Genomic DNA, 112645 nt, shown 5'->3' with positions numbered 1-112645 from the left:
TTCTCTAAACTCTCCCTTCTCAACGAGCTCTCTCAAGTCCCTGTTCGTCGCTGCAACGATTTTAACGTCAACCTCCCTTTCTAAGGTAGCTCCGACCCTCCTAACTTTCCCCTCTTGAAGAACCCTTAAAAGCTTTGGCTGGAGCTCTAAGGGGAGCTCTCCAATCTCATCCAAAAAGAGCGTTCCGCCGTCGGCCTCTTCAAAGAGTCCTTTTTTAGCTTTGAGAGCTCCAGTAAAAGCTCCTTTTTCATACCCAAAGAGTTCGCTTTCAAAAAGGTCCCTCGGAATGGCGGCACAGTTAACGGCAACAAACTTCCCTTTTCTGCCGCTTTCCCTGTGGATGAACCTTGCAATGAGCTCCTTGCCAACACCACTTTCCCCTAAGATTAAAACGGGAGCTTCCGCCCTTGCAAAAAGAGAGGCCTTTTTAAGGATATCCTCCATCTCTTTAGAAGCGTACACTATTTCTCCGTCCCTTTTCGGAACCTTCTTTAACCTTGCAAGCTGACAGGCCTTGTCTATCAGGTTTATGAGAACCTGAGGGTCAAAGGGTTTCGTAACGTAGTGAAAAGCTCCCTCCTTTATTGCGTTAACAGCGTCCTCAACGTTGCTAAAGGCGGTTATGACTATTACCTCAACGTCCGGATAATCCCGTTTTACCTTTCTAAGGAAAGAAAGTCCGTCCATTCCGGGAAGTCTAACGTCCGTCACAACAACATCAACGGAGTCCTTTAAGAGGGACTGAAGCCCCTTTTCAGCAGTAGGAGCAACAGACACCCTAAAGCCTGAATCCTGTAGGATTTCCTTTAAGAGCTCCCTCTGGACATCGTCGTCCTCTATCACCAAAACCCTACACTTCTCCACTTGCTTCTCCAAAATGGTAGACTTTCCTGCTCCCATTAATATAACGGGAGGAAAGCTGAAAATGAAGGTTGTAAAGCTTTCAAACGGAGTAACTGTCTCTGTAAGGGAAAGGGAAGACCTAAACTCCGTAACGGTAAGCGTCTGGATAAGGGCTGGAGCTTCTTACGAAACAGATAGAACAAGAGGAATCGCTCACTTTTTAGAACACATGATGTTTAACGGAAGCAAAAACTTACCTGCCGGAGCAATTGACAGGGAGGTTGAGAGCCTCGGAGGAGAGATAAACGCAGCAACTTCTTACGACTACACTTACTACTACATCAACCTTCCCTACGAGCACGGAAAGCGTGCCCTTGAACTTATCGCCGAACTCGTCCTTAACCCTCTCCTTTCGGAAGAGATGTTACAAAAAGAAAAACCCATAGTCCTTGAAGAGATAGCCCGAAGCAAGGATAACCCTCAGGAAATCTTTGCAGAGAAGTTCATGGAAAAGCTATACAGGAAAGCCCCTTACAGGTTCCCCATCTTAGGATTTGAGGAAACGGTTAAAGAGTTTACGGCAGAAGATTTAAGAAATTTTTACGAAAGCCTTTACACCCCAGAACGGATAACAGTTTCCATCGCAGGGAAAGTAGAAAGTGAGGAGATGTTTTCCGTAACGGAAGAGCTCTTTGGCAGTTTAAAAAGAAACTCTGAAGTTAAAGAGCCTGAGGAAGAAAAGGCTGTTACCGTAGCAGACGAGTTTACCGTAACCCACCCTGCCGTGGCCGTTCCTAACGTCCTCCTTGGCTGGAGACTGCCAAGGGCAAGCAGAGAAGACATCTATTACGAAATTCTTGACTCTCTACTTTCTTCCGGAAGGAGCTCCCTCCTTTACAGAAGGCTGAAAGAGAAGGGATTGGCCTACGGAGTTTACTCAAGCTACCAGAACCTCCTCTTAGGCTCAAACTTCTACATAGTGGTCATAACCGACAGGATTGACGAAAGTAGAAAAGCCTTAAAGGATACCCTGCAGGAGGTCTTATCCATATCAAAAGAAGAGTTTGAGTTTGCTAAAGAAAAGCTCTACAAGGGAGAAATGTTCGCAAGGGAAAGCGGAGAGGCAGAGGCTGACGCCATAGGCTACGCTCTAACAGTAATGAGGGACAAGGACTACTACGAAAAGTTCTTCTCAGACTTAAAAGAGGCAAACTACAAGGAGTTCTTAAAGAGGGTGCAGTTCCTACAGGAAGAGCCTTTAACTGGCTTACTCTTACCAGCCCGTTAAGAAATGCAGACTAAATTTTCCTTGTAGTACTTAACGCCAAACTTCTCTTTAAGCTTTTCTATCTCCTGCTTGTAGAGCCTTTCTGCCTTCTCTAAGGTTAGCTTCTCCTTTATGAGCTGATAGGCATCGCCGTAAAGGAGCTCCCTTGCCGGCAGCCTCCTCTTTACAACCACAAGGAGAGCTCTCCCGTCAGGAAGAGGAATTATCCCCCTATCCTTTTTCTCCTTAAAGACAAGGGTAGAAACTGGATTACAATCTGCGTCGGCAGCAGTTACCTTCCACACTCTCCCGCCTTTTAAAGAGCCTTTAGAGAGAGCTCTCTCCGCATCTTCTTTACTTCTAAACTCGTAGATTACAACCTCAGCCTCCGGAGGTCTCTTGAAAAGACCTTTATGCTTCTCGTAGTAGTTCTTTATCTCCTCATCCGTAACTTTTACTGAAGAAAGAACCCTTTTCTTAAACTCCTTAACGGCTAAACTTGCAAGGAATCTATTATAGGAGGAAAGGAAATCTCCGTTCTTATCAAGGCCTTCTTTAAGAGCTCTCTTATAAAGAACGTACTCCAAAACTGCCTTTTTCAATTTCTCAGGAGAAGGTTTTTTGCCCAAGAGGGATTTCACGTCACTAAAACGAATCTTTTCTCCTTTATAGACTGCAATAACGTCCTCCGGAGAAGTCGGCCTGTCATCCACAAAACGAACCTCAGAGCTGATTCTGTTTAAGATCTCTTGGCGTTTCTGTACGAACTTTTTAGCTTCAAGATTTACCTTAACTTTCCTCTTAAGCTCTGGAGTTACCTCTTTTCCGGCGTAACGTTTCTTTATGAACTCCTCCACTTCTCTGTCAGAAACGGAATAGTCCCCAACCTTAGAGTTAAGAAACCTATAGGCAAGTCTCTTTATCCTGTAACGCTCTACTTTCTCTTTTATTTCTGGATTTTCAAAAATTCCCTTCTCAAGGGAATCTAAGAGAATGAGGTGTCTCTCAACTATCTCATCAAGGAGTTTTTTTCCGGAGTGAAACCTCTTAACAGAACCGGCCGGAAGGGCATTTTCAACCTTTTCGTAGTAGCTAACCGTTATAACTCTATCACCTACTTTTGCTAAAGGAGTATCAGGAGTACAGGTTTTAGAGCTCTCTTCAGAGCATCCGAAAAGGAGAGAAAGAGCTAAAGTGGCTGTTAAGAACTTTTTCATGGGGGAGCTCCCTCACAAAAACTTTCTTTGAATTCTATCACACAGACATAAAATTATCAGCTTCTCATATTTGATAAACAAAATTTAATAAAGTAAATTTACGCTCATTAAAAAACAGCACTAAAGTTATGGTAGAATTAGAGTAGGATCTTTGAAAGTTGAATAGGGCACGGGGCATAGTTCAGCATACTGAAACTTTTTGCTCGGAAAAGCTAATTTTCAATGAGTTACAGAATTTGATGGAAATCTTAAGTTCTGGAGATATTGATTTCCAATACTTTCAGATTTTTGCTGTTGAAATGCCCGAAAAAGTGGACGGGTTCTGTTTCTCTGGGGAGGAGTTTAAAGGAAGGGGAAAAAAGACAGGTTTCATATTTTCAAAGGGGGGAGTCTGAGGGGGGATTATCATCCCCCCTCACAATTGCCTGCCCGAAAAAGTGGACGGGATTGCGACAATTCTCTACTCGCTATTACCTCTGGGTTTGGATTTTTTGAGTGTTGAAATGCCCGAAAAAGTGAGCGGGATTGCAACGGTTTTTGCTTGACTACCTGTTTGATAACACGGGAAAACTTTGTTGAAACGCCCGAAAAAGTGAACGGGATTGCAACGCACGACTTACATTCAGCCATCATATCCTCACCGCTGGTTGAAATGCCCGAAAAAGTGGACAGGTTCTGTTTCTATGGGGAGGAGTTTAAAGGAAGGGGTAGAAGAGAAGCTTTCATCTTCAAAGGGGGGAGTCTGAGGGGGGATTTCATCCCCCTCACTTAAACTTTCATCTTATCAATCAGTTTCTTAACAACAAGGTCAAAGTAGTTCGCACTCTCCAAACACTCAATCCAGTCGGAAGGAATCGCAGAAGCTCCTAAATATCCCCCAACAAGCCCACCGGTTATAAAGGCAATGGCGTCTGTATCCCCTCCAAAGTCCCCGTAGGAGTTAACGGCCTTTAAAACGGCATTTCTAAAGCTTGAAACGTTAGTAACTGCCAAGTAAAGAGAAATCGCAAAGGCTTCAGGGGCAAAGCTTCCGTTTCCAAGCATCAGTATAACGTCGTCTAAGGAATCAACGTTCTTTATTAGAACCTGAGAAACCATGTCAAGGTAAGCCCTTACCATTTCAGTCCTTGCAAACTCCCTGAGTATCTCAACAAAGCCGAGTCTATCGTCGGTTGTTGAAAGTAAAACTCTTCCTCCTATGACCTCAGAAACGGCAACTGCAAGAACGCCGGCAGTATCTATGAGTGCCTCGTCGTTATGGGTAACGGAAGCGATGAGAGCTCCCTCCTCGTAAGCATCGTAACTGCTGTCCCAGCGAAAGATTCCGGCAGCAAGCGCTGGAACTGCCCCGTCAATGTCGGCACTTTTCACCCTTGCCTCTGACGGGTCAACGCCGGCAGCGTAAGAAAGGGCTGCGTTTATGTGAGAACCTGCAGGATACCTGTGGGACTTTTCGTCCTTTACCCACTCAATCAGCCTCTCTACGTAGAGCTCCTCGTCAAACCTACCCTTCTCTGCGTAAATCTCAAGAACGAGTAAGAACATCTGTGTTTCGTGTGAGTACTGTCCCTTCTTAAGGTGAGGACAGACAGACAGAGGTGAAGGTTCTGTAAAACCAACTATTGCCCCACCGTAGGCCTTCTTCACAGTTTCCCTGTCCATCTCCTCAACGAGAGTCCCGAGGGCATCCCCTATCGCAGCGCCAAGAACAGCTCCCCTGATTTTCTCCTCAAGCATCCTTCCTCCAAACCGTAGTCTTTGCATGTTAGAATATAAGAGCTTTTATGAAGCTAAGAGGATAAAGATTATGAACTTAGCTATAAAGTACCTGCCAAAATATACACTCAAAGACTACGAAAAGTGGGAAGGAAACTGGGAACTTATAGAAGGAATAGCCTACGCTTTGGCTTCCCCTTCTATACAACACCAGAGGACTGTAGGAAAGCTCTTTAGGTTCTTGGACGAAGCCATAGAAAAAGAGTGTAAAGGTTGCATTGTAGGCATAGACACCGACTACGTAATAGACGAGCACACAGTTGTAAGACCAAACGTTTACGTAATTTGCGATAAAGTCAAAGATAGGATATTAAAAGCTCCTCAGATAATCTTTGAAGTTGTTTCTGAAAGCACGAGCGAAAAGGATGAAGGATTAAAGAGAGAGCTCTACGAGAGGGAAAAAGTGGAATACTACGTCCTCGTCTATCCAGACCTAAAAAAGGCAAGAATTTTCAAGCTTGAGGGTGACAAGTATAAAAAGGTTCTTGACGTAACAGAAGATACGTTTACCTTTAACCTCAAAAAGTGCAAGCTTTCCTTAGACTTTTCAAGAATCTGGCCTTAGAAGAAAAGAGTAATGGTGCAGCCGGACAAGTTCTTCAGTAAATTAGGAAAGGAAGAGCTCCAGAAGAGGAAAAAAGCTTTCTTTCTCTCACTTATCCTCCCGGGGCTTGGACAAGTCTATCAGGGAAGAACTTTAACGGGAATAGCGTTCCTCGTCATATTCCTCTTTCCCTTCTACTACCTCTACCTTTTAGGATTTTCACTAAACTACGGCTCAGTCGCCCTTGTCCTTTCTCAACTCCTTCTCTATGTCCTTCAGGCGGTTGATGCCAAGAAAGGGAGTAAAAGGGAAACGTCTCCCTGCGAGGACTTCTGCCCGGCAGGGATAAACGTTCCGACATTCATGAGCTACGCAGAGGAAGGAGATTTTGAGAGAGCCCTCGGGTCAATTTTTTTGAGAGCTCCACTCCCGTTCACCCTCGGCAGAATATGCCCTGCACCCTGTGAAGAAAAGTGTGGAGTTTTACCGGAAAGACCCTTAAAGATAAGGGAAGTACACGCAGAACTTGGAAGAATCTTCCTTGAAAAAACGCCAATCAAAAGAAGAAAACCCTTCTTTCCTCCGGTTGAAAAAAAAGTTGCCGTTGTAGGTGGAGGAGTTGCCGGACTTACAGCCGCTTACTATTTAGCCTCCGCCGGTGTGAAGGTTGACATTTTTGAAAAGGAAAGGGAACTCGGCGGAATTCTAAACGTTATCCCTGACTTTAAGCTAAATAAAGAGCTAATGAGGAAGGAAATCGCTTTCATCACCTCATTTGAGAACGTAAGAATCTTCACAGGAACAGAAATTAAATCACCCCCTAAGGATTACGACGCTATCGTTATAGCGACTGGAAGTCAGGTTGAGAAGAAACTCAACATTCCAACAAGTGGAAATCCTGCAATTATTTATCCTCTATCTTTCCTTAAAAACCCACCAGAGCTTAAAAACAAAAGGGTAGTCATTATCGGTGCAGGGGATACTGCCTTTGACGTAGCAAGGCTCACTGCAAGAAACGGAGGGGAAGCTCTCGTATTCTACAGAGGGGAATCTCAAGAGATGAAAGCCCAGCAGAAGGAAATATCAGCGGCGGTGAGGGAAGGCGTCAGAATTTATACCAACTGCACTCCCGTAGCAGTTGAAGGGAATAGAATAGAGTTCTCCTGCGGCAAGCTCCAGTTTGACTACCTCGTTCCGGCCATAGGGTTTGAAAAGGACAGGGAGTTCCTTAAAGCCTTTGGAATCTCCGGAGAGAAACCTTACGAGAACGGAATTTACCTTGCTGGAGACGTCCTAAACGGAATGTCCTCAGCCGTTACCGCTGTGAGAGACGGTAGGAATGTAGCCGAACGAATACTGAAGGAACTCGGACTTTCAGAAAGAATATGGTTCTCTTTAGACTTTTACCATCCAAAGCCTGAGAAACCCTGTGGTGAAAATCTGTTTATCGTTTCGGAGAGCTCCCTGTGCCAGCACTGTGGCATAAAAGTTAAGAGCTAAGTTATAATTTTAAATACACTTAAGTTAGTTCAGGAGTACAAAACAATGGAAAAGCTTGCTCCAAGACTTGAAGACTACTTAGAAACTATCTACCTGCTTGAAAAGAAAAACGGCGTTGCGAGAGTAAAGGAAATAGCTCTTGAAAGAAACGTCCGTATGTCTGCCGTTACTGAAGTTTTAAAAAAGCTTTCAGAAAGAGGATTTATCCACTACGAACCCTACGGCTACGTAAAAACAACTGAAAAAGGAAAAACTTACGCGGAAAATCTCTACAGAAAACACAAGGCCATCATTGATTTTATGAGAACCGTCCTTCAGCTGCCGGAAGAAGTTGCAGAGAAAGAAGGTTGTCTAATGGAGCACCACCTATCACCGGAAACAGTAGAGAGAATAAAGAAACTGACGAAATTCTTCCGCGAAAAAAAACTACAAGAAGAGTTTAAGAGGAAGCTCTAAGGCTTTAAAAACATCCTTTCAGGCTCGTAAGTTCCCCAAACTGTCGGGTAAAAGTTTTTAACTTCATTTTTTGCAGCTTCAAGGACTAAAGGAGCTGCTATGTAGATAAGGGGTTGCTCGTAGGCTATTATCCTGTAGGCCTTTTTGTAAATCTCAACCCTCCTTTTAAAGTCAATCTCCTTAGCTCCTTCCTCAAAGAGCCTGTCAACCTCTGCCTCCCACTCGGTTGCCGGTGTTTTCTGCTCCGGATTCCACATGTGAAGCTGTCCCCTACTCATCCAGACGTTTCTACCACCGTTAGGGTCAATACTCCCAGTTAACCCAATTATCACAGCATCAAAGTCGTGGGTGTGGAGGAGCTTTTCAACGAGGTTGTTAAAGTCAAGGGGCTGAAAGTGAACGTCTATGCCGAGCCTCTTTAAGTCATGCTTGATAATAGCACCTATCTGAACCCTTGCCGGATTGTTTGAGTTTGTAAGTAGGTTAAACTCTACTTTGTGGCCGTCTGGGGTCTCAAGCCAGCCGTCACCGTTCCTGTCCTTAAGACCTATCTCTTCAAGGAGTCTTTTGGCCTTTTCTAAATCGTAAAGGAACTTAGGGTAGCTCTCATCCCAGTAGAGTTTATTTGCAGGCGTAACGGGAGAGTAAACAGGGTAGCCAAGACCGTTGTAAACGGTGAGGATAATCCCCTTTCTATCAATTGCGTGGGAGATTGCCCAGCGGAATTTCCTGTTCGTAAAGAGTTTCCACTTCCAGTCGGGAATTGCACCCTTTTTCTGGTTAAAGCACAGAAAGTCTGCCGTTAAAGAGGGACCAAGGTTGTATATCGTGTAGTTTCCTTTCTTCTCTCCCTCCTTAAGCTCTGGGAAGTCGTCCCCACTGAGGCCGTAGAAGTGGAGCTCCCCAGCCTTAAACTTTAAAAGCTGAGTGTTCCTATCAGGCAGTATGAACTTAACCTTCCTCTCTATGTAGGGAAGTCTGTTTCCTCTTTCGTCCTTCTTCCAGTAGTTTTCATTCCTCTCGTAAACAAGATACTGTCCCGGAACGTACTTAACGAGTCTGTAAGGCCCCGTTCCTATAAGATTTTCAGGGGGAGTAGAAACAGTCCAAGTTTCCATAAACTTTCCATTCTCTACAGCCTCTTCAAGAACGTGTTTTGGAAATATCGGTGCAGAGAGAGAGTAGAGTAAAGGAGCAAAAGGCTCTGGAAGTAGGAACTCAACCGTATATCTGTCTATCTTCCTGACCTTTGGAAGTTTTCCATCAATTAAAAACATGTCCTTCGTTGAGTTGGGTATTTTCGGATTAAAGTAAATCTCGTTATAGGTAAAAACAACATCGTCTGCCGTAAATTCTTTTCCGTCAAACCACTTTACGCCTTTTCTAAGGTGGAAAATCCAGCGAAGGCCTCCGTCCTTAATTTCCCAGCTTTCGGCTAAAGCTCCCCTCGGTTTTAAGGTTTTAATATCAACTTCTGTTAGACCTTCAAAGAGCTCCCCAACGGCGTCTGTTGAAGAAGTTTCATGAGCCATAACAAGATTAAAAGTTTTCGGGTCTGAGGAAACCGCTAAGTAAAGAGTTCCCCCGTACTTTCCCGGCAGAAAACGCACCTTTTCAAGGTCAACTGGCTTACCGACAGAAAAACTTTCCTCTTTCTCTGAAGGTTCAGGAACAAAACAGAGCGCCAGAGTAAAAGCAGATATAATCAAGACAATAAATAGGATTAATTTCCAAACAACTTTCATTTTCCTTCTCTCACCTCTCCAACTTAAAGGCAAATTCTACAAATATCAGAATACAGCTGTTAACCCTAAAGTTACGTTAACCATTGATTTTCATAAGCTCTTGATATAATCTAAACTCCAAAATTCCCAGAGGAAGGAGTGTCAATGGCAAAAGAGGAAAGGTACGACGCATCGGCTATAAAGGTTCTTGAAGGACTTGAGGCCGTCCGTAAAAGGCCGGGAATGTACATTGGAGACACCGGTAGCTACGGACTTCACCATCTCGTCTTTGAAATCGTTGATAACAGCGTTGATGAGGCTTTAGCCGGATACTGTACCGAGATAAACGTTGTAATCCACGAGGATAATTCAATTACCGTTGAGGACAACGGAAGAGGAATACCAGTTGACATACATCCAGAGTACGGAAAACCTGCTGCCGAGATAGTTCTGACGGTTCTCCACGCCGGTGGAAAGTTTGAGAAGAAGGCCTACAAGTACTCAGGTGGTCTTCACGGCGTTGGAGTCTCTGTAGTTAACGCCCTCTCAGAGTGGTTAAAGGTAGAAATCCACAGGGACGGAAAAGTCTACAGACAGGTTTACGAGAGAGGAAAACCTGTAACTGAGTTCATGTGCATAGGAGAAACAACTAAAAGGGGAACGATAGTAACCTTTAAGCCAGACCCAGAAATCTTTGAAGTTACAGAATTCAGCTGGGATATCCTTGCCAACAGACTAAGGGAACTTGCCTTCCTCAACAAAGGCCTCAAGATAACCTTAAGGGACGAAAGGGTAGAGCCTCCCCGTGAAGAGGTCTTCTACTACGAGGGAGGAATCGTTGAGTTTGTAAAGAAGATAAACGAGAAGAAAGACCCTCTCTTCCCAGAACCCATATACATAAAGGGAGAGAAGGACGACGTAATTGTTGAAGTAGCGCTCCAGTACAACTCAACCTATACCGAACAAGTTTTCAGCTTTGTCAACAACATCAACACCCGTGAGGGAGGAACTCACGTAACAGGCTTTAGGACAGCACTTACAAAAGCAATTGTCAGGTTTATAGAGGAGAACAACCTACTGCCCAAGAACTCAAAGCTTTCAATAACTGGCGATGATGTAAGGGAAGGACTCGTTGCCGTTATATCTGTAAAAGTTCCAAATCCCCAGTTTGAAGGACAGACAAAGTCCAAGCTTGGTAACTCTGAGGTTAGGCCGATAGTTGCCTCAATTGTTTACGATAAGCTCTACTCCTTCCTCTCCGAAAGGCCAGATATTGGCAGGAAGATAGCCGAGAAGGTGATAACCGCTGCAAGGGCAAGGGAAGCTGCAAAGAGGGCGAGGGAGCTGACGAGGAGGAAGGGAGCTCTTGAGGAGTTTTCCCTACCCGGAAAGCTTGCAGACTGTTCAGAGAGAGACCCTCAAAAGTGTGAGCTCTTTTTAGTTGAGGGAGACTCTGCCGGTGGAAGCGCTAAGCAGGGAAGGGACAGAAGGTTTCAGGCCATTCTTCCACTAAAAGGAAAGATTATCAACGTAGAGAAAGCAAGGATAGAAAAGGTCCTCTCAAACGACGAGATTAAGACGATAATTACAGCCCTTGGAACGGGCGTCGGAAAAAGCTTTGACATAAACAAGCTACGCTACCACAAGATAATCATAATGACAGACGCAGACGTTGACGGAGCTCACATTAGAACGCTCCTTCTAACCTTCTTCTTTAGACAGTTCCCAGAAATTGTTGAAAGGGGACACCTCTACATAGCCCAGCCTCCCCTCTACAGGGTTAAGAAGGGCAAGAGGGAGATGTACATAAAGAGCGACGAGGAGCTTGAAGGCGTAATCCTTGACTTTGCCTTAGACTCTGTAACTCTCCTTGACGGTAAGGGTAACGAGATAGAGAGGGAGAGAGCTCTCAAAATCGTTGAGGAGCTTAGGAAGTTAGAGAAAGTGGTCTCCATCCTTTCTAAGAGAAGGAACAGGGACATAGTGAACATCCTGCTGAGAGTTAAGGCAGACTACAGGAGCTTGTACGAAAGGGAGAAGACAGAGAAGCTCGTAGAGGAGATAAGGAAGAACCTTCCAGAATCTCTAAGGGAAACAGAGTTTGAAATCGTAGAGGACAAGGAGCACTGTACATTCAGGATTATGTGCAGGATTCCTTTTGACAAATACCTTAAAAAGAGCGTCGTGATAGATGAGGACCTTTTAATGTCAGACCTCTTCAAGCAGGGAAGAGGCTTAAAGGGAAGGATAAGGGAAGAGCTCGGACAGCCTCCATATAGGGTTAAGACTAAGAAAGGAGAGGTAAAGGAGTTCTCTACACTGGAGGAGCTCTACAGTTACCTCCTTAACACCGGAAGGGAAGGAATTTACGTTCAGCGCTATAAAGGTCTTGGAGAGATGAACCCAGAACAGCTCTGGGAAACCACTATGAACCCAGAAAACAGAACGCTCCTCAAAGTATCCGTTGAGGACGCCGTAAAGGCAGATGAGATATTCACTATCCTGATGGGTGACAAGGTAGAGCCCCGTAAAGAGTTCATCCAGAAGTTCGCCAAGGAGGTAAGGTTCTTAGACGTGTAACGGAGAGAGCCTTGAGTCCTACTCTTCATAGAGAGAAAGGATTTCGCTTTTTCTTCTATTCCAACGAAGGAATAGAACCTCCACACGTTCACGTAGTTAAGGGTGGATGCGAAGCTAAGATATGGCTTAAGCCAAACGTTTCCGTTGCAGAGAACTTTGGCTTTTCTCGTAAAGAACCGAGCACTATACTTGAAATAGTAGAAACGAACCTTGAAAAGTTTTTGGAGGCATACAGGGAATGGCACGGAAGATAGGAGATATAGGAGTTAAAAATATTCGTTTCACAGATGACAAAATCTACTTTGAGCTAAGGGATGGAAGAGAAATAGGTGTCCCCCTTGACTGGTTTCCGAGGCTTAAAGAGGCTTCTCCAGAAGAAAGGAACAACTACTATCTGACTGCTAATGGAACTGGTATCCACTGGGAAAGTATAGACGAGGACATTTCTATCAAGTATCTTTTAAGGGAAGAGTTTTTGCTACACGACTCCCTTGTAGAGAAGGCCTAAGGAATTCTAAAAGGGAAAGTAAAAGATGTACTACGAGCTCCTTTTTGTTTACGGAACGCTAATGTCGGGGCTCTCGGCCCACGCTTTCCTTCTTGACTCTGAGTTCGTCGCCCACGGGATTCTATACGGGGCAAAGCTCCTCCACTTAGACGAAGGATACCCGGGAGTTGTAGAGGGAGAGGGAAGGGTTTTTGGTGAAGTCTACAGGGTAGATTCCTTAACCCTCTCTGCCATAGACTTCTTTGAAGAGTTCTATGAGAACTTTCCGGAAAAGAGCTTTTACATAAGGGTTAAGAAGCCCGTTAGGTTAATTCCCTTTGGGGACTTTGTTGACGCTTGGGTTTACCTTTTAAACCCTACCGTAGCCGGAAAACTCTCCTTTACAGAAGTTCCCTTTGGAAACTGGAAGGAGTTTGTAAAGAAGCTCATAAAGCTATAGCTTTTTAGCCCTTTCTATTACTTCTTCTGCTACCTTTCTGGGTATCCCTATTTTTACGAGCTCCTCCGGAGTTACGTGGGAGAGCTCCTTCGGGTCTGGATAGAACTTTTCAAGGAGCTTTTTCCTCTTCGTTCCAAGCCCCTTTATTCCATCAAAGATACTACTGACCATTAGCTTATTCCTCACCTTCCTGTTAAAGGCAAGGGCAAACCTGTGGGCCTCATCCCTTAAAGTTGTAAAGAACCTGTAAAGGTGGGGATACCTTTTCGTCTCAACAACTTCTCCATCGTCGGTATAAACTATCTCTTCCTTCTTGGCAATTGAGAAGACCCTAAGGTCAAGACCAAAAGAGTCCCTCACTTTAATTGCAACGTTTAACTGCCCTACACCACCATCAACAAGGACTAAGTCGGGCTTTTTAACCTCTCCGTTCTTTATACGCCTAAAACGCCTCGTTAACACCTCTTCCATTGAGGCGTAGTCGTTTACACCCTTAACGGTCTTTACTCTATACCTACGGTAATCGTCCTTAACAAACTGTCCCCTCTCCCAGACAACGCAGGAGGCAACCGTTCCCGTTCCCTGAAGAGTGGAAATGTCAAAAACTTCTACCCTCTGAGGGAAAGAGTCAAGGAATACGCTCTCATACTCCTTCTGGAGCTCCGCCAAGTTAATGTTTACACTGCTAAATGTCCTGTTCTTCTTAACAAGCTGGAGAATTCCTTCTGGAATGGGTTTTGTCTCAAAGCGGGGGTCAAGGCTCTTAAAGCTTGCAAGTATCTCATCAGGCTTTTCTTCCCCTTCGTAAGTGTTTTTCAGCCAGATAGTCCCTACAACGTCTTCCGTAACTTGCGAAACGCCAAACTCAAAGAGCTCCCTCAAAATTCCCTCATCCCACGGGTCAATCGGGTCAAAAGTAAAGTTCTCTTTCCCGTAGACAATACCGTTCCTGACGGTCAGTTTTACACCGTAAAAGAGACCGTTTCTCTTTTCAAGGTAAAAAACGTCACAACTGCGATGCTCCTCAAAAAAGGCCAAGGACTTTTCATAAATACCCTTTATGGCTATCAGCTGGTCTCTCAGGATAGCAGCTCTCTCAAACTCCAGCCTCTCAGCAGCTTCTTCAATCTGGTTGTAAAGCTGAGAGATGTAGCTCCTTACGTTTCCTTTCAAAAAGGAGAGAGCTCCCTTCACCTGTTCCCTGTAATCTTTCTTACTCACGTAGCCACAGCAGGGAGCTGTGCAGCGGTCAATGTAGTACTGAAGGCAGGGTTTATCTCTCTTTTGGAGCTCTTTACACTTTCTCAGCTTAAAGACCTTGTGGAGGAGCTCCTTTAGAGCTCTGGCGTTCTTTGCAGGAATAAAAGGACCAAACCTCTCACCTTCTACAGAATCCTTCTTCCTGACAACCTTAACAGTTGGAAACTCTTCCTCCGTAATCACAATGTAAGGGTAACTCTTATCGTCCTTTAAAAGGACGTTGAAACGGGGAAGGTACTTCTTTATGAGCTCTGCCTCTAAGGCTAAGGCCTCCCTCTCGTTCTTAACGACGATAAAGTCAAAGTCCTTGGCGCTTCTTACTATACGGTAGCTCTTTTCGTTTGGGTCTGTGCAGTTTAGGTGAGTAGAAAGCCTGTTCTTAAGGGACTTGGCCTTTCCAACGTAAATAACGTTACCTTCCCCGTCCTTAAAGAGGTAAACGCCCGGAGCGTCCGGAACAAGGTTAAGCTTTTCCCTCATACCTCTCCAAAGGTTGCACAGGAAGAGGGAGTCTCAAATATAGAAACCTTAGAGCACTTAACGCCCAAAGGTTTAATGTTTTCATTCACAAAGTAATAGAAGAATCTTGCCAAGTTTTCTGAAGTGGGAGAGCCTCTAAAAAAGGCAATGCCGTCAATAAGCCTGCTGTAGAAGTCACCCTCAGGAGTAGAAGTTTCTCCAAGGTAGCGGAAAGAGACAAAAGTATAGGAGCTAAACTTGGAGAGCTCCATCTCCTTAAAGTTAAACTTCTCTAAACGGTAGTCCTCCTTAACAGCAACAGCCTCTACTTGCGCCCCTTCAACAGGAAGGGAAAAGGTCTCATTCTTCAAAAGTCCCAGTTTTTCCAGTAGAACATAAAAAGCAGGGTCTTCAAAGCTCAAAATGAGCTTGTGGTCAAAACACTCGCCAATAAAGTCCTTAAGCCACCTGAGGTGTCCAAAGTCCGTAACCATCTGGGAGGAGTCAAGTTTTTCTGACTGCAAGTAAACAACAAGCCTATAGTTGTGTCCGTGCCCCGGGAGTCTCCTACACTTTGGGTAGGCGTTCTTAGCCCACCTTTTACTTAAGCGCTGTGAAAAGACAGAGTGGGCTGCCGAGAACTCAAAAGTCTTAGAAATCTCAAACATGGCATCACTCTCCGTCTGGGTGGAAGTTAACAAAGGTTACAAGGGTTGTGCCGTACCCCCTCCTCTCAACAATCCAGTCCTCATCGTCCGGCAAGAAGGGGTCGTTTTTTGGCTCTTCCAGCATAAGGAGGCCGTCCTCATCAAGGAGTCCCAAGTTTTTAACCATGTGAACTATTCTCGTGTAGAAACCCTTTTCATAGGGAGGGTCGGCGTAGATGAAGTCAAACTTCTCTCCTCTCCTTGCCAGCCTCTTTAGGGCGTTAACGTAGTCATCGCAGATAATCTCATACCTGTTCTTCTCAACTCCAAGTCTTTCAAGGTTTTCCCTTATAAGCTTACAGAACCTTTTATCGTTCTCAACAAAGATGACTTTAGCAGCACCCCTGCTCAGTGCCTCTATGCCAACGTTTCCAGTTCCGGCAAAAAGGTCAAGGAACTTTACCCCTTCAAGGTAGTTGTTAAGAATGGAAAAAACAGACTCCTTTACCCTATCGGTAGTTGGCCTCAAAAGCTTTGTATCCTCTCTCTTTGGTAGAGACTTTAGCCGCTTTCCCTTATACTTACCGCCGATTATTCTCATAACTCCACCCTTAAAAGTTTTAAAACTTATCAAAACTTAAAATTTGCTAAAATAGCTTTAAGAGTCAAGAACGGAGGACGAAAATGAAGGTATACCTTGTATTCTTCTCTCCAAACTGTGCCGAAGGAGCTTACATGTTCGCAGAGGAGCTTGAATTTTTAAACGATGCTCACATTAGAGTAAGCGGCTACTTTACTGACACCGGCGACGTTGCGGAGTATAAAAGAATAAAGGAAGAGGGTGGAAAGAGAAGGACTCTAATAATTCCTCAGAGCTCCTACAGTTTCATTGAAGAATTAGAGGTGTAGGCTTTCAAGTGAAACTACAGACCGAAAGCCTCATAGTAAGCGTCCTCATAATCTTAGCCGGAATTGGAGCTTTAGAAATTGGCTTTTCATCATCCATCCTTGAAATAGTAGCCGGAGTATTTGCTTCAAATGCCCTTAATTTAGGAAATCTTAGCTGGCTGGACTTTCTTTCTAACCTTGGCCTCTTAGGACTTATGTTCTTTGCAGGCCTTGAAACAGATCCAGAACTTATGAGAAAACACCTATATAAAAGCTTATTCATAGGTTTCTGCTCCTACTTTTTCCCACTAATCAGCATTTTTTACGTTACCCACTACATATTAGACTACTCCTTTGAGGCTTCAGTCCTCATAGGTATTGCCCTCTCAACAACTTCCTTAGCCCTCGTCTATCCCCTCCTTAAAGAGAAGAGAATCCTCCGCCTTCCGGCCGGTCAGATTTTGCTTGCAGGAGCGATGGTCGTTGACATTTCAAGTATGCTAACGATGAGTTTCCTGTTTGAAGGAATCAACATCTATAACTTACTTTTTTCAGTAGCCCTCCTTCTGCTACTCGTGAGACTCCCTAAGTGGGGAGAAAAACTCTTTGACAGGTACGCAAAAAACAACATTGAGTTTAAGACCCGCTTCATAATAGTTATGCTGATTGGACTGGGATTTTTATCGGAAACAGTTCACATAAACGAGGCCGTTTTGGCCTTCACGACCGGAATATTCTTTGCAGAGTTCATGAAAAAGGACTTCGTTACAGAGAGGAAAATAAAAGCTTTGATTTTCGGTTTCTTAGCACCCTTCTTCTTCTTTAAAGCCGGCTACTCCGTAAAGCTCTCAGTGATTTCCCCTAAGGTTATTTTCCTTTCCCTTTTCTTAGGAACGATTGCCTTTGTTACAAAGTACATAGGAACTGTTTATGCAACGGCAAACCTTTTTAGAGGGGCTGTTTACAAGCTGGCTGGCCTGTTCTTTAACCTAAGGCTGACTTTCGGAATTGTTGCCTCTCTCTTCGGATTAAAAGCTGGAATAATAGACGAAGAAACTTACGTTTCGCTACTATTAATAATCGTCGCAACCTCTCTGATTTCCTCCATAATCTCCAACAGGCTACCCCGGGAAGTTGAAGAAGACATCTTAAGTGAAATTTTTAAAATCTAACTCAAGTAATCACTCTTACCTCCAGTTCAAGGTCTACACCAAATTTTTCTTTTACCTTCTTTCTTCCCATCTCAACGAGCTCTAAGAACTCGCTAAAACTCCCTCCCTCGTTTACTATGAAGTTGGCGTGGAACTCTGAAAACTTCACCCCTCCTACACTGAAACCTTTAAGGCCGGCAAGGTCAAGGAGTCTACCTGCAGAGTCGCCGGGAGGGTTCTTAAATGTAGAACCGGCAGTTCTTAGGTAAAAGGGAGGTTGTTTTTCCAAGCGTAAGCTCACAAACTTCTTCATTTCTTCTTTTACTTTTTGAGAGTGAAATATTTTAAAGGTGGCCTCAACAACAGCACCAAGCTCGGGAAAAGGTGATTTCCTGTAACCAAACTCAGAAAAATCCCTTAGGACCTCAACCTCTAAGGTTTCTCGGCTTAAAAACTTTACCTCTACCAATCTATCCTTTATCTCGTGGCCGAAAGCGCCAGCATTCTGGGCTACAAGTCCCCCAACTGTAGCTTTTGGAATCCCAGCAAGGAATTCAAAGAGGGAGAATTTCTTTTGAATTTGAAGAGCCAAGAGTTCACTCAGTTTAACCCCTGCTCCAACGGTGATTCTGTCTTCTTCAAGAAGAATGTTCCTAAACTTCCTAAGGCTTACGAACTTCCTATTTAATTTCTCAGAGAGGACTGTGTTAGACCCACCGCCGATGATGAATATGTCCTCGTTCCTTAAAAGGCTCTTAAGCTCCTCTAAGTTCTCAGGAAAATAAACGGGATAGGAAGAACCTATCCCGATGGTTGTTAGCTCTTTTGCCGAGAGCTCCCTAACCTCCAAACTTCTCCTCTAACTCCATAGCAGCCTTGACAAAGTCAACAAAGAGAGGATGGGGATTCCTTGGCCTTGACTTAAACTCTGGATGGTACTGAACGGCAACAAACCAAGGGTGGTCCTTAATCTCTATCACCTCAACGAGGTTTCCATCTGGGGAAGTTCCGGCTATCACAAGGCCTGCCTTCTCTAAAACGTCCCTAAACTTGTTGTTAAACTCGTAGCGGTGTCTATGCCTCTCAGAAATCTCCTTTTGTCCGTAAGCCCTGTAGCTGAAAGTTCCCTCCTTTAGGACGCAAGGGTAAGCACCAAGGCGCATCGTTCCGCCTTTCTCTTTGACTCCTTTCTGCTCCTCCATAAGGTCAATGACGGGATAAGGGGTTGTGGAGCTAAACTCAGCGCTGTGAGCATCTTTTAAGCCTGCAACGTTCCTTGCAAACTCAATAACTGCACACTGCATTCCAAGGCATATACCGAAGAAGGGAATTTTGTTCTCCCTTGCAAACCTAACGGCTTTTATTTTCCCTTCAACGCCCCTCTCACCGAATCCACCGGGGACGAGGATACCAGAGACATCAGAGAGGAACTCCTCCGGCTCTTTCTCGTCAAGCTCCTCTGCACTTACCCACTTGATTTCAACCCTTACGTCGTTTGCAGCCCCTGCGTGGACAAAGGCCTCAATGATACTCTTGTAGGCGTCGGGGAGCTCTATGTATTTCCCGACAACTGCCACCTTTACGCTACCCTTTGAGGGCTTCTTCACCCTTGCGACAAAATCCTTCCACTCAGAAAGGTCTGCCTCCTTAGTTACAGGAAGCTGAAGCTTCTCAATTATTAGCTCGTCAATTCTCTCTTTCTGAAGAACGAGGGGAACCTCATAGATAGTCGGAAGGTCCTTTGCGGTAATAATCTCGTGCTCTTTAAGGTTTGCAAAGAGGGCTATTTTACGTTTTACAGACTGAGGGATAGAGCGCTCTGCACGGCATACGATTATGTCTGGCTGGATACCGATAGCGCGGAGCTCCTTAATTGAGTGCTGGGTAGGCTTTGTCTTTAGCTCTCCGGCAGACTTTACGTAGGGAACGTAGGTTACGTGGATGTATATCGCGTTTGTCCTTCCAACCTCCATTCCGAGCTGTCTTATCGCCTCTAAGAAGGGCAGTCCCTCAATGTCTCCAACCGTTCCACCAACTTCCACTATAACAACGTCAACGTCTGAGGACATAAGTTGACGGATTTTCTCCTTAATCAGGTTCGTAACGTGGGGAATAACCTGAACCGTTCCTCCTAAGAACTCTCCCTTTCTCTCCTTCTGGATAATCTCCTGATATATCTGCCCGGAGGTAATGTTGTTTATCCTCTTCATAGTGGCGTTTGTAAAGCGCTCGTAGTGGCCAAGGTCAAGGTCGGTCTCTGCTCCGTCGTCGGTTACGTAGACTTCACCGTGCTGGTAGGGGTTCATAGTTCCGGCGTCAACGTTTAGGTAGGGGTCAAGCTTCTGAATGGTTACTTTAAAGCCTCTACTCTCTAAGAGCGTTCCTATGGAAGACGCCGTGATACCTTTACCGATGGAAGAGAGGACTCCACCTGTTACGAATATCAGCTTTGAAGCCATTACCGTTCCTCTTTTAGTATTTTTTCGGCCTTCTTTAAATCCTCGTAGGTGTCTATTCCAACGAGAGAGCTCTCAACTACTGAGACGTGAATTTTATACCCGTTCTCCAAAATACGGAGCTGTTCCAACTTTTCGGTTCTCTCCAAAAAACCCTCCGGCCAGTTTACAAAGCGCCTGAGGGCTCCTTTTGTGTAGCCGTAAATACCTATATGTTTTAGGTAGTCGCTGGGAGGGAGCTCCCCATCCCTTACAAAAGGAATAACGCTTCTTGAAAAGTAGATGGCGTGGCCGTTTTTATCGCGGATAACTTTAACGTTGTTGGGATTCTGAACTTCCTCTAAGCTCTTAAAAGGGGTGGCAACCGTTGCGTACTCCTCACCACTCTTTAAAGCTTCAACTATAGGTAGGACGTGCTCCTGTTTTACAAAAGGCTCGTCTCCCTGAACGTTGACTATGTAGTTAACGTCAAGTTTTTTAACGGCTTCCCAGATTCTATCAGTTCCACTTGGGAGCTCCGAAGGGGTCAAAACTGCCTCTACGCCACACCCTCTAACGACGCTGGCTACCTTTTTGCTGTCCGTTGCAACGAGGACGTTATCAGTTATTCTCCTGCAAGCCTCAACGACCCAGACAATTAAGGGTTTACCGCAGAGCTCCTGCAAGGGCTTTTCAGGAAGGCGGGAAGAGCGGAGTCTTGCAGGAATAGCTATCAGAAAGTCCTCCACGCCACCTCCAAGAAAATCAGGCAAGGACAGACTTAACTATAGATTCAAACATACGGTAGCCGTCTGTTGAGCCCAAGATAGCCTCAGCAGCCCTCTCAGGGTGAGGCATCAGTCCAAAAACGTTCCCTCTTTTATTGCAGATACCGGCAATGTTATTTAAAGAACCGTTAGGATTGAACTCTTCTGAAACTTCCCCTTCTGGAGAGCAGTACCTTACGACAACCTGACCGTTCTCTTCAAGCTCCTTTAAGACTTCTGGACTGCAGGTGTAGTTACCCTCAGCGTGAGCAATTGGGATTCTGATAACTTCTCCCTTCTCGTAAAGGCTCGTAAAGGGCGTCTGGTTGTTCTCTACCCTGAGGTGGACAAACTCGCAGATAAAGGAGAGGGTCTTGTTTGGAAGCATTGCTCCCGGAAGTAACCCTGCCTCAAGGAGTATCTGAAAGCCGTTGCAGATGCCCATTACAAGGCCACCTTTTTCGGCAAACTCACAGATGGCCTCTGTAACGGGGGAGAGTTTTGCCATTGCGCCAGCTCTTAGGTAATCGCCGTAGGAGAAGCCACCGGGAATAATAACGCAGTCTATCCCCGATAGGTCTATCTCCCTATGCCACAGGTACCTAACCTCGTGGCCGAGAACTTTCTCTACAACCCAGCCAACGTCTCTATCGCAGTTGCTTCCGGGATAGACGGGTATTCCAAACCTCATTCCTTCACCTCTTCTACTTCAAATGTGTACTCCTCAATTACAGGGTTGACCAAGAACTTGGCCGCCATCTCCTCTACTTCCCTCTTTACCTCCTCCATGGAGTCTGCCTCAATCTCCATCGTTACGTACTTTCCTACCCTTACGTTCTTAACCTTCTCAAATCCTAAGCTGTGGGCGGCCTTTTCTACGGCAACTCCCTGAGGGTCAAGGACACCTTTCCTGTAGCTGATGTAAACTTTAACAGCGTAGTTTGCCATTTTCCTCTCCTTAAGCCATAATGTAGCTTTGAGAATTTTAACAAACGGGGTGAAGCTTTGCGATTTAAAAGGTGTAAGAGCTGCACCTTTATCAAGTTTTACTTTTTAGTCATCCTCGTTGCAGCAGTGACGTTACGTTTCTTCCCCAACTATGCCGGGGTAGTTAACACTGCCGTAATGGTCGGAATTCCTGTCCTGCTCCTTAGAAAATCACCAGAAGAGCTCGGGTTTAAAAATTTCCTTTCCGGTTTAAAGTGGGGAATTGGTGCTTCAGCCGTTATTCTGCCTGTTTACACCCTTTTATGTGGTTTAGCTACAGGCTATAGACAGGTTGAAGTGGAAGAGCTCCTCAACTTAGCCCTTTTCTATCTATCGGTAGCTATTTCAGAGGAAGTCTTCTTTAGGGGTTACCTATACTCAGAGATGGAGAACGAGCCTTTCCTGCCCTTTATCTCAAAGGCCAATTTCGTTTCAAGTTTCCTCTTTGCTACGGCCCACTCCCTCATATACTACGACCCTTCTATGTTTAAGGTTTTCTTTCCCTCCCTCGTCATGGGATGGCTCTTTGAGAGGAGTAGGTCAATAGGAGCTCCAATTATCTTCCACTGGCTCTCTGATATCGTCCACCGGTTTGCTTCGTGCTAAAATTTCCACCACACCTCAGCAGAAAGCGGAGAAAAGGGTTGAAGAAACTCTTTTTAGCAGCCGCACTTTTTTCTTTTGTCCTTGACAGGGTTACAAAATTCCTTGCCGTAAAGTTTCTCTACGGTAAGTCTGTCACAGTTATCCCCCACTTTTTCAGCCTGAGGTACGCAGAAAATCCCGGAGCTGCTTTCAGCATTCTGTCTTCTGGGAACGAAATTCTTAGAAAGCTCTTCCTGATAGTTATTCCCATCTTAATAGTAGTAGTTATTCTCTACTACGGCCTTTTTAAGGAAACCAAGGACAAACTAAACATAACCGGTCTCGGACTAATACTTGGGGGAGCCGTAGGAAACCTCTACGACAGGATACTTCACGGGAAGGTTATAGATTTCTTTGATTTCTATATCGGGAACTATCACTACCCTACCTTCAACGTAGCCGATACCTGCGTCTTTCTTGGTTGTCTTCTCCTTGTGCTCCACCACTATTTAGGCAAGAAAATGGAAAGTTGACTTTAACACCCTCACGAATAATTTTTAGATAGGCACTTTAGACCTTGAATGAGGTGATATAATTGGGGAGAAAAATCCCCCACTCTTTTATTCAGGAGCTTCTCTCTCGGGTAGACATCGTTGATATAGTATCCCACTACCTATCCCTCAAACAGGTTGGAAGGAACTTTACAGCCCTCTGTCCCTTCCACCCTGAGAAGACCCCCTCCTTCGTCGTAAGCCCAGAAAAACAGATATTCAAGTGTTTCGGCTGCGGAATAGGCGGGAACGCCATAACATTCGTTGAAAAGTACGAAAACCTATCGTTCGTAGAGGCAGTAAAAAGGGTAGCAGAGCTTGCAGGTATAGAAATTCCAACAAGCTTCACAGAAGACGATAAGGTAGCTGTAATTGAAGAAGCCGGTTTCAAGGCAGCGAAGTACTTTCACTCACAGCTCTCCCAAGTCTCTCAATACATAGAGCAAAGAGGTATCTCTCCAAAAGAGGCAGAGAGGTTCTTGATAGGCTTTGCCCCGCGGGGTTATTCAAGGAAGCTAAATATTAAAGCAGAAATTGCTAAGGAGCTCGGACTTATAAATGAAAGGGGGAAAGAGTTCTTCGCCGAACGCCTCATAATTCCGATATTCAGCCACTCGGGGAAAGTAATAGCCTTTGCTGGAAGAACGCTTAAAAGTGATAGCTCCCTTCCTAAGTACGTAAACAGCCCTGAGAGCTCCATCTTCAAGAAAAATTCCACCCTCTACGGCTTCTACCAGTCAAGGGAGACGATACTGAAAGAGAAAAAAGCCATCATCGTTGAGGGTTACTTTGACGTAATAAGCCTTCACCAGATTGGAGTAAAGAACGCTGTAGCCCCAATGGGGACTTCTCTAACTGAAAACCACGCCAAAATAATCAAACGCTACACAGAAAGCCCAATCCTAATGTTTGACGGCGACAGCGCCGGCAGGAAGGCAACGATAAGGAGCGCCGGGCTATTCCTCCAGAGAGGAGTTGAACCCTTAGTCGTCCAGCTCCCAGAAAGCGAAGACCCCGACTCTATGGCTAAGGAAAACCCCTCAGAGCTAAGGAAACTCATTCTTTCCCCCCTTACCTTTATAGACTGGAGCATCCAGACCGTTAAACTTCTGAGCGACCAAGAGAAGCCCGCTGTCCTCAGGGAAATAGCACAGGCCATAGCTCCACTGAAAGCCCTCAATCCTTTCATCTACAAGCGCTACGTATCAAAGCTCTCTGCCGAATTTGGCATTGACGAACACTGGATAAGGCTTAACACAGGAGCTTTAAGCCGACTAAGGGAAGAGACAGCCGAAAACCCCGTTCCTCCTCACGAAAAGGCCTTCCTCAGGGCACTCCTTGAGAAGAGATTCCAGCTCCCCTTAGAGGTTTCCCCCAACATCTTTGTCTCCGACGAGGTTTCAAGGGTTTACTCAATCATCAGGAATACAGAGTTTCAGGACCCGACAGTCCTGCAGACGGAGTTTCCGGAGCTCTCAGGCTTTATCTCGGAAGTCCTCTTCAGCGACTTCTCTGAAGAAGAGATGAAAATGGCAGTCTGCAGGGTTCTATGCAAGGAACTTGAAAGGAGGTTAAAGAAACTACACGACCTGAAGGAAAAAAAGGAGCTTAAGAACCTAATTTTCTCCCTAAGGAGAGGAAACCTTAACGCTTTAGCTTGCGCCCTATCCAGAACAACCAATTAAAGGAGGTAGCCTTGGAAAGGCTAAACTTTGAAGAGATTATAGCACTGGGAAGGGACAAGGGCTACATCACCTTTGAAGAGCTAATGGAGCATTTAGACGAAGAGGCTCTAACGCCAGAGCTCATAGAGGAGCTCATAACACAGCTGGACGAGTTTGACATCCACATTATACCAAAGGAAGGAGAGGAGCACGTAGACCTCTCAAAGCTCCAGATTACAATCGCTCCAGACACCCTTCCGCGCTCCGACGACCCCATAAGGCTCTACCTCAGAGAAATGAGCAACATCTCCCTCTTAAAACGCCACGAGGAAATATCCTTAGCCAAAAGGGTAGAGCTAGGAAGGAAAGCTCTCCTCAGGTATCTCCTAAAGACAAGGGCAGTTCTTGATTACATCCTTGAAGTTGAGGAGAAAATCAAGAGCGGCGAAGTTAAAGTTAGGGATATAATGCGCTCACCCGACGAGTTTGCAGAAGGAGGAGAAGCTCAGAGGAAGAAGAAGTTCTTTGCGATTGTAGACGAGATAAAGAAGCTGCTTCCGGAGCTTGAACGACTCCGGAAACAGTACAACAGAAACAGAAAGAATGAGGAGCTAAAAAAAGAATACCTAAAAGTTTGGGCAAAAATCAACAACTATTTACGCAAGCTTCCCCTTTCCTACTCCATCTACGACTCTATGGCTGACGAAATATACAGGAAGTACAAGATACTCAAAAAGAGCGAAAAGAGCCTCCAGAAGCTAAGCGGAAAGCTCTCCTTCTTAGGTATCCCAATTGAGGAAATTTGCCACAGGATAGATGAGGACGAGATAAGGGAGAAGATAGATGCCTCCAAGTATACAACGAGAGAAATAAAGAACATGGTTAAGAAATACTTGGATACAAAGGAAACCTACAGGCAGATAATTGATTCCCTTGAAATGCCCCGTAACGTCTTCTACAAGCTTGCAGAGAAAATCCACTTCTACAAAAAAGACTCCCAAGAGGCTAAGCAGATTCTCGTTCGCTCAAACCTGAGACTCGTCGTCAGCATCGCCAAAAAGTACATAAACAGAGGGCTCCACTTCCTTGACCTCATACAGGAAGGTAACATTGGCCTGATGAAAGCCGTTGATAAGTTTGAGTACAGGAGGGGTTACAAGTTCAGTACTTACGCAACTTGGTGGATAAGACAGGCCATAACAAGGGCAATCGCAGACCAAGCAAGAACTATCAGGATACCCGTTCACATGATAGAAACGATAAACAAGGTAATAAAGACCTCCCGCCAGATGTTCCTTGAAATGGGTAGAGAGCCTAAGCCTGAGGAAATTGCAGAAAGGCTTAAAATGCCAGCCTCTAAGGTGCGTTCAATTCTACAGCTTGCCCAAGAGCCAGTTTCCCTTGAAACGCCCATAGGAGACGATGAGGACAGCACACTCGGAAGTTTAATTGAAGACTCCAAGAGTCCCATACCGGAAAACGAGGTCATAAAGAGGGACCTTCAGGAAAAAGTTGCAAAGCTCCTATCACAGCTCAGTGAAAGAGAAGCTTTAGTCCTTAAGCTCCGCTTTGGCCTTGACGGCTACCCAGAACACACCTTAGAGCAGGTCGGGAAGGAACTCAAGGTTACAAGGGAAAGAATTAGACAGATAGAGTCTAAAGCCCTCAGGAAGCTCAGGAACTCCGGTCTTGATATTGACCTGAGTATATTCCTTGAGAAATAGTCCTTCGGGTGGGCTTTTAGCCCACCCTCTCTTCACTTCTCATACTCAAAAAGAATTTGTAACTTCCACGACACTTCTTAAAACCTCGTAAGGTTTCCCTTCCTCAAGGGCTTCCCTTGCTACCCTTATCCCCTCATCTACGCTATCTACCCTGCCACCTGCAAGGAGGGCAAAGGCAGAGTTAAGGAGGACAACGTCCCTCTTTGCCCCTTTTTCTTCTCCCCTCAGTATCTTTAAGACAATTTCTTTATTTTCCTCTAAGGTCTCTCCTCCAAGGAGCTCCGAAGGTGATGCTCTCCTTAAGCCAAAATCCTCCGGAGAAATCTCGTAGCTTTTGACTTCTCCCTTTGAAATCTCAGTTACCTTAGTAGAATCACACAAGGTTATCTCGTCCATCCCGTCCTTTCCGTGAACGATAAAAGCTCTCTCCGTTCCGAGCTTTAAAAGAACCCTTGCAAGTTTCTCGGTTAAATCCTCTGAGAATACACCCATGAGTTGCCTCTTTGCCCCTGCTGGATTCGTCATTGGACCAAGGAGGTTAAAGATTGTACGAATACCGAGTTCTTTTCTTGGTTTTACAACGTTAGCCATCGCAGGGTGAAAACGAGGAGCAAACATAAAGCCAAAGTTTGTTTCTTTTATACACTCTGCAACCTGTTCAGGCGCTAAGTCTATCTTTACGCCTAAGGCCTCTAAAATATCTGCACTTCCACACTTACTTGAAACCGAACGGTTACCGTGCTTTGCAACCGGAACTCCACAAGAAGCTACAACAAAGGCCACAGTAGTTGATATGTTAAAAGTTCCTTTAAGGTCCCCACCTGTCCCACAGGTGTCAACTATTCTGTCTTTTATTTCCTCAGGAAGGGGAACTTTTAAGCTTTTTTCCCTCATTACAAATGCAGCGCCGGCTATTTCATCTACGGTCTCCCCTTTAGCTCTAAGTGCAACTAAAACTCCGGCTATCTGAACTTCCGTAAGTTTTCCCTCCATTATGGCATTAAAGAGCTCCTTACTTTCCTCAAAAGAAAGGTTTTCCTTTTCAATCAACCTGTTAAGAACAGCTTTTGCTTCCATTTTCCACCCCCTCATCAAAAACTTTGAGAATTTTAACATTGAAGGAGCTCCTTACCATTCTCTTAAGCAGAGAAATATCCTCCACCTTAAAAAGGTGGGATGGACAGCTACAGTCGGTAGAACCAAAGCCGTTTACAGGCTCGGCAACCTTTCCAACGAGGGAGGCCAACTCACACTCCACTTTTTGACCCTCAAAAAGCCAGACTTCAAGGGGTTTAAAAGAGCTATGAGTTGTAACAAAGTCAAAGTGCCAGTGCTTACTCTTTTTTCTTTTAAGGTGGCGTAGGATTCTTTTTCTTAAACCTCCAGCCCCAAAGGCCGAACCAACGTAAACGTAAGTTCCTTCTTTAAGAGAAAATTTTCTTTTTCCCCTCGTTATAAAAGAGAGAGAGTCCACCTCAAAGACTATACAGTAGCTTCCCCCATTTTCGGGAAGGTTCAAGAGACCTCCTTAAAATCTACCAGATGTTAAAGATGTTAAATTACTGTAAACTCAAGAATACAACAAGGGGACTGAAGAAAGAAATTTTGGAGGAGTCAAAGATGGGAGGGAAGAAGAACTTCCTCAGCGGAACTGCTGTTCTCCTTCTTCTCTTGAGTTCATGCGGAGGAGGTGGTTCTAACGTCAGCCAAGTGTCAGAGCAAACCGACCAGCAAATAGTTGTTAACCCGGTTATTGAATCTTCCAGTGGAATTGCCCTTCTAAAGTTTAAGAACGCAGTCCTAATAGAAGAACCAACAAGAGCCTCCTATAACAGAGTAGTTGTAGCTCCTCATACAGGGGCTACCAATGTCCAACTTGAAATCAGGGACGTAGACAACCCCTACGTTTACGTCTATGCAAAAGTTAACGGCGTAGACCTACCCAACGACCCAAAGTTCGGAATTGTTGACGGCTCCGGAACAGTAGAAACATTAACAGCTCATGACCTTGTTAACAACGAAGATATAACAGACACTAAATTTATTAAAGTTTCTATAGACCCCGAAACTAAAACAAGCATATTAACATTCAACTACGCCGATTCTACAGGAAATTCTGAAGGAATGACTTTCAACGTCAACCCATTCAGACTCTACAACCTCGTAACTCAGGACAATTCTAATATCCTTGATTTGGGAGACTACTTTGAAAGTTTCGTTATAGAGTTTAACCACTTGCCAATCGTAGAATTTACAGTCAGCGATAACTGCCCTGCAAATAAAGTAGAAATAGACGGACAACTCGTAAGGCTTGAAATCCCTCCTTCAAAGAACTGTGTCGCTTTGAGTTTCACCAACGTAGACAGTAAAGGGTTCTCTCCTCAGTTCTCTGTAGACAACGGAACTACTTGGAGCGATATAGACTACTCCTCACCAAACGATGCGAACGTAACGATAGAACCCGGGAACAAGTTCTCTTCCTTTAGTCTCCAAGTTAAAGAAGCTCTTGACGATAGTGGAACTATCTTTGACTCTGTTCAAAGAACGATAAACGTGGAGGTGTATAGAGACGTTAACAAAGTAGGAGCAAGTGGATTGAACATTGAAGTAAACGACCTAAACAGTGGAAACACTTGGAACGTGAGCGATGGAGACAGCGTAGTCTTTGTTGACCCGAGGGACAATACAAACGCAGGAACTATAAGAATAAGCGGGAGCTCCGCTTCCTATGGAAGGTGTAATGTCTATATCAAGAAAGACGGTACAACTGTAGCTACAGTTACAGACCTTCCCTGCTCATCCATTGACGCCACTTTCACAGCACCGGCCACAGACAGAGGAACTGGAGAACATACCCTTACCTTTGAAGTCAAGAAGGTTTACTCTACAGGAACAGGAACTTTTGAAGACACAGTTGACGGCGTAACGGTTATCTACAAAGTTAACCAAGCTCCTCAAATTGTTACAGGGGGTAAAGGATGAGGAGAGCTCTCTCCCTTCTCCCCCTCCTTTTAATACTGTCCTCGTGTGGTAACGGTATTTCAAACTCCTCAAGCGACGTAGGCGAAAATCTAACCAGTGAAGAAGTGCCCAAAGTAGAGATAACCTCTGCAAACGGGAAGGCAAAAATCACCGTTTTCAACGCCGCACTTACGGAGAGCGACTCAAGAACCGAGTACCAGCAAACGGTTCTCATTCCTCACGTTGGAACAACAATGAAGATAGATGTAGAGGACGTTGACAACGACAAGGTATATATCTACGGTTTCTACACCGAAGATGCCTTGATATGCAGTAACTCCGCATCTTCCGATTCTTGCTCTTATATGGAAGTCTCCGGTGGAGTTTCTATCGGCAACATACTAAACAACGAAAAGTTTGTTCTTTCTACAGACAACGGAGCTTACACAGAAAAGGTAACCGCCACCGCTACAGACGGTTCTGCTTTTTCTGAAGAAGATATGATTGTAGTTCCTTTAACAAATGGACAAGGCAGTCTCATTTTTGATTTTCTCTCTCCCGTTTGCGGTGCTTGTGGAAGAATTTGGGAAGGCAGAAGCACAGGCATCACGTTAAAACTTTACAACTTAATTACTCAAGGAGAAAACAAAGTTCTTGATTTAGGAGACTACTTTAATCCCTTCACGATAAAAATTAACGCTCTTCCAAGAATTTCCTTCGGAGGAGAAACTTGCTCAGCATCATCAACTAAAACCTACTTGGCTGAAGTTGGAGACGTATACACGGTTACCATACCACCAGACTCTCAATGTTTAACCTTTAAGTTCCAGAACCAAGATGGAGAAGGTTTTAACCCCGCATACTCCTATGATGGTTTGGCTTACGAAGACATAGACTACAGTCTTCAAATCACCAAAAACTTTACCCTTTCACAGGGAGAAAACACCACAGTAACAGTTGGCGTAAAGGAGTCCCTTGACGAAGGCGGAAATATATGGGATTCAGGCACTTACATATTAAAGATTTACAGAGACTCATTTAACCCCGACTCTCCAAAAGTAACCGTTAAGTGCAGAGACCTTTCAACCGGTGCTATCTGGAACGCCGTAAACTGGGGAAGCTGTCCTTTCGGAGACCCGCAGGATGCAACAACCGACGCCGGTAGCATTACCATAACCGGCTCTACATCGGTTGAAGGAACTTGCACAGTAAGGCTGTACAAGGGAGATACTTTAGTCTCTGAAAACACCTCTCAAACGTGTAGCAACATTAATGTTACCTACACCGTAAAAGGCGATGAGGCAGGTAGCGGAGTAGTTCCTCTAACTGTAAAGGTCTTTAAAAACTACAGCAACGGCACGGAAACTGTTGAAAAACAGATAGACCAGTTTACCGTCGGCTACGCAGTCAACCAATCGCCGGACTTTTTGAATTCGGAGCTATTTGTAAAGGTGTGGGAGTATCAAACGGGGAGTTGGGTTGACTCTTCCCCGGCGATAGCGGACTTAAACGGAGATGGAAAACTTGATGTGGTCATAGGGTCTTTGGACAACAAAGTTTACGCTCTAAACGGAGAAAACGGTCAGCTTCTCTGGAGTTTTCAGACTGGAGACGATGTTTATTCTTCCCCGGCGATAGCGGACTTAAACGGAGATGGAAAGCCTGATGTGGTCATAGGGTCTCTGGATAACAAAGTCTATGCTTTAAACGGTGAAAACGGCCAGCTTCTCTGGAGCTTCCAGACTGGAGGCGATGTTGATTCTTCTCCGGCAATAGCGGACATAAACGGAGATGGGAAACCTGATGTGGTCATAGGGTCTGATGACTACAAAGTTTATGCTCTAAACGGCGAAAATGGTCAACTTCTATGGAGTTTCTACACAGGAGACATTGTTCATTCTTCCCCAGCGATAGCAGACATAAATGGAGATGGAAAACTTGATGTGGTCATAGGGTCTAAGTCCGGAAAAATTTACGCTATAAACGGTGAAAACGGTCAATTGCTTTGGGAATTCTTAGCTGGATGTTATGTTCATTCTTCCCCGGCGATAGCGGACATAAACGGAGATGGAAAACTTGATGTGGTCGTCGGGAGATCCGTATGTGGCTGGGATAGCTCAATTGTTGCTCTAAACGGAGAAAACGGTCAGCTTCTCTGGAACTTTCCGATTAACAACAATTGGACTTTTTCTTCCCCAGCGATAGCGGACATAAATGGAGATGGAAAACTTGATGTGGTCATAGGGTCTAAGTCCGGAAAAATTTACGCTATAAACGGTGAAAACGGTCAGCTTCTCTGGAGCTTCCAAACAGAAAATTGGGTTGATTCTTCCCCAGCGATAGCGGACATAAATGGAGATGGAAAGCTTGATGTGGTCATAGGGTCTAAGTCCGGAAAAATTTACGCTATAAACGGTGAAAACGGTCAGCTTCTCTGGAGCTTCCAAACAGAAAATTGGGTTGATTCTTCCCCAGCGATAGCGGACATAAATGGAGATGGAAAGCTTGATGTGGTCATAGGGTCTTTTGACAACAAAGTTTATGCTCTAAACGGAGAAAACGGTCAGCTTCTATGGAGCTTCCAGACTGGAAGCTCCATTTATTCTTCTCCTGTAATAGGAGACGTAGACCGCAATGGTCTTTTGGACATTATTGTTGGTTCTGGGGACGGCAAAATCTACCGCTTTGAAGCCACAAGGCCTCACGGAAAGGTTGTCTGGTCTAAGTTCAGGGGAGACTTAAGGAACACCGGCTACTATCCGTCTGCTCTAAACTACTCTAAGGAGCAAATTTTTGACTGGTAACTACATCCGGAGCGGGGAAATTTCCCGCTCCCCCTTTTAAACTCTCTTCCAGAGGGCTGAGATGTCTACTTTAAAGGGACAGTCAATTTCAAATGTAAAAGAGCCTGAATCGCTGTCAAAGACCTTTTCAAATTTTCCCTTTTTCAGCTCAAAAACCCTCATTTTCTTAATGTCCGGATAAACAAGGGCGTAGTATTTAACTTTCTCCCTCTCGTATAAGTAAAACTTCACCTTCTCGTCCTTAAAAGCTGTTGACCTTGAAACAACTTCAAACACCACCTCTGGAGTAGACCTAAGATACTCTTCAACTCTTTTACAGACAACCACCACATCAGGCCGTACTACCGTGTGCTCGTCCACTATCCAGTCTAACTCTTGATAGACCAAGCACCTTTTTGGACAGTCCTCAAGCTGTTCTTCTATCTGTTTAGCGATAAGAAAAGAAGTTCTCTGATGCTTTGCGAAAGGAGAGGGAGCCATCGCGTAAGGAACACCGTCTATTAGCTCCCAGTCTCCTTGCCAGTGCTTGTAGTCTTCTAAGGTGTAGTGAGGAATGAAATTTTTTGCCGTTTCCACTGTCTTTACTCCAGAAAAGAAGGTTTACACTTTTAATTATAGGCTTAAACGATTAAACAGACTTTCTAAATAAGGGAGCTCTCCCTTAGCCACTCAGAATTTCCTTGGCCGTTTCCTCAGCAGATTTCGTGCAGTCGTTTACTCCAACGCCGGTGTAGGCGTTGTTGCAGAAGTAAAGCCCCCTGTGCCTCTTTGTAAGCTGGAAGATTCTTTCCACCCTATCTGCGTGCCCAACAGTATAATGGGGAATGCCTTTTTCGTGCTTAAAGATTTTAATTTTTTCGGGGTAGTGGCGGATTTTCATTATCCTTTTAAGCTCTTTTAGTGCTATCTTTACAAGCTCTTCCTCAGGTAAAAGGGCAAGCTCTGGCTGACGAGCTCCACCTATCATTACCCTCACCAAAACCTTTCCTTCTGGAGCTCTATTCGGAAATACCGAACTATCCCATAAAACGCCAAGAATTTTTCTCTTTTCCTTCCTTGGAACTAAAAAGCCAAAGCCGTCAAGGTCGTGACCAAGTCCTTTTTTCTCAAATCCAAAGGCAACAACGGAAATCGGTGAGTACTCAATCTGTGAAAGGAGAGAGGAGATTTCAGGGTCAACACTTTTTAAGAGCTCTGCCGAAACGTATGAAGGAGTAGAAAGGACAATCGCGTCAAAGGCCTCCTCGTAGTTTTTCTCCCCATCACTATAAAAGACTTTCCAGCCAGAAGTTGTTTCTTCAAGGGATAAAACTTTTACACCAGTTTTTAGGGAGTTTTGGAGCTCCCTCTCTAAGGCTCCTATAAGGTCACTCACACCGCCGACAAAAGAGGTTAGAACCCCTCCCGGACCTGCAGGACCCGAGGTTCTCTTTCCACTCTTTTTAGCCTCTTTCATCTTAGCTATGAGTCCCCTTATGAGGCCTCCATATTCCTTTTCAAGGCGGTATATGGCCGGAAAGGCCGCCTTTAGGCTCATTCTATCGGGGTCTCCTGCAAATATCCCGGCAACCATCGGATCAAGGAGTTTTTCCAAAGCCTCTTCTCCAATTCTCCTCTTGGCAAATTCTGAAAGGCTCTCGTCAGAGTTATCCTTTCTCGGAGGAACTAAAAACTCCCCAATAAGGCGAAGTTTTCCTTTCCAAGAAAGGAGGTAGGAAGCTAAAAAAGCTATTGGGTTCTCTGGAATCCTTACAAGCCTTCCATCTGTATAGATGAAACGTTTTCTGGCCTTGTCGGAGCTCCTGTAGAGTTTCTCCTCAATTCCAAGAGCTTTCACCAAGTTAAGGGTGTAGGGCTTTCCGTCAAGGAAGCCGTTTGGACCAGTTTCTATTATGTAACCGTCCTCATAGACGGTTTTCATTTTTCCACCAGCTCTTCTTTCCCTTTCAAAAACCGTTACGTTAACGCCACCCCTTTTAAGGTAGAAGGCCGTAGAAAGCCCTGAAACTCCTCCTCCAATTACTGCTACTTTCACAACTCCTCCTTTCCTCTAATCTTCCATATCTCAGATATAATCGCCTCAGTAAGTAAAGGAGAACAGTGGTTAAGCCTTACCCTTTTATAGTTTAAACTAAGCTCCTTGGCTACCTTTGCATATTCAACGTCAAGCTCGTAGAGGGTCTCTATGTGCTCTGAAACAAAACTTACGGGGAAAACTACGACGTTTTTAAAACCTTCTTCCCTAAGCCTGTGGAGCTCTTCTTCCGTTGAAGGCTCAAGCCACTTTATAGGCCCTACTTTACTCTGGTAGGAGATTCTAAAGGGGAATTCAGAGAAAGCTTCCATAACGAGCTTCACCGTGTCCTTTATTTCATCAACGTAAAGGTCTTTCTTCTCCTCTATAAAGTATTCTGGAAGGCTGTGGGCAGAAAAGAGTATCGCCGTGTCCTTTGGAGATAGTCCGGCAAGCTCTCTTTCTATAGACTCCTGTATCCACCTTATGTAGTAGGGATTCCTGCACCAAGATTTAACAGCTTTATAGGGAACTCTTCCCCCTAAGAGTTTTTCAACGTCCCTAAGGCAAGCTCCGGCCGTCCCGAAGGAAAATTGAGGGTAGAGGGTAACAACGTAGAGAAGGTCTGGGGAGTAATTAACTATTTCCTCTGAAACTTCTTCTAAGAGGGGAGAGGAATAGAGCATCCCGACAAAGGTCTTTATGCCTGTTTTTCTCTCAATAAGTTCTGCCTGCTCGTAGGTGTACTTAACTAAGGGACTTCCTCCGCCGATAGCCTCATACTGGGGCTTTACTTTTGGAGCTCTAAAAAGAGAGATAAGCCAAGCCAACGGCTTCTGAAGGAAAGGTGGAACTCCAAAGTTTATGAGGTCTCTGTCTGAAAAGAGCCTGTAGAGGAAAGGTCTTATCTCTGAGAGGGTGGAGGGAGCTCCCATATAAGTCAAAAGAATCGCCTCTTTCAACGCTACTCTCCTATGATTTTTATTATTGCTCTCTTTGGCCTCTGGCCGTCAAACTCTGCATAGAAAATCTCCTGCCACGGGCCAAGGTCAAGCTCCCCATTTGTAATTGGAAGAACAACCTGAAGGTGAACAAGGAGGTTCTTAAGGTGAGCATCCCCGTTGTCCTCTCCCGTCCTGTGGTGTTTATAGTTCCTACGAAAAGGAGCAAGTTTTTCAAGCCACTCCCAGATATCCTCGTGAAGTCCTTCCTCGTCGTCCTGAATGATAACAGCTGCCGTTAGGTGCATGGCAGAAACAAGGCAAAGCCCTTCCTTAACGCCGGATTTTTTTACGGCTTCCTTTACTTTTTCCGTTATCCTTATGAGCTCCCTCCTCTTTGTAGTGTTAAAAAGTAGATACTCCGTATAAGCTTTCACGTCAGCCTCCTACCAGAATGGTATACTTTGGAAGTCAATACTACAACAAGTTAACAACCATTACAAAAGATAAAGCCGAAGGAGGAAAAGAATGGCCGTTGCCTTTATCTTTCCCGGTCAGGGCTCTCAGTATAGCGGAATGGGAAAGGAAATTTATGAGGCTTTTAAAGAGGCAAGGGAAGTTTTTGAGGAGGCCTCTGAGGGGGCAAAGATTGACATAGCAAAGCTCTGTTTTGAAGCTCCAGAGAGTGAACTTACACTAACTTACAACGCTCAGCCAGCGATATTTACCGTAAGCATGGCAATCCTAAGGGTCTTAGAGTCTGCAGGCTTTTCTGAAAATCCGATAGTTGTCGCCGGCCACTCCCTTGGAGAGTTCTCTGCCGCTTGCTCGGCAGGAGTTTTCTCTGTTAAGGATGGAGCTCTCTTGGTAAGGAAAAGGGGAGAGTTCATGCAGGAAGCCGTCCCAGCAGGCGTTGGCGGAATGACCGCTGTAATTGGCCTTCCTGCTGAAAAGATAGAGGAGGTCTTGAAGGAGGTAAAGAACGGATTTGTTCAAGTGGCAAACTACAACAGCCCAGAACAAACCGTTATCTCGGGAGAAGTGAAAGCCTTAGAGGAAGCAGAAGAGAAGCTCCAAAAAGCCGGAGCAAAAAGGGTTGTAAGGCTTGCCGTTTCAGCTCCTTTCCACTCTGAACTCATGAAACCTGCGGCAGAAAAGCTAAAAGAGTTAATGGAAGGAATAGAGTTTAAAGAGGCAAAAACCCCTCTCCTTAACAACGCAGACGTAAAGGTCCTTAGAGAACCTCAGGAAATAAAAGATTCTTTCTACAGACAGGTATTCTCTCCGGTAAGGTGGGTAGAGGATGTTTTAAAGATGAAAGAAATGGGCGTTGATACCATTTACGAGATTGGCCCCAAGAATGTTCTTAAGGGTCTCATAAGGAGAATTGACCGAAAGCTAAAAGTTGTTAATATTGAAAAACCGCAAGACATTGAAAAGGTCGTTTCCTAAACGCCATAACAGGGGGAAAGGATGAGAAAGTTTTTACCTTTAATCCTCCTGCTCCTTCCAGCCTGCGGCGGAGGAGGGGGCTCCAGCCAAGTAACCTACCAAATCTCAGGAAAATTTTCTGCAAGTAACGTAAAAGGACTTGAAGTCTGTATAGCACAGACCGAAAACTGCGTAACGACGCAAGATGATGGCTCTTTTAGCTTAAGTTCAACTACTCCAACGCCAACCTTAGAGTTCTTCCTGAAGGGAGAGAACTCCAGACTAAAGCTTGGAAGTTACAGGATTTCTGAAAACGGCGAGACTATAACTCCCTTTAAACTTTCCGACGAACCAGCTGTTGGAGACGCTTTAGCAAGGATAATCCACGCCCTAAACAACGACCCAAGTTCAGAAAGTACAAACATAGACCTTTCAAAGGTAAACGTAGAAGAGCTAACGGTTGACGGCAGTCCAGTAGCTCTTGAAGAAGCTCCCTCTCTAAAAGAGCTCCTTGAAAACGACAAGAACTTTACGCTTAAGTTTTCTTACGACTCCCAAGAATATGAACTCAGCTACGATAGCTCAAAGGGAGAATTGAGCCTAAGCGATGGAAGCAACAACCGGATTGTTACCTACAAAAAGTGGTTAGTTCTAATATACATAAATGGAGACAACAACCTTGAAGATGCCATAAAGTATGACTTTAACGAGTTAAACAGCGTTACCTACCCTCCTCAGGTTAAAGTAGTAACTCTCATAGACTATCTAACCTCCCACGAAGGAGCTATATACGCAACAAGCGAACTCACAGGAAAGTTGGAGCTTGTAAGAGAAACTCCCGAGCCCGACATGGGAGACCCTGAAACCCTCAAAAACTTCGTTGAAGAGTTCTACCACAAGTTTCCTGCTCAAAAGGTAGCACTAATCCTATGGAACCACGGTGACGGTTGGAGAAGCACTCAATCCTCCCGAGCAGCCAGTTCCGACGAGTGGAACGGAGACATTCTCTACATGTACGAGTTAAAAGGAGCTTTAGAGGACCTCCAAGAAAACGGTGTCAAGATAGACTTAATAGGTTTTGACGAGTGCCTAATGGGAGGATTAGAAGTTCTTGTTGACATTAAAGACTATGCTGAAGCTTTTGTAGTCTCAGAAAAGACAGAACCGGGATGGGGTTGGGACTATGAGCTTGTTATGAAAAAGCTCCTTGAAAACCTTGATACTGACGCCTATGGATTTGGAAAAATGATAGTTGATGCCTACCGAGAAGCCTATGGAAATTACATAGATAGCAACACCTTAGCAGTCTTTAAAAAAGAAGAGGTTGAAACTCTACTTTCTGCGGTTAACGAACTGGCAAATGCCTTAGATGGAAATAACTATTCTCTCTTCCAAGAAGCTAGAAGCGAAGCTTTAGATTTAGAGATTGATGTCTACCCCATGCCTGATTACGTAGACCTTTACTCCTTAGCAGAAAAGCTTTCAGAAAAAGGCCTTTCTTTACCGGCACTTGACACAATTAAAACGACAATTGCTAATGCCTATTCAGCACTGATAAACACGAACCTTAAAGGACTATACATCTATTTCCCAGAAACAGAAAACAATTATTCCACGTGTTACAGCTACCAGAGCCCAGCCCCCTGTTCTCCTTACGGTGGTGAAACTGTAAACGACTATTACAATCCTTTTGCAGCAGTTTCAAGTTGGGACGAAATGCTTGAAACCTACTTCTCCTTAGTAGGGAGTAACTGATGAGATCTAAAAGCTTAGGAGCTCTCCTTTTAGTTGGGAGCTCCCTTATCTCATGTGCCACTGTTAAAACCAGCGGAGAGTTAGAGATACGGTTTGAGAAGGTGGGAAACATAAAAGGAAACTGTCCCTCTTTCGTTGGAAAAGAGGTTCTTTTAAAGGCTACTTACTTGGGCTGGAACTGTCCCAAAGAGTGTAAGCCTCCAGCTATTACTCGCTCAGATACCTGCATCGCAGATGAAACGGGCTGTATATACCTTTTAGGAAGTGGAAAGTTAAACCCGATAAGCGATAAGGGAAGGATTTTTTTATTTAAAGGAAAAGTGGAGCTCTCTCCCTACAACAACACCTGCTACATAAGGGTAGAGAAGGTAGATGAAGTTAAGTGAGTTTAAGCTAATAGAGCTCCTTGCAAAGAAACTGCCCACCTTACCCCCAGAGGTTACTGTCGGGATAGGGGACGATACGGCCGTAATAAAAAAGGATGAAGGATATCTACTTCTGACTTCCGACGCCCTCGTTGAGGGAAGCCATTTCTTGAAAGAGTGGAAGGAAAAGCTCAACAACTTTTACTACTACTTAGGTAGGAAACTTCTCTCTATTTCCCTTAGCGATATTGCTTCTATGGGGGGCATCCCTGAGTATGCAATTGTCAATATAGGTCTTTCCGAAAAGACAGAAACAGAAGAAATGGAGGAGCTCTACGAGGGCCTTGCAGACTGCTGTAGAGAATTCTCCGTAACGGTTGTTGGTGGCGACACCGTCTCTTCAAAAACAGAGTTTTTTGATGTCACCCTTACAGGAAAATGCAAAAACTTTATGCTTCGCTCTGAGGCAAAACCGGGAGAGCTCGTAGCAGTAACGGGAACCTTTGGAGATAGTAGGGCTGGACTTGAAATACTGAAAGGAAAGGGAAAAGAAGATAACTACCTACTTGAGCGCTTCTTAAACCCCATACCGAGAGTAAAAGAGGGAGTTGAGGCAAGAAACTTAGGAGTGAAGTGTGGAACGGACGTTAGCGATGGACTCGTTTTTAACCTATATACGATAGCAAACTCTTCCAATGTCTCCATCCATATTGAAGGAGAAAAAATCCCTATCTCCCGTGAACTTCTAAATTTTGTAGGAAACTCTGAAATAGCCCTAAACTACGCCCTCTTTGGAGGAGAGGACTATGAGCTTATAATTACGCTCCCTGAGAACCTACAGGACAAGGTAGAAAGCTTAGGCTTTAAAGTAATCGGAGAGGTGAAAGAGGGAACCGGAGTATTCTTAGACGGAGAAAGATTACCAGAAAAGGGTTACGACCACTTTAAAACTTAGGAGGAGTTCTGTGAACCTTGTTGACTCTGTAATCTTAGGGATAGTTGAAGGAATAACCGAGTTCCTGCCAATCTCATCCACAGGCCACATGATTCTGGTTTCCCACCTACTTGGCCTGAAGCAGAATACCTTTGAAAAAACATTTGAGATAGCCATACAGCTTGGAGCAATACTTGCCGTAGTTTTTATCTACAAGGACAGGCTCTTAAAAGGTTTGGAGCTTTGGAAGAAGTTAATAGCCGCCTTCATTCCCACAGGAGTCATAGGGCTTGCTCTACATAGTTACGTTGAGGAGCTCTTTAGCCCTCTGGTTGTAAGCTTAGCCCTCATTTTCTGGGGTATAGTCTTTATACTTATGGAAATATCTTTAAAGAAAAAAGAACAGCCAATCTTAGACCCTGCAGAAGTCAGCTACAGTAAGGCAGTACTGATAGGTATCTTTCAGTCTCTCGCCATGATACCGGGAACTTCACGTTCTGGAGCTACCATAATAGGTAGTATGCTTCTTGGGATGAACAGAATAGCGGCCACAGAATTTTCTTTTCTTTTAGCGATACCAACTATGCTCGCGGCAACGGGCTTTGAAATCTTAAAGAATTTTCACACGCTCTCTCCGGAAAACGGACTTTTACTAATAACCGGCTTCGTTACAGCCTTTGTATTTGCCTTTCTCTCCGTAAAGTGGCTTTTAAGTTTTATAAAAACGCACACATTTATCCCTTTTGGTGTATACAGAATCATTGTCGGAGTAATTTTTTTAACGTTTATCCTATGAACCGCTGTGATATAATCAAGCAACAAATAAGAGTGGAAGGGCGGAAATGGCACTAAGTATGATAGACCTTTTAAAAGAAGTCGTTGAGCGGAAAGCCTCTGACCTCCACCTTGCCCCCGGAAGCCCTCCAAGGCTCAGAATAGACGGAAAGCTCGTCCCACTTGAAGAGTATGGAGTTCTATCCCCTTCAGATACAAAACAGCTTGTTTACAGTGTCTTAACAGATTTACAGAAGAAAAAACTTGAAGAAGAACTTGAACTTGATTTCTCTTTTGGAATAAAAGGAGTGGCAAGGTTTAGGGGTAACGCCTACTTTCAGAGGACAACCTTAGCAGCAGCTTTCAGGATTATCCCCTACGTTATTCCAAAGTTTTCTGACTTGGGACTCCCTCCAATCGTTGAGAACTTTGCCCATCAGGACAAGGGTCTCATCTTAGTTACAGGTCCAACAGGTTCTGGTAAATCAACAACCCTTGCTTCCTTAATAGACATAATTAACAGAACTTACTCCTACCACATCCTAACGATTGAAGACCCAATAGAGTTCGTTTATGAACACAAAAAGTCCTTAGTTACTCAAAGAGAACTTGGAACGGACACCAAGTCCTTTGCCAACGCCCTAAAGGCTGCCCTCCGTGAAGACCCAGACGTTATACTCGTCGGAGAGATGAGGGACCCAGAAACGATAGAGGCAGCGCTTACCGCAGCCGAAACCGGTCACTTAGTTTTCTCCACACTCCACACCAACTCTACAATAGAAACTATCAACCGTATCATTGACGTCTTCCCTGCAAACAAGCAGGCACAGGTAAGGACACAGCTCTCCTTTGTCCTCGTCGGGATAGTTGCCCAGAAACTCATAAAGAGGAAGAACGGAAAAGGAAGGGTAGTGGCGGCAGAAGTTTTCATTCCAACGCCTGCCATAAGAAACTTGATAAGGGAAAACAAGCTTCACCAAATCTACTCAATGATGCAGACCTCCCAAGCTTCAACCGGTATGATAACGATGAACCAGTCCTTGGCTAAGCTCTACTTAGAAGGAGAGATAGAGCTGGAAGACGCCCTAAGAGTCTCACCAGACCCGAGAGAACTTGAATCCCTCATAAAAGCCTACTCAAGGGAGTTTAGAAGGTAATGCCCGTTTACAAATACGTAGGAAGGGACGTTCTTGACAGAAGAAGGGTCGGAAGGATAGAGGCCGACAACGAGGAGCTGGCAAAGGAGATTCTCTTTACAAGGGGCGTTGTCACCGTAGAGAAGTTAAAGGAAGATAAGTCCTTTTTAAGTACTGAAATAGACCTCTCCTTCTTAGAAAAGATTTCATTAAAGGACCTCTTAATTTTTACGAGGCAGCTCCACGCAATGGTTAACGCAGGAATTCCCCTCGTTACTTCCCTTAAAATTATTCAGGACCAAATACCAAATAAAAAGCTAAGAAAGATAATAGACGAGCTCGCCTCCTTTATAGAGGAAGGAGGAAGGTTTTCAACCGCTCTAAACAAGTATAGGAACGTCTTTGGAGACCTTTACATTAACATGATAAGGGCAGCGGAAGAGGCCGGAACCTTAGAAGAAACTTTACACCGCCTTGCGACCTACCTTGAGAAGATAGAAAGTTTAAGAGGAAAAGTTAAAAGTGCCCTATTCTACCCGGTCATGGTTCTCGTAATTGCGACAGTGATTGTAGTTGGAATCTTAATGTTCGTCATTCCCACTTTCCAACAGCTCTACGCGGACTTAGGGGGACAACTTCCGGCCCTTACTCAGATGGTCATAAACATGAGCCAAGCCTTAAGGGACTACATAGGTTGGGTATTCCTCGGTTTAGTCGCTTTCGTTGTGGCTATGTCACAAATTAGGAAAATCCCTCAAGTTAAGTTCTTAACCGATATGATTCTCTTAAAAGTTCCGATTTTTGGAAACCTCATCTTAAAGAGCAACATTGCAAGCTTTGCAAGAACCCTTTCTTCAATGATTGCAAGCGGTTTAAACATACTTGACGCCCTCGCAATAGCAGCAAAAACTACGAGCAACGAGGTTATAAGAAAGGCCATAGACAACGTAAGAAGCCAAGTAGAAAGAGGTATTGGAGTTTCTACAGCTCTTTCAAGGAACTCCGTTTTTCCTCCTATGCTCGTTAACATGGTAGCTACAGGTGAAGAGGCCGGTAATATGGATGAAATGCTTTCTAAGGTGGCCGAGTTCTACGAAGAAGAAGTGGATAGAACGGTGGAGGCACTAACTTCACTCATAGAGCCAATGATGATGGTCTTTATTGGTGTGATTATTGGATTCATCATAATTGCCATGTACCTACCGATATTCAAGATGGGAGAACTCATAAGGTAAGGTAAAAGCGCTCTCTTATAATATCCTTTATCCTGTCAGCCCAGCGCTTTCCGGTAACTTTTTTAAGCTCTCTATTTCCTATTTTTAAAACTGGAACGGCATCTTCCCTTGCGCTCGTTATAAAGACCTCATCGGCCTGAAGGAGCTCCCTCAGCGTAAAGAACCCCTCAATACAGGGCACTCCCATTGTTTTAAGGAGCTCCAGTATAAAAGCCCTCCTTGTGCCGGGAAGACAGCCGGTTTTAAGTGAAGGAGTGTAGAAAACGCCATCTTTAACAAAAAAGATGTTTGCAAAGGCAGTTTCGGAGATAAAACCGTCTGGCGAGAATAAAAGAGCCTCATCTCCTCCGGCTTTTTTTGCAGTTTCCAAGGCAAGGATGGAATCCATTATGTCAATCGTTTTATGGAGAGAGAGCCCCGAATAACAGCGCTTAACGCTTCTCACAGGGATAAGGTGAACCTTTTCTCTCTTTTCACAGGGACGAACCGTTACTTCTGTAGAACCATCCCTATAAAGGGTAAATCTAACGAGGGATACCGGATACTTGGCATGGTTTAGAAGGAGCTCCCCGAAAGACTCTTCATCTAAGGAGAAAGGAATTCCTAAGCAACGGGAGCTCTTTAAGATTCTCTCAAAGTGGTAGCGAAGGAGAACGGGAGCTCCGTTCTCAACCCTTACAGTTTCAAAAATTCCAAAGTATCTGTCCATTTCTTAGTCCCTTCTACTTCTCAGGGCATTTCAACTCAAGATGTCAAGATTAGGAGAATCTACACATCCGAGTATTCAGGGAACAGGTCACAATCTCCCGCTCACTTTTTCGGGCATTTCAACAAAGGAAGGAATCTTTAGATGCAAAATCTACTCTCAAAAGAGTCGCAATCCCGCTCACTTTTTCGGGCATTTCAAGTATTGAAACAGTCTGGAAAGGCATTGACGGAGGTCTTGTTGGTCGCAATCCCGCTCACTTTTTCGGGCATTTCAAGTGTGCCCCAGCTTCTTGCTGTCATTCGCTCCAAAGAGTCGCAATCCCGCTCACTTTTTCGGGCATTTCAAGAGCAAAAAATTGGAAATGTTGGAAATCAACATCTCCAGAACTTAAGACTTCCATCAAATTCTATAACTCATTGAAAAATCTAAGCTCAGAGCAAAAAGCTTCAGTGTACTGAACTATGCCCTGTTTACCTTATTCAGCTTTCAAAGACCTTATTTGTATTGTAACAAAAATTTAAGAAAGTCTGTAGTTTACGTGGCTTTCAAAGACTTTTGCTATTCTGTCAAGGGCTTCTAAGGGAAGGTCTTTACTCTTTTCCTTTTCAAAGGACTCCTTTGTGAGCTGAGTGGCAAGCTTTGAAAGGTATCTGCTCCAAGGAACAGAGTCTTTTGTAATGCAGTTATTGCAAACAACTCCTCCTTTTTCAAGTGAAAAGGCCTGAAAGCTTTTAGAACCGCAGGAAACGCACCGGTTAAGCGTCGGGAAAATCCCTTCCAGAAAGGAAAATTTCAACAAAAACATGGTATATGCCAATTGAAAACTCTCTTTAACCTGAAAGTACCTGTCAATAAGCGTAAAAAGTTTTCTGTTTGCCGGAAGGTGAAAGGGTAAAAGTAGCTTAGCTATCCGTGATAGGTAAAAGAACTCCTCCTGAGATTCTGGAAAGGACGGACGTATGAGCTTAAACTCCTGAAGCTCAAAGTCCTCTCCCTTTTGAAGAACTTTAAAACGGGAAAGGGAAAATAGGTCAACAGCCAAGGGGAAATCTCCCCTCTTGAGCTTTACTATCAGACCTACCTTCCCTATCCTATCGCTGTAAATGGCAATCTGCCTTAACTTTTCACCTATCTGCCTTGAGTAGATAACAAAGCCTTCAAGCTCCATTAAACGTTAAACCGGAAGTAGATTATGTCCCCGTCCTGCACGACGTAGTCCTTTCCTTCAAGCCTCATGAGTCCCTTTTCTTTACAGGCCTGAAGTGAACCTTCTTTAATGAGGTCCTCATAACGGATAACTTCTGCCCTGATGAAACCTCTCTCAATGTCAGAGTGAATCTTTCCGGCTGCCTGAGGAGCTTTTGTTCCTCTCTTTATAGTCCAAGCCCTAACTTCCTGCTCTCCTGCCGTGAAGAATGTAACCAAGTCAAGGAGCTTATAACCTTCTCTAATGACGACGTTGAGTCCCGGCTCTTCCATGCCGAGCTCTCTTAGGAGCTCCTCCTTCTCCTCTCCTTCAAGCTCTGCAAGTTCTGCTTCAAGCTTTGCACACACCTTTATAACGGGAGCTCCCTCCTTCTCAGCCAACTCCCTAACCTGTCTAACAAGGTCGTTGTCCTCAAGTAAGCCCTCTTCATCAACGTTCGTAACGTACATAACTGGCTTGGCAGTAAGGAGTGCAAGCTCCTTTACAACGCGCTTTTCCTCTTCACTAAACTCATCAAGGTAGGGGTAAATCCTCTCTCCCCTCTCTAAGATTTCCTTTAGCTTTTCAAGGGCTTCAACTTCAGCCCTTGCCTTTTTGTCTCCGGCCTTCGCCTGTTTTGAAACTTTCTGGAGTCTTTTTTCAACGCTCTCAAGATCTTTCAGGACAAGTTCAACGTTAATGGTTTCTATATCCCTTAAAGGGTCTACGCTTCCGTCAACGTGGACGACGTTTTCATCTCTAAAGCACCTTACAACGTGGGCTATAGCGTCAACGCTCCTTATGTGGGCAAGGAACTGGTTACCGAGTCCCTCTCCCTTACTTGCACCCCTCACAAGGCCGGCAATATCAACAAACTCTATGGTAGTAGGAGTTACTTTTTTGGGCTTTACTATCTCTGCTATTTTGTAGAGTCTCTTATCTGGAACGGGAACAACCCCCACGTTTGGGTCTATCGTACAGAAAGGGTAGTTTGCTGCCTCTGCCTTTGTAGAGTTCGTCAAGGCATTAAAGAGGGTAGATTTGCCAACGTTTGGAAGCCCTACAATTCCACACTTAAATCCCATCTCCACATCCCTTAAAAAGTTTTCGCTTAAAAGTAGGCCAAAAGGGGAGAAAAATCCATCCTCAGAGTTTCCTAAGGGTAAGGTTAAGAACGCGATAGCCAAGTGGAAAAGAGCCCTTTTCCTCAAAGAAACGGTAAAAGAGCTCCACCAACTTCCTGTTAACCTTCACTCTCCTAAAAGGGTTTCTCGCTCCAAGACGGTTTAAGACCCTCAAAGCCTCCCTTGGAGAGGGGAATTTCTTTTCTAAGTAACACCTTTCAAACTCTATCAGCTCAAAATTGCTAAAAGCCTTAAAGACATCCTCTTCCTTTGGAAATGTAAAGAGTTTGTCATCCTCACCGAAAACTGCCCTGTGGGCTAAGTTCCACGCCGAAAGGAGCTTTTCAAGGCTTCCCTCAACTGGAATAGAGGCTAAAAAGTAGCCTCCATCCTCTAAGACCCTGAAGATTTCTGAAGAACAGGTGGAGAGCTCCATCCACTGGAGGGAAAAGTTTGAAAAGACAACTTTAAAGCTCCCCTCTTTAAAGGGGAGGAGCTCCCCATCTCCAGCGACGGCCAACAGACCACGCCTTTTACACTCTGTAACCATGGCAGTTGAGATATCCAAGGCGAAAACGCCTTTCCAGCCCTCAAAGAGCTTCCCAGTCCCAGAACCGAGGTCTAAAAGGGGAAAGGGATTTTGAAGGAGCTTCAACCTTTTTAACAGGCGTTTCCCTGCCTCAAGCTGAAAAGTTGCGTACCTGTCGTACTCCTTAGCAGCCCTTGAAAAGTTTTCCTTTATTTTCTCTTTCATGGCAGGCTAAAATATATGAGAATGGAGGAGGATTTCAGCATGTCTTGGATAGAGAGAAGGAAGACAAGAACTGTTTACGTAGGAAATGTCCCCATAGGAAGTGAGCATCCGATAGTTGTCCAGTCAATGACAAATACCTTCACTGAAGACGTTGAGACGACGGTAGCCCAGATTAAAGAGCTTGAAAGGGTTGGCTGCGAAATCGTTAGGGTCGCAGTTCCATCGGTAAAGGCAGCAGAGGCGATAAGGGAGATAAAGAAGAGGATTTCCATCCCCTTAGTTGCAGATGTCCACTTTGACCACAGACTTGCCCTCCTCTCAATAGAAAACGGTGCAGACTGCGTCAGGATAAACCCGGGAAACATCGGTGCAGAGTGGAAGGTGAAGGAGGTAATCGCCTTAGCAAAGGAGAGGGGAATTTCTATAAGAATTGGCGTTAACTCCGGCTCAATACCAAAGAACATCCTTGCAAAGTACGGCAAACCCTCACCAGAAGCCCTTGCAGAAACGGCTATCAACTACGCCAAGTTCTTTGAAGACTGTAGCTTCACAAACATAAAGTTTTCAATAAAGGGCTCAGAAGTTAAAAGCACAGTCATTGCCAACAAAATTTTTGCCGAAAAGACCGATTATCCTTTACACATAGGCATAACTGAGGCCGGAACGCTCCTTTCTGGAGCAGTCAAGTCCGCCATTGGAGTTGGAATACTCCTTTACGAGGGAATAGGCGACACCATCAGGATTTCACTTTCTGCACATCCAAAGGAAGAGGTCAGAGTAGCCTATAAGATACTCTCTGCTTTAGAGCTCAGGAAAAGGGGAGTTGAGGTTATCTCCTGTCCAACCTGCGGTAGGTGCTCAGTTGACGTTGAAACGATAGCTCATGAGGTAGAGGAAAGGCTTTCCCACATCAGGAAGCCCTTAAAAGTAGCTGTAATGGGCTGTGCAGTAAACGGTCCCGGAGAGGCAAAGTTTGCTGACGTAGGAATAGCCGGAGCTGGAGACCACTTCATTCTCTTTTTAAAGGGCAAGGTGATTGATAAACTTACACAAGAGGAGGCATTAGAGCGGCTCGTGGAAGAGGTAGAAAAACTGGCGGAGGAAGAATGTTAAAGCAATCTGTTTTCTTGGAGGGTTTAAAGCTCCACGTAAAGTGTGGAGTATATGAAGAAGAGAGGACCCTTGGCGTTCAGGTTGAGGTAAGCGTGAAGATAACCTCTGAAAAGTTCGTTGACTACAGGGAGCTCCACGATACGATACTAAAAATCGCCAAAGAGAGGGTATTTGTCTACCTTGAGGACTTTGCAATGTTCCTTCTCGGCGTAATCAGGAAAAAGTGGGAAGCAGATTCAGTTATAATAGAAATTACCAAGGTCAGCGTACCGTTCCAGCACAGCTTCAAACGCGTTGGAATTGAATTGATATGGGAAAGCGATGGAAAAAGGGAAAAACGGAACGATTAGGTGTAAGACCTTAGAAAAGCTCCGCAAGAAGAAAAAACTATCAGTAGAAGAACTCCAGTTTATCACGTCCGTAGCTAAGGAAGAGCTAAAGTTCTTAGCCCGGAACAACATTCCCCTCATACCGGAAAACTACATCCTGTGGTTTGAGATATTCTGCTACATCTTAGAAAACAACCTAAAGCTCAACGACTTAGAGATAATTGGCCTCTTCAAGACCAAGTACCCAACGGCCAAGAAAATAGAGAGCGTCTTAGTAGAGGTAGAAGCTGAGGACAGGAGAGTTATCCAGCAGATAGCCAACAGTATAAGCTCAGAAATTGACGCCTTAGTATCAACCCTCCAAAAGCACCTACAGTCCCTTAAAGATAAAGAATCCTCAGTAAGAGAAATAAGGGAAAACATAGAGGACCAAACCGTTAAGGGAATGCTCACAAAGGTTATTGAGGAACTTCAGGCAATAAGGGAACAGAACGAACACCTCAAGAAGAAACTTGAAGAGTCCAACCAGCAAATCAAAAAGCTTTCTCAGGAGCTTGAAACTACAAAGAAAGAGGCAACGACGGACTTTTTAACGAGAGTGGCCAACAGGGCCAGCTTTGATAGAGCTCTCAGCGATATGGTTCAGGACTTCTACAAGAGGAACTACCCATTTGTCCTCTTACTGATTGACATAGATAATTTTAAGAAGATAAACGATACGTACGGACATCAGGCAGGAGATTACGTACTACAGGAACTGGCAAGGGTAATAAAAGAACAGCTTAGGGCCAGAGATTTAGTCGCCCGCTACGGAGGAGAAGAGTTTGCGATTCTCCTTCCCGGAGTAACCTTCAGTCAGGCTGTCAGGATAGCTGAAAGAATACGAAAAGCCGTAGAAAAGCACCTCTTTAAATACCGCGACGTAGAGATACCCGTAACAGTGAGCATTGGCGTCGCAGTTATGAGGGATGGCCTTGACGAAACGTTCCTTGTAGAGAAAGCCGACAAAGCCCTCTACTTAGCAAAGAGAATGGGTAAAAATCAAGTAAGAACAGACTTAGACGTGGAGCTTGAAGAGTGAGAGTCCTTCTCCACATCTGTTGCGCTCCCTGTGCCTGCTACCCCTTGAAAGTTCTGAAAGAAAAAGGTTTTGAGGTCGTAGGGTTATGGTATAACCCCAACATCCACCCCTGCACAGAGTTCGTTAAGCGTATGGCCACCGTAAAAGAGCTTGAAAAGTTAGAGAACATAAAAGTCATTTACTTTGAAACCTACGAGCCGGAAAAGTGGTTCAGAGAAGTTGCCTTCAGAGAGGAAAAGCCCGTTAGGTGTCAAATCTGCTACTCCATGAGGCTTGAGATGGCCGCTGCCGTTGCAAAGAAGGGAAAGTTTGACTACTTTACCTCTACCCTCTTTTACAGCAAGTACCAAAAGCGAGAGCTGATGCTACCCTTAGCAGAGAACGCTTCAAGAAAGTTCGGAGTAAAGTTCTTGGACATAGACTTTAGAGAAGGCTGGTCAGAAGGTATTGAAATTTCTAAAAGTTACAAGCTCTACCGTCAGCAGTACTGTGGGTGTCTTTACTCTGAAAAGGAAAGGTACTGTCCAAAGAAGACAGTAAAAGCCGACTGGGTTATAAACCAAGTACTCAAAGAGGCCGAAAGGGTTTCAGAGTTTTTCAAGAAGGAGTAAGCGTTGGTAATCTGGGGCAGAAACGCCGTTGAGGAGGCAGTAAAGTCGAGAAAGGCTATTGAGAAGGTTTACCTTCAGTACGGGAAGTTTTTTGAGCCTGAGTTTTTGGAGCTCCTTGAAAAAAGGAACATCAGGTTTCAGTGGACAAAGAAAAAACAGCTTGAAAAGCTAACAGGAACTACAAAACACCAAGGGATAGTAGCAATCCTCTCACCTATTAGCTACCTTAGCGATGAAGAGCTGTTTAAGCTCACAGTAAAGAAGAAATCTTTCTTTGTAGTCTTAGACGGAATTACAGAGCCCCAAAACCTTGGAACGGTAGCGAGAACTGTAGAATCCTTTGGAGGGACAGGTCTTCTCCTGCCAACAAAAGGCTCAGCTCCCATCAACGAGGTAGCAGTAAAGGCCTCCTCCGGCGCGATACTACACCTTAAGGTGTCAAGAGTTCCCGACCTAACGGCTTCGCTAATTAAGTTCAGGTCCTTAGGAGGAAAGATTTACGCCGTTGAAACAGGTGGAAAGGACATAAGGAAGGTAGCATTTAAAAAACCCTTAGCCCTCATCCTTGGGTCAGAAGGTAGGGGAATTAGCGGGAAGCTCTTAGAACTTTCTGACGAAATAGCAACAATACCCCTTTCTGGGAAAACTCCTTCACTAAACGTTTCTGTCGCTACGGGAATTGCTGTCTGGGAGGTTGTCAGATAACATCCAAGCTCCTATAGCTCCGCTAAACTCTCCAAGCTCTGCCAGCTTAATGGTAAGTTCTTTTAATGTAAGAGGAAAAGCCTTTTCCCTTACAAGCCTTTCCGTCATATCCACAATCTCAGGGTAGTTTGAGGGAATACCCCCAGCAAGGACAACAACGTCCGGGTTAAAAATGTGAACTAAGTTCATAACTCCAACAGAGAGGTACTCTACCATCTTCCCAACGGCCTGTTTTGCCTCAGGCTCTCCAAGTAACGCCCGCTGGATTACCTCATGGGAGGGTAGTTTTCTTCCAGATTTAGAGAGATAGAGCTTTTCAAGGCCGTAGGAAGAAACGTAAGCTTCAAGACAGCCTCGCCTACCACAGCGACACGGCCAGCCATCCTTCTCTACAACCGTGTGGCCAACCTCCATTGCAGCCCCTGAAGTGCCCAGAAGGAGCTCCCCCTTTAAAACAGCACCACCTCCAAGACCCGTTCCAATCGTTAAACAAACAAGAAGTGAGCTCCCCCTTCCGGCTCCACGGAAGTACTCTGCGTAGGCAGCGGCAGTAGCGTCGTTAACGGTGAGGACGGGAACGTGGAGCTCCTTTTCAAGGAGGAACTTCAAGGGAGTACCGTTTAGAAAGGACAGGTTCGGAGACTCCGTTACGACACCTTCACGGATATCTACCAATCCAGCAACGGCCACTCCAACTCTACCAGCACGAGCCTTCTGCACCTTTTTAGCTATTATGCTGACTATTCCTTCAACACTCCTTGGAGTCTTTACCTTCTCTACTCTCCTACCGTCAAAAAGTTTTATAAAAGTTCCTCCGATATCAAAGCCAAGCCTCAAAGCTTTACCTCTGAGAGAGTAGTCGCAGCCCTTTCAGGAGGTACGGGGTTCACGTAAAAACCACTGCCAAGCTCCAGTCCCCCCTGAACCGTTAGCCTCGGAACTATTTCTATATACCAGTGGAAAAAGAGTTCCGACTGGGGAAAGAGAGGAGGAGAGGAATGGATGTAGAGGTTGTAGGGAGGGTCATCAAGAGCCCTGTAAAGTTTTTTTAAGGCTTTTAAAAGAGCATCGGCAAGCCCTTCAAGGTGTTCATCGTTAAGCTTAGAAAAATCGCAAGAGTGAAACTTTGGCATTACCCTCAGCTCAAAGGGAAAAAGAGAGTAAAAGGGACAGTAAACGGCAAAGGAGGTATTCTCGTAAACTACCCTCTTCCTTTCCTTAAGCTCAAAACTTAACTCATCACACAGGTAACACCTTCCAACTTTCAGATAGTACTTCCTGCTCTGCTCAATAACCTTCCTTATAGCCGTCGGCACAAGAGGTAAAGCAATCATTTGCGAGTGGGGATGAAAGATACTCGCTCCGGCCTCCCTCTTGTAATTCTTAAAGACGAGAACGTACTTGACCCTCCTATCCGAATAGAGCTCCCTCATCCTCTCTCTGTAAACAGAGAGAAGGTCTTTCAGTTCTCCTATAGAAAAATCGCTTACACGCTTAAAGTGGTCGGGAGTATCTATAACAACCTCGTGAACTCCAAAGCCTTCAATGGCCGAATAAAAGTCTTCCCCTTTCTCAAGGGGTAAAGTCTCCTTTCTAAGGACAGGATACTTATTCGGAATTACTTTAACTCTCCACTCATCCGGTTTAGCCCCCTCCTCCCTAAGGGCAAATACCTCCTGAGAAAGGGCCTTAGGCTCAAAAGGGCACCTTGATGGGTCTACGTTTTCAGACTGAGAGCTCTGAGAAAAGTCGTGGGGACGGTTCTGTCTCTCTGGAGCTACAATTACCCAAGTATCAAGGAGGTAGTTATACCTTATCTCCGACCTACCTTTACTCACCCTTCCTTAGTTCCTCTAAGGCAAACTTCTTACCGATTTCAACGGCCGGCTGACCGTATGGATTCACCTTCATTAGCCTTGCCATCCCAACGGTGGCAATCATGTAGGTCATAAACAGGTAACCAAGCTCAAACTCTGAGAGCTCAGGAATTTCAAAAACTATCAATGGTCTTCCTCTTTCCCTTAAAGCACGAAGAGCTCCCTTAAACTCTGCTTCCATTACCTCAGAGAGCCTTTTACCCGCCAAGAACGGTAGAATCTCTGTCTTTCTCGGAAGTACAAGATCTTCCGGATACCTCTTTATTAGAAAGAACTGATAGACCTTATCGTCTGGACCATCCATAAAGAGCTGAAAAACGCTATGACGAGAAGGTGTCCCTATAGCCTTCACAGGAGTTTGTCCTTTCCCATCCTTACCTAAGGATTCTCCCCACAGTTGAGCGTACCATTCTGTAAATTCCCTCAGATAATTTGAATAAGGTACCAGAACAGAGTTTATCCTACCTTCAAGGTAGTGGAGAAATTTACACGCTCCCAGCTTTAGACCTACTTCTGCCTCTTTTACAGCTCTTTGAGCTCCCCCTATAAAAGTTCTAATATCGTATCCTACAAAAGCTGCCGGAAAAAGTGCCACAGAGGTAAAGACAGAAAAACGGCCTCCTACCTCCTCTGGAACGGGAAGAAAAGGAGAACCAACTCTACTTGCAAGCCTTTCAAAGCTCTTACCTAAATCCCCAATGAAGAGCAAGTGTTTTTCAAAGTTGGGAACTTCATTCCTTAACTTTTCCAAGACGACATTTAGTATAGCTACAGTTTCAAGGGTTCTTCCAGACTTACTAACAAAGACAAAGAGCGTCTTTCCAAGATCTAACTTTTTCAAGGTTCTTGAAATCAGTAAAGGGTCAACGTTATCAAGGAAGAGGAGCTCCCTTTTCGCCTTATAACATAAAGCATCATGAAGGGCCATACTTCCAAGTGAAGACCCTCCCATTCCAACAACTACAAGGGTTGAGAAATACTCCCTCAATTTCTCAGCCGTTCTCTCTATTTCTAAGAGCTCCTCTTCCCCTACAAAGCGTATAAAAGGCATATCCTTCGGATTTATAAGTAGAGGAAGCTCTTCCTTCTCTACCACTTCCTCAATATGTTCCTTGGTGTACCCAGCAAAATCAAAAGAGACGCCTACGCCCATATAAGTAACTCTCCCTAAGAATCAGGCTGTAGGCGTTAGTATACAGTTTCTTCTTCGTAAATTCCAAGTTTCCTCTCAATCTCATAGAGAGCTCTTATCACCTCAAGGATAGAGTCGGGGTTTATGGAAATTGTGTCTATTCCTTTCTCCACCAAGAACTGGGCAAAGTCTGGATGGTCTGAAGGGGCTTGACCACATATACCAACCTTCCTTCCGTGCCTTTTAGCAGCATCTATTGCCATAGAAACCATTCTCTTAACGGCCTCGTTCCTCTCATCGTAGATGTGGGCAACAAGGCCTGAGTCCCTATCAACTCCAAGGGTTAGCTGAGTAAGGTCGTTAGAACCTATGGAGAAACCGTCAAAGATTTCTGCAAACTGGTCGGCAAGAATCACGTTAGACGGGAGCTCACACATGACGTAGACCTGAAGGCCGTTCTTTCCTCTCTCAAGACCGTACTCCTTCATAACTTCAAGAACTCTCCTTCCCTCTTCGGGAGTACGACAGAAAGGTATCATCACAATCACGTTGTCAAGTCCCATCTCCTCCCTTACTTTCCTTATGGCAAGACATTCAAGGCCAAAGGCCTCCTTAAAGTTATCCGAGTAGTAACGGGCAGCTCCCCTCCAGCCGAGCATTGGATTCTCTTCCTTAGGCTCAAAGTACTTACCACCAAGGAGGTTTGCGTACTCGTTGGACTTAAAGTCGGAAAACCTAACGACTACAGGCTTTGGATAGAAAGCTGCAGCAATCCTCGCTATTCCGTAGGAAAGCCTATCAATGTAGAACTGCTTCTTATCCTCGTAGCCTTTCGTTCTCCTCTCTATCTCCTCAGCAAGCTCTGGGTCTAACTCCTTTATCTCCTCAAACCTTATCAGGGCGTTCGGGTGGATTCCTATGTAGTTGTTTATGATAAACTCCTCCCTTGCAAGACCTACGCCGGCATTGGGTAAGAAGGAAAGGTCAAAAGCTCCTTCGGGAGTTGCAATGTTGAACATGATTGGGGTTTTGGGCATGGGGAGCTCTGCAAGGTCTACCTCCTCAACCTCGTAGGACACCTTTCCGTCATAAACGTAGCCCGTACTACCCTCAGCACAGGATACAGTTACGCTCTGTCCTTCCTTCAATACTTCTGTAGCGTTGCCAGCTCCAACTATGGCAGGAACTCCAAGCTCCCTTGCTACAATTGCTGCGTGGCAGGTTCTTCCTCCTCTATTTGTAACTATCGCAGAGGCCTTTTTCATTATAGGTTCCCAGTCTGGGTCGGTCATGTCGGTTACAAGGATATCTCCCTCCTCAAACCTCTCAGCTTCTTCTAAGGACATCAGGATTTTCACCTTACCTTCAGCAACCTTCCTTCCAACGGCTATTCCAGAAACAAGAAGTTTCCTCTGTCTCTCCTCTGGAGGTTCTGTAATCCTGTAAACGGTTATCTTGTTAAAGTCTTTCTGGGAGTGAACGGTCTCAGGACGCGCCTGAACGATGTAGAGTTTACCTGTGGTTCCATCCTTCGCCCACTCAACGTCCATAGGAGTCCAGCGACCGTTCTTCTCAGAGTAGTACTTCTCTATCTCAACTATCCAGTTGGCAAGGGTTAGAACCTCTTCGTCGGTAAGACAGAACCTATCCCTATCCTTGAGGGGAACAGAAACTACCTTTACCGGCTTCTTCTCACTATCGCCGTAAATCATCTTTAACTGCTTATCTCCAAGCCTCTTCTCAATTATCGCTTTATAGCCCTTGGCAAGGGTAGGCTTAAAAACGACCCACTCGTCGGGAACGACAGCTCCCCTTACCACCATTTCTCCAAGCCCGTAAGAGCCGGTAATCAAGACCACATCCCTGAAACCGCTCTCTGTGTCTATTGAGAAACCTACCCCAGCAGCTGCAAGGTCAGACCTGACCATTTTCTGAATTCCAACGGACAGGGCGACCTGAAAGTGGTCAAATCCAAAAGTCTCCCTGTAGGAGATTGCTCTATCGGTAAAGAGAGAAGCAAAGCACTTCTTAACTGCATTAAGCAGGCTATCAACACCCCTTACGTTAAGGAATGTATCTTGCTGGCCGGCAAAAGAAGCATCTGGCAGGTCCTCTGCAGTTGCCGATGACCTTACGGCAACGTCAACGGTCTCAAGGCCAAACTTCTTAGAGAGCTCCCTATAGTAAGTTTCAATCATCTTCTCTAAATCCTCGGGGAAGTCACCGCTCCTTATAAGCTCTCTAATTTTTTCTCCTCTCCTTTGAAGGTCGTTAACGTCATTTACGTTGAGTCCTTTTAAAATCTCCTTTATCTTTTCTTCAAGGTTGTTGTATTCCAAGAAGTACCGATAAGCGGCGGAAGTAACGACAAAACCTTCCGGTATATGCACCCCCTTAGGGGAAAGAGCCTTTATCATCTCCCCTAAGGAAGCATTTTTACCGCCTACAAGAGGAACGTCCTCAATGCCAACTTCATCAAGCCAGACGACAAGCTTTTCCCTTTCCATACCTTCCCCCTTTTTTCTTTATCGGCAAATGTTATCCTCCATCATTAAGTACTGGTCAAAAGTAAGGCCAATACCAACAAGGGCAGCGGGCAAGAAGAATACCTTTGGAACTTCTACAACAAGCCTTTTAATCCCGAGTTCTGAAAGAACAAGTTCAAAGAGTTCTTTCATGGACATAACCTTCTCACCGCAAAGTTCAAAAGTTCCCGTAACGTCCCCGTAAATAGCCTTCCTTACTGAATCCACCACCTTCTCCACGCTAACCGGCTGAACTTTCATCTTAGGGGCAGGAATTATAGGAGTAAAGCGAGAAAAGAAACGCAAATCCTCATAGAGCTTCTGTTCCTCCCCCAAAACGATAGAGGGCCGAAAGATAGCGTAAGGAACGCCGGAGCTCCTAATGAACTCCTCTGCTTTCCACTTACTTTGATGGTATCTACTTCTACTGTTAGGTCTAACACCTAAAGCAGATATATGGATAAACTTTCTAAGGTTTACTCTCTTTGCAGCTTCAACAAGCCGTTTTGTAAGCTCAAAGTGAACTTTTTCGTAGGTATTGTTTCCTTTTTCCACAAGAATTCCGATTAAGTTAACAATTACGTCTGGCTTAGAATCAACAACCAACTCTCCAATTTTTTCTTCAGAGAACTGAACAAAAGTTGCCTTCGGGTATTTTGTTTTTAGCTTTTCACTCCTTGAAAGGAGTATAAGGTTTTCCTGTGGTAATGCCTTTATAAGGTGAGAAGCTATAAAACCCGATGCCCCAGTTATCAGGATTTTACTTATAGCCCCTCTTTTTTCTTTTCCCTCACTTAACCCCATAACCTAAACCATAGCAGACGAAAAAAATTTCCCGTATAAGTGGATTATACCAACAACCATACTTTGTTAGGAGTAAATCTTGAGAACGTTGTAAAGGGTATCCCTCTCTACAGGTACTTTGCCAGCCTCCTTTATAAGCTTTATGAGCCTGCTCTTTGGTAAGAACTCTCCAGCCTTAGCGCCAGCCGCCTGAGTTATATCTTCCTCCCTCACAGTCCCATCAATGTCGTCAGCTCCAAACTGAAGGGCAACCTGAGCGATTTTTTCTCCAAGCATTACCCAGTAGGCCTTTATGTGAGGGAAGTTGTCAAGAATTAGACGGGAAACAGCAATAGTCTTAAGCTCATCAACTCCCGTAGTATAGGTTGCCCCCGGTATTTCCGTATTTAGAGGGTGGAAGGCAAGAGGAATGAAGGTCTGGAAACCTCCCGTCTCGTCCTGAGCTTCCCTCAGCCTTAAGAGGTGGTCTACTCTGTCAACGTAGGACTCTACATGGCCAAAGAGCATTGTTGCGTTTGTCTTGAGCCCCAACCTGTGAGCTGTTTTATGAATCTCAAGGTACTCATCACCAGTTATCTTGTCGGGACATATCTCCTTTCTCACGCTTTCAGAGAAAATCTCTCCACCACCCCCCGGAAGTGACCCCAAACCTGCCTCTATCAAGTCTATAAGAGTGTCAGCGATACTTTTGTTTCCCTTTTTGGCTATATACTTAATCTCCTCTGCAGTGTAAGCTTTGATGTGGAGCTCCGGAAACTCTTCCTTCACAGTCCTAACAATCCCAATGAACTGCTCGTAGCTCCAGTCAGGGTGAAGCCCTCCAACTATGTGAACCTCTGTTAAGCCTGAAACCTCTTCACTGTACCTTTTTAGTTTTTCAATAACTTCTTTAACGGTAAGCTCGTAAGCGCCACTTTCACCTTTTTTCTTCCTAAAGGCGCAGAACTTACACGTTCCTACGCATATGTTCGTAGGTGTTATATGGACGTTAACGTTAAAGTAGGCGAATTTACCGTTCTTCTTCTCTGCTACGTAGTTTGCTAAAAGTCCAAGAACGGGGAGCTCCGAAGATTCAAAAAGGGTAAGCCCCTCCTCAAATGAAAGCCTCTCTCCCGAGAGAACCTTTTCCGCGATACTTAAGAGCTTTCTGTCCTTTACCAGAGAAAGTATCAGCTCCTCCATTCCTACCTCAGTAGACCCTCAGAACGTTGTAGACAGTGTCCCTCTCTACCGGAATTTTACCCGACTCCTTTATGAGCCTTATAAGCCTTTCCTTTGGCATAAAGGAGCCCTCTTTAGCGCCGGCAGAGCGGGTTATGGACTCCTCAACGACAGTCCCGTCAAGGTCGTTAACCCCAAAGTGAAGAGAAACTTGGGCAAGCTTTTCACCAAGCATTATCCAGAAGGCCCTTATATGGCGGAAGTTATCAAGGAGAAGCCTTGCAACGGCAAGCATCTTTAAGTCGTCAAAGCCCGTTGTAAAGTTCCCTCCAAGCTCAGTATTTAAAGGATGGTAGGCAAAGGAGATAAAGGCCTGAAAGCCTCCTGTTTCGTCCTGAAGTTCTCTGAGCCTTAAAAGGTGATCAACCCTATCTGAATAAGTCTCCACGTGGCCGTAGAGGATAGAGGCGTTTGTCTTAAGACCAAGCCTGTGGGCAGTTTTGTGAATTTCAAGGTACCTCTCTGCAGAAAGTTTTTCAGGGCAGAGCTTTTCTCTAAGCTTCTCGTTAAAGATTTCTGCCCCACCACCGGGAAGAGAGCCAAGACCGGCCTCTATTAAGTCCATGAGAACTTCTTCCACAGATTTGCCGGAAATCCTGCACAGGTAGTCAACTTCTTCCGCTGTAAAGGCTTGAACGTGAACGTGGGGAAAGTTTTCCTTGATTTCCTTAATGAGGTTCACGTAGTAGCTGTAGTCCCAGTCAGGATGAAGTCCACTAACTATGTGAATTTCTGAAACTCCTTCAAACTCCTCTATTTTCCTAAGAACCTCCTCAACACTTAGGGCGTACGCTCCATCCTCTCCTTTCCTTTTCCTGAAGGCACAGAACTTGCACGAGCCAACACAGATATTTGTAAGGTTTACGTGCCTGTTAACTACAAAGTAAACTAAATTGCCGTTTTTCTTTTTATTTACGTAGTCTGCAAGCCTTCCTAAGGTTAGTATATCCCCAGTTTCAAATAGTTTAACGCCGTCCTCAAAGGAAAGCCTTTCACCAGAAAGAACCTTTTCGGCAATAGGTATAAGGCTTTTATCCTCTACAAGTTTCCACTCCAAGAGCTCATTTAGCGCTAGTTCCATAAATCTTTCCTCTTACTCTTCCTCCTTAAGCTGTTCAAGGAGCTTTTCTATGTCTATGTTGAGGGTCTCAACAGTTTCCCTTGTCTGGAAGGGAGCATCTGTAAAGGAAGGTTGCCTTGAAAAGCCCGTAAGTGGTCTTCCTTTTTCATCAAAGCCGGTAGCAATTACTGTAACCTCAATAGAGCCTTCAAGCTCCTCGCTAACGTTTACGCCAAAGAAGAAGTTTGTATCGTCCCTCTTTGCCCTTTCCTTTATAAGGCCGGCAGCAGCGTAAGCCTCGTCAAGGGTAAGGTCGGGCCCTCCAGTAATGTTGACAAGTATCCTGCTTGCACCTTCAACTTGAACGTTTTCTAAGAGAGGGTTGTCAATGGCCTTTCTGGCCGCCGTTAGAGCTCTATCCTCTCCGCTTGCCTCTCCTATACCGATGAGGGCGTAACCGCCGCTGTGCATAACGGTCTTAACGTCAGCAAAGTCAAGGTTAATAAGTCCCGGCTTTGTGATTACTTCCGTAATTCCCCTTACCGCCTGATAGAGAACGTTATCTGCAAGCTTAAAGGCGTTAAGGATGCTCATGTCCTTTGGAGCTACAGTTAGGAGTTTCTGATTTGGAACAACCATTAAAGTGTCAACGAACTCCTTTAGCCTCCTTATGCCGGCTTCTGCAAACTCGTGCCTCTTTCTCCCTTCAAAGTCAAAGGGCCTTGTTACAACGCCAACGGTAAGGATTCCCATATCCTTAGCTATCTTTGCAACAATTGGAGCAGCACCAGTTCCAGTCCCGCCCCCCATTCCGGCAGTTATGAAAACCATATCGGAGTTCTCAAGAACCTCCCTTATCTTCGGCTCATCTTCCAGAGCCGCCTGTTCTCCAATTTCTGGCTTTCCACCGGCTCCAAGTCCCTTAGTTAACTTTTCTCCTATCTGAACCTTTATAGGAACGGGAAGCTTTGTAAGGACCTGAGCGTCTGTATTAATAGCTATAAACTCAACTCCCTCTATACCCTTCTCGTACATTCTCGCTACAGCGTTTCCACCGCCTCCGCCAACGCCGATAACCTTAATGACTGGACCCTGAAAGATGTCATCGGCAATGTCAAACATGGCTCCTCCTAAATAAGGTCAGTTATAAAACGCCATATACCTGCAAATAGGCCTTTCCTTGAGTAGTCCTTCGTAAGGTCCTCTTTTATGTCCACTATACGCTTTCGGCTCTTTAAAGACATAACAAAGTTGGTAGTCCCTACAAGGGGAGAGTAGAGAGTATCTTTCATAACCTCATCCTGCGTTTCTGCCACTATGGCCGGCGCCTTTAGTATCTTTCCAGCAAGAAAATCTATATCCTTCAGCTTTGCCAATCCACCCGTCAGGTAAACTGCGTTAAGGTTTGAAACAAAGGTAGGGTCTTCGTTCTTCAAATCATCCTTAATGTCCTTAAAGAGCTTTTTTAGCTGGGCGTGAATGAGGGCAGATATTAGTATTTTGGGCACTTTCCGCGTATACATACCGTAGTTGACGTCAATGATTTCTTCCTTGTTCACCTTAAAGGCGTAGGCGCTACCGTGTTCTAAGAAGAGCTTTTCGGCCTCTTTCCTGCTAATCTTTAGCTGGTGAACCAAGTTCTCTATTATGTCCTCACTACCAAAGGGAACGTGCCTTAAGAACACTGGCTTATCTTCTCTAAAGTAAAAGTACTCGGTATTCCCAGCACCCATATAAATAAGGAGGTTGTTGTTGAGGTAGGTCTTCTCATCCCTAATTCCGTGGGAGGCAGCAAAAGACTGGAGAACGACCCCCTTTAGCCTAAGACCGACCTCCTTTAAAAGGGACTCTATGGTTTTCATTGAAGACTTTGAGGCCAAAATTACGAAAGCTCTCATCGTCAGCTCGCGGCCGTTGTGCCCAATCGGATTTTGTATACCGGTAAGGTTTTCTACGATAAACTCCTGAGGAATCATGTGGATTATCTCAAAGTGACTTGCTGCCTGTCTTAGTTTTTTAAGGAGCTCCCTCTTAGCTTTGTTTTTAACCTCGTTCACGTCGCTATAGGAGATTGTCTGTATCCCAGCAAAGGTTATCTTTGACTCAACGGCGTAGCTAATCGTGTGAGCTCCTGTAATGAGAACGTAGGCCTCAGGCGGAACGGTTACAGAGGATTCCACCTTCAACTTATTGAGGGCGGAGTTGAGGGAGTCCTTGGCCGACTGGAAGTTAACTATGTTCCCGCCTCTTATCCCCCTTGACGGAGCAGTTGTCATAGTTATTGTTCTCTTGTTTCCGGAATGTACAACAGAAAGAGCCACCCTTATCGCCGAAGTTCCTAAATCTATGGTCAAGATTTTCTGTTCAAGCATTTTTCGTTCCTCCCCCTTACAAGCATATCAAAGAAGCGAAAGTCGTAAACACCCGCTGGGAGCCTATTAGCAAGTCTATCAAACTTAACGAAATTACTCCAAGCGTTTTCGCTATTATCAAGGTAGACGATAACCTTCTGCTTTTTGAAAATTAAATTCACTCCAGTATCTGTTAGAACTATTTCCGGCTTTTCCTGAAAGCCACTAAAGGCTCCCAGACGTTTTTTAGCTAACTCTATTTCTGTTCTAATTATGTTCTTGATTTTAACAAACTCTCCATCAACAGTAAACGGTGAAGTTTTTCCTTTGTAATAGTAAATTGGAGAAAAATTTTTAAAACCAGCAACCTTATCTAAAACAAAGCCCTTGTTACTCATTATGTACGTACTACCCGCAAAAAAAATAGCAAAAGCTGGAGTAACTTCCCAGACTTTTATTCTTAGAACTCCATTAAGGAGCGAAACTGAACATCTATCAACCCACGGAAGTGACTCTAACTTCTCCTTTAGGTACTCAAGTTCCTCTAACTCTAACCTCTCCCCCGGCTTTACAAGAGTAAAGACAAACTGGCTTATTTTAGGTTTCCAGTTTCCCGTTTCCTTCTCTATTTCAAGCTCCACCTGATTCACAGTCTGGGGCGCCGTAACGTAACCGTAAACGGCCACTCCAAGGAGAGCCAAAAAAAGAACAAAAACAGCAAGCTTTTTCATCCTTTAAGTATCCTCTCTATCAGTTCAGGGAACTCTATCCCGGCTGACTGAGCGGCCTTTGGGAGTAGGCTTCTTTCTGTCATTCCGGGAATCGTGTTTACTTCCAAAAGGTAGGGAGCTCCCCGCTCATCAAGGCGAAAATCTACCCTTACCGCTCCATGACACTCTAAGATTTTGTAAACCTTCTCAGAAATCCTCTGTAACTTCTTGCTTATCCTCTCAGGGAGGGGAGCTGGCACTACATACTGGGTTTTAGAGCTCACATACTTGGCCTCATAATCGTAAAAACCACCCTCAGTAATTATCTCTACAGGGGGGAGAGCTCTCCCGTTTAAGACTCCAACTGTCAGCTCTCTACCTTCTATATACTCCTCAACGAGTATCTTACTATCGTAGCGGAAGGCCTCCTTTACAGCCTTCCAGAACTCTTCCTCTGTTCTTGCAACGTTTATGCCAACGCTTGAGCCCGTCCTTGCCGGCTTAACGACGCAAGGGAGCTCAAGAAGCTCCACCTCCTCCTCGCTAAAGTAGGTCTCTCCGGCAGGAACAGGTATCCCGTAGGTTTTAAGAACCCTCTTCGTTATGTCCTTATCCATACAGATAGCGCTCGTTTGGGTATTACAACCCGTGTAGTCAAAGCCCATTACCTCAAGTAAACCTTGAACCGTTCCATCCTCACCGGGACAGCCGTGAAGAACTAAAAAGACTTTGTCGGGCTTTATTTCCTCTAACTTTTTAATGAAGGAATCGTTAAGCTCAAGAGGAAAAACCTCGTAACCTTTTTCCTTTAGCGCAGAAATAACGCCGGCTGCACTTTTCCTTGACACATCGGCCTCAGGGGAAGGACCTCCGTAAACTACCGCTACTTTCAACTTCCATACCTCTGCCTTATTATTTTGACCACTTCTTCAAGCCTGTTCTTCCTTGAACCCTTTACAAGGACTGCTTTTCCAGAAAAATCGTAGTTATTAATAAAATTAATAAATTCTTCTCTGATTGTAAAGTAAAAGGACTTACCTTTAAAGGTCTCCAGAGCTCTTCCTATCTCCTCTCCAAAGGCAACAAGCTCTGTAACACCGGCTCTATTTAAAAGCTCTCCGAGCTTTCTGTGCTCCTCACGCGAAATCTCCCCAAGTTCTGCCATATCTCCCAAAACAGCTACCTTAGTCGTGGGCTGCAAGGATAGAACGTGGATGGCGTTCTCCATTGAACGGGGATTAGCGTTATAGGCGTCGTTTATAAGAACTACTCCCTTTAACCTCTCTATGCAGAGCCTCATCTCAGGAGGTTGGAAAGACTTTAACCTTTCCGGAAAGTCCGCAACATCAACGCCAAGAATGAGAGCTACAGCCACGGCAACTGCAGCGGCGTTAACGAGGGAATAACCCGGAATGGGAGATTCAAAGGAAAGCCTTTTTCCGAAAAACTCAAGGGAGAAAAGTGTTCTATCGGGGAAAAACTTAAGGTCAACGACCCTTACATCGCCTTCTCTTCCAAAGGTAACAGTTTCAAAAGACTTTGAGAATTCCCTAAAAGCGTAAGGGACAACGGCCGCAGGAACATCTTCCGTAATGGACATTTTCTCTTTGAGTATAGTGTCAAAATCTTTCAAACCTTCTGTATGGGCTCTTTCTACAGCGGTAACGATGGATATATCGGGCTTTACAAAAGCTGTAAGCTCGCCAATTTCTCCCGGAGCGTTCGTTCCAAGCTCCTGAATGTAAACTTCTGTTTCTCTCGGAAGGTTTGAAAGGGTATAGACAACCCCCAACATGTTGTTGAAACTCTTTTTGTTTTTATAGGTCTTAAAACGGTCTGAAAAGAGGTGGAAAAGGAGCTCCTTTGTCGTCGTTTTTCCTACGCTTCCTGTTACGGCTACAAGGGTTTTAGAAAAGTTTTCTCTCTTAAACTGGGCAATTTTCTTAAAGGCCAAAAAGGTGTCTTCAACTTCTATAGAAAACTTTCCTTCTGGAACTTCTACAGGTATTTCCGTTAGGGTTCCGAGAGCTCCTTTTAAAAAAGCATCCTCTATAAAATCGTGGCCGTCCCTTTTTCCTTTTAGAGGAATGAAGAGAGCTTCAGATACCCCTTCCCTCGTGTCAAACTCAAAGGAGGAAACGGAAATGTTTTTTTCTCCCCTTAACCGTCCTTCTGTTATCTTTGCTAAATCTTCTGCCTTCAAGGGAGCTCCCCAGAGAAAAAACTTAAAAAGAAATTTAACCCAAAGATTAGAAACTACAAGAGACAAAACGTGAGGAGGATTTCATCCCCCTCAAGCTCCCTCCTTGATTAAACAAACCTACCCTAATCCCTTCCACTTTTAAGGGCATTTCAACTTTACTAGTTATTCTCTACCTCATAAGTTGCTTTACGGGAATAGTCGCAATCCCTTCCACTTTTTAGGGCATTTCAGGCATTTCAACAGAATATACGTATTGGATAATCGATGAGATGGCAGATGGATGTTAGTCGCAATCCCGCTCACTTTTTCGGGCATTTCAACAGCAAAAATCTGGAAGTATTGAAAACCAAAGTCTCCAGAATTTAAGATTTCTATCAAATTCTATAACTCGCTGGAAATTCGCTATTTAGAGCAAAAAGTTTCAGTAAACTTAACTCTGCCCCGTTAGCCTTATTCAGATTTCAAAGGCCATCTTTTCTTATTGTATCAAACGGGAGAGCTCCCTCACCACTTCCCTGTCGTCAAAAAGATACTTTTTGCTCCCAACTTCCTGATAGGTTTCGTGACCTTTTCCGGCTATTAAGAGAATGTCTTCCTCCTTTTTCAGTTTTAATCCCCTCTCTATGGCCAACCTTCTATCAAAGATGACCTCCACCTTACTCCTTTCCCTTATACCTGAGAGGATTTCATTTACTATCTGCTCCGGGTCTTCGCTTCTTGGGTTGTCGTTAGTCAAAATGATAAAGTCGGCAAGTTTTTCGGCTATACTGCCCATTAGTGGACGCTTTTCTCTATCCCTGTCCCCTCCACAGCCAAAGACAACTATGAGCCTTCCTCTTTTAAGCTCTCTTAGAGCTCTTAAAACTTTCTCTAAAGCGTCTGGAGTGTGAGCGTAGTCAACAAAGACGTTCTTCACTACCTCCTCCATCCTGCCGGGAACTGAAATTCCGTCAAAGAGGCCTAAGAGCTCCCTTGGAGAAAAGCCAAGCTCTACAAGGAGAGAAAAGGCCGCAGCTACGTTGTAGGCGTTAAAGAAACCCCTTAAAGAGGTCTTTATTGGGTAAGTCTCTCTACCAAGCTTTAAAATAACAAGGAGGCCTTCCTCTAAGTTTTCCACCCTCTCAATTCTGAACTCTCCTTTCTTTCCAAAACTTGAAAGCTTACAGGGGAAAATTCCTCTAAGGCCAAGCAAGAGTTTTCCAAATTTATCGTCGCCGTTTACAACTCCTACGTCCCTTGTCATAAAAAAGAGCTTTTCTTTTGAAAGGAAGTAGTCCCAAAGGTTCTTGTGGAAGTCAAGGTGTTCAGGAGAAAGGTTTGTAAAGACCGCTCCCTTAAACTTTGTTCCGGTTACCCTGTGGAGCTTTAAACCGTGAGAGGAAACTTCACAGACTACGAAGTCCGCCCCATTTTCTTTAAACTCTTTAAGAAGGCGGAAGAAAGTAGTAGGAGAGGGAGTTGTTCTTTCTGCTGGAATAGTCTTTCCGGGGAGTCCGTACTCAACCGTCCCTATTATTGCGGTCTTCTTCCCCAAACGGTTTAAAAGGTGGTAGAGAATGTAGGCCGTAGTCGTTTTTCCGTTAGTCCCCGTAACGCCAATTACTTTTATGGATGATGAAGGGTCTCCGTAAAAACGGGAAACTATTAAGGCCAAGTCTCTCCTGAGGTCCTGTGAAAAGATTAAAGGAACGCCTAAGCTCTTATATTTTTCTAAGGAATCCCTGCTGTCGGTTACTACAGCTACAGCTCCCCTCTTTACGGCTTCGGGGATAAATAGGTTCCCATCGGTTTTAAATCCCCGTAAGGCAAAGAAGAGAGAGCCGGGCTTAACTTCTCGTGAGTCATCGGTAACGTGGGTTACTTCAAGTTCCTTCTTTAAAGGAGGAAGACCCGCACTTTTTAAGAGACAGTTAAGCCTCACCTACTCCGCCTTCTGCTGTATGGCTTCCTCAAGCTTCTTTATTTTCGCTTCAACCTCCTCTAAGATACTCTTCTTCTCCTCCTCGCTCATTTCCTTCTCGCCGGTAGTAATGAGCTGAGTTACGGACTCAGAAATCTCTTTTACCAAGTTTCTTGCCCTTTCGGGGAGGTCACTCTCCTTGATTTGCTCTTGGAGCTCCTCAAGCTTCTTCAGAATCTCCTCCCCCCTTGCCGTTGCAAGGTAGGCCGTTACAGCACCGACAACTGTACCAAGTAAAAACATAAAAGAGGTCCTCTTCATCGTTTCCTCCTTTCTGTGTTCTTACTTTAAAAGTAGTCCAACGTTAAAAGGATTTCCAGCAAGAGTTCACTTTTCTTCCTTCTTATCTTTCTTCCTTCTAAACTTTCTAACCGAAGATACAAATCCTTCTACTATTTGAAAAGCCTCAGTTACGTTGAGGACGGTCTTTTTTAGCTCCAGAACGGCAGGCCTAAGCTGGTTGTTTACGGTATCTACACTTTCTTCAAGTTTTTTAAGAAGCCTATAAAGAGCTACAGAAATGACGATAGTTCCAATGGTTATTAGAACCATACAGACAGCTATAACGCTTAAAGCCACTTCTGAGACGGTCATCTAACCTCCAATTGTGAACATTTTTCTATGACACCCCAAACTTCTTAAAGCTTCAATGCCGTTAACGCTACGCTTTTCTACAAGTGCCTCTAAAATAACCTTCTTGAGGAGTTCCCTGCTATAGACAGGGGAGCGAAGAATAGACTTTAAGTCAATCTCCCTGTCTTTCATCAGACACAGGCGGAGTTTACCGTCTGAAGTCAGCCTTAAACGGTTACAGGAGTTACAGAAATGCTCGCTAACAGACGAAATAAAGCCTACAACTGCCTGCGTTCCTTCTATTCTAAAGGATTTTGCCGGCCCTTTCTTGCGGGTCTTAACCGGAATGAGCTTCCCAAACCTTTCCTCTATGAACCTCTTAATCTCTGAAGCCGGTATAAAGTTTTCCTTGGTAAAGAACTCTCCACCAACCGGCATGAGCTCTATAAAGCGAACCTCAACCTCGTAATTTTCAGAAAAGCGAATGAAGTCCTCTACTTCTGAATCGTTAAACCCTCTTATCAGAACGGTATTTACCTTAACGGGCGTTAGCCCGGCCTCTAAGGAAGTTTCAAGCCCTTCTATGACCTTAGAGAGAGCTCCTTTATTCTTTGTTCCCGTTATGTAGGCAAACTTTTCAGGGTCAAGGGTATCAATACTGATGTTTACTCTATCAAGGCCGCAGGACTTAAGAAGTTTTGCTTTCTCAGAAAGCAAAAAACCGTTTGTAGTAAGTGAGACTTCTCCTATTCCTCTCTCTTTTATCTGCAGGATAAGGTTCTCTAAACCTCTCCTTACTAAAGGCTCTCCTCCGGTTAACCTTACAGAGTTAACTCCAAATTCATAGAAAATGCCTACTATTTCGGCTATCTCTTCATACCTCAGGATTTCGCTGTGGGGGATGAACTCCTTCGTTCCTTCTGGAACGCAGTAACGGCACCTGAAGTTGCACCTGTCGGTAACGGAAACTCTAAGGTAGTTTATCTTCATCCTTGGCGGCCCTCAGCCGAATTTTACCACAGGTAGCCCAAAAAAGCTTAAAGTTCTTTTTGATACTGGATGAGCGGCAGGTTGGCCTCTTTTGCGATTTCCTTTGCAAGCCAGTCGGGATAGCCTTCCTTGTATATCACCTTCGTTATTCCTGCGTTTATGAGCATCTTAACGCACAGGGAGCAAGGACAGTGGGTACAGTAAAGGACTGCTCCCTTTGTTGAAACGCCGTGGAGGGCCGCCTGAATGATTGCGTTCTGCTCAGCGTGAAGGCCACGGCAGAGCTCGTGCCTCTCGCCGCTGGGAATTCCAAGTTTTTCCCTGAGACAACCAACCTCCTCTGGGTGTTTAAGCCCAGAAGGAGGACCGTTGTAGCCAGTTGAGATTATCCTCTTATCCTTAACGAGAACAGCCCCTACCTTCCTCCTAAGGCACGTAGAACGGGTTGAGACCATTTCAGCAATGGACATAAAGTACTCGTCCCAAGAGGGCCTCGGCATTCCTTAGTGGTGACCTCCACCAAAGAGGTGGTTGTAGGCAGTCATTATAAGGGTTAGGAACATAAAGATGTAGAGGATAAGCTCAACAGAGGCTATCCACTTCCTGAAGAAGAATATATTCCTTAGAGCTCTTCCCACGCCTTCCTCCTCATAGCCACATAAATATTGAGTTGGAGTACCAGTGGACGAACTTTACAAACCAAACTCCCAAGATAGGAAGGAGGAGTATGGAAAGGGCAGCTATTAGAACTATTAAAGCTTCCCTTTCTATATCCTTAGAGCTTACTTCCCTTGCCATTTTCTAACCTCCGCTACTTGTAAGAGGGGGTTTCTTGGTGAACTTTCTTAGTATGGAAGAATTTATACCTGTAAAGGGCGTCAAGTCCATGACAGTCAACGCAGATGCTACCCTTTAAGGTTCTATTCCTCAGGAAGCTGTTAAGGACGTTACCCTCAACAGGTTTATGGGGAGCTCCTCCGTCTTTACTCCAGACGTGTGGATTATGGCAAGTCTCGCAGACAATCTCTCCACCGACACTTACCTTCTTGCCATCCTTCGTAAAGAGAGGCCAGTCGCCTTCCCTTCCCGGCCTGTCAAGGTTTTTAACCTTAACGTCCTTAGATGGATGGTAGTAGTACTTGATAACCTTGCTCTCTCCAAGTCCTCCCTTAGTGTGGCAGGAGAGGCAGTAGTCAGACATTCTGTTACCGGAGACTCTCTTAACCTCCTTAGCCCAGAGAAGCTCATTTTTTGCGTTGTGGGGAACGTGGCATGCAGAGCAGACGCCACCCTTTAACTTCTTACCCACAACGCGCATATCGTGGTCTGTACCGACAACCGCCGCTTCGCTGGTGTGGCAGGCTGTACAGAGAGAGCTATCTCCTTCAACTGTGTACCTCGTAAGTCTCTTCTTGTCGGCACCGTTGTGGGGCTCGTGGCAAGTTGCACAGTCAAGGACACCGGACTCACCCCGCTTGGCCGGATGGCCTGTCATCTGGCTTATGAGCGGAAGTCTGGAATTCTTAATCATCTTAAGGTTCTTCTCTGTAACTTCCCTACCGAATGGGTGGGTATGTTTTCCTATCGTCTTATCGGCAGCCAACCCACCCTCAGAGTGGCAAGAGTTACACATCCTCTCGTTTATAGTTCTACCTTTTCCAAGCTTCCTTGACCAGAGAACCTTGTACGCCGGATTGTGAGGAGTATGACAGGCAGAGCAGGCTCCACCTTTAAGGAGTTCCTTCCTTTCTTCCTCTGAGAGCTTAACTTCCGGGTTGTGAAGTAAATCGTGGGAAGTTCCTTTAAGGTTCTTATCTGTATGGCAAGTCAGGCAAAGAGCAGAATCTCCTTTTACGGGAATTCTGAGGAGCTCCTCCTCGTGGGAGTGGGGCTCGTGGCAGGTAACGCAGGCAATTTTCTTGCCGGGCAGTTTATTCGTTGGGTTCTTTACTCCAACAGGGTGTTCGTTGTAGATAGACTCTTTAACCTTATGCTCAGCCATACCTTCAGGGTCGTGGCAAGCTAAGCAGAAACCGTCAACCGCAGGTTCCATAGGGGATATTTCACCGTAAACTACCCTTGAAAGGTAACCGTCCTTGGCGTTGTGAACGTTGTGGCAGGCAAAACAGTCTCCCTTCTTCCACCTCTTCTTGTCTATCTCTCCGTGTGCTCCCTCTTTCACCTTAGTCTGAGATTTATGGCACGTGTAGCAGAGGGAAAGCCTTTCCTTCCTCAAGAACTTACTCTCTTTACCGTCGTCGTAAGCGTGGTGAGGGTCATGGCAGGTAACACAGGCAAGTTTTTTGTTGGGGAGGGGTAGATTAACCTTCTCTTTTAAGCTCTTGCCCGTCGGGTGTGTAAGCGTTCCAACGGTTACAACTTCCTTGCCTTCTATCTTGTTCCCGGTATAGTGGCAGGAAAGACAAAGGATATCACTCTTACCCTTGACCTCTATGATTGAAGCGTAGTCATAGGCGTCTTCTGGAATTTCCCTGCTCCAGAGCTTTGGACCCTTTGCTTTATGAGGAGTGTGACAGCTTTTACAGGAGTTACCAGCGATATTGTGTTTTGTAGAGCTAACTTTACCCTCCTCAACGTGGCAGGAGGAACAGAGCTTTTCCTCTTTCGCCACGAGGAGGTGTTTGTTCTCCTCCTTGTGAACCTTGTGGCAGGTCATACACTCAACAGATTTTGTAATAGCCTTCTTCTCTTCAAATAGGGCTATCTCTGCCTCTTCGGGGAAGTCTTTGTGAATTGGGTGATTTCTGTAATCTTTATGCTCTTCAGAGTTAAGCCTATCGGTATGGCAGACGATACAAAGCTGTGATCTGTCAACCGGCTTTAACAGAGCTTTCTTGGCTTTTCCCTTATGAGGGGAGTGGCAGGATTCACACTGGAGCTCCCCACTCTCAGTAACCCTTCCACCAAGAAGGGAAATTTTCTCTATTAGCTCATCGCTGAGCTTATCAGCAGTATCCTCTAAAATGGGATGGTTCATTCCGTGCTCGGCGTTCGCTTTGTGGCATTCCATACAGAGGGCAGAGTTTACGTTCGGCTTCCTCATGAAGGTGTAGTCAAGTTTCTTCTCGCTACCGGTTTCAGTGTGGGGAGTGTGACAAGTTCCACAGTAGAGCTTTCCGTCCTTAGTTGGGAAGCCTTTCGGCAACTTAAAGTCCTTAGGTACTTCTTTGTCTACCGGGTGGGAAAAGTGACCAAAGCCGAGGAAAGTTTCCCTATCGTCAGCAAGGGAACCATCGTGACAGGAAAGGCACATAAGCTTATCTGCAGCCTTTAAGGACCTATTGCTTAAAAGTTTCGGAGATTCCACCTTTGTCTCAAGCAACCAGTTCTCGTGGCAGACCAAACACTCTTTTTTCATACTCTTCTTGAGCTTTGCCTCTGAAACTCCCGGAAGAACCAGAACGGTCAAAAGAATTGCTAAGGTTTTCCTCATTACCTTACCCCTTGAATCCTGAATATGGAAACTTTCCCCTTCAACGGTTCAAGGACGAAAAGTTCATCTCCACTACAGGCTAAAGCAGTCGGGTAGTAAAGGTCTTCAGCAACGACGTCCAAGAAACCTCCATGAAGGTTAAAGGTCTGAACAACTCCCGTAATGCAGTCAGAGACAACAACTACTCCGTTACAGTAGGCAACCCCCTTAGGTCTAAAGAGTTTCCCTTCTTCAACGCCAAAGTTTCCAAAAGAGTCTATAAGCTTCCCGTTAAAGTTAAACTCCTGAATCCTTGCGTTGATGGAGTCCACAACAAAGAGGAGGTCCTTTGACCTGTCAGCAAGGAAGACCCCCACAAACTGTCCCGGCGCAGAACCTTTTCCTCCAATTCTCTCTAAGAGTTCCCCGTCCAAGCTGTAAACGTCAATTGTGTTGGTCTCTCCGTTCGTTACGAAGAGCTTGTCGCCAAACCTAACAACGTCTATCGGCCTTCCTTCAAGCTCAAGCTCCTTCTCAACATTTCCATACTCGTCCATTACGTAGAGCTTGCCCTTCTGGCTCGTAACGTAGAGGAGCCCTTTCTCAGCGTAAATTCCAAAGGGAGCTTTTACTTTTATGTCCCCGATGTGCTCACCGTAAAGGTCGTAAACGGCTATGCGGTCGTTGAGTCCGTCAACCACAAAGAGCTTCTCGCCGTCAACGGCTATATCGGAAGGGAACTTCCAGTCTCCCTTTATCTCCTCTGCAAGAGCTCCGGCTAAAGAAAGCAGTGAAAGGAGCACGGCCAAGAGAAGTCTCATCTTCCTCTACCTCTACCAGATGAATTTTGGAAAGTGGAGGGTTTCGTACTTTTTAAGTCCTTCAAGGACTTCGTTGTGTTCAAGGTCCCTTACCCTTTCCTCGCTAAAGCCGAGAGCTCTAAAGTCAAGCCTTCCGCTCTCCCTGTGGCAGTCGTCACACTTTAAGGGCTCTGTTAAGGCGTTGTGCATCCTCGCAACAGCAGCAGGATCGTCCAAGAGTCCTTCATTGCCTTTAAGAGGGAGCTCTACAGGCTCTCCGTTTAGAACCGGAAGGATTTTTGCCTTACTATCCTCGCCTGAAAGAACCACTCTGTTTCCTAAGCGAACGTACTCTAAGCCATAGAAGTCTCCACTTTCTTTAAGGACAACCTTGCCACCTTCAATCTCTCCCCACCTGTAGGTTACGCCCTCTTTAACGAAGTGGCAGGTATTGCAGCTCAAGAAAGTTCCATGGGCGTTGTAAAAGGGTGCGTACTTTTCGTCCTTTTTGTGGGCAGCAAAGGTGTGACAAGCAGAACAAACGTCATTTAAAGCGTACTCATAGCTGTTTGGAGAGTGGAAAGGCTTGGGATAGCCTTCTTCCTTTGGAAGTTCTGGCCTTTCAAACTCTTTCAACTTTTCTTCCCACTTCTTTGAGTCTGTAGCTGGAGCTGTTAGGAGTGGGTTACTGCCTGCTACGGCTACACCGCCCGTTATTAGAAACGCAAGCACCAGAAACTTCTTCATTACGCAGTCCTCCCTTCAACTTCCTTTTCAAGGAGATGGTGAGCGTACTCGTGCATCCTCTTTATCATCTCCTCCTCGGGCAGTTTCTCCACTTCAAGGACAAACTCGTAGCGCTCCTTTAAGAACGGGTACTTTTCAAGGAGGTGGGGTTCGTTCTCTGCTACGGCCTTTATTATTCTCCTGTAACTTCTCGGCCTCTCCTCTATCCACTCAATTTCTGAAGCCGTTCCAGAGAGCCATATCCAGTCCATAGGGAATTTGTTAGGTCCGTAGTGAACGATGTACATGTGGACAAGGGCAATCCATCCAAGGGCCAAGACTGCCTCGTCTGAGTGCATGAGGTAGGCAATTTGAATAGTTTCAGGAGGTAGTCCAAGGTAACCGGTAAAGACCTCAGGAAGCCACAGCATCCAACCGGTAATACCGATTGCAAACATACCCCATCCAACACCCCAGAAGTCAAACTTGTCAACCCAGATGTACTCGTCCCAGTCCGGAGGAACTTTCCTAAGTCCTAAGAGGTACTTGATGTAGTGAACGAACGTAATATCCGTCGGTCCCGGAACAATCTTGAAGTAACCAAAGAAATCCTTCTTGGCTAAGTCCCAGTTGGCTATCAGTATGAGTATTATGTAAAGGACGGTAAGCATAAAGTCAGAGAACATTATGAATCCAGATATCCTGTGAATGGTCATCTCGCCCGGAATGCCACCGAGCAGCTTTATCATTACTTGGGCCCACTCTGTGTTGTAGAACTTTAGGGGATAACCTGAGAGTATCTGCCATATGAAGGTTGAAAACATTCCCACGTGCAAGAGCCTTTGAAAGAGGGTGAACTTCTGTATCATTATCTTTTCGCCGTCAACTATCAAAAGCTTGTCCTGCTCGGGTCTAATCCTAAACCTCTTCTTGAAGGCCTCCCAGAGTCCCATTAGTGTTTCCTCCTCAAGTTTTTAAGAAGGTCAAGTCCTACAATCGTCACAGCAAAGAGGAGCGTTCCCGTCGTGAGCCAGAACATAAACTCTTCTATGATTTTCACTATTTTCTGACCTAAAGAATCAGGAATAGGATGCATGTGAACCCATTTCGTAGTGGCAAAGTTTTTCATGTCTTTTATAGGAGCTAAAGGATGGCACTCTGTGGACCTTCCACAGGTTAGCTCTATGTTTTTCACGTTTATTGAAGAGCGGGGGTCATCTTTGTGGAATATGTCGTGGAAGTTGCCATCCTTGTTGGTATGGCAGTCTAAGCAGTCGGGAGCTCTGTTATCCTCCCTATCAAGGTAGAGCATCTTTGAGTGCATGGTTACCTTGTATGACTCAACGGCCGTAAGAACTCTTTCCTTTTCAAACTCGTCCTCTATCCCTTCAACTTTTAAGGCCTTTTCCATCTTTTCTCTGTCTTCGTGACAGCTTGCGCAGAGCTCCACAATTTCCCAGCCGTCTCGCCTTGTCTTAACAAACTGGTGGACAAAGCCGTTCTTTATGAGAGGAATGGGCTCCCTGCTTGCAACGTGGGAGAGCCTGTCCTTGAGCCAGTCCTTATTCTCGTGACACAGGGAGCACCTGCTAAAGCTTCCTTTGAGAGCTTCAAACTTTTCTACGTCCACAAGGAGCTCGTTAGCGTGGCAGTAACTACAGCTTGGGTAGAGCTCTGGAGCTTTCTCGTAGTTTTTCCCGTGAACGCTTTCTTTCCAAGTTTCAAAGATTCTCTCGTGGGAAAATGGCTTCTTCGTTGAAGGGTCGGCCACGTGACACTTGTTTGCACAGTTGGCCTGCGTGTTTTCCGGCCTGTGGGGATACTGCTCTATCTTGTCGTGACACTCGCTACACCCCACGTTCCTGTGGATGGAGTGGGCGTAGAGAGCTCCGTTAATACTGCAGTCCTTTATCCTATTGTTGCTATCTACAACAGATAAACCCCTTAGCCTATGGCACTTTAAACACCCATCATCGCTTATACCAACTCCCAAGGCCGTCCCTGAAAGCGCCAGAGCTCCTACTACTCCAAGAACCAAGGCTCTCACTCTTTACCCCCTACTTCAGCGAGTTAATGGAATGACAGACCTGACAGAGCTTACCTCCCGTAAGCTCCCTACTCATTAGCTCAACTTCTTCTGTCTTAAGCTCAAAGCCTTCAAGCTTCTCTTTCATTTTCTTAAGCCTGTAATCAAGGTCTCTCTTAGCAACTTCCGCCCACTCTCTATCCATAGGTGGAGCTGCAAAAGCTATCTGCGGGTGGGGATTGTGGCAGGTAATACACTCTATTTTTCCGTTTACTAAAATAACCTTCGGTTTCCTCTCTCTTAAAACGCTTTCATCTACCTTCGGCTTAAGTTCCTTCATAGAGGTTATATTTAAAACTCCCTCTTTTCCTTCTACGAGCTTCCTGACCTTTTCCTTAGAGGCAAAGAGGTGTTCTGGAGCTCCTACGTGGGGAGTTTTAGTATGACAGCCAACACAGGCCTTGTAAGCGTCTAAGGTTGCTCCTACTCCGTGACAATAAATGCACGCCTTTTTCTTTTCTTCCCAAGTTAGCTCAGAAGCTATGGTCTTATGGGGATTAAACTGCCTGTAGCAGTCTGGATTGTGACACTGGAAACAGAAGTCAAACCTCTTTAAAAGCCTCTTCTTAGCCCTTAAAAAGTCCTTTCCTTTAGAAGTCATATCGTGGCACGTCGTGCAGACCATCCTGCCGTCTTTAAGGGGGAAATCAGAAGGCACCCTCAGGCACTCTGTTTCTTTAACCTTCACCTCGCTGACAACGTGAAGGGTAGGGCACCCAGAGTGACACCTTAGACAGTAAGTATTCTCCGTTCCCGTATAACCTTTTCCTCCACAGGTAGCAGCAAGAACCTCTCCAGCTGTAAAGACCAAGAATCCAACTAAAACTATTCCCTTCCTCATCTTGCCCAAGTCCCCTTTGTGTGACATTCCATACAGAAACCTACGCGGTGACACCTGCTACACTTGGCAGGGTCGGCCGCTGCCTCTATGCTGTGGGTGTATTCATAGTTCCTTGGGTGAACCTTGTGCTTTATCACGTCACGGCGAGAGTGACAGTCTATACAGAACCTCTGCCTGTGGCACTCGTCGCACCTTTTAGGTTCGCCGTAGTAGGCAAACCTGTGGTCTTTCAACCAGTTTCCGGTTTTGTGGTCTGCCGGCTCTATCTCCTTCATGTTAAAGTGGCAGATGTAGCACTTTGTCGGAGCGTTTGGAGCCGGGGTCTTTTCAGGGTTGTTGTGGCAGTAGTGACAGGTAACTTTTGACGGCATTATGAGCTTCTTTGAACCCTTTTCGGCAGCCTCTATATCGGCCCACTTCATCTCAACGTTCATCTTGTGGCAAGGAATACAGCCGTGCTCGTCAATGAAGGCTTTATGGTCCCTGTGGTGGAACTTTGCTACAGCCCCAAGCTCCCTCTTGTAGTCAACCTTCCCCTCTTTTCCGCAGGAAAAGAGGGAAACAGCCAAAAACAGACTTAAAAGGCCGAAAACAAAACTTCTCATTTCCTATCTCCACTCCAGAAGAGGTAATTGTACCTAAGGATTAAACGGGTATCCCTCTCAAAGTCCTCATTTTTCCTAAGGTCAACACCAAGCTCTAAGTTTGAGAACTCTCCCACCTGATAAGTTCCCCTAAGGTAGAAGGCGTTGGCCCACTGTTTACCGTAGATGAGTTTATCGTAACGGGCTATGTCAGCCGTTCCCCTCAAGGTAAACTTCTCACAGAACCACTTTGTAAAACCAAGCTCCACTCCCCTTAGGATGCCCGTCCAGCTATTTTGATAGAGGAAAGCTCCGTACCACCTTAAACCTTCCTCAAACCACCTGTCCCTGATAAGTCCTACCTTTAAAAGGTGTCCGTTGTCCTTTCCTTCCCGCTGAAGGTCAACGGCCGTGTAGGACTCAAAGAGCTGCCACTCATCCGTAACGTCGTAGTAAAGGCTCTGTGTAAAGCGGAGCTCCCTCCCTTGCGGCGAGAAGAGGTAGAAAATCGGCTCTCCCCTGTAAAGTCCATCTCCATAGGTATAGGTTGGGTCAACGTACTCTACGCTGGTAGTAAGGCGGAGCTTTCTCGTAGGGAAGTAATTAAGCCCTAAGTTGGCCTCTAAGAGCTCCCCGTGAGCCGTATCAACTTCAAACCTTGTGTAGTATGAGAACTCCTCGCTCACGTAGCTGTAGTTTCCAAAGGAAACTGAACTTTTTACGAGCCTCCCATCGTTCCTTAAGTGTTGAAACCCTAAGAAGAAGCCCTTGTAGTCAAACTTAAAACCGGCTAAAAAGTCGTCTCCGTCGGGCGTGTTTGGCTCAAAGAACCTCGGTTTACCTATGTAGAAGGTATACCTGAAACCGTTTTCTAACTTTTGCTCAAACTTTAAGGCATCAGATACGAAAGTTTCAAAACCTTCTGATATAAACTGTCTTCCAACTGTAAGCTTTGCACCTTGATTGAGAGGAACATCTAAGTAGAGCTGATATAGGTCAGCCTCCCAAGTGCCACCGTACCCAAAGTCCTTCCAGAGCTTTCCGTAGAAGTAGAGGTCAGAATTACCTTTTAGATCCTTAAGGTCAATCTTTAAGTAGGTATCAAAAGGGATGGAATCGTCACTACGGACATCTTCTCTAATCTCTATTTGCGTTTCTACCTCTCCCTCATAGCTGGGAATTTTTACCGCAGCTAATGACTGGGATGCTACTAATCCCGCCCCCAGCGACAGCGCCAGTAACCCTTCTCTTATCCCCACGCTCGTCCCTCTCTCACTAAGGCTGCAGTATGGATATTACAATAATAAAAATTCGTTTGTCAAGTTTTTAAAAGATAGAAAATTCCTTATCTTTAAATCTTAAACACTTCAACAACTTCCCCCACCTGAACAGTTCCTCTCTCTTCCCCTACAATAGCCAGCCCATCACACATTGCCATTGTTCTTAAGTTTGAGGTCTGCTGACTGCCGGCACTCTTTACCTTTAGAGTTCCTTCCTCTACGAGAAAGTTTACACGAATAAAGTCAACCCTCCCTTTCCTTGATTTTAGTGGTTCAGCCGCAACAGCAACAAGGTAGTGGTTCTCTACTTCTTTCCTGCCGGAGAGCTTCCTAACAGCGGGTACAAGGAACTCTAAGGCGTTAACAAACATGGCAGCCGGGTAGCCCGGAAGCCCAAAGAAGAGCTTTTCCCCCCTAACTGCAAAAACCAAGGGTCTCCCCGGACGGATGTTGGTCATTGAAAACTTTACGTCAAAACCTAAAGACTCCACAACATCCCTGACAAAGTCGTACCTTCCCTTTGAAACTCCCCCGGTTGTAACAACCAAATCTCCTGAACTTACAGCTTCTTCAAAGAGCTCCTTCATTTCTTCAAGGCTATCTCCAACAACTCCCATATAGACGACTTCAGCTCCTTCCTTTTCAAGGAGACCCTTTAGTATGTAGTAGTTGGAATTCCTCACAGTTCCCGGCCTGTAAGGCTCGTAAGGCTCAAGGACTTCATTTCCGGTAGCAATCACAGCAACTTTTGGCTTCTGATAAACTTTCAGCCGGTAAATGCCGATATTTGCAAGGAGACCAACTTTGCGGTAGTCAAGGAGCTCTCCCCTTTCAAGAACTTTTTCACCCTTTTTTATCTCACTCCCCTTAAAGTTTACAAGTGTTCCGGGCTCAACCGGGAAGTCAACAACTACGTAATCCCCCTCTACAGAAACATCCTCAATCCTTACAGCAGCGTTTGCCCCTTCAGGAATCACTCCACCAGTCATAACAAAGACGGCCTCTCCAAGGTTAACCCTCTTCTTTTCGGTATCTCCGGCAGCCGTCTCGCCGACGATTTTTAGTCTTGCCGGGAGCTCCTTTACAGAGTCTGCGTTAAAGGCGTAGCCGTCAATGGCCGACTTATCCTCGCCGGGTACATCAACCGGAGAGTAAACGTCCTCCGCAAGAACCCTCCCGTAAGCCCCATCTAAGGTTACAACCTCAAAAGATTTCTCTTTGCACGCTTCAAGTATTATCCTTTTTGCCTCTTCCCTCTTCACCTTCATCACGGTCTCCCGAAAGGACAGATTGGGAATACGCATACAGGACAGCTGTGGCACAGGCCTCCGTGGGACTTCATGGCGACCTCTTCCCTTGTAATTACGTCGCCTATTAAAAGCCTTGGAAGCCAGATGTCAAAGGAGGTTGCCTTGAAAAAGAGAGCTGCGGCCGGGACGGCAATTATGGGCTTTCCATTTAGCCACCCCATACTGAGCATATTACCGGGCTGTATCGGGTTGCCTCTTATAAAGTTCTGAGTTCCCGCTTCCTTTACGGCCAAGTAGGTAACGTCATCCGGGTCAACAGATGTTCCACCAGTTAGAACAACAACGTCGTACTTATCGGCAAACTCCAGAATCTTCTGCTTTATGAGTTCCTTGTCGTCAGGGAGGATAACCTTTTCTTTTACGCTACACTTAAAGAACTCAAGCTTGGGCTTTAGACGCTCGTAGAACTTATCCTTAATCCTTCCGTAGTAAACCTCGTTACCGGTAATTATTATTCCTGCAGTTTTCTCCTTGAAAGGAACGACCCTTATTATCCCCCCACGGGCAATTTCTACAGCTTCTTCTATCTGCTTTTTTGGAGCTACCAGTGAAATAATCCTAACGGCAGCGATTTTATCTCCCGGCTTTACGTACATGTTATTGTGAATCGTCGGGCATGAAGGTTCACCTATCATGTTGATTTTAAGAAGTCTTTCAACGTCTATCTTCACAACGCCAAAGACAGAGGAGTAGATGTTTATCTTCCCTTCAACGGGCTCTTCGTCCCTGTAGGTGTTCTCCCCCATAATGGCTTCTGCAAGCATTACGGCAGCGTCGTTCTCGTGAATCTCATCTTCAGAGAGCTCCAGAACGTATATGTAGTCCTTTCCAAGCCTCTTTAACTTTTCAACGTCCTCAGGACGAATTATGTGCCCCTTCTTAAAAACTCTTCCCTTAAAGTTCCTGTCTAAGTCCACCTCCGTTATGTCGTGAACGAGGACCATCCCTACAGCGTCTTCAACCTTTACCTTCTTCTTCATGAACCCTCCTTTATAACGGGAATAAAGTCGGCAGATAGGTAAATGGTAGCAGTTCTTCCCTCCTCCATTATAAAGTTTGGGGAAAGGGAAGAGGGAATTAGGAGCTCCACTCTCTCTCTCTCTATTTCTACTTCTATCCTTTTAAACTCCCTGCTACTGGAGATTTTCCTTACCAGAACTACAAGCTTTGTTGACTCTAAGGAAGGAGAAAGGGCAAGGGAAAAGGGAAGTATAGAGACAAAAACCTCATCACCTACGGCTACTCCTTCCCTCCTCCTGCACTTTAGCTTTATTCCAGACCTCAGCTTAACCTCAAGGTAGTCGCTACCGACAGATACAACCCTTCCTTTTAGGAAGCTCCTGTGTCCTAAAAGTTTAGCTACTTTAAGGTTTAAGGGGTTCATAAAAACTGAAAAAGGCTCTCCCGTCTGAACGACTCTACCCTTTTCCATTACAACAATAAAGTCTGCAAGCTCAAAGACCTCGTCTATGTCGTGGCTTACCAAGATAATCGGAATGCCAAAGAGCTCCTGAATCTTCTTTATCTCCCTGTAGAGGGAGAGCTTTAACTCCTTGTGGAGGGCAGAAAAGGGCTCATCAAGGAGGAGAACATGGGGCTTTGTGGCGAGAGCTCTGGCAAGGGCGACTCTCTGCTTTTGACCACCTGAAATTTCTGAGGGGAACTTGTCCTTTATCTCCTCTATCTCTAAAATCTTAAGGAGCTCTCCAACGAGCTCTTCGTCCTTACTTCCAAACCGAACGTTTTCAATTACGGTCATGTGGGGAAAGAGGGCGTAGTCCTGAAAGAGGTAACCGACTCTCCTCTTTTGGGGTGGAAGGTTAACTCCCCTCTTAGAGTCAAAGAAAAGCTTACCGTTAACTTCTATCCTTCCCTCGTCGGGCTCTACAAGGCCTGCTATTGTCTGAAGCGTAAGGCTCTTCCCAGAACCGGAAGGGGCAAAGAGGGCAGTTATCCTTGTCCTACACGAAAACTCAACGTCTAAGCAGAAGTCCTTAAAACGCTTCTTAACAGAAATCTCCAGCACCTTTACCCCTTAGAGCTCGTCAGCCTGTTTATCAGGTAGATAATGACGACAGACATAGAAGCCGTAATGGCCGTTAAAAGGTTTGCCCTTTCAAAGTCTCCACCTGAAACGGCACTGTATATTTCAAGGGGAATCGTGTTCGTCCTAAAGGGAATGTTCCCTGCAAGCATCAAGGTAGCTCCAAACTCGCCGAGAGCTCTCGCAAAGGAGAGAACAAGGGCTGCAACTATTCCCCTCTTTGCAAGTGGAAGGATAACCTTAAAGAAAGTGGAGAGCTCTCCCTTGCCGAGGGTGTAGGAAACCTTTATGAGGTTACTATCAACTGCCTCTATCGCCGCTCTCGCACTCTTTACAAAAATCGGGAAAGCAGCAACCGACGCTGCAACAACAGCTCCATACCAAGTAAAAACAACTCCCGTGTTAAAGAGCTTGTAAATGAGCTTTCCGATAAAGCCTTCCTTCCCCAAGAGGAGCAGAAGAATGTAACCGGTCACAGTTGGAGGAAAGACGAGAGGAAGGGTAATGAGGGCGTCAAGGAGGTTCTTAAAGGGAAACCTCTTTAGTGCAAGGAGGTATGAAAGGGGAAGACCTGTAAGGAAAACTATAAGTGCAGAAAGAGTTGCTACCTTTAGAGAGAGCTTAATTGAGAAGAGGGATTGAGGGTCAAGCATTTAATTCCTCTCTCCACACTTTGAAAAGCCAAAGCTTTTGTAGGTGCTTGAAGGAGCTGACAGGAGAAATTCTTTAAACTCCCCTGCAACTTCCTTCTTCTTTGAAGAGGAAACTATCCCGACGTAAAACCTTATGGGGTCGTGGGAAGTTTCAGGGAGAACTTCAAGAAGTTTCAGTCTGTCCTTAAACTTAAGGTAATCTGAGTAGTAGATAATCCCTGCGTCTGCGTTCTTTGTAGTAACCCAAATTGTTATCTGTCTTACGTTTGGAGCGTAAACGAGCCTATCCCTTAGCTTATCGTAGAGCCCGAGTTTTTGAAGGGCTTGAATGGCATACTTACCAACGGGAGCTAACCTGTCCCCAAGGGCAATCCTTTCGGCCTCCTGTAAAGAGGTAATCTTTGAGCTCCTATACGTAACTACAACGAGCTCAGTTTTTGCAAAAGGGGAAACAGATTCTAAGAGCCCCTTTTCTTTTAAGTAGTTTGCCCAGAAACGTGAGGCAGATATGTAAACGTCAACATCTGCTCCCCTTTCTATCTGCCCTGCAAGCTTTCCGGAGGAGGCAAAGTTGAATATGACAAGGTGTCCCTTTTCCTTTTCAAAATCCTTTCCAATGGCAGTAACGAGCTCCTTAGTTCCCATCGCTGAAGAAACGAAGAGCTCCTCAGACTTAGAGGGGAGAGTCCAAAAGAGCAAAATCCACAGAGCTAAGAACAAAGCCCTCACTGCTTTCCTCCTAAAAATACTTAAGGGGTCAGCCCCGGACCGGAACTGACCCCTTAAAGCTCGGGTTCCTTTCCAAGTCCGGGAGGCGTGCCCGTTTCCAGACACACCCTATCGGCCTGACTCCATAGGCCTTAAAGCCCTTAGGAAATCAGGCTCGGAACCCGTGAAAGGATTATACAACAGTAAGGGGGAATTATCATCCCCCCTGAGACTCCCCCCCTGATAAATTCCGTTTACTTTTTCGGGCATTTCAACTAAAAGAAATAGAGAAGGTGGGTTTGAACAGATACAGAATAGCGGTCGCAATCCCGTCCTCTTTTTCGGGCATTTCAAGAGCAAAAATCTGGAAGTATTGAAAATCAAGCTCCCCAGAACTTGAGTTTTCTATCAAACTCTATAACTTGTTGAAAACTAAGCTTGCCGAGCAAAAAGTTTAAGCCTACTGAACTTTGCCCGTTAACCTTATTCAACTTTCAAAGAACATCTGTTTCATTTTAACACAACTAAAAGACCGTCCCCTACTGGGAAAAGGTAGTTTTTTACAGCAGGATACTCTTTTACTTGGGAGAGGAAGAGTTTTAGGAGCTCCACCGTTCTCCTATACCTTTTATCAAACTCCCTCCCTGCCACGTAACCCCTAAAGAGAACGTTGTCAAAAACGGCAACTCCACCATCAGAAAGGAGAGCTTGAACTTTATAGTTAAAGAAAGGATATTCAGCCTTAACAGAGTCAATAAAAATAAGGTCAAAGGTCTTCCCTTGAGAGAGGAAGTCCCTTATAACGTCAAAGGCGTCTTTTTCAAGGAGCTCCACTTTAGCCCCTGCCTTTTTAAAGAACTCCTTAGCGATGAGAGCTCTCTTCTTGTTTGAGTCAACGGTAATAATCTCTGCCTCTGGGTAGGCATAGTAAATGTTGAGGGTGCTATAACCTATACCCGTTCCAATCTCAAGAACTCTTTTGGGCCTTAAAAGGGAAACAAGAAACCTTAAAAATGAAGCTGCAGAGGGCAGGAGTATCGGAACTTTATTCTCCTTTGCGAACTCCTCAATCTCAAGAAGGACTTCTTCCTTTTTACCAAAGTCCTCTACAAACTTCTCTAAGTAATCTGGAAGAATCTCACCCAAATTCTGCCACCGTTTAAACATCACTTCTCTCCCTGTTAAAGATTTGCGGTTAAAATTAGAACAACAAAAGCAAGAGAGGTAAAAGATGAAAGTGGCAATTCCGGTTGAGAGTGACTCAGGACTCAACGTCCCCGTAGCAAAGGAGATTGAAAGAGCTCCCTACTTTGTAGTCGTCAGCCTAAAAGGAGAGGAGGCAGAGGTAAACGTTTATGAAAACGTTCCAGCAAAGGAGAAAAAACCCGGACTCATCCCAGAAATGCTTTCCGCCTTAGGAGTCAAGAAAATCGTCACAGGCGAAATGGGAACAAGACTCAGGATACTCTTTGAGCACTACAGAATAGAGGTGGAAACTGGAGTATCGGGAACTCTTGAAGAGGTTGTGAGGAAAATCCTCAGCTCCAGTGCTTCCCAGAGCTGACCTCTACAGTCAGGGAAACGGAAAGCTTAACGACGTTCTCCATAGTCTCCTTTAAGAGCTCCTTAACCTCCTCTTTCTTTTCCTCTGGAGCTTCTATGACTATCTCGTCGTGAACCTGAAGTATCATATAAGCTCCAAGTTTTTCAAGCTCGTCGTGGAGCTTTACCATCGCCATTTTCATAATGTCTGCAGCCGTCCCTTGAATTGTGGCATTTACCGCTGCTCTCTCTCCAAAGCTCCTTACGTTCTGGTTAGAAGAGGAGAGCTCCGGAAGTGGCCTTTTCCTTCCAAAGAGAGTTCTGACGTAGCCTTTCTTGTAGGCCTCCTCTAAGGTTCTCTCTATGTACTCCTTAACTCCGGGGAACTCCTCAAAGTAGCGGTTGATGTACTCTTCAGCCTCTTTTACCGGTATTCGTAGTCTCTCAGAAAGCCCGTGGGGACTCATACCGTAGATAATCCCAAAGTTAACCGTTTTTGCAACGCGGCGGAGCTCTTCTGTAACCTCAGAAACCTTAAAGAGCCTCTTGGCAGTCTCCGTGTGTATGTCCTTACCTTCCCTGTAGGCCTTTATGAGATTTTCGTCCTGAGAAAGGTGGGCAAGGATACGGAGCTCCACCTGAGAGTAGTCAGCCCAGACCAAGGTGTAGCCCTCTGGAGCAGTTATGGCGTGGCGTATTTTCTTTGATATCTCGTCCGAAACCGGTAAGTTCTGGAGGTTCGGCTCTGCTGAAGAGAGCCTACCGGTTGCTGTTCCGGTCTGAATAAACGTTGTGTGAACTCTCCCAGATTCGTCCATATGCTTTAGGATACCTTTAACAAAGGTGCTGGAGAGTTTCGTTAACTTCCGGTATTCAAGAAGGAGCTCTGCAATTTTGTGACCTTCAAGGGCCAAGGCCGTAAGTGTTTCAACGTCGGTTGAGTAGCCACTCTTTGTTTTCTTAAGAGGTTTAAGTCCCAGCTTCTCAAAGAGAACTTTTGCAAGCTGTTTTGTTGAATTTACGTTAAACTCCTCGCCGGCAATCTCAAATATCTCCCTTTTTAACTTTTCAGCCTTCTCGTCAAGCTCCCTGCCAAAGGACTCTAAGTATCCCCTGTCAAAGAGAACTCCCCTCTTTTCCATCCGGTAAAGAACGTAGGTAAGAGGGAGTTCTACTTCTCTATATAGCTTTTCAAGACCCTCCCTCTTTAGCTCTGAAAGAATCTCTCTACCAATCTTTATAGCGTAATGGGAATAATCGCGAAGGTCATTGATTCCAATTACCCCAAGCCTTTCCTGAAGAACGTCACGAGCAGAATAGCCCTTAAGGAGTGGATTCAGGAGATACTGACCAATTGAAAGGTCAAAGAAGGGATACCTTCTTAAGTCTTCTCCCAAGCGGTGGTAAAGGGATTTTAGATCAAAGGTGTAAATCTTCCCTTTAAGTGGTAAAAGCTTAAAGAGCTCCTTCGGCGAGACTTCTGCGAAGCCTTCTATAGTAGCGACGGCAAAAGTTTCACCGTAAACAAGAGCCAGTTCCGGCTGAGAAAAGAGGTCAAAAGTTATCGTTTTTTTCTTAATTTCCTCTAAGGAAATTCTCTTACTCTTTTTAAGCTGGGAAATGCTTCCTAATTCAAGTCCCGGGAAGAGCTTCTGAATCTCTGAAGCTGTGCTTTTCATTTCAAGCTCTTTTAGGAGCTCTCCCAAACACTTACCGTCGGGCTCTTTGAGTTTAAGCTCCTCTAAGGAAACCTCTATCGGAACTTCAGTATTTACCCTTGCAAGCTCACGGCTCAAGAAAGCCTGTTCTTTAAATTCTTTTAATGTTTCTCTCCTTTTTGGCGTTAACCTGAGGAGGTTTTCGTACAGGTTCTCAAGGCTTCCGTACTCGGCAATGAGCTTTAGAGCTCCCTTCTCCCCTATCCCGGGAACGCCCGGAATGTTGTCAATAGAGTCTCCACAGAGTCCAAAAAGGTCTGGAATCTGAGAAGGCTCTATCCCGTATTCTCTCCTGAAAGTTTCAAGGTCGTAAACCTTCTTCTCTCCTGTTTTACTTGAAATGGCAACAACCGTAACGTTTTCGTCTATCAGCTGTCTCATATCCTTATCGGGAGTAACGATAAAAACCTTCAAACCTTCCGCAGACAACTTCTTTGAAAGCGTTCCAAGGATATCGTCAGCCTCGTAACCTTCTTTTTCAAGAACAGTAACGCCAAAGCACCTTAAGAACTTCTTTATGTACGGTAGCTGAACCTTAAAGTTGTCAGGAGTAGGTTTCCTGTTTGCCTTGTACTCTTTTAAGAGCTTTGTTCTAAAGGTTTTCCTGCCAACATCAAAGGCAACGGCAATGTATTCCGGTCTAAAATCCTTGTAGAGCTTTAAGAACATCCGGATAAAACCGAAAACAGCATTGGTAGGGAAGCCCTTACTGGTAGAAAGCCCCTTTATGGCATAGAAAGCTCTGTAGGCGAGGCTCGTCCCGTCAAAAAGGAAAACCTTCTTTTCAGTCATCTCTTCCCTACAAGCTTTTAAGTATCACAAAGAAGAGAACAGCAGAAGCCACGAGAATGAGAACCGGCGAAGTATAGGAACGTCTGTAATTCTCTATCAAGCTCTCGTAGTTTTCCGGAAGTTTATCCCTTGAAATCCTCTTCCCTATCTCCCTTAGGAGCTCCTTAAAGTTCTCCGTTGAATCGTCAATAACAGCCAGCTCTCCGTTCTTGTCGCCGATAAAGATAAAGTACTTTCTGCCGGGAGAGAGGGAAACCTCAAGAATATCCTCCCATGAGAATTCTTTCCTTCCCGTAAGACCAAATACTTTGATTCCTTTGTCAGAAATAACAACCTTCTTCTTGCTCAGGAAAAAGAAGTAAGCAAGGACGGGGAGAATGAAAAGGAGCAGTATGGCAGACTTAAAGGAAAATCCCCCTGTCCTTGCAAAGAGTAACCCAAAAAAGAGGGCGTAGGCAACAACGAGCAACCCGTAACTAAGGAAAGTCAGTTTATCCGTTTTAAAAACCTTCTCAGCCATTTAGGAGCTCCTTTACAGCCTCGTGGAACCTACGGAGGCCTTCTTTTATGTTCTCCATAGAAGTAGCGTAGGAAAGCCTTAAATACCCGGGCATGCCAAAGGCTGTTCCCGGAACAACGGCAATCTTGGCCTTTTCAAGGAGGTAATCAGCAAGAGCAAAGTCGTCCTTTAGTCCTGCCATCTTTAAGAGTTCCTTCACGTTGGGGAAGGCGTAAAAAGCACCCTTTGGAAGTAGACACTTTACGCCGGGAATCTCGTTTAACTTCTCAACCATGTAGCGGCGTCTCTCATCAAAGGCAGAGAGCCACTCATTTAAAAAGTCCTGTGGACCTCTTAAAGCAGCAACGGCTGCCTTCTGGGCTATTGAGTTTACGTTAGATATTGACTGGGAGTTAATCTTTACCATTGCATCTATTATCTCCTTAGGCCCTGCAGCGTAGCCAACCCGCCAGCCTGTCATTGAGAAGGCCTTTGAAAGGGCGTTAATGGTTACTGTAACGTTCTTAATCTCCTCAGAGATTGAGGCTATGCTCGTATGCTTAAAGCCGTCGTAGGTGAGCTTTTCGTAACACTCGTCGGAGGCTATAAGGATTCCCCTTTCAGCGCAGAACTTGCCGATCCTCTCAAGCTCGTCCCTATCAATAACAGAGCCGGTCGGGTTGTTTGGAGTGCAGAGAATTATCATTTTAGTTTTCTCGGTAACGGCAGGCTCAATGTCCTCTAAGGTCAGAGAAAAGTTGTTCTCCTCTTTCGTCTCCACAAAGACAGGTTTTCCACCTGCAAACTTTACCTGTTCTGGGTAGGTAACCCAGTAAGGAGCTGGAATGATTACTTCGTCTCCCTCTTCAATAACGGAAAGCATCAGGCTAAAAAGAGCCTGCTTTGCACCGTCGGTTATTACAACCTGAGAAGGCTCGTAGTCTATGCCGTTTTCCTTCCGTAGCTTTTCAGCAACAGCCTCACGGAGCTCCGGAATACCAGCTGGAGGTGTGTACTTGGTAAAACCTTCATTTATCGCCTTTATAGCCGCCTCTTTAACGTGCTGTGGAGTATCAAAGTCGGGCTCTCCAGCACCAAAGCCGATAACGTCTATTCCTTTAGCCCTCATCTCCTTGGCCTTTGAAGTGATGGCCATCGTTGGAGAGGGTGACATCCCAAGAACTCTTCCTGCCAGCTTCATAGCAACCTCCACCTCTTTGTCGTTGACATTTTACACGTTTACTGATACTTTTCCCACAGCAAAAGAAGGAGGTGATAATGAAGGGGAACAGGTGCCTCACCCTTGAACAGCTCAAAGAACTAAAGGAAATTCTTGAACAGAAAAAAAGGGAAGTTCTTGAAGACATAAAGAGGGGACTTGAAGAACAGCTCAACGCCGAAAGGGAAGTTGGAGACATCGTTGACATGTCAACGGATGAGATACTAAGAACCTTTGAAATGAGAATCAGGGACAGAGAAGCCAAGTACCTGAAGAAAGTAGAAAAGGCCCTCCAGAAGATAGAGGAAGGAACTTACGGAATTTGCGAGAACTGTGGAGAGTGTATCGGATACGAGAGGCTCAAGCTACGTCCTGTAGCGGAGCTCTGCATAAAGTGCAAGCTTGAGCAGGAAAACTATGAGAGGAAGTTCGGCGAAGAGGAGTAGTTAGAGGGGGAGGACTCTCCCCCTTTAAGTAAACTCAGCCGACACTAGCGCAGAAAGTAACCTCTTCCTCCTCGTTAACAACTCCTCTAAAGTGAACTTCCTTTTCTATCCTTTCAGGGTTGAGCTTTTCAACTATATAGTCAAAGGCCTTAAAGGCGTTTTCATGGTCTCCACACGTATAAACGTCAATAGCAACGTAGCCGTGCTCAGGCCAAGTGTGGAATGAAAGGTGGGATTCTGATATTACAACAACCCCCGTTGCTCCGAAGGGTTGAAATTGGTGGTAGTAGGAAGAGAGTTTGTTGAGGTTTGCGTGCTTTACAGCCCCCTCAAAGATTTCTGCCATCTTCTCGGCAGACTTGAGGATTTCTGGGTCGCACCCGTAGAGGTCAGCTACGATGTGAACGCCGAGGGTCTTTGCCATTTTACTTCCTCCTCTATCTGAAGTTAGATAACACTCAAGGCCGCAGCCTCCTCCTCACCAAATTTGCAGGGTTCAATTATATGCGTTTTGTATGAATATACAATCAAATTTTACACCCTCGGCTACTCAACGTTAACCACAAAGGGAAACGGAGCTCCCAGTCCACTCACAACCGCCGTTCCCGTCTGGAAGGAGGGAAGGAGCTCCACAATGTCCCTCCTCGTAAACTCAACGTAGCTCATTATTGCATCAAGGTCTGCAGAGTTCATAGTCCTAAACATAACCTGCGTGTTTGCCTGAGAGAGGACGTATTTACTGACCTGAGCCGGCCTCTGGGTTATAACTAAAAGCCCAAGGTTAAACTTCCTTCCCTCAGAGGCAATCTTCCTTGCCGTAGTGAGGGAGAGGTTATCTTTACCGGCAGAAACGTCTCCGTAACTTGACTCAGGAGCAAAGCTGTGAGCTTCCTCAAGAACCAAGAGCCTCTCCTCTTTACTTTCCTTGTTCTGTAAAAAGAGCTCCTGCATCACAAAACCTGCAAGGTTAACTCTACTCTTTGGGGTCGTAATCTTAGAAAAGTCAAAGATGACCACGGATCTTTTACTGTTTAAGCCCTCTTTAAGCTTTTCCCAGATTTCTGGCTGATTCCCGACAGTACTTCCAAAGAGGGTAAGGAGCTCCGCCTTCACCTCCTCTAAGTTCACACCGTTAACGCTTTCACACTCATCTAAAAGAGAGAGCAAACTTTTCTCTTTAAGCAAAGTAGTAGAGAATGCAGGCTTTACGAACTTTGAAATCACTCCCCTGTTTTTCCTTGCCTCATTTTTGTTACCGCTGATTAGCTCAGGATAGCCGGCACTCTTTATAAGCTCCTCCACCTCTTCCGGATAGACCGGAAAAATCGTGTCCTCAAGTTGAAAGAGGTCAATATCCTCAACTCCCCACCTCTTTAAATCCTCAAAGTACTCCCCGTGAGGGTCAAGGATGAAAATCTGAATTCCCGTCTCTTTCACAAAACGTGATAGAAAGAGCTTTACAAAGTAGCTCTTCCCTGAGCCTGTCGTCCCAAGGACGAGCATGTGTTTAGTTATAACCTCTCCGGCGTCTACGAAAGCTTCAATATCGCTACCTTCAAGAGTTCCAACCTTTACAGGATATTTCATCTTTTTTCCAGAGAAGTTCTTCTCCATTAGGAGTTTTAGAGCTCTTTCGGAAGCAGAGTAGACGGGAGCTCCCACATCAAAGGGTTTTAAAGGAGTTTCTAACTTTCCGTCCTTCACAACTCCAACAACGTCAACAACGGCAATCTTTACCTTTTTACCGTTTTCGTTTAGGTAGGACCACACAGCTGCCTTTTTCCAGTCCTTACCTTTCCTCTCTGCAAAGAGGGTTTTAAATGTATCAATAGAGCCAAAAACCGGCGACTCTCCGGCAGTAAAAGGATTGGCAAAGAAGCCCATATCGTAGGAGTAAACGCTAACAACCCTTCCAAGAACTATCCCCTCCTCGCTCCTAACTTCTACGTAGGACTGCTCTCCAACATCTGGCTCAAGGAGAACAAACTCAAAGGAGCGAGACTTTACTGGGTTTATTGCAAACCCAAGAAGGCTGTCGTCAAACCTAAAGGAGTCTTCTTTTATCCTTTCAAAGTACTCTACGAGCTTCCTCAGCTCCTCTGAGTCGTCGTCGGCATCGTAGTAAACGCCAGCCTCTATGTTTCCCTGAGAGTAATCTGAAAGACCTGCCCCTGTAAAGTTTGCAGAGCCAACAACAGCCTTTTTCCCGTCAATCACTATAAACTTTGCGTGAAGCCTGCTGTTAAGGTAGATAATTCCCCCTTTTTCCCTTATCTTCTCAAAAACTCTGTCGTCGGTTATGACAAGGTCTTGGAGTTCTGACGCCCTTAAAACAACTTCAAGCTCAACCCCAGAAGAAAGGCCGTTTAAGAGCCCCTCAACAATTCCTCCCCTTAGCCATGCAGAGGAAATCTTTACAGATTCCTTTGCTTCTTTTATAAGTCCCTCTATACAACCGTAAATCTCATCACTCCTCAAAACTTTCATTTTCCCTCTCCCACCTAACCTTTCCAAATCCCATAGTTGTCTTCCTGCCAACGCCGGAAAACTCAGAGAACCTACAGAGGGCATTCAGCGCCTTTAGGGCTTCTGGCTCTTCCTTAAAAGCGTAAAAGTAAACTCTACCCATAAAGCCGGTTATTTTTGCCTCATTCATTATTTCTACCTTTTTTGTCTTTATCCAGCAACCGGAAACAAAGAGGTTTTCTTTCACAAAAGAAATCAGCTCCCTCGGAGGAATCTTAATTGGAGAAAAGGCGTTCCAGCGCCTTAAAAGGTTCCTGAATACAAGGTAAGGCTCTGGAAGAACAAGGTCAGCATCCTTCTTTCTAAAGGAGGTAGGCGTTAAGAAGTCTAAGACTATGTCCCTTTTTGGAGAGCTCCCCTTTAGCATCCCCTCGTAGGTTTCAACGAGGACGGGCTTTAAAGAGCGGAGCTCCGCCTTCACTCCGTTTACAGAAACCTCAAGCTCTTTCTCAAAAAACAGAACCCTCGCAACTTCGGGAAAGAGCTCGTTGTTTAAAAGGTTTAGCTCTAAGGTGAAAGAGGTAACCTCCTCTTCCGGCTTTCTAAAGTAGGCAGGGAAGAAGAGGGTGAAAGGCTTTAAGCTGGGAGAGTGGAGGAGCTCCCCGACTTCCTTGTTTTTCTGAAATAGGGAAAAGAAAATGCCGTGAATTACCTTAGGTTTTAAAGAGGAAACCTTAACGGGAGAAGAAAGCCCGAACTTTAAAAGAAGTTTCACCGGCATTACTCAACCACCTCTAAGACGCACCAGCCTAAGGGTTTCCCTCCTAAAAGGGTTAGTTCGGTAGGGACGTTCCTTATTCCCGTAACGGCGTTTCCAACAACCCTTATGTCGTCGTCGCTAAAAGTCTTAGAGAGAGCTCCTGCTCCAAATCCAAGCTTGACAAAAGAAACCTTGTTCTTACCCTCCTCACTTCTGTAGTACTCACTGAAAGCCGGCGAAACCTTAAAAGCCGATACTTTCCAAAGTTTATGCTCCTTATTAAACACCTTAGAGAACTCTTTCCTGAGAGCCTTGATTAAGAGGCTCGGAGTCAGCTCCAGAGGAAAGCTCAAGAAAGCTTTCATATATGAAGGATAAATCGTTACCTCCCCTTCAAAAGCTCCCTCCTTTATGTACTCCATTAGGCCAAATTTACTTTCTCCGCCTTTTCTTTTCAGCCTCCTTATCCTTCCGATAGAAGTAACAACATCCGAAATCGGTCGGAAATCACTAACCTTGACGAATCTGAAAAAGTCCTTAGAGAAGTCATTATTCTCAAAGAACTTTTCGTATTTAGTAACATCACACCTGAGAGAACTGTCCAATTCCCCACTAAAAACTTTACTGAGCTCTTCCATAAGTTTATCTACAGCCTTTCTTTTCCCTTTAAGCTCGTCCTTAGAATAGCTTTTAGGCCACGTGTCCTTTAAATATTTTCTAAAAGCTTCCTCAATTTCACCAAAAACTTTTTCCCGGTCTATACATCCTTCTTCCAGTAAATAGTTAATAAGTGCCGTCCTGATTGCTCCTTTTATGCTTGAACCGGGGATATAGGGAAGATTTGTTAAAGGATTTCTGTGAATTTTCTTTACTACAAACTTGGAGACCGTTTTTTGAAAAGTTTCCTTATCCTCGCGGGATAACCTTTGCATGCTTCTCATCTTGTTCCTGAAGTACTTAACGGCATCTTCATCAACCTCCCCGACAAACAAGGAAACCGACTCATCAACGTTCTCCATAAAAAACCTCTGGAGGCGGGGAATATCGTAAACGGTGAAGTTCTTCATAAGCTCAAAGAACTCCCTGAACTTTCCGGCCTTCCTGAGCTTCCCGATAAACCTCCCAAAATCAATTAGGTAGAACTTGTTCCCTTTCACCGTATACTCAAGGAAGGTGTACTCCTCACCGGTCGTAATAGAAAGGGGCGTTTTAACCTCTAAACGACACCTAAAAGTAACAGGAGCCATCCTTTCCATAACTTCACCCCACAAAAAGAGGAACTATCAAGAAGGAGTGCCTGTGCCCTTTATCTGAAAGGGGAGAAACTCCGCTCTTTAACTCACCGTAGGGCTCCTCCGGGTTCTGTTTCCTTTCTTCGCTTATCTTAAAGACAGAACCCGGCTTGGCCAAGATTACAGGGTTCTTAAAGACTCTCGGAATTGCAACCTCTCTGCCGTGTTTGGGATACTTCGTAAAGAACTCGGCGTAGTACTCTTCTACTTCATCTCCTCGCGGAAGTCCCGTAGAGAGGGATATGAACCAGTTTTTCTCTTTCACTTCCGGTAAGTCCCACCCTTCAGAGACCTCTACGCTGAACTTTCCCTTGCCGGCCGACTTTTTCGCTCCTACACCGACCAAGCCGAGAATCTGAAAGATTTCTTTTATATCGTCTTTACTGAGGAGCTCCTCCTTGTAAAGAACGTACAGCTCCCCCTTTTCAGTGAAGGTTTCCTCAAGGTGGTAGAGCTTCCCCTCAGCCGCAGTTCCCTTAATCCTGTCTATTGAAACGTGGATGGAGGGCTCAGTCGCAATAATCTCCTTTTTCTTTCCTTCCTCTTCCTCCTTCTTTAAAACCTCTAAAACTTTGTCCCTTATACAACAAAGGATACTTTCAAAAGAACCTCCCTTCTCAATGCACTCTTTAAAGATTTCCTTCTCCAAGTAACGCCTCTTCTTCAACCTTTTAAAACGGCCGTACTCTTCGGGAGTTTCCGGAGAAACGGAAAAGGGGTCCTTAGGATACTTCGGAAAGGGCAAGTACCCTTCAGGAAAAATGTCAGAGAAGGCTATCGGTTTCCCGTCCCTCAAAAGCCTCTTTAACTCATCCTCGCCTTTCAACCAACCGTAAACCCAGCAGAACTCACCAAAAAGCGTATCTGCCATGAGAGGTGTAACATAGTTGGTCTCAAATTTCAGCAAAAGCCTTAACTTCTTGTATCCCATAACGAGCCTTCCTCCCCTTTAAAAGGCAGAAGACAAGTCAAGAGCAAAGGGTTCTCTTTTCTTTAAGTGAGAAATACACTCCAGTTTACCTTCTCCGTACTTTTCACTTCTGAACTTTACCTTTCCGTAACCGCGAGAACCGCTCCCTCCCAAAGAGTCAAGCTCCAACAGCCTGAGACCCTTCTTCACGAGGTCTAAGAGCTCCTCTTCGTTATCTCCCTCAAAGACCTTAAGGCAGAGCTTGAATTCAAACTTTGTTCCTGCGGGGATTCTTTCCTTGCTCGTGAGAGCTCCTCCGAACGATGTCCCTGTAATCCTGTTTATCTTGACCTCCGTCTTCTCCTCCGTCATAAGGCCACCTATTCTTTCTCTTAACTCTTTTCGCGATTCTTCGGTAAGCTTTAGGTCGTAGAAAGAAATCCTTGTAGAAGCTATTTCTTCTATTTCTCTTCTCTCTTCCGGTGGAAGTTTTTCAAAATCCTTAAAATCTGAACCCGAAGTTCCGAAAAGTCTGAGGAGATTTTTTGCCACTTTTATCCTTTCATTGTTTAGCTCCTTCTTCATTTTTCTGTAGACTTCATAAGAGAAAACATCTCCCTTGTTAGGCTCAAAAAGACCGTAATAGAGTTCTAAAAGCATTCTTACCTTGCCCTTTAATGAAGAACCGGGGATATATGGTTCACCGTTGAGTGGATTTCTAATAACTGGATTATCCATACCTCCTATCTTGACCTCATCTTTTCCAGCCCCGATATGGAGACCAGTGATAAGCTTAATCGTACCCCTAATCTCAAGGATATCTGCAAGCTTTTTCATCGCTCCCTCCCTATGTAGCTTTTATCTTAACCCTCTTTTGTGGTTTCTAAAATGCCTCTTATAAAACCTACAAAAGCCTCAAACAAGAGTTTGCCGTTCTTTAAATCCTCTTCACTGTTTACGTTAGTAATCAACGTCGTTAAGAACTCTTCAAAAGTGGAATTTATTTTCTTCCTTGCTCTGTCATAGGCCAAATAACTTTTAATCATGTAAAGCTTAAGCAAGAGCGTTTCCAACGATTCCCTTTTTCCTGCGGCAAGACATCTTTCATATATCTCCAAATATTGCTCATAGTACTTTCTTATCTTTGTAAAGCTAATCTTTACAGGCTTTACTTTACCTTTTTGAAACTTACAATCAATAGCTTCCCCTGAAACAACAGTTGCTATTTCCTCAATTGTTTCAAGAAGAATCTCAGGACGCGCTTTTCCCTCCATAAAATTGGTAACCGTGTCCTTTATTTCTTTCCTCGCTTTGAAAATTTTTTCTCTATCTTCTGGTCTGTTAGGACACAGAATCTCTTTATTCATCTCCTCCTCCTATAAACGGCTATTGCAAAGGGTATGTAAAAGAGGTTGTCCTTTTTGTCTTTTTCACACTCTGTAACATCCTCGGCAAGTTCTCTTATCATTTTCTCCAGTGTGCTAAGCACCTCGTATCTTTTCTCTTCCTTAAACTTCCGCCAGACTAAGTAACGAAGGCGAGGCCTCCAGAGGAAGCGTTCCAAACTAATCTTTTTAGCCCTGTCCTCTTTACATTCCTTGCCCTCATCATCAAACTCTCCGTTTGCAAGCCTTGACAAGTAGTAAAGTTTGTAAAGGAAGGAGCTCCCTTTGTCATCTTCCAAGAGTTTCTCAAGCTCGTCAGCTTTATCTACCAACTCCTTAAGCGTTGCAACTCTTCCCTTTCCGTAAAAGACCCTCTTACCGAAAATACAGGTAGTATTCCTCTTCTTCTTCGCCCTGCCCAAAGCCCTCTCTGAGAGTTCAGCAATGAGAGTTAACGGCAATGTGGGCTTAACTATCTCTATACCTACAGAGATGGTAAAGTGCTTGTTGTAGCAAGTAAACTTCTCAAACGCTTCCCTGAGCTTTGTCTCAAACTCAATTACCTTGTCCCAAGGCCCTATGAGGAAGAGGTCATCCCCGCCGGCAAAGACGCTGTAGAGGTCCTTTACTTCCTTTTTCACCAACTCTTTGACCACTGCATTAAAGAAAAAGTCAAGCATCCTGCTCAGAGCAACGACCCTTGAAACAGAAAGGGAAGAATAGTCGTCTCCGCCATCTCTCGGAACTTTAGCAAACCCCTTAGAGAAGATGAATCCCAGCCTGTCAACGTCGGCCTTTAGGACTCCCAAGTAGGGAGGCCCCTTCTCTGCCTCGTGAGCCAAGTGGCAGAAGTTCTTCGGAATGGGTTCTCCGTTCTCTTTGACTTCACTTCTTATTTCTTCATCGTAACAATACTCAAGCTCTTTCGCTTTATCACTCTCTCCTTGTTTCCTCAGCTTTTCCACCTCTAAATCAAGTTCAGTAGTCGGAACGTAGTTCTCAAGGAACTTCACCGGTAAGACAATCCTGTCCTTTTCGGATTCTTCACTAAGCTCTTCAAAGGCGTAGATGACCTCGTTTTCCCTTAGGGGAACTTTTTCAAGACTTTCCTTCAGCTCCTCCTTGTTCTTAAAGAAGGCTATCTCAAAGTTTTCTGGAAGCTCTTCCTTTTTTTCAGGTATAAGGGTCGGGAAGGGAGAGAGCTCCAACTTTATCGGTGAGAACCATACCCTCATATAGCGAGAGTTCGGGAGTTTTTTACCTATCTTTACCAGTCTGTCGCAGAGTTTGCACAAACCCTTATCGGTTTTTCTCGGTGAAACACCGCAAACGATGCAAGGCCTTTTTTTATCTTCCTCATCTGAAAGTTTCTTGTAGTAGTCCTTGAAACTTTTCTTTTCATCGTGGAGTCTGTTCAGCTTCTCAATATCAAACAGGGTAAACTTCTCCTCGGCCTCTTTCTTTTGGAGTTCCTCTATCTTCTCAGAAAACTTTCTAAGGCTAAAGTCCTCCTCGCTCATCGTAACGTAGGCAAACCTAATCTTGACCTCTCCGTAGAAGGGGTCTTTGAGGAGCTCTTCCCTCAACTTCTTGCGGACTTTTTCCAGCCTTTTTTCAACATCCACGTTCGGTAGGAGAAGCCAGACTTTACCTGCGGCATTCAGGAGAACGGAAGAAATGTTTACTTTAAACTCCTCAATTACCTTCCTAACGACCGTCTCAAGAGCTAAGGATACAAGGAACGAACGCGCCCTCAAGATTTTGGCCGCCCACTTCCTCGTCTCTTTTGGAGGACGGAAGACAAAGCTTTGAATCCCCGAAAAGTCTAAGCTCATGAGAATAAATTTCTCCTTCTGCTTTTCTTCCTTATGTTTCCAGCCGGTATCCTCTTCATACCTTGCCAGAGCTGTAGCTATAGCCGCAGTAGTCAAAAGGTGGTCAGCAAGAGGGATATCGGATATGGGAACTTTCCCTTTGGAAAATGCATAGGTGTACGATGGAATACACCACGTATACTTAATCAATAGGTATTTTAAGGCTTCGTACTTAAAGTTAAAGTCAAGTACTCCTCCTTCCCCCTTAAGCTCCTCCAACTTGAGAAGCCCTTCAAGCTCTTTCTTAAAACTCTTCCAGAGCTCCCTGTAATCCCTTTGCCTGTCTCCGTCTGGGTAGGAGTTCTCCTTTCGGGGCGAGAGCTCTTCAGGAAAACAATTCTTTGTATTAAGCACCTTAAACTTATAACCCCAAGCCCTGTCTTTTCCCTCAATATCCGTTATTCTCTCTCCCGGCCTAACAAGGCAGAATATCGGAAGTAGAGTTTTGGTTCTATAGTCCTTACCGTCCTCCTCTATTAAACCTCCGTAACTCCTGAAATCGGACTTCTCTACCTCAACTCTTTCAAGACCGGCACTTAAATTATCGGCCTTCTCAATGACCTTTATGTAACGACCTATTTCCTCGTTTTTCAACAATTCAAAACAGCGTTCCTTTCTGACCCATTTTCCGTTCTCGCGCTTAGAAAGGTGATGACACTGAGCGGCGGCTTTGAGGAAATTTAAAGTTTCCTCCGAAATTTCCTCTCCTAAAAGGAAGGACAGGAGCTTTTTGTTTTCGTTTAAAAAATCTTCAGAAAAGTCCTCGTGGCGTAATCCTTTAGCTTCTTCTTTACGTTTTTTTAATTCCTCTTCACTAACCCCTCTCTGGTAGAACTTGCCGATGTCGTGGAGGAGAGCTCCAAGGGTTACAACCTCAAGCTTCATAAAACTTTCCTCCCCTTTTTTAGCCAATTTTATCAAAAACCTCCTTTTCAAGATTTCCTATACTTAATAAACGGAAAAGAGGGAAAATTTCTGACAGGGAGAGGGAAGTTGACAAACTTTTTGGAGTGGAAAAGGAAAGAGGCACAAAAGCTGTGCCAAGAGATACCCTGCCTCTGGGAATTTGACGTAGAGAGAACCCATCACTCCTTAAACATAGACTTAGGCATAAAGAGCAACAGAACAAAAAGACCGGGCATAACTCTTGGGAAATTAGGAAAGACTCCCAGATTTAGAGTTATTTTTCTCACCACAAAGGAAAGAGAAGAATCAAGCGTTGACCTTTCCCTCTGTCCGAAAGAATGCGACGGGTTTAAAGTTTGGCAAAGGAAAGTGTGGATTTACAGAAAGGGAAAAAAGAGAGTTTTTAAACTACCCAAGCAGGTTTTTGAGGACAGAAAGCTCGTTAAGTTCTGCTCAACATGTAAAGAGGAACTGAGAAAGAGGATAGAAAATGAGCTTAGTAGAGAAACTCTGTAAAGAAAAGGAAATCGCAGAACTTTGCAGGGAAATAGCCAGAGCTCTCTCTAAAAACTTCAAAACGGTAGTAGAGACCACCGAAGAGCTTGAGTCAGAAGTTGCCTTAGTCCTCCTTGAAAGAAAGGAAAAACTCTGTAAGGAGCTTGAACGAATCTCTTTCGCTTACCTTCTACTAACGGTGAAAAACGCCCTCATTGATAAGTTCTTTCGCTCAAAAAACACTCTGACCGTCCTCTTTTCTGAGAGCTCCGAAGAGAGCAACTTCCTCTCAACGCTAAAGGCAGAAAACTTTTCTCCGGTATCTCTTTTGAACGTCAAGGAGGCGATTAAGAAACTGAAGGAAGTCCTCTCAAAAGGGGAGCTTGAGACTCTATGCTACTACTTCCATTCAGTTCTCTATAGAAAGGACGAAAACCCCTTCTTAAGTGAAAAATCTCAGGACGCAAAGTACAAAGCTTGGAGCAGGCTAAAGCCAAAGGTAAGGGAACTCCTCAAAGACTATGACTTAACGGAGGAGGAAATTAGACTTTTGGGAGAGCTCCTCCTGTCAGAATTTTTAAAGAAGAACCGTTTTAACTTAGGGAGGACAAAAGGTGGAACTTAAAGATTTCTTGGAAGAGTATAAGAGAGCTCTTTCTATGCTAAGGGAGGACAGATTGAAGGTTTACAGTATAAAAGCTCCAGAGGAAATTAAAGAGGGCTTTGTTTACGAGACAGAATATGAAGGAGCTCCGGTTCTCCTGCTTGTAGCAAACCTTGAAGAGCATTTCGCAGAGGTCGTTCCCCTCTCTTTCTCTTGGGAGCTTGCTACCCGTTACGACTACATCCTGGAGTTTGAGCATCCCCTAAGAGACACTTGGATTGCCCAGCTTGATTTGGCAACGGAAGTTCCAAAGGAAATTCTCTTTCAGCTTAAGGAAAGAGGGAAAATAAAAGAGGAAGATTTAAGGATAATCCAGTCAGTTCTTGCCGATGAGGGGGAAATCCCTGAGGAAAAAAGGGGAAGAGGCTACGAAGACGAGGTTCACAAGGAGTTTAAAAGAATAGAGTTTGAACGCCACAGGTGGCTGTACGAAGCCCTTTTACTCTCCTTAGATGAAGAGGAAGAAAGGCTCGTCATAGTAAAGCCCTTAAGGGAAGAGCTTGAGGAGCTCTCCTCTCTCCTCTTAGCAGCAGACGCAACCCAAAACGTAGTCAACCTTCCATTTGGAAAGCTCATCTACGTCCCAGAAGAAAAGAAGGCGGAGCTCCTCCTTGACGAAAAGTTCTTAGGTAAAACCGGAAAACTCTCAGTCTCCATAAATGGAAAAGAGTTCACCCTCTTTGTAGGTAAGCTCTCAGACATCACAATTCTCTCTGTCACAGAAAAGCTTTTTAGAGCTCTTAAACACCTTACTCTCAAGGTAAAAGAAGGAGAGTAACTATGAGCTACCTTTTAAGACTTCTTGAAAAGGAAAAGTTTTCTACAGTCTTAAGTTACCTTGAAGGCTGGAAGAGGGGAGAAGTTGAACTTGAGAAAGAGGAAATCGCAACGGCGGTTAAATGTAAAAGGCCTGAAGTAAGCTTTAAAGCAGTAGAAGGACTCTTTGAAAGGTTCTCCTTTGAGGAGGTGAAAGAAATCTTTAAAGAGCTCTTTAACATTACACCCCTTTCTCCTCCAGTTAAGTTCTCTTTTCCGGCCATTAATGAAAAGGAAGGAGTTTTAATTAAAGCCTTGGCCTTTTTAAGCGATAAAACATTCTCTCCTAAGGAAGAGCTCTCTCAAGTAAAAGAAGTCACTCAAAAGGAGTTCGGTTTCTTCTACAATAGGGAGTTTTCTGGAGAGTCCTTTCAAGCTCCCCTCGCCTACGCCCTTCTTTACGGGGAGCTCCCCAAGAGAGTTATCCTTTCAGGCAAACTCCTACCTAAGGGGAACTTTAAAGCCGAAAACGCCAAAGAAAAGGAAGAGGTTGCAACGAAAGAAGGAAAGTTCTTAATAGCCGAAGGGAACATTCATGAGATAAAAGAGTTCTTCTCTAAGGAAGAAAAGGACATCCCCCTGTTAATAGCCACCGGAAAAAGGGAAGAAAACATCCCAAATTTTGAAATCTTCTGCAAGAATGTAGGTTTTAAACCTTTAAAAGGTCTTTTAGACGAAGAAAAACTAATCGTAGAACTTCCAACCTTCCTTCCCCACGATAGAGACTGGAGGGAGCTCTTTCTACCGATAAGGGAGAAGGTTTTAAAGCTAAAAGAGTTCCTACCTGACCTTTCTCTCCACGTTGCACTTAAAGCTCCGATCACTTTCTCTTTGGGAGCTGGAGCTGTTATCGGAACCGGAAAAGTGCCCGTTGCCGTTTATCACTTTGAGAACGGAAGCTACCACAGGGTAATTGACCTAAGGAAAGACAGCAGGAGGATAAAGAGGAGGAAGAGGAAGCTCTCCTTTATTGAGGTAGAGGAAGAAGTAAGAGGAAGCGATACGGCCGTTATAGCCCTACAGGTTGCCTCCCACGAGACAAGGAGTAAGGGAGAGGAGCTCTCTCAAAAGTTTAACGCAGACTTTTTCTACGTTAACGCCCCCGAGCTAAAGGGAAGCTTACCCTTAGACCTTGACTGGGCAGAGGTAGTTGCAGAAATCTACGAAGCCTTTAACAGAATATACGCTAAGGGCCACAAAAAGTTTCACCTTGTAATGAGCGTCCCAAACCCAATCGCTTTTGCCCTCGGAATGGCCGTTGGTAACTACTGGGACGTAACTGTATGGAGCTACTTCAAACCCTTAAAGGACTACAGGCCTGTCTACAACCTGGGAGAGGTAGAAAATGTTTGAACAAGCAGACTGTAATCTTGACAGTTGAGTCAGCGTATCCGTTTTATCTAAATCGCTAGAAGACTGGCAAAACTTACTTGCTTTTTTCCTTTGGAACAAATTTGAGAGAAACTGAATTAACGCAGTATCTTCTGTTCTTTTCAGTAAATCCTTCACCGTAGAAGACGTGTCCAAGGTGAGCTCCACAGTTGGCGCAAACTATCTCTATCCGGTCGTCGGGAAACTCTTCAGGGATTTCCCTAACTGTCCCCTCTATGCAGGCGTCAAATGAAGGCCAGCCGGAGTAGCAGAGGAACTTATGCTCGCTTTTAAAGAGGGGAGTTCCACATCTTTTACAGTGGTAAGTCCCCTCTTCAAAGTGATTCCAGTACTTACCCGTAAAGGGAGGTTCAGTTCCCTTTCTAAGAATCACCCACTTCTCAAACTCTGTCAGGTGCTCGTCGTTAAACTTCTTTATTTCCATCCCTTTTAGAATATATCATCTTCGTCGTCGGAGCTCTCAAATAGACTCTTGAAAGAAAATACATCATCATTGTCTTCCATAAAGCTGTTGTAGAGCTCTTCATCGTCTTCTTCACTTCCATTAAAAATAAACTTCCACCAGAACCATCCCCAAAAGCCAAAGAGAAGGTAAATCAGTATGTCCATCTCTACCCTTAAATTGGGTTCTCAGTTAAAAATAACGAAATAAAGGACAAAAATCTGACAATCCCCTTCACTTTTTGGTGCATTTGGTAGTGAGGGGGACAGAATCCCCCCTCAAACTCCCCCCTTGAAAATAAAACCTTCTCTTTTTCCCCTTCCTTCAAACTCCTTCCCTTAGAAACAGACCCCTCTCACTTTTTAGGGCATTTCAACCAAGAGTTATTAGCCCGTGGGGCTAAGGCAATATTCGTCCCTAACGTCGCAATCCCGCTCACTTTTTCGGGCATTTCAACTTGTTTACCTGCCTAAGCACTACATTGTTCAGGCAGGAATGCAATTGCAATCCCCTTCACTTTTTGGGGCATTTCAAGTAAGTGCGACGCGGAGAACAACACACCAGAAGATACTGACAAGTCGCAATCCCGCTCACTTTCTCGGGCATTTCAACCAATTTAAGGAGGGCGATATGTGTATTATTGTTTACAAGCCGTCGCAATCCCGTCCACTTTTTCGGGCATTTCAACCTGGGAGCTCCTTCCAAAGAGGGAGCGTCCACAATACTATGACTAGTCGCAATCCCGTCCACTTTTTCGGGCATTTCAACAGCAAAAAATTGGAAGTATTGGAAATCAAGGTCTCCAGAACTTAAGTTTTCCATCAAACTCTATAACTCATTGGAAATTAGCACTTCCGAGCAAAAAGTTTCAGTATACTGAACTATGCCCCTTCTGCCCTATTCAGTTTTCAAAGACCATGTAGTTAGATTATACAGAATCTCAATCTTCTGGAACAAACTCAATGTCGTAGGACTTGATGTTCTCCTTGTCGTTGGTAGAGATGTACTGAAATTCCCTTCCCCTATAAAGAGTCATAAAAGCTCCGGCAATTGAAACGGTTTTCTGTCCTCCTGTAACGTCAACTATTACGTCCCTATCTTTGTAACCATCCTCGCTAAGACGTTGATAAATAGAGTTAAGAGCTCCAAAAACCTCCTCTATGTCCTCAAAGTCGTTTATTTTGACTTCCTGAGCTTTCTCCAAAACGGAAAGAAGACGGGAATCCCCTTTAAAGAAAGAAGAAGCAAGCTTCTTAAAGAGAGCAAATTGCTTGGAGCTCTGAGGGGAAGTTAGAACTATCAACCTTTCAAGCTTTTCACCATGATAGGCTATCGCCCTAAGGGGCACCTCCCAATTTCTAAAAGGTGAGCCGTCAACTGCCTTAAAGGAGAGTTCTCCCGAAACAAGAGAAGTTAAGTCCTCCTCTTTTCCTCTAACTGGGCTTAAGAATAGAACAAGAACTTTTTTCTTTTCTGGCTTTTTAACATTAACGTCAAAGTTTCCCCTTTTTGAAACCCACCAGCCGAGAAGCAAAAGAAAAGCTAAAAGACCCAAGCTAATGGCAAGCATCTTAATTCCTTTTTCCCTCTCCCCGTCAAAAAGGAAGGCAGTTAAACCGTCGGGAATCCAGCCGGCAATCAGAGAAAGAAGAACGAGAACAAAACCCGTTATAACAGTTGTCCTCCAGTCTTTAAATAGAAGTCCAAACTGGGAGATAAAAGCCTGACGGAAGTGTAAAGAACTCCGCAGTCTCACAGTTTCCTCCCATTTATTATTGGAGAGCTCTTAAACCGTTGTTACTTGTTAAAAGCTTAAGAACAGAAAGATCAACAAGTTTTCCGAAAGAATTAAGGTAAAAGACATAGCGTCCGTTTGAAAGAAGAAACCTTAAAGCTTTTGTCGTTATTTCAATTCCCACAAAGAGGAAAAGGTGCTCAACTACTCCAATTGGGAGTCTTTCCCTCTTCCCCTTTAGCTCAAAAATGAGGGCGTTTCCGTCCTTTTTAATAACAACCGATGGAGTTACCACAAAGATGGACTTTCTCATCTTCCAGTCAGAGCCCAACTTATCACCTTTCAATCGTTCTTTAGCCTTCACTTTTAGGATAACGAGTCTCTAAAGAAAAATCTGACAGGGTGAAGGAAATTTTGTCCCCTCTCAGACTCTCCCTGTGAAGAATATATCCCGCACTTTTTCGGGCATTTCAACTTGAGGCGCGAAGAGTAGGGTTAGGAGCCCGAAGGCCGGCGTCGCAATCCCGCTCACTTTTTCGGGCATTTCAACAAGAGTAAAAGGGAGTTTGAAGAACTTTGGATTAACCCAGCAAAGTCGCAATCCCGCTCACTTTTTCGGGCATTTCAACAGCAAAAAATTGGAAACATTGAAAATCAATATCTCCAGAACTTGAGATTTCCATCAAATTCTGTAACTCCTTGAAAAAGAGCCTATTAGAGCAAAAAGTTTCAGTAAGCTGAATTATGCCCCGTTAGCCCTATTCAACTTTCAAAGACCAAAGTTAACTTTTTTAATTATATCACAAGGTAAAATTTCACAGAGTTAGACTTACGGAGGTAAAGAGTGAGAAAGGGAAAGTTTTTGACCTACATGGCTCTTGGAGTAGTAGGGGGTTTCTTAGCAGGAGGGTTCTTGCCGGAGCTCTCTCTAAAGACGGCCTTTATTGGAGAACTCTTTCTAAACGCCCTTAAAATGGTCGTTCTGCCTTTAATTATTGTCTCAATAGCAAGCGCAATTTTAAACATGAAAACCATAGAGAAGTTTAAAAGCGTGGGAGTGAGAGCTCTCCTCTACTACACGATGACAACGTCAATAGCTGTGGCAATTGGAATAATAACGGTCATTCTGATAAAACCGGGAGTTGGTTTTTCCCTCAACGGAGACAGTTCATTTAACAGGGAGATGAGCTTTAGTTTAAAGGAGCTCCTTACCAACCTCCTACCTCCAAACCTCTTTAAAGCGTTAGTTGACTTTAACGTTCTTGGAATCATAGTTGCAACGATGCTGTTTTCACTTGCAGTCCTGTCCATCAAGTGGGAAGAAAAGCCCCTCCTCCACAAGCTCATCTCAGAGCTTGATGCTTCAATACTAAAGCTAACAGGCTGGATTATCAACTTTGCCCCCTTAGGAATCTTCTCCCTTATTGCTGCAAAGGTAGCCTCTATTGGTGGCGCAAAGGCAATAGTTCCCCTTCTAATTTCTCTTGGCAAGTATGTTTTAACCGTCCTCTTAGCTTTGGGAATTCATGCCTTTCTAATTCTTCCTGCAATCTACTACTTCTTTATCCGTAAAAATCCATACGCTTATATAGGAAAAGTAAAAGAAGCCCTTATAACGGCATTTGCAACAGCTTCCTCTTCTGCCACGTTGCCGGTTACCCTTAAAGAAGTTGTTGGAAGTGGCGTTAAAAAGACAGTTGCAGAATTTACCCTACCTCTTGGAGCTACTATAAACATGGATGGGACGGCACTTTACGAGGCCGTCGCAGTCATATTTATAGCCGAAAGCTACGGAATCAACCTTGAGCTTACCCACTACCTTATTATCTTTTTAACGGCCACACTTGCGGCAATTGGAGCTGCTGGAATTCCCGAAGCAGGACTCGTTACAATGGTTTTAGTTCTCCAGTCCGTCGGCATTCCGGTAGAAGGAATAGGTATCATTTTGGCTGTTGACTGGTTCCTTGACAGGTGTAGGACGGCAGTTAACGTTCTTGGTGATACAATTGGCGCTGCAGTTATCTCCCACGGACTAGAGGAGGTTAAAAATGGTAGGGTTTCTCCTTGACCTTGAGGGAACTCTTGTAAAGGATAAAAGCTACACTCCAATACCTGAAGCCCTTGAGTTTACAAAGATACTTGACGAAAGAGGTATCCCTTGGATTGTTGCTACAAACAACTCAACCGAAAAGCCGAGACGTCTAATAGAAATACTCCGAGAGAAAGGTTTCAACGTAAACGAGAAAAAACTCCTCTCACCAAGCCTCCTAGCGAGCAACTTCTTAAAGAGGGAAGGCGTAAGATCTATCTACTTTATGGGAACTGAGAAGATAAAGGAATTCTTTAAAGAAGAAGGCTTTGAAGTAAGGGACGACCACAATGTAGATGCCGTTGTTGTAGGAAGGGATAGAGAGATTAATTACGGGAAACTCAAAACGGCAACTTCTGCGCTTGTCGTTAACGGTGCAAAGCTCTTCTCATTCCACATGAACAGGCTCATCTTAGATCCCGACGGTCTTGTTGGTCCAAGCGTTGGAGCAATTGCTACAGCACTCTCCTACGCTGCTAACAAGCCAGTAATTTCTTTTGGCAAACCTTCAAAGGAGTATTTTGAAAGAGCCTTTGAGCTTCTAGGAATAAGTGATCCTCAAAAGGTCTACATGGTAAGCGACGACCCATTTACGGACCTTGCCGAAGGAAAAAAGGTCACAGGATTTAAAACCGTGTTCGTCTTAAGCGGAAAGTACAAAGATACAGCCATCTTAGAAGAAGTTACCCCCGAACTGAGACCAGACTACGTATTTAACCATATCGGCGAGTGCATTAAGCTCATTTAAGGTGTAAAGATGCTTGAAAGAATCAAAACCTACATGGAAATGATAAAGGTTGAACATACGGTCTTCGCCCTGCCCTTTGCGCTGACAGCAGCACTCATTGCTGCTCACGGCTTTCCAAGCCCTTACCAAACTTTCTGGATTGTTGTAGCTCTATTCGGAGCAAGAACAGCAGCTATGAGCCTAAACAGGCTGATTGACGCTGAAATTGACGCCAAAAATCCACGAACAGCCAACAGGCACATTCCAAGGGGAATCGTGAAAAAATCTGAGGCTTTAGCTCTTGCAGTAGTAGGTTTCGCCCTTATGATCCTTGGAGCTTATAAACTTAACCCTTTAGCCCTTAAGTTATCGCCTATTGCTATCTTTATTCTGGTTCTCTACTCCTTTACAAAACGCTTTACCTACCTGTGCCACATAGTTCTCGGAATTGCAATAGCTCTTGCTCCCTTAGGAGCATGGGTTGCAGTAACGGGAGGAGTAAGTTTAACGGCCTTTATTCTGTCTGCCTCCGTGGGACTCTGGGTAGCAGGATTTGACATCATTTACGCACTTCAGGACGTTGAGTTTGACAGGAAGGAAGGTCTTTATTCAATCCCAGCAGTCCTTGGAGAGAGAAAGGCACTCCTCCTTTCGAAGGTTTTCCACGTTTTAACCCTTTTAGGACTTATATACGTTGGAGTAAGTGAGGGACTTGGAATACCCTACTACATAGGTCTAGCAATTTCAGCCTTTCTCATGGCTAAGGAGCATGCCATCATTTCTCGCGATAGGACTAAAATAAACTACGCATTCTTTAACTTAAACGGCTACATCAGCCTAACCATCTTTGCGTTTACTCTTCTTAACTACCTATGGAGTGGGACGTGGAGTTCCTAAAGTACTTAATATCAATCCTCGTTATTGTTGACCCCATATTTGCTGCCATAATTGTCGCCGGTTTAGTTGAAGGAAAACGAGCTATAGAGGAAGTTGCTTTTAGGAGCTCCATCACTGTATTCATAGCTGCCCTCGTTACCTTCTTTGCAGGAGACGCCCTCCTCAACTTGATGGGAATAAACATCTTCAGCATAAAGATTTTTGGCGGTTTAATCCTTCTCCACATGGCTTTTCAGATGCTTCAGGCCTATCCACCAAAGACTAAGCATACAAAAGAAGAAAGGGATGCAGCCGTCGAGAAGGAGGATATATCGGTTATTCCAATTGGGATCCCAATCCTTTTTGGTCCAGCGGCTTTTACAACCGTCCTCATCTTCAAAGAGGAATCACACGGAGTCTTCCAAGAAGCTTCGCTATTTGCAGCTCTGACAATTACAGCCCTTGTTGTATATTTTGTCCTGAAAAACGCAGCCTACTTGGCTCAAAGAATGGGGCCTACGGGTATAAACGTTACAGTTAGGGTATTCGGGCTCTTTGTAGGCTCCCTCGGCTCTCAGTTCATAGTTGACGGAGTAAAACATTTGTGGGCTCAGGGGTAAAAGATGAAAGTGGTAATTCAAAGAGTCCTAAGCGGTAAGGTAGTTGTAGGAGGAGAAACCGTAGGGGAAATAAAACAGGGAATCGTTGCTCTCGTGGGCTTTGAGAAAGGGGACATAAATTCCTACATAGACAAGATGGCAGACAAAATCGTCAACCTCAGGATTTTTGAGGACTCTGCTGGGAAGATGAACCTGTCGCTGAAAGAGATAGGAGGGGAGCTCCTCGTTGTTCCGAACTTCACTTTGGCCGCTGACTGTAGGAAAGGAAGGAGACCAAGCTTTCAATCATCCGAAGACCCAGAAAAGGCAGAACAGATGTTCCACCGCTTTGTTGAAAAGTGTAGAGAACTTGGCGTCCCTGTGAAGACGGGCATATTTGGAGCAGATATGAAGGTTCACATAGTAAACGATGGACCAGTAACGTTTATACTCTCAAGTAAAGACTTTTCTTAAGAGGCCGCAATGAAGTTCGAATTTGAGTATGCATTCGTCCTGCTATTCGTTCTCCTTTCCATACTCTCCCTCTGGTCAAAGAAGTTTATAACTAAGCTGCTACTTAAGTTTTTCTCGCGGGATGAGAAACTATCAAAAGTCGAAAAGCTCCTCATAAGGCTCTCTGTATGGGTTTCCTACTTTTTCGCCCTGCTATTTTTCAACTTGGCCATAGTTCAGCTCCCTCTGCCGGCTCAGACAACGGAGGTCATAAACAACGTCTTTTTCGTCCTCTACGTATGCATACTCTCCTTTGTTGCCTCTAAGGTTCTTGACATCGTCCTTGAGAAGTTCTCACAGGGAATGAAGGCAAAGGTTTCCCCGTCGGAGACACCGTTAATAGATACCTACTACTCTATGATTTCAAAACTCATGAAAATCTTCGTCTTTGTGATAGCAGCCATCGCTATCCTTGACAGGCTCGGATTTAACGTTACTTCCTTAGTAACGTCCCTTGGAGTCGGCTCTTTAGCAGTCGGTTTAGCTGCAAAGGATACGATAAGCAACTTTATCTCTGGAGTTCTGCTCGTTACCGACCGGCAGTTCCGCATAGGAGACAGGGTTTACATAAAGGATATTGACGTTGAAGGCTACGTTTACGACATAGGCCTGCGGACGACAAGAATACTGACTATTACAGGAAACAATCTAATAACCATTCCAAACTCTAAACTCACTGAAGGAATTATTGAAAACTCACTCTACCCAGACCCAAGAGTTAAAGACTTTGTAGAAGTAGGAGTAGCCTACGGTTCAGACATTGAGAAAGTGAAGGAACTCCTCCTTTTAGCAACTGAGGGAGTTGAAGGTATTCTAAAAAATCCCCCACCAGCTGTTTATTTTACCCAGTTCGGAGACAGCGCGCTAATTTTCAAGCTCATATACTACGTTGAGAAGAAAGACCTTGCCTTTGGCATAAAGTCCATTCTCCACGAAAAGATAATAAAGCTCTTTAGAGAAAACGGTATAGAGATTCCCTTCCCTCAGAGCGATGTTTGGTTTAGAACCCCCTTAGAAGTTAAGTTAGAGAGAGATGGAGAAGCTCTATAGCGTAAAGATGAGGAGCTCTGCTGCCGGTCACCACATTTCCGGCGCAGAAAGGATAGTCAGAGAAGAAGAAATTGAAAAAGTTGCAGGAGAACTTGTAAGGAGAGCTCTCAACCACTCTAAAGGAAAACCCGACTTTATCAACCTAAAAGTTGAACTTCTTTCTGAGGAGCCTTTAAGGCTTACTTTACTCCCCGTCATTGAGGTAACGGGAAACTACAGTGCTGAAAGAGTATTAAAGGAGCTCTTCTCTCTTTCTCCTATCCCAGTAGAGCTTGGCCTTAGAGTTTACAGGGAGCTCCTTTCTGGACCTGCCCCAGACGGAAAAACGATGAGAGGAGCGATGATTGTTGAAGTTCCCTCTGGTAAAAGGCTTGAACCGGACAAATTCAGAGGAGTAAGGGCCTCTTACCTTGACATAACGAAAGAAGCAGAAAGGAAACTCCGAGAGCTTACAGGAGAAAGGTTTACCGAGAACTTTAAGGAAGCCCTGACGCTCTCAACAAAGATTTTGAACTATCCTGCTGTCCTTGGAGAGCTCTGCGTTTCAGACGACCCAGATTACACGACAGGCTACCTGTCGTTAAAGGGAGTAGGTTACATTAGGATAAAAAACATAAAAGAAGCGGGCTCTCCCTTAGGAGGTAGAGCTATTTTCGTTAGAGAAAGCACCTCCTTAGATGAGTTAATAAGGTACCTTGAGAAAATTCCCGTTCTCGCTGACAGGGTAAGTTCTTATTCCTTAGTTCCTGCTGAAGAGCTCTCTAAGGTATTTTCAGAAAACTCCCTGTAGCTCCCCACCTTTACTAAACCGTGAAGGCTTGCTCCCGGCTCAACGGAAAAGTTTTCTGCAACAACGTCTCCCTTTATCTTTGCAGAAGCTTTTACATCAAGTTTCTTAGCCTCAACGTTACCTTCAATGTTCCCCATAGCTACAACAACTTCTGCGTAAACGTTACCGTTTATCTTTGACGACTGTCCAAGGATTACAAACTTTCCCCTAACGTCGCCCGTAACCTCTCCGTCTATCCTTATTTTCCCTTCGGCGTAGATGTTTCCCTCAATTTTTAAACCTTCGGCTAAGATGCTCTTGATTTCGTCTATGTTTTCTGACTCTTTCCTCTTTAGCATTTGCAAGAACCTCCATAAAGTCGTGGGGGTTCATAATTCTGTTTCTAAATTTTATAGTGTAGTGCAAGTGTGGCCCCGTACTCCTTCCGCTGTTCCCCATAAGGCCTATAATCTGTCCCCTCTCTACCCTATCACCCTTTTTTACAAGGAGCTTTGCCAAGTGGCCGTAGTAGGTTACTATGTCCCTGTTGTGCCTTATCTCAAGACACTTTCCCATAAGGCCACACCATCCCGCCTTTATAACGACGCCGTCGGCTGGAGCTCTAACCGGTGTCCCCCACTTGTCAGCTATATCAACGCCCAAGTGAAACTCAAGTCTTCCCGTGACAGGATTACGCCTGAGCCCAAAGTCAGAGGTTATCCTGCCGTAAGTTGGATAGCCAAGAGGAGTTGTCTTGAAGTTCTCTATGAGGTAGTCAATACCGGGAATGACGTCGGAAAAGTTAACTCCAGAGCTCTCTTTTTCCAGTAGCTTATCAAGAGGAAGGGCAAGTCCACCCTCTCCCTCTGTTTGAGAAACTTCAATCCCTACCCTTTTCATAATGGAGTCTATTATCTCTATCCTCCTTGCAAGCTCTTCAATTGTTTCTTCCTTCTCCTGCTCAAGTGAAGCTACACGAGACCTTAAGTTAGCGTTTTCCTTTTCAAGCTGAGCTACTTTAGAGCGGAGCTCCTTGAGCTCCTTAGTAGAAGTGGAATAATAGCGGTTGGACTTGTAGGTTATGAAAACGGCGTATACGGTAACACTGAGGGTGAAAACAACGGAGAAGAGTAAAGAGAAAACGATAAGCTTTTTTGAAATGAAAAAGCGCTTTACCCTGTTGGCGAGTTCATCCTCAATGACTATTACCTGAAGTCTGTCATTCCTGTTTTTCCCCATCTTACTTCCCTATACAGAATCGGGAGAAGATTATATCAAGCATGTCCTCCGTTGTCACCTGACCGACTATCTCTCCAAGGGCATTTAAAGCTGCGTCAATATCCATAGAGAGAAACTCAGGAGACTCAAAACCTGCCTCAATGCTGTTAACGACTTTTATGAGCGAATCTCGGGCTTTCTCTAAAAGCTCTCTGTGCCTTTCACTCGTTATGAGAACGTCATCTCCCTTCAAAACAGTTTCAGGATCTAAAAGAACCATGTTAACGATTTCAGTAGCAAGCTCCTTAATTCCCTCCCCACTTTTAGCACTTATCTCAACGCACCTCCAATCCGAAACCTCTCCACACTTCACCTTAAGACCCAAATCCTTCTTATTAAGGACAAGAATGACATTTTCCTTCCCTCTCAGCATCTCAGAAACTTTTAAATCTTCCTCTGTAAATCCGCAAGAGCCGTCAATAACGAAAAGAATTACGTCCGCTCTTTCAATGCTCCTAAGGCTTCTCTCTATTCCTATTCTTTCAACTACATCAGAAGACTCCCTTATTCCCGCCGTATCAATGAGCCTGATAGGAACACCTTCCAAAGTTACCGTTTCCTCAATAATGTCCCGCGTAGTGCCGGGAACTTCGGTAACGATGGCCCTTTCTTCTTGAAGGATTGCGTTAAGGAGCGAAGACTTTCCAACGTTAGGCCTACCAACTATTGCAACTTTTATTCCCTCCTTAATAATGCGACCATCTCTATAAGTAGAAAGGAGTTTCTCTATTCCGTTTAGGACTTCCTGAATTCTCCTCTTTACCTCTCCAGATTCTATTATCTCAACCTCTTCCTCAGGGAAGTCTACAGCAGCCTCAATGTAGGCCTTTGCCTCAAGGAGCTTGTCCCTTAAAAGCTTAATTTTTTTGGAGAGCTCTCCTTCTAAGTGTTTTAGAGCGACCTTAGCGGACACTTCGCTCGTAGCGTTGATGAGCTCGTTTATAGCCTCCGCCTGAACGAGGTCTATTTTCCCGTGAATGAAAGCTCTCATTGTAAACTCGCCGGGCTCTGCAAGGCGAGCTCCCCGCCTTAAAACTTCCCTTAAAATCTTCCTTACAACAACTATACCTCCGTGGCTGTGAATCTCAACGATGTCCTCTCCCGTGAAAGTTTTTGGAGCTCTCATATAAACGGTAAGAACCTCATCTATCGGCTCTCCAGAGCTATCAACGACAACGCCGTAATACATCTTTCTGCTATCAAAGTGCTCCTTCCTCTCTCCGGATTTTGTCCGGAACATCTCCTGAAGTATCCTGAGGGAGTCCTTCCCGGAAATCCTGACGATTCCTATGGCACCCCTGCCGATAGGAGTCCCTATCGCAGCTATCGTATCCTCACAAAGGTAATCTCTCACAACTTACCCCCTGTGCTATACTTTCACAAAATTTAAAGGAGAATCCTAGACTTATGTGCGGTATTGTAGGCTATATCGGTAAAGATAATGCAAAAAACATCATTCTAGACGGACTAAAAAGGCTTGAGTATAGAGGCTACGACTCTGCCGGAATTGCCATCATCGTAAACGGCAAGATCAAAACCTTCAAAAGAGAAGGAAAAATCAGAAACTTAGAGTGTGAGCTAAATAA

General features: G+C 44.8%; 115 protein-coding genes and 1 riboswitch (1 of these 116 cut by a window edge). Of the genes, 42 read left to right on the top strand and 73 right to left on the bottom strand.

Annotation, left to right across the window (positions count from 1 at the left end):
• Positions 1–864, bottom strand: partial view of a sigma-54-dependent transcriptional regulator gene (locus CLV27_RS00560; RefSeq protein ID WP_243644817.1) — the 5' portion only. 447 nt of this gene lie to the left of the window's left edge; only the first 864 of its 1311 coding nucleotides appear in the window; it begins with the start codon at positions 862–864; its stop codon lies beyond the left edge, outside the window.
• 61 nt (positions 865–925) lie between these two features.
• Between CLV27_RS00560 and CLV27_RS00555 the strand changes: the two genes are divergently transcribed.
• The gene (locus tag CLV27_RS00555) at positions 926–2131 is read left to right on the top strand and encodes a M16 family metallopeptidase (RefSeq protein ID WP_132524738.1); all 1206 of its coding nucleotides are present in this window, start codon (positions 926–928) and stop codon (positions 2129–2131) included.
• On the opposite strand, the gene CLV27_RS00550 is transcribed toward CLV27_RS00555, so the two are convergent.
• Positions 2128–3327: a peptidyl-prolyl cis-trans isomerase gene (locus tag CLV27_RS00550; protein WP_132524736.1), complete on the bottom strand. Its 1200-nt coding sequence runs from the start codon at positions 3325–3327 to the stop codon at positions 2128–2130. The two genes, CLV27_RS00555 and CLV27_RS00550, sit on opposite strands and share 4 nt — an antisense overlap.
• Before the next feature lie 553 nt (positions 3328–3880).
• Here CLV27_RS00550 and CLV27_RS08465 point away from each other — a divergent pair.
• Positions 3881–4099, top strand: a complete 219-nt coding sequence (locus CLV27_RS08465; protein ID WP_165863650.1) for a hypothetical protein — start codon at positions 3881–3883, stop codon at positions 4097–4099.
• Here CLV27_RS08465 and CLV27_RS00545 read toward each other — a convergent pair.
• The gene (locus tag CLV27_RS00545) at positions 4096–5064 is read right to left on the bottom strand and encodes an ADP-ribosylglycohydrolase family protein (protein WP_132524734.1); all 969 of its coding nucleotides are present in this window, start codon (positions 5062–5064) and stop codon (positions 4096–4098) included. The two genes, CLV27_RS08465 and CLV27_RS00545, sit on opposite strands and share 4 nt — an antisense overlap.
• A 70-nt stretch (positions 5065–5134) precedes the next feature.
• Between CLV27_RS00545 and CLV27_RS00540 the strand changes: the two genes are divergently transcribed.
• From CLV27_RS00540 to CLV27_RS00530, 3 genes are read left to right on the top strand one after another with little or no spacing between them, the layout of a single operon-like run.
• Entirely contained in the window at positions 5135–5668 is a 534-nt protein-coding gene (locus CLV27_RS00540; RefSeq protein ID WP_132525518.1) for a Uma2 family endonuclease, read from the top strand.
• 12 nt (positions 5669–5680) lie between these two features.
• Positions 5681–7147, top strand: a complete 1467-nt coding sequence (locus tag CLV27_RS00535; RefSeq protein ID WP_132524732.1) for an FAD-dependent oxidoreductase — start codon at positions 5681–5683, stop codon at positions 7145–7147.
• Positions 7148–7192: 45 nt separating this feature from the next.
• Positions 7193–7603, top strand: coding sequence for a metal-dependent transcriptional regulator (locus CLV27_RS00530; RefSeq protein ID WP_132524730.1), 411 nt, complete (start codon positions 7193–7195; stop codon positions 7601–7603).
• Here the strand turns inward: CLV27_RS00530 and CLV27_RS00525 are convergent.
• A complete protein-coding gene (locus tag CLV27_RS00525; RefSeq protein ID WP_132524728.1) occupies positions 7600–9348 on the bottom strand; it encodes an ABC transporter substrate-binding protein in 1749 nt (582 codons plus the stop codon). The two genes, CLV27_RS00530 and CLV27_RS00525, sit on opposite strands and share 4 nt — an antisense overlap.
• A 144-nt stretch (positions 9349–9492) precedes the next feature.
• Here CLV27_RS00525 and gyrB point away from each other — a divergent pair, with 144 nt between their 5' ends.
• The 4 genes from gyrB to CLV27_RS00505 are packed head-to-tail and all read left to right on the top strand — an operon-like array spanning position 9493 to position 12854.
• Positions 9493–11907 carry a DNA topoisomerase (ATP-hydrolyzing) subunit B gene (gyrB, locus tag CLV27_RS00520; protein ID WP_132524726.1) on the top strand — a complete coding sequence of 805 codons (2415 nt, stop codon included), beginning with the start codon at positions 9493–9495 and terminating at the stop codon, positions 11905–11907.
• Positions 11908–11918: 11 nt separating this feature from the next.
• Positions 11919–12161 carry a DUF4160 domain-containing protein gene (locus CLV27_RS00515; protein ID WP_132524724.1) on the top strand — a complete coding sequence of 81 codons (243 nt, stop codon included), beginning with the start codon at positions 11919–11921 and terminating at the stop codon, positions 12159–12161.
• Positions 12146–12415 (top strand): DUF2442 domain-containing protein, encoded by a 270-nt coding sequence (locus tag CLV27_RS00510; RefSeq protein ID WP_132524722.1) that lies wholly within the window; start codon positions 12146–12148, stop codon positions 12413–12415. Before CLV27_RS00515 ends, CLV27_RS00510 begins: the two co-directional genes overlap by 16 nt.
• 25 nt (positions 12416–12440) lie before the next feature.
• The gene (locus CLV27_RS00505; protein WP_132524720.1) at positions 12441–12854 is read left to right on the top strand and encodes a gamma-glutamylcyclotransferase family protein; all 414 of its coding nucleotides are present in this window, start codon (positions 12441–12443) and stop codon (positions 12852–12854) included.
• Here CLV27_RS00505 and uvrC read toward each other — a convergent pair.
• From uvrC to rsmD, 3 genes are read right to left on the bottom strand one after another with little or no spacing between them, the layout of a single operon-like run.
• Complete coding sequence (gene uvrC / locus CLV27_RS00500) at positions 12849–14594, bottom strand: excinuclease ABC subunit UvrC (RefSeq protein ID WP_132524718.1); 1746 nt, start codon at positions 14592–14594, stop codon at positions 12849–12851. The two genes, CLV27_RS00505 and uvrC, sit on opposite strands and share 6 nt — an antisense overlap.
• Entirely contained in the window at positions 14591–15241 is a 651-nt protein-coding gene (locus CLV27_RS00495; protein WP_132524716.1) for a 6-carboxytetrahydropterin synthase, read from the bottom strand. The genes uvrC and CLV27_RS00495 overlap by 4 nt, the downstream gene beginning before the upstream one ends.
• A gap of 4 nt (positions 15242–15245) precedes the next feature.
• Positions 15246–15821, bottom strand: coding sequence for a 16S rRNA (guanine(966)-N(2))-methyltransferase RsmD (gene rsmD / locus CLV27_RS00490; protein ID WP_132524714.1), 576 nt, complete (start codon positions 15819–15821; stop codon positions 15246–15248).
• A gap of 83 nt (positions 15822–15904) precedes the next feature.
• Here rsmD and CLV27_RS00485 point away from each other — a divergent pair, with 83 nt between their 5' ends.
• The gene (locus CLV27_RS00485; protein WP_132524712.1) at positions 15905–16129 is read left to right on the top strand and encodes a hypothetical protein; all 225 of its coding nucleotides are present in this window, start codon (positions 15905–15907) and stop codon (positions 16127–16129) included.
• Between the two features lie 8 nt (positions 16130–16137).
• Entirely contained in the window at positions 16138–17280 is a 1143-nt protein-coding gene (locus CLV27_RS00480) for a cation:proton antiporter (protein WP_165863649.1), read from the top strand.
• A gap of 1 nt (position 17281) precedes the next feature.
• Here CLV27_RS00480 and murB read toward each other — a convergent pair whose 3' ends face one another.
• Genes murB through purS form a run of 5 tightly spaced genes read right to left on the bottom strand, consistent with a single transcriptional unit; the run spans position 17282 to position 21409 of the window.
• Positions 17282–18109, bottom strand: coding sequence for a UDP-N-acetylmuramate dehydrogenase (gene murB, locus CLV27_RS00475; protein WP_132524708.1), 828 nt, complete (start codon positions 18107–18109; stop codon positions 17282–17284).
• Complete coding sequence (gene pyrG / locus CLV27_RS00470) at positions 18099–19718, bottom strand: CTP synthase (protein WP_132524706.1); 1620 nt, start codon at positions 19716–19718, stop codon at positions 18099–18101. The genes murB and pyrG overlap by 11 nt, the downstream gene beginning before the upstream one ends.
• A complete protein-coding gene (kdsB, locus tag CLV27_RS00465) occupies positions 19718–20443 on the bottom strand; it encodes a 3-deoxy-manno-octulosonate cytidylyltransferase (protein ID WP_132524704.1) in 726 nt (241 codons plus the stop codon). The genes pyrG and kdsB overlap by 1 nt, the downstream gene beginning before the upstream one ends.
• Before the next feature lie 16 nt (positions 20444–20459).
• The gene (gene purQ, locus CLV27_RS00460; protein ID WP_132524702.1) at positions 20460–21152 is read right to left on the bottom strand and encodes a phosphoribosylformylglycinamidine synthase subunit PurQ; all 693 of its coding nucleotides are present in this window, start codon (positions 21150–21152) and stop codon (positions 20460–20462) included.
• A complete protein-coding gene (purS, locus tag CLV27_RS00455) occupies positions 21149–21409 on the bottom strand; it encodes a phosphoribosylformylglycinamidine synthase subunit PurS (RefSeq protein WP_132524700.1) in 261 nt (86 codons plus the stop codon). The genes purQ and purS overlap by 4 nt, the downstream gene beginning before the upstream one ends.
• 57 nt (positions 21410–21466) lie before the next feature.
• On the opposite strand from purS, the gene CLV27_RS00450 reads away from it, so the two are divergent.
• The 4 genes from CLV27_RS00450 to rpoD all read left to right on the top strand — a co-directional run bounded on the left by CLV27_RS00450 (position 21467) and on the right by rpoD (position 25972).
• Complete coding sequence (locus CLV27_RS00450) at positions 21467–22054, top strand: CPBP family intramembrane glutamic endopeptidase (RefSeq protein ID WP_132524698.1); 588 nt, start codon at positions 21467–21469, stop codon at positions 22052–22054.
• A gap of 38 nt (positions 22055–22092) precedes the next feature.
• Entirely contained in the window at positions 22093–22566 is a 474-nt protein-coding gene (gene lspA / locus CLV27_RS00445) for a signal peptidase II (protein WP_132524696.1), read from the top strand.
• Positions 22567–22628: 62 nt separating this feature from the next.
• Positions 22629–24269: a DNA primase gene (gene dnaG, locus CLV27_RS00440; RefSeq protein ID WP_132524694.1), complete on the top strand. Its 1641-nt coding sequence runs from the start codon at positions 22629–22631 to the stop codon at positions 24267–24269.
• 11 nt (positions 24270–24280) lie between these two features.
• Positions 24281–25972, top strand: a complete 1692-nt coding sequence (rpoD, locus tag CLV27_RS08655; protein WP_132524692.1) for an RNA polymerase sigma factor RpoD — start codon at positions 24281–24283, stop codon at positions 25970–25972.
• A gap of 45 nt (positions 25973–26017) precedes the next feature.
• On the opposite strand, the gene trpD is transcribed toward rpoD, so the two are convergent.
• On the bottom strand, positions 26018–27049 hold the full coding sequence (gene trpD / locus CLV27_RS00430) for an anthranilate phosphoribosyltransferase (RefSeq protein WP_132524690.1): 1032 nt from the start codon (positions 27047–27049) through the stop codon (positions 26018–26020).
• The gene (locus CLV27_RS00425; protein WP_132524688.1) at positions 27027–27491 is read right to left on the bottom strand and encodes a GIY-YIG nuclease family protein; all 465 of its coding nucleotides are present in this window, start codon (positions 27489–27491) and stop codon (positions 27027–27029) included. Before CLV27_RS00425 ends, trpD begins: the two co-directional genes overlap by 23 nt.
• Before the next feature lie 23 nt (positions 27492–27514).
• Between CLV27_RS00425 and CLV27_RS00420 the strand changes: the two genes are divergently transcribed.
• Both CLV27_RS00420 and CLV27_RS00415 read left to right on the top strand, forming a co-directional pair.
• Positions 27515–28954 (top strand): hypothetical protein, encoded by a 1440-nt coding sequence (locus CLV27_RS00420; protein ID WP_165863648.1) that lies wholly within the window; start codon positions 27515–27517, stop codon positions 28952–28954.
• On the top strand, positions 28951–31737 hold the full coding sequence (locus CLV27_RS00415) for a beta-alanine-activating enzyme beta-propeller domain-containing protein (RefSeq protein ID WP_132524683.1): 2787 nt from the start codon (positions 28951–28953) through the stop codon (positions 31735–31737). The genes CLV27_RS00420 and CLV27_RS00415 overlap by 4 nt, the downstream gene beginning before the upstream one ends.
• 36 nt (positions 31738–31773) lie before the next feature.
• On the opposite strand, the gene CLV27_RS00410 is transcribed toward CLV27_RS00415, so the two are convergent.
• The 4 genes from CLV27_RS00410 to CLV27_RS00395 form a co-directional block, all read right to left on the bottom strand.
• Complete coding sequence (locus tag CLV27_RS00410; RefSeq protein WP_132524681.1) at positions 31774–32313, bottom strand: Uma2 family endonuclease; 540 nt, start codon at positions 32311–32313, stop codon at positions 31774–31776.
• Between the two features lie 85 nt (positions 32314–32398).
• Complete coding sequence (hemG, locus tag CLV27_RS00405; RefSeq protein WP_132524679.1) at positions 32399–33772, bottom strand: protoporphyrinogen oxidase; 1374 nt, start codon at positions 33770–33772, stop codon at positions 32399–32401.
• Entirely contained in the window at positions 33769–34713 is a 945-nt protein-coding gene (hemH, locus tag CLV27_RS00400) for a ferrochelatase (RefSeq protein ID WP_132524677.1), read from the bottom strand. The genes hemG and hemH overlap by 4 nt, the downstream gene beginning before the upstream one ends.
• Positions 34714–34715: 2 nt before the next feature.
• Positions 34716–35129 carry a secondary thiamine-phosphate synthase enzyme YjbQ gene (locus CLV27_RS00395; RefSeq protein ID WP_132524675.1) on the bottom strand — a complete coding sequence of 138 codons (414 nt, stop codon included), beginning with the start codon at positions 35127–35129 and terminating at the stop codon, positions 34716–34718.
• Between the two features lie 91 nt (positions 35130–35220).
• On the opposite strand from CLV27_RS00395, the gene fabD reads away from it, so the two are divergent.
• The 7 genes from fabD to CLV27_RS00360 are packed head-to-tail and all read left to right on the top strand — an operon-like array spanning position 35221 to position 42322.
• A complete protein-coding gene (gene fabD / locus CLV27_RS00390; RefSeq protein ID WP_132524673.1) occupies positions 35221–36144 on the top strand; it encodes an ACP S-malonyltransferase in 924 nt (307 codons plus the stop codon).
• 21 nt (positions 36145–36165) lie between these two features.
• Entirely contained in the window at positions 36166–37878 is a 1713-nt protein-coding gene (locus CLV27_RS00385; RefSeq protein WP_132524671.1) for a clostripain-related cysteine peptidase, read from the top strand.
• Positions 37878–38264 carry a hypothetical protein gene (locus CLV27_RS00380; RefSeq protein WP_132524669.1) on the top strand — a complete coding sequence of 129 codons (387 nt, stop codon included), beginning with the start codon at positions 37878–37880 and terminating at the stop codon, positions 38262–38264. The genes CLV27_RS00385 and CLV27_RS00380 overlap by 1 nt, the downstream gene beginning before the upstream one ends.
• Positions 38251–39198 carry a thiamine-phosphate kinase gene (gene thiL / locus CLV27_RS00375; protein WP_132524667.1) on the top strand — a complete coding sequence of 316 codons (948 nt, stop codon included), beginning with the start codon at positions 38251–38253 and terminating at the stop codon, positions 39196–39198. Before CLV27_RS00380 ends, thiL begins: the two co-directional genes overlap by 14 nt.
• A 10-nt stretch (positions 39199–39208) precedes the next feature.
• On the top strand, positions 39209–39973 hold the full coding sequence (locus CLV27_RS00370) for an undecaprenyl-diphosphate phosphatase (RefSeq protein WP_132524665.1): 765 nt from the start codon (positions 39209–39211) through the stop codon (positions 39971–39973).
• A gap of 46 nt (positions 39974–40019) precedes the next feature.
• On the top strand, positions 40020–41108 hold the full coding sequence (locus CLV27_RS00365) for a type IV pilus twitching motility protein PilT (RefSeq protein WP_132524663.1): 1089 nt from the start codon (positions 40020–40022) through the stop codon (positions 41106–41108).
• Entirely contained in the window at positions 41108–42322 is a 1215-nt protein-coding gene (locus CLV27_RS00360) for a type II secretion system F family protein (protein WP_132524661.1), read from the top strand. The genes CLV27_RS00365 and CLV27_RS00360 overlap by 1 nt, the downstream gene beginning before the upstream one ends.
• Here the strand turns inward: CLV27_RS00360 and CLV27_RS00355 are convergent.
• The 4 genes from CLV27_RS00355 to CLV27_RS00340 form a co-directional block, all read right to left on the bottom strand.
• A complete protein-coding gene (locus tag CLV27_RS00355; RefSeq protein WP_132524659.1) occupies positions 42312–43031 on the bottom strand; it encodes an aminotransferase class IV in 720 nt (239 codons plus the stop codon). The genes CLV27_RS00360 and CLV27_RS00355 overlap by 11 nt on opposite strands.
• A gap of 517 nt (positions 43032–43548) precedes the next feature.
• Complete coding sequence (recO, locus tag CLV27_RS00350; protein WP_132524657.1) at positions 43549–44199, bottom strand: DNA repair protein RecO; 651 nt, start codon at positions 44197–44199, stop codon at positions 43549–43551.
• Positions 44199–45302 (bottom strand): redox-regulated ATPase YchF, encoded by a 1104-nt coding sequence (gene ychF / locus CLV27_RS00345; protein ID WP_132524655.1) that lies wholly within the window; start codon positions 45300–45302, stop codon positions 44199–44201. Before ychF ends, recO begins: the two co-directional genes overlap by 1 nt.
• A gap of 61 nt (positions 45303–45363) precedes the next feature.
• Positions 45364–46095 carry a methyltransferase domain-containing protein gene (locus CLV27_RS00340; protein WP_132524653.1) on the bottom strand — a complete coding sequence of 244 codons (732 nt, stop codon included), beginning with the start codon at positions 46093–46095 and terminating at the stop codon, positions 45364–45366.
• A 39-nt stretch (positions 46096–46134) separates the two neighbouring features.
• On the opposite strand from CLV27_RS00340, the gene ispG reads away from it, so the two are divergent.
• The 5 genes from ispG to rlmB are packed head-to-tail and all read left to right on the top strand — an operon-like array spanning position 46135 to position 49934.
• The gene (gene ispG, locus CLV27_RS00335; protein ID WP_132524651.1) at positions 46135–47208 is read left to right on the top strand and encodes a flavodoxin-dependent (E)-4-hydroxy-3-methylbut-2-enyl-diphosphate synthase; all 1074 of its coding nucleotides are present in this window, start codon (positions 46135–46137) and stop codon (positions 47206–47208) included.
• A complete protein-coding gene (locus tag CLV27_RS00330) occupies positions 47202–47558 on the top strand; it encodes a dihydroneopterin aldolase (RefSeq protein ID WP_132524649.1) in 357 nt (118 codons plus the stop codon). Before ispG ends, CLV27_RS00330 begins: the two co-directional genes overlap by 7 nt.
• Positions 47530–48618, top strand: a complete 1089-nt coding sequence (locus tag CLV27_RS00325) for a GGDEF domain-containing protein (protein WP_132524647.1) — start codon at positions 47530–47532, stop codon at positions 48616–48618. Before CLV27_RS00330 ends, CLV27_RS00325 begins: the two co-directional genes overlap by 29 nt.
• Positions 48615–49229, top strand: coding sequence for an epoxyqueuosine reductase QueH (locus tag CLV27_RS00320; RefSeq protein WP_132524645.1), 615 nt, complete (start codon positions 48615–48617; stop codon positions 49227–49229). The genes CLV27_RS00325 and CLV27_RS00320 overlap by 4 nt, the downstream gene beginning before the upstream one ends.
• A gap of 3 nt (positions 49230–49232) precedes the next feature.
• On the top strand, positions 49233–49934 hold the full coding sequence (gene rlmB, locus CLV27_RS00315; protein ID WP_132524643.1) for a 23S rRNA (guanosine(2251)-2'-O)-methyltransferase RlmB: 702 nt from the start codon (positions 49233–49235) through the stop codon (positions 49932–49934).
• Here the strand turns inward: rlmB and CLV27_RS00310 are convergent.
• The 33 genes from CLV27_RS00310 to CLV27_RS00160 all read right to left on the bottom strand — a co-directional run bounded on the left by CLV27_RS00310 (position 49884) and on the right by CLV27_RS00160 (position 82972).
• On the bottom strand, positions 49884–50771 hold the full coding sequence (locus CLV27_RS00310; protein ID WP_132524641.1) for an ROK family protein: 888 nt from the start codon (positions 50769–50771) through the stop codon (positions 49884–49886). The two genes, rlmB and CLV27_RS00310, sit on opposite strands and share 51 nt — an antisense overlap.
• A complete protein-coding gene (galT, locus tag CLV27_RS00305; protein WP_132524639.1) occupies positions 50768–51772 on the bottom strand; it encodes a galactose-1-phosphate uridylyltransferase in 1005 nt (334 codons plus the stop codon). Before galT ends, CLV27_RS00310 begins: the two co-directional genes overlap by 4 nt.
• Positions 51765–52964, bottom strand: a complete 1200-nt coding sequence (locus CLV27_RS00300; protein ID WP_132524637.1) for a glucose-6-phosphate isomerase — start codon at positions 52962–52964, stop codon at positions 51765–51767. Before CLV27_RS00300 ends, galT begins: the two co-directional genes overlap by 8 nt.
• A 35-nt stretch (positions 52965–52999) precedes the next feature.
• Positions 53000–55450 (bottom strand): phosphoenolpyruvate synthase, encoded by a 2451-nt coding sequence (ppsA, locus tag CLV27_RS00295; RefSeq protein WP_132524636.1) that lies wholly within the window; start codon positions 55448–55450, stop codon positions 53000–53002.
• Between the two features lie 18 nt (positions 55451–55468).
• Positions 55469–56272: an NAD-dependent epimerase/dehydratase family protein gene (locus tag CLV27_RS00290; RefSeq protein WP_132524634.1), complete on the bottom strand. Its 804-nt coding sequence runs from the start codon at positions 56270–56272 to the stop codon at positions 55469–55471.
• A 66-nt stretch (positions 56273–56338) separates the two neighbouring features.
• Positions 56339–57454 (bottom strand): aminofutalosine synthase MqnE, encoded by a 1116-nt coding sequence (gene mqnE / locus CLV27_RS00285; protein ID WP_132524632.1) that lies wholly within the window; start codon positions 57452–57454, stop codon positions 56339–56341.
• Between the two features lie 7 nt (positions 57455–57461).
• Positions 57462–58574: an aminofutalosine synthase MqnE gene (gene mqnE, locus CLV27_RS00280; protein ID WP_132524630.1), complete on the bottom strand. Its 1113-nt coding sequence runs from the start codon at positions 58572–58574 to the stop codon at positions 57462–57464.
• Positions 58575–58586: 12 nt separating this feature from the next.
• Entirely contained in the window at positions 58587–59675 is a 1089-nt protein-coding gene (gene ftsZ / locus CLV27_RS00275; protein ID WP_132524628.1) for a cell division protein FtsZ, read from the bottom strand.
• Between the two features lie 8 nt (positions 59676–59683).
• Complete coding sequence (locus tag CLV27_RS00270) at positions 59684–60925, bottom strand: cell division protein FtsA (protein WP_132524626.1); 1242 nt, start codon at positions 60923–60925, stop codon at positions 59684–59686.
• A complete protein-coding gene (locus tag CLV27_RS00265; protein WP_132524624.1) occupies positions 60904–61635 on the bottom strand; it encodes a cell division protein FtsQ/DivIB in 732 nt (243 codons plus the stop codon). The genes CLV27_RS00270 and CLV27_RS00265 overlap by 22 nt, the downstream gene beginning before the upstream one ends.
• A complete protein-coding gene (locus CLV27_RS00260) occupies positions 61632–62507 on the bottom strand; it encodes a D-alanine--D-alanine ligase family protein (RefSeq protein WP_132524622.1) in 876 nt (291 codons plus the stop codon). The genes CLV27_RS00265 and CLV27_RS00260 overlap by 4 nt, the downstream gene beginning before the upstream one ends.
• Positions 62504–63817: a UDP-N-acetylmuramoyl-tripeptide--D-alanyl-D-alanine ligase gene (locus CLV27_RS00255; RefSeq protein ID WP_132524620.1), complete on the bottom strand. Its 1314-nt coding sequence runs from the start codon at positions 63815–63817 to the stop codon at positions 62504–62506. Before CLV27_RS00255 ends, CLV27_RS00260 begins: the two co-directional genes overlap by 4 nt.
• A 478-nt stretch (positions 63818–64295) precedes the next feature.
• Complete coding sequence (locus CLV27_RS00250) at positions 64296–65738, bottom strand: UDP-N-acetylmuramoyl-L-alanyl-D-glutamate--2,6-diaminopimelate ligase (RefSeq protein ID WP_132524618.1); 1443 nt, start codon at positions 65736–65738, stop codon at positions 64296–64298.
• The gene (locus tag CLV27_RS00245; RefSeq protein WP_132524616.1) at positions 65739–66038 is read right to left on the bottom strand and encodes a YtxH domain-containing protein; all 300 of its coding nucleotides are present in this window, start codon (positions 66036–66038) and stop codon (positions 65739–65741) included. It lies immediately after the preceding gene.
• Between the two features lie 66 nt (positions 66039–66104).
• Positions 66105–66371 (bottom strand): hypothetical protein, encoded by a 267-nt coding sequence (locus CLV27_RS00240; RefSeq protein WP_132524614.1) that lies wholly within the window; start codon positions 66369–66371, stop codon positions 66105–66107.
• The gene (moaA, locus tag CLV27_RS00235) at positions 66372–67340 is read right to left on the bottom strand and encodes a GTP 3',8-cyclase MoaA (protein WP_132524612.1); all 969 of its coding nucleotides are present in this window, start codon (positions 67338–67340) and stop codon (positions 66372–66374) included.
• A 47-nt stretch (positions 67341–67387) separates the two neighbouring features.
• Positions 67388–67840 (bottom strand): deoxycytidylate deaminase, encoded by a 453-nt coding sequence (locus CLV27_RS00230; protein ID WP_132524610.1) that lies wholly within the window; start codon positions 67838–67840, stop codon positions 67388–67390.
• A 3-nt stretch (positions 67841–67843) separates the two neighbouring features.
• Positions 67844–67978, bottom strand: coding sequence for a hypothetical protein (locus CLV27_RS08600; RefSeq protein WP_274542976.1), 135 nt, complete (start codon positions 67976–67978; stop codon positions 67844–67846).
• A gap of 10 nt (positions 67979–67988) precedes the next feature.
• Complete coding sequence (locus CLV27_RS08460) at positions 67989–68138, bottom strand: hypothetical protein (protein WP_165863647.1); 150 nt, start codon at positions 68136–68138, stop codon at positions 67989–67991.
• A gap of 13 nt (positions 68139–68151) precedes the next feature.
• The gene (locus CLV27_RS00225; protein WP_132524608.1) at positions 68152–70794 is read right to left on the bottom strand and encodes a cytochrome c3 family protein; all 2643 of its coding nucleotides are present in this window, start codon (positions 70792–70794) and stop codon (positions 68152–68154) included.
• The gene (locus CLV27_RS00220) at positions 70794–71594 is read right to left on the bottom strand and encodes an NHL repeat-containing protein (protein WP_132524606.1); all 801 of its coding nucleotides are present in this window, start codon (positions 71592–71594) and stop codon (positions 70794–70796) included. Before CLV27_RS00220 ends, CLV27_RS00225 begins: the two co-directional genes overlap by 1 nt.
• 12 nt (positions 71595–71606) lie before the next feature.
• Positions 71607–72320, bottom strand: a complete 714-nt coding sequence (locus tag CLV27_RS00215; protein ID WP_132524604.1) for a hypothetical protein — start codon at positions 72318–72320, stop codon at positions 71607–71609.
• Positions 72320–73252: a formate dehydrogenase subunit gamma gene (locus tag CLV27_RS00210; RefSeq protein WP_132524602.1), complete on the bottom strand. Its 933-nt coding sequence runs from the start codon at positions 73250–73252 to the stop codon at positions 72320–72322. Before CLV27_RS00210 ends, CLV27_RS00215 begins: the two co-directional genes overlap by 1 nt.
• The gene (locus CLV27_RS00205; protein WP_132524600.1) at positions 73252–74346 is read right to left on the bottom strand and encodes a hypothetical protein; all 1095 of its coding nucleotides are present in this window, start codon (positions 74344–74346) and stop codon (positions 73252–73254) included. Before CLV27_RS00205 ends, CLV27_RS00210 begins: the two co-directional genes overlap by 1 nt.
• A gap of 10 nt (positions 74347–74356) precedes the next feature.
• The gene (locus CLV27_RS00200; RefSeq protein ID WP_132524598.1) at positions 74357–75226 is read right to left on the bottom strand and encodes a cytochrome c3 family protein; all 870 of its coding nucleotides are present in this window, start codon (positions 75224–75226) and stop codon (positions 74357–74359) included.
• Positions 75223–75831 carry a hypothetical protein gene (locus CLV27_RS00195; protein ID WP_132524596.1) on the bottom strand — a complete coding sequence of 203 codons (609 nt, stop codon included), beginning with the start codon at positions 75829–75831 and terminating at the stop codon, positions 75223–75225. Before CLV27_RS00195 ends, CLV27_RS00200 begins: the two co-directional genes overlap by 4 nt.
• Positions 75828–77069 carry a hypothetical protein gene (locus tag CLV27_RS00190; protein WP_132524594.1) on the bottom strand — a complete coding sequence of 414 codons (1242 nt, stop codon included), beginning with the start codon at positions 77067–77069 and terminating at the stop codon, positions 75828–75830. Before CLV27_RS00190 ends, CLV27_RS00195 begins: the two co-directional genes overlap by 4 nt.
• 92 nt (positions 77070–77161) lie before the next feature.
• Positions 77162–78358 carry a molybdopterin molybdotransferase MoeA gene (locus CLV27_RS00185; RefSeq protein WP_165863646.1) on the bottom strand — a complete coding sequence of 399 codons (1197 nt, stop codon included), beginning with the start codon at positions 78356–78358 and terminating at the stop codon, positions 77162–77164.
• On the bottom strand, positions 78358–79380 hold the full coding sequence (locus CLV27_RS00180) for a molybdopterin-binding protein (RefSeq protein WP_132524590.1): 1023 nt from the start codon (positions 79378–79380) through the stop codon (positions 78358–78360). The genes CLV27_RS00185 and CLV27_RS00180 overlap by 1 nt, the downstream gene beginning before the upstream one ends.
• Positions 79377–80426, bottom strand: coding sequence for an ABC transporter ATP-binding protein (locus CLV27_RS00175; protein ID WP_132524588.1), 1050 nt, complete (start codon positions 80424–80426; stop codon positions 79377–79379). The genes CLV27_RS00180 and CLV27_RS00175 overlap by 4 nt, the downstream gene beginning before the upstream one ends.
• Before the next feature lie 2 nt (positions 80427–80428).
• Positions 80429–81097, bottom strand: coding sequence for a molybdate ABC transporter permease subunit (modB, locus tag CLV27_RS00170; RefSeq protein WP_132524586.1), 669 nt, complete (start codon positions 81095–81097; stop codon positions 80429–80431).
• Positions 81098–81826 (bottom strand): molybdate ABC transporter substrate-binding protein, encoded by a 729-nt coding sequence (gene modA / locus CLV27_RS00165; RefSeq protein WP_132524584.1) that lies wholly within the window; start codon positions 81824–81826, stop codon positions 81098–81100. It lies immediately after the preceding gene.
• 49 nt (positions 81827–81875) lie between these two features.
• A riboswitch (molybdenum cofactor riboswitch) is annotated at positions 81876–81998 on the bottom strand.
• Between the two features lie 317 nt (positions 81999–82315).
• A complete protein-coding gene (locus CLV27_RS00160) occupies positions 82316–82972 on the bottom strand; it encodes an O-methyltransferase (protein WP_243644815.1) in 657 nt (218 codons plus the stop codon).
• Between the two features lie 64 nt (positions 82973–83036).
• Here CLV27_RS00160 and CLV27_RS00155 point away from each other — a divergent pair, with 64 nt between their 5' ends.
• On the top strand, positions 83037–83369 hold the full coding sequence (locus tag CLV27_RS00155) for a NifB/NifX family molybdenum-iron cluster-binding protein (protein ID WP_132524580.1): 333 nt from the start codon (positions 83037–83039) through the stop codon (positions 83367–83369).
• On the opposite strand, the gene polA is transcribed toward CLV27_RS00155, so the two are convergent.
• The 3 genes from polA to CLV27_RS00140 are packed head-to-tail and all read right to left on the bottom strand — an operon-like array spanning position 83344 to position 87557.
• Positions 83344–85857: a DNA polymerase I gene (gene polA / locus CLV27_RS00150; RefSeq protein WP_132524578.1), complete on the bottom strand. Its 2514-nt coding sequence runs from the start codon at positions 85855–85857 to the stop codon at positions 83344–83346. The two genes, CLV27_RS00155 and polA, sit on opposite strands and share 26 nt — an antisense overlap.
• Positions 85858–85864: 7 nt before the next feature.
• The gene (locus CLV27_RS00145; protein ID WP_132524576.1) at positions 85865–86377 is read right to left on the bottom strand and encodes a PH domain-containing protein; all 513 of its coding nucleotides are present in this window, start codon (positions 86375–86377) and stop codon (positions 85865–85867) included.
• Positions 86370–87557: a pyridoxal phosphate-dependent aminotransferase gene (locus CLV27_RS00140; RefSeq protein WP_132524574.1), complete on the bottom strand. Its 1188-nt coding sequence runs from the start codon at positions 87555–87557 to the stop codon at positions 86370–86372. Before CLV27_RS00140 ends, CLV27_RS00145 begins: the two co-directional genes overlap by 8 nt.
• A gap of 77 nt (positions 87558–87634) precedes the next feature.
• Between CLV27_RS00140 and CLV27_RS00135 the strand changes: the two genes are divergently transcribed.
• Entirely contained in the window at positions 87635–88021 is a 387-nt protein-coding gene (locus CLV27_RS00135) for a TraR/DksA family transcriptional regulator (protein ID WP_132524572.1), read from the top strand.
• 34 nt (positions 88022–88055) lie between these two features.
• Here the strand turns inward: CLV27_RS00135 and speD are convergent, their stop codons facing one another.
• The 8 genes from speD to cas10 form a co-directional block, all read right to left on the bottom strand.
• Positions 88056–88445: an adenosylmethionine decarboxylase gene (gene speD / locus CLV27_RS00130; RefSeq protein ID WP_132524570.1), complete on the bottom strand. Its 390-nt coding sequence runs from the start codon at positions 88443–88445 to the stop codon at positions 88056–88058.
• A 122-nt stretch (positions 88446–88567) separates the two neighbouring features.
• Positions 88568–90508: a helicase HerA domain-containing protein gene (locus tag CLV27_RS00125; RefSeq protein WP_207891587.1), complete on the bottom strand. Its 1941-nt coding sequence runs from the start codon at positions 90506–90508 to the stop codon at positions 88568–88570.
• Positions 90489–91268, bottom strand: coding sequence for a CRISPR-associated endoribonuclease Cas6 (gene cas6 / locus CLV27_RS00120; RefSeq protein ID WP_132524566.1), 780 nt, complete (start codon positions 91266–91268; stop codon positions 90489–90491). The genes CLV27_RS00125 and cas6 overlap by 20 nt, the downstream gene beginning before the upstream one ends.
• Entirely contained in the window at positions 91268–92503 is a 1236-nt protein-coding gene (csm5, locus tag CLV27_RS00115) for a type III-A CRISPR-associated RAMP protein Csm5 (protein ID WP_132524564.1), read from the bottom strand. Before csm5 ends, cas6 begins: the two co-directional genes overlap by 1 nt.
• 4 nt (positions 92504–92507) lie before the next feature.
• Positions 92508–93470, bottom strand: a complete 963-nt coding sequence (gene csm4, locus CLV27_RS00110; RefSeq protein ID WP_132524562.1) for a type III-A CRISPR-associated RAMP protein Csm4 — start codon at positions 93468–93470, stop codon at positions 92508–92510.
• A gap of 18 nt (positions 93471–93488) precedes the next feature.
• Positions 93489–94286, bottom strand: coding sequence for a type III-A CRISPR-associated RAMP protein Csm3 (csm3, locus tag CLV27_RS00105; RefSeq protein WP_132524560.1), 798 nt, complete (start codon positions 94284–94286; stop codon positions 93489–93491).
• A gap of 26 nt (positions 94287–94312) precedes the next feature.
• Positions 94313–94816, bottom strand: coding sequence for a type III-A CRISPR-associated protein Csm2 (gene csm2, locus CLV27_RS00100; protein ID WP_132524558.1), 504 nt, complete (start codon positions 94814–94816; stop codon positions 94313–94315).
• The gene (gene cas10 / locus CLV27_RS00095; protein ID WP_338047267.1) at positions 94813–97620 is read right to left on the bottom strand and encodes a type III-A CRISPR-associated protein Cas10/Csm1; all 2808 of its coding nucleotides are present in this window, start codon (positions 97618–97620) and stop codon (positions 94813–94815) included. Before cas10 ends, csm2 begins: the two co-directional genes overlap by 4 nt.
• 81 nt (positions 97621–97701) lie before the next feature.
• On the opposite strand from cas10, the gene CLV27_RS00090 reads away from it, so the two are divergent.
• Genes CLV27_RS00090 through CLV27_RS00075 form a run of 4 tightly spaced genes read left to right on the top strand, consistent with a single transcriptional unit; the run spans position 97702 to position 100942 of the window.
• Positions 97702–98130, top strand: a complete 429-nt coding sequence (locus CLV27_RS00090) for a hypothetical protein (protein WP_132524554.1) — start codon at positions 97702–97704, stop codon at positions 98128–98130.
• Positions 98105–98734 carry a hypothetical protein gene (locus tag CLV27_RS00085; protein ID WP_132524552.1) on the top strand — a complete coding sequence of 210 codons (630 nt, stop codon included), beginning with the start codon at positions 98105–98107 and terminating at the stop codon, positions 98732–98734. Before CLV27_RS00090 ends, CLV27_RS00085 begins: the two co-directional genes overlap by 26 nt.
• A complete protein-coding gene (locus tag CLV27_RS00080) occupies positions 98724–99551 on the top strand; it encodes a hypothetical protein (RefSeq protein WP_132524550.1) in 828 nt (275 codons plus the stop codon). The genes CLV27_RS00085 and CLV27_RS00080 overlap by 11 nt, the downstream gene beginning before the upstream one ends.
• A gap of 2 nt (positions 99552–99553) precedes the next feature.
• Positions 99554–100942: an SAVED domain-containing protein gene (locus CLV27_RS00075; protein ID WP_132524548.1), complete on the top strand. Its 1389-nt coding sequence runs from the start codon at positions 99554–99556 to the stop codon at positions 100940–100942.
• A gap of 73 nt (positions 100943–101015) precedes the next feature.
• Here the strand turns inward: CLV27_RS00075 and msrB are convergent, their stop codons facing one another.
• The 4 genes from msrB to CLV27_RS00055 all read right to left on the bottom strand — a co-directional run bounded on the left by msrB (position 101016) and on the right by CLV27_RS00055 (position 103504).
• Positions 101016–101405: a peptide-methionine (R)-S-oxide reductase MsrB gene (gene msrB, locus CLV27_RS00070; protein WP_132524546.1), complete on the bottom strand. Its 390-nt coding sequence runs from the start codon at positions 101403–101405 to the stop codon at positions 101016–101018.
• Between the two features lie 5 nt (positions 101406–101410).
• Entirely contained in the window at positions 101411–101590 is a 180-nt protein-coding gene (locus CLV27_RS00065) for a hypothetical protein (protein ID WP_132524544.1), read from the bottom strand.
• Positions 101591–102363: 773 nt separating this feature from the next.
• Positions 102364–103179 (bottom strand): hypothetical protein, encoded by an 816-nt coding sequence (locus tag CLV27_RS00060; RefSeq protein WP_132524542.1) that lies wholly within the window; start codon positions 103177–103179, stop codon positions 102364–102366.
• Positions 103180–103195: 16 nt separating this feature from the next.
• Complete coding sequence (locus CLV27_RS00055; RefSeq protein ID WP_132524540.1) at positions 103196–103504, bottom strand: CRISPR-associated endonuclease Cas1; 309 nt, start codon at positions 103502–103504, stop codon at positions 103196–103198.
• 498 nt (positions 103505–104002) lie between these two features.
• Between CLV27_RS00055 and CLV27_RS00050 the strand changes: the two genes are divergently transcribed.
• The 7 genes from CLV27_RS00050 to CLV27_RS00020 are packed head-to-tail and all read left to right on the top strand — an operon-like array spanning position 104003 to position 109802.
• Complete coding sequence (locus CLV27_RS00050; RefSeq protein ID WP_132524538.1) at positions 104003–105226, top strand: dicarboxylate/amino acid:cation symporter; 1224 nt, start codon at positions 104003–104005, stop codon at positions 105224–105226.
• The gene (locus CLV27_RS00045; protein WP_132524536.1) at positions 105207–105995 is read left to right on the top strand and encodes an HAD-IIA family hydrolase; all 789 of its coding nucleotides are present in this window, start codon (positions 105207–105209) and stop codon (positions 105993–105995) included. Before CLV27_RS00050 ends, CLV27_RS00045 begins: the two co-directional genes overlap by 20 nt.
• Before the next feature lie 9 nt (positions 105996–106004).
• Positions 106005–106871 carry a UbiA-like polyprenyltransferase gene (locus CLV27_RS00040; protein ID WP_132524534.1) on the top strand — a complete coding sequence of 289 codons (867 nt, stop codon included), beginning with the start codon at positions 106005–106007 and terminating at the stop codon, positions 106869–106871.
• Positions 106859–107470, top strand: a complete 612-nt coding sequence (locus CLV27_RS00035) for a MarC family protein (RefSeq protein ID WP_132524532.1) — start codon at positions 106859–106861, stop codon at positions 107468–107470. Before CLV27_RS00040 ends, CLV27_RS00035 begins: the two co-directional genes overlap by 13 nt.
• 3 nt (positions 107471–107473) lie before the next feature.
• Positions 107474–107923: a D-aminoacyl-tRNA deacylase gene (gene dtd / locus CLV27_RS00030; protein ID WP_132524530.1), complete on the top strand. Its 450-nt coding sequence runs from the start codon at positions 107474–107476 to the stop codon at positions 107921–107923.
• A 9-nt stretch (positions 107924–107932) separates the two neighbouring features.
• Positions 107933–109012, top strand: a complete 1080-nt coding sequence (locus tag CLV27_RS00025; RefSeq protein ID WP_132524528.1) for a mechanosensitive ion channel family protein — start codon at positions 107933–107935, stop codon at positions 109010–109012.
• Positions 108996–109802 (top strand): 6-carboxyhexanoate--CoA ligase, encoded by an 807-nt coding sequence (locus tag CLV27_RS00020; RefSeq protein WP_132524526.1) that lies wholly within the window; start codon positions 108996–108998, stop codon positions 109800–109802. Before CLV27_RS00025 ends, CLV27_RS00020 begins: the two co-directional genes overlap by 17 nt.
• Here the strand turns inward: CLV27_RS00020 and CLV27_RS00015 are convergent.
• Genes CLV27_RS00015 through mnmE form a run of 3 tightly spaced genes read right to left on the bottom strand, consistent with a single transcriptional unit; the run spans position 109745 to position 112413 of the window.
• Complete coding sequence (locus CLV27_RS00015; RefSeq protein ID WP_132524524.1) at positions 109745–110140, bottom strand: bactofilin family protein; 396 nt, start codon at positions 110138–110140, stop codon at positions 109745–109747. The genes CLV27_RS00020 and CLV27_RS00015 overlap by 58 nt on opposite strands.
• Positions 110070–111020 (bottom strand): M23 family metallopeptidase, encoded by a 951-nt coding sequence (locus CLV27_RS00010; protein WP_132524522.1) that lies wholly within the window; start codon positions 111018–111020, stop codon positions 110070–110072. Before CLV27_RS00010 ends, CLV27_RS00015 begins: the two co-directional genes overlap by 71 nt.
• 1 nt (position 111021) lies before the next feature.
• Positions 111022–112413, bottom strand: coding sequence for a tRNA uridine-5-carboxymethylaminomethyl(34) synthesis GTPase MnmE (mnmE, locus tag CLV27_RS00005; RefSeq protein WP_132524520.1), 1392 nt, complete (start codon positions 112411–112413; stop codon positions 111022–111024).
• Between the last annotated feature and the right edge of the window lie 232 nt (positions 112414–112645).

The sequence above is a fragment of the Phorcysia thermohydrogeniphila genome, from assembly GCF_004339575.1.
GTDB lineage: Bacteria > Aquificota > Aquificia > Desulfurobacteriales > Desulfurobacteriaceae > Phorcysia > Phorcysia thermohydrogeniphila.
Note: the sequence above shows the minus strand (reverse complement) of the source record. Positions and strands in the feature narration are given on the sequence as shown.

Excerpts from the sequence above, each read along its gene's own strand:
- CLV27_RS00085 (WP_132524552.1), top strand. The coding sequence starts at position 98,105 with ATGAGCTTAGTAGAGAAACTCTGTAAAGAAAAGGAAATCGCAGAACTT.
- CLV27_RS00340 (WP_132524653.1), bottom strand. The coding sequence starts at position 46,095 with ATGAAAGAGAAAATAAAGGAAAACTTTTCAAGGGCTGCTAAGGAGTAC.
- CLV27_RS00210 (WP_132524602.1), bottom strand. The coding sequence starts at position 73,252 with ATGGGACTCTGGGAGGCCTTCAAGAAGAGGTTTAGGATTAGACCCGAG.
- csm5 (WP_132524564.1), bottom strand. The coding sequence starts at position 92,503 with ATGGAAAGGATGGCTCCTGTTACTTTTAGGTGTCGTTTAGAGGTTAAA.
- moaA (WP_132524612.1), bottom strand. The coding sequence starts at position 67,340 with ATGAAGATAAACTACCTTAGAGTTTCCGTTACCGACAGGTGCAACTTC.
- mqnE (WP_132524630.1), bottom strand. The coding sequence starts at position 58,574 with ATGGAACTAGCGCTAAATGAGCTCTTGGAGTGGAAACTTGTAGAGGAT.
- CLV27_RS00300 (WP_132524637.1), bottom strand. The coding sequence starts at position 52,964 with ATGGGCGTAGGCGTCTCTTTTGATTTTGCTGGGTACACCAAGGAACAT.
- CLV27_RS00485 (WP_132524712.1), top strand. The coding sequence starts at position 15,905 with ATGAAGGTATACCTTGTATTCTTCTCTCCAAACTGTGCCGAAGGAGCT.
- cas6 (WP_132524566.1), bottom strand. The coding sequence starts at position 91,268 with ATGCCGGTGAAACTTCTTTTAAAGTTCGGGCTTTCTTCTCCCGTTAAG.
- CLV27_RS00135 (WP_132524572.1), top strand. The coding sequence starts at position 87,635 with ATGAAGGGGAACAGGTGCCTCACCCTTGAACAGCTCAAAGAACTAAAG.
- mqnE (WP_132524632.1), bottom strand. The coding sequence starts at position 57,454 with ATGGAGGAGCTGATACTTTCTCTGGTAAAGGACAGAAAGCTCTTAAGT.
- CLV27_RS00240 (WP_132524614.1), bottom strand. The coding sequence starts at position 66,371 with ATGACCGTCTCAGAAGTGGCTTTAAGCGTTATAGCTGTCTGTATGGTT.
- CLV27_RS00230 (WP_132524610.1), bottom strand. The coding sequence starts at position 67,840 with ATGCCGAGGCCCTCTTGGGACGAGTACTTTATGTCCATTGCTGAAATG.
- recO (WP_132524657.1), bottom strand. The coding sequence starts at position 44,199 with ATGGAGCTTGAAGGCTTTGTTATCTACTCAAGGCAGATAGGTGAAAAG.
- purS (WP_132524700.1), bottom strand. The coding sequence starts at position 21,409 with ATGGCAAACTACGCTGTTAAAGTTTACATCAGCTACAGGAAAGGTGTC.
- CLV27_RS00540 (WP_132525518.1), top strand. The coding sequence starts at position 5,135 with ATGAACTTAGCTATAAAGTACCTGCCAAAATATACACTCAAAGACTAC.
- CLV27_RS00525 (WP_132524728.1), bottom strand. The coding sequence starts at position 9,348 with ATGAAAGTTGTTTGGAAATTAATCCTATTTATTGTCTTGATTATATCT.
- CLV27_RS00365 (WP_132524663.1), top strand. The coding sequence starts at position 40,020 with ATGGCACTAAGTATGATAGACCTTTTAAAAGAAGTCGTTGAGCGGAAA.
- CLV27_RS00140 (WP_132524574.1), bottom strand. The coding sequence starts at position 87,557 with ATGAAGCTGGCAGGAAGAGTTCTTGGGATGTCACCCTCTCCAACGATG.
- CLV27_RS00495 (WP_132524716.1), bottom strand. The coding sequence starts at position 15,241 with ATGTTTGAGATTTCTAAGACTTTTGAGTTCTCGGCAGCCCACTCTGTC.
- CLV27_RS00200 (WP_132524598.1), bottom strand. The coding sequence starts at position 75,226 with ATGAGGAAGGGAATAGTTTTAGTTGGATTCTTGGTCTTTACAGCTGGA.
- CLV27_RS00355 (WP_132524659.1), bottom strand. The coding sequence starts at position 43,031 with ATGGACAGATACTTTGGAATTTTTGAAACTGTAAGGGTTGAGAACGGA.
- CLV27_RS00025 (WP_132524528.1), top strand. The coding sequence starts at position 107,933 with ATGAAGTTCGAATTTGAGTATGCATTCGTCCTGCTATTCGTTCTCCTT.
- CLV27_RS08460 (WP_165863647.1), bottom strand. The coding sequence starts at position 68,138 with ATGGCAAGGGAAGTAAGCTCTAAGGATATAGAAAGGGAAGCTTTAATA.
- ispG (WP_132524651.1), top strand. The coding sequence starts at position 46,135 with ATGTCTTGGATAGAGAGAAGGAAGACAAGAACTGTTTACGTAGGAAAT.
- rsmD (WP_132524714.1), bottom strand. The coding sequence starts at position 15,821 with ATGAGAATAATCGGCGGTAAGTATAAGGGAAAGCGGCTAAAGTCTCTA.
- CLV27_RS00385 (WP_132524671.1), top strand. The coding sequence starts at position 36,166 with ATGAGAAAGTTTTTACCTTTAATCCTCCTGCTCCTTCCAGCCTGCGGC.
- CLV27_RS00015 (WP_132524524.1), bottom strand. The coding sequence starts at position 110,140 with ATGCTAAAGAGGAAAGAGTCAGAAAACATAGACGAAATCAAGAGCATC.
- CLV27_RS00510 (WP_132524722.1), top strand. The coding sequence starts at position 12,146 with ATGGCACGGAAGATAGGAGATATAGGAGTTAAAAATATTCGTTTCACA.
- gyrB (WP_132524726.1), top strand. The coding sequence starts at position 9,493 with ATGGCAAAAGAGGAAAGGTACGACGCATCGGCTATAAAGGTTCTTGAA.
- CLV27_RS00550 (WP_132524736.1), bottom strand. The coding sequence starts at position 3,327 with ATGAAAAAGTTCTTAACAGCCACTTTAGCTCTTTCTCTCCTTTTCGGA.
- modB (WP_132524586.1), bottom strand. The coding sequence starts at position 81,097 with ATGCTTGACCCTCAATCCCTCTTCTCAATTAAGCTCTCTCTAAAGGTA.
- trpD (WP_132524690.1), bottom strand. The coding sequence starts at position 27,049 with ATGGAAGCAAAAGCTGTTCTTAACAGGTTGATTGAAAAGGAAAACCTT.
- CLV27_RS00010 (WP_132524522.1), bottom strand. The coding sequence starts at position 111,020 with ATGGGGAAAAACAGGAATGACAGACTTCAGGTAATAGTCATTGAGGAT.
- csm2 (WP_132524558.1), bottom strand. The coding sequence starts at position 94,816 with ATGAATAAAGAGATTCTGTGTCCTAACAGACCAGAAGATAGAGAAAAA.
- CLV27_RS00360 (WP_132524661.1), top strand. The coding sequence starts at position 41,108 with ATGCCCGTTTACAAATACGTAGGAAGGGACGTTCTTGACAGAAGAAGG.
- CLV27_RS00225 (WP_132524608.1), bottom strand. The coding sequence starts at position 70,794 with ATGAGGAAAACCTTAGCAATTCTTTTGACCGTTCTGGTTCTTCCGGGA.
- csm3 (WP_132524560.1), bottom strand. The coding sequence starts at position 94,286 with ATGAAAAAGCTTGCAGATATCCTTGAGATTAGGGGTACGATTAAGCTT.
- fabD (WP_132524673.1), top strand. The coding sequence starts at position 35,221 with ATGGCCGTTGCCTTTATCTTTCCCGGTCAGGGCTCTCAGTATAGCGGA.
- CLV27_RS00505 (WP_132524720.1), top strand. The coding sequence starts at position 12,441 with ATGTACTACGAGCTCCTTTTTGTTTACGGAACGCTAATGTCGGGGCTC.
- CLV27_RS00555 (WP_132524738.1), top strand. The coding sequence starts at position 926 with ATGAAGGTTGTAAAGCTTTCAAACGGAGTAACTGTCTCTGTAAGGGAA.
- CLV27_RS00040 (WP_132524534.1), top strand. The coding sequence starts at position 106,005 with ATGCTTGAAAGAATCAAAACCTACATGGAAATGATAAAGGTTGAACAT.
- ychF (WP_132524655.1), bottom strand. The coding sequence starts at position 45,302 with ATGGGATTTAAGTGTGGAATTGTAGGGCTTCCAAACGTTGGCAAATCT.
- CLV27_RS00125 (WP_207891587.1), bottom strand. The coding sequence starts at position 90,508 with ATGAAAGTTTTGAGGAGTGATGAGATTTACGGTTGTATAGAGGGACTT.
- pyrG (WP_132524706.1), bottom strand. The coding sequence starts at position 19,718 with ATGGCTTCAAAGCTGATATTCGTAACAGGTGGAGTCCTCTCTTCCATC.
- msrB (WP_132524546.1), bottom strand. The coding sequence starts at position 101,405 with ATGGAAATAAAGAAGTTTAACGACGAGCACCTGACAGAGTTTGAGAAG.
- CLV27_RS00220 (WP_132524606.1), bottom strand. The coding sequence starts at position 71,594 with ATGAGACTTCTCTTGGCCGTGCTCCTTTCACTGCTTTCTTTAGCCGGA.
- CLV27_RS00530 (WP_132524730.1), top strand. The coding sequence starts at position 7,193 with ATGGAAAAGCTTGCTCCAAGACTTGAAGACTACTTAGAAACTATCTAC.
- CLV27_RS00185 (WP_165863646.1), bottom strand. The coding sequence starts at position 78,358 with ATGAAGGTGAAGAGGGAAGAGGCAAAAAGGATAATACTTGAAGCGTGC.
- purQ (WP_132524702.1), bottom strand. The coding sequence starts at position 21,152 with ATGAGGTTTGGAATACCCGTCTATCCCGGAAGCAACTGCGATAGAGAC.
- CLV27_RS00180 (WP_132524590.1), bottom strand. The coding sequence starts at position 79,380 with ATGAAGAAGAAGGTAAAGGTTGAAGACGCTGTAGGGATGGTCCTCGTT.
- CLV27_RS00145 (WP_132524576.1), bottom strand. The coding sequence starts at position 86,377 with ATGGCTGAGAAGGTTTTTAAAACGGATAAACTGACTTTCCTTAGTTAC.
- CLV27_RS00160 (WP_243644815.1), bottom strand. The coding sequence starts at position 82,972 with ATGTTTAAACGGTGGCAGAATTTGGGTGAGATTCTTCCAGATTACTTA.
- uvrC (WP_132524718.1), bottom strand. The coding sequence starts at position 14,594 with ATGAGGGAAAAGCTTAACCTTGTTCCGGACGCTCCGGGCGTTTACCTC.
- CLV27_RS00195 (WP_132524596.1), bottom strand. The coding sequence starts at position 75,831 with ATGAGAAGTTTTGTTTTCGGCCTTTTAAGTCTGTTTTTGGCTGTTTCC.
- ppsA (WP_132524636.1), bottom strand. The coding sequence starts at position 55,450 with ATGGAAAGGGAAAAGCTTGTCGTCTGGCTTGATGAAGTTGGCATTGAG.
- CLV27_RS00075 (WP_132524548.1), top strand. The coding sequence starts at position 99,554 with ATGAGCTACCTTTTAAGACTTCTTGAAAAGGAAAAGTTTTCTACAGTC.
- speD (WP_132524570.1), bottom strand. The coding sequence starts at position 88,445 with ATGGCAAAGACCCTCGGCGTTCACATCGTAGCTGACCTCTACGGGTGC.
- CLV27_RS00265 (WP_132524624.1), bottom strand. The coding sequence starts at position 61,635 with ATGAAAAAGCTTGCTGTTTTTGTTCTTTTTTTGGCTCTCCTTGGAGTG.
- CLV27_RS00380 (WP_132524669.1), top strand. The coding sequence starts at position 37,878 with ATGAGATCTAAAAGCTTAGGAGCTCTCCTTTTAGTTGGGAGCTCCCTT.
- CLV27_RS00420 (WP_165863648.1), top strand. The coding sequence starts at position 27,515 with ATGTTAAAGATGTTAAATTACTGTAAACTCAAGAATACAACAAGGGGA.
- CLV27_RS00545 (WP_132524734.1), bottom strand. The coding sequence starts at position 5,064 with ATGCTTGAGGAGAAAATCAGGGGAGCTGTTCTTGGCGCTGCGATAGGG.
- ftsZ (WP_132524628.1), bottom strand. The coding sequence starts at position 59,675 with ATGTTTGACATTGCCGATGACATCTTTCAGGGTCCAGTCATTAAGGTT.
- polA (WP_132524578.1), bottom strand. The coding sequence starts at position 85,857 with ATGACTGAAAAGAAGGTTTTCCTTTTTGACGGGACGAGCCTCGCCTAC.
- CLV27_RS00245 (WP_132524616.1), bottom strand. The coding sequence starts at position 66,038 with ATGAAGAGGACCTCTTTTATGTTTTTACTTGGTACAGTTGTCGGTGCT.
- dtd (WP_132524530.1), top strand. The coding sequence starts at position 107,474 with ATGAAAGTGGTAATTCAAAGAGTCCTAAGCGGTAAGGTAGTTGTAGGA.
- CLV27_RS00535 (WP_132524732.1), top strand. The coding sequence starts at position 5,681 with ATGGTGCAGCCGGACAAGTTCTTCAGTAAATTAGGAAAGGAAGAGCTC.
- CLV27_RS00290 (WP_132524634.1), bottom strand. The coding sequence starts at position 56,272 with ATGGGGTTAAGTGAGGGAAAAGAAAAAAGAGGGGCTATAAGTAAAATC.
- CLV27_RS00215 (WP_132524604.1), bottom strand. The coding sequence starts at position 72,320 with ATGAAGAAGTTTCTGGTGCTTGCGTTTCTAATAACGGGCGGTGTAGCC.
- csm4 (WP_132524562.1), bottom strand. The coding sequence starts at position 93,470 with ATGGGATACAAGAAGTTAAGGCTTTTGCTGAAATTTGAGACCAACTAT.
- CLV27_RS00330 (WP_132524649.1), top strand. The coding sequence starts at position 47,202 with ATGTTAAAGCAATCTGTTTTCTTGGAGGGTTTAAAGCTCCACGTAAAG.
- CLV27_RS00270 (WP_132524626.1), bottom strand. The coding sequence starts at position 60,925 with ATGCTTGAACAGAAAATCTTGACCATAGATTTAGGAACTTCGGCGATA.
- CLV27_RS00415 (WP_132524683.1), top strand. The coding sequence starts at position 28,951 with ATGAGGAGAGCTCTCTCCCTTCTCCCCCTCCTTTTAATACTGTCCTCG.
- CLV27_RS00155 (WP_132524580.1), top strand. The coding sequence starts at position 83,037 with ATGAAAGTGGCAATTCCGGTTGAGAGTGACTCAGGACTCAACGTCCCC.
- thiL (WP_132524667.1), top strand. The coding sequence starts at position 38,251 with ATGAAGTTAAGTGAGTTTAAGCTAATAGAGCTCCTTGCAAAGAAACTG.
- CLV27_RS00020 (WP_132524526.1), top strand. The coding sequence starts at position 108,996 with ATGGAGAAGCTCTATAGCGTAAAGATGAGGAGCTCTGCTGCCGGTCAC.
- CLV27_RS00325 (WP_132524647.1), top strand. The coding sequence starts at position 47,530 with ATGGAAAAAGGGAAAAACGGAACGATTAGGTGTAAGACCTTAGAAAAG.
- CLV27_RS00065 (WP_132524544.1), bottom strand. The coding sequence starts at position 101,590 with ATGGACATACTGATTTACCTTCTCTTTGGCTTTTGGGGATGGTTCTGG.
- CLV27_RS00045 (WP_132524536.1), top strand. The coding sequence starts at position 105,207 with ATGGTAGGGTTTCTCCTTGACCTTGAGGGAACTCTTGTAAAGGATAAA.